The sequence below is a fragment of the Mesorhizobium sp. M8A.F.Ca.ET.207.01.1.1 genome, from assembly GCF_004794715.1.
Lineage (GTDB): Bacteria > Pseudomonadota > Alphaproteobacteria > Rhizobiales > Rhizobiaceae > Mesorhizobium.
On sequence record NZ_SRUS01000001.1, the window covers coordinates 338,146 to 450,666 of the forward strand.

The 112,521-nt window shown below is 63.5% G+C and carries 109 protein-coding genes and 1 pseudogene (2 of these 110 cut by a window edge); 69 read left to right on the plus strand and 41 right to left on the minus strand.

Features of this window, described 5'->3' with window-relative positions; all coding sequences use genetic code 11:
* Positions 1–119, plus strand: partial view of a choline ABC transporter substrate-binding protein gene (gene choX / locus EN850_RS01645; RefSeq protein ID WP_135915373.1) — the end only. The gene continues 820 nt to the left of window position 1, outside the view; 119 of the gene's 939 nt are visible here — the last part of the coding sequence; its start codon lies beyond the left edge, outside the window; its stop codon occupies positions 117–119.
* A complete protein-coding gene (locus EN850_RS01650) occupies positions 116–949 on the plus strand; it encodes an alpha/beta hydrolase (RefSeq protein WP_189524068.1) in 834 nt (277 codons plus the stop codon). Before choX ends, EN850_RS01650 begins: the two co-directional genes overlap by 4 nt.
* Here EN850_RS01650 and EN850_RS01655 read toward each other — a convergent pair whose 3' ends face one another.
* A complete protein-coding gene (locus tag EN850_RS01655; protein WP_136090461.1) occupies positions 950–1,717 on the minus strand; it encodes an NIPSNAP family protein in 768 nt (255 codons plus the stop codon).
* A gap of 148 nt (positions 1,718–1,865) precedes the next feature.
* Between EN850_RS01655 and EN850_RS01660 the strand changes: the two genes are divergently transcribed.
* Positions 1,866–2,495, plus strand: a complete 630-nt coding sequence (locus EN850_RS01660; RefSeq protein WP_189343625.1) for a TetR/AcrR family transcriptional regulator — start codon at positions 1,866–1,868, stop codon at positions 2,493–2,495.
* 62 nt (positions 2,496–2,557) lie between these two features.
* On the opposite strand, the gene EN850_RS01665 is transcribed toward EN850_RS01660, so the two are convergent.
* Entirely contained in the window at positions 2,558–2,866 is a 309-nt protein-coding gene (locus tag EN850_RS01665) for a hypothetical protein (RefSeq protein ID WP_246689127.1), read from the minus strand.
* Between the two features lie 134 nt (positions 2,867–3,000).
* Here EN850_RS01665 and EN850_RS01670 point away from each other — a divergent pair, with 134 nt between their 5' ends.
* Positions 3,001–4,134: a metallophosphoesterase gene (locus EN850_RS01670; protein ID WP_189590942.1), complete on the plus strand. Its 1,134-nt coding sequence runs from the start codon at positions 3,001–3,003 to the stop codon at positions 4,132–4,134.
* A gap of 33 nt (positions 4,135–4,167) precedes the next feature.
* Here EN850_RS01670 and EN850_RS01675 read toward each other — a convergent pair whose 3' ends face one another.
* Positions 4,168–4,356: a CsbD family protein gene (locus tag EN850_RS01675; RefSeq protein WP_167531207.1), complete on the minus strand. Its 189-nt coding sequence runs from the start codon at positions 4,354–4,356 to the stop codon at positions 4,168–4,170.
* Positions 4,357–4,510: 154 nt separating this feature from the next.
* On the opposite strand from EN850_RS01675, the gene EN850_RS01680 reads away from it, so the two are divergent.
* The 7 genes from EN850_RS01680 to EN850_RS01710 all read left to right on the plus strand — a co-directional run bounded on the left by EN850_RS01680 (position 4,511) and on the right by EN850_RS01710 (position 7,850).
* Entirely contained in the window at positions 4,511–5,164 is a 654-nt protein-coding gene (locus EN850_RS01680; protein WP_136090463.1) for a glutathione S-transferase family protein, read from the plus strand.
* A 264-nt stretch (positions 5,165–5,428) separates the two neighbouring features.
* Entirely contained in the window at positions 5,429–5,638 is a 210-nt protein-coding gene (locus EN850_RS01685) for a cold-shock protein (protein ID WP_010915421.1), read from the plus strand.
* A 343-nt stretch (positions 5,639–5,981) separates the two neighbouring features.
* Positions 5,982–6,209, plus strand: a complete 228-nt coding sequence (locus EN850_RS01690) for a hypothetical protein (RefSeq protein ID WP_127280426.1) — start codon at positions 5,982–5,984, stop codon at positions 6,207–6,209.
* On the plus strand, positions 6,209–6,616 hold the full coding sequence (locus tag EN850_RS01695) for a hypothetical protein (protein ID WP_056562978.1): 408 nt from the start codon (positions 6,209–6,211) through the stop codon (positions 6,614–6,616). Before EN850_RS01690 ends, EN850_RS01695 begins: the two co-directional genes overlap by 1 nt.
* 1 nt (position 6,617) lies before the next feature.
* Positions 6,618–6,785, plus strand: coding sequence for a hypothetical protein (locus EN850_RS01700; RefSeq protein WP_136090464.1), 168 nt, complete (start codon positions 6,618–6,620; stop codon positions 6,783–6,785).
* Between the two features lie 52 nt (positions 6,786–6,837).
* Complete coding sequence (locus EN850_RS01705) at positions 6,838–7,161, plus strand: YkgJ family cysteine cluster protein (protein WP_189343643.1); 324 nt, start codon at positions 6,838–6,840, stop codon at positions 7,159–7,161.
* 77 nt (positions 7,162–7,238) lie between these two features.
* Positions 7,239–7,850: a LysE family translocator gene (locus EN850_RS01710; protein ID WP_135863877.1), complete on the plus strand. Its 612-nt coding sequence runs from the start codon at positions 7,239–7,241 to the stop codon at positions 7,848–7,850.
* A gap of 9 nt (positions 7,851–7,859) precedes the next feature.
* Here EN850_RS01710 and EN850_RS01715 read toward each other — a convergent pair whose 3' ends face one another.
* From EN850_RS01715 to EN850_RS01725, 3 genes are read right to left on the minus strand one after another with little or no spacing between them, the layout of a single operon-like run.
* Entirely contained in the window at positions 7,860–8,246 is a 387-nt protein-coding gene (locus EN850_RS01715; protein ID WP_135883580.1) for a nuclear transport factor 2 family protein, read from the minus strand.
* A 20-nt stretch (positions 8,247–8,266) separates the two neighbouring features.
* Positions 8,267–8,701 carry an OsmC family protein gene (locus tag EN850_RS01720; RefSeq protein ID WP_127871502.1) on the minus strand — a complete coding sequence of 145 codons (435 nt, stop codon included), beginning with the start codon at positions 8,699–8,701 and terminating at the stop codon, positions 8,267–8,269.
* Positions 8,702–8,734: 33 nt separating this feature from the next.
* Complete coding sequence (locus EN850_RS01725) at positions 8,735–9,748, minus strand: NAD(P)-dependent alcohol dehydrogenase (RefSeq protein ID WP_136090465.1); 1,014 nt, start codon at positions 9,746–9,748, stop codon at positions 8,735–8,737.
* 98 nt (positions 9,749–9,846) lie between these two features.
* Here EN850_RS01725 and EN850_RS01730 point away from each other — a divergent pair, with 98 nt between their 5' ends.
* Complete coding sequence (locus tag EN850_RS01730) at positions 9,847–10,455, plus strand: TetR/AcrR family transcriptional regulator (RefSeq protein ID WP_127871504.1); 609 nt, start codon at positions 9,847–9,849, stop codon at positions 10,453–10,455.
* Between the two features lie 245 nt (positions 10,456–10,700).
* Here the strand turns inward: EN850_RS01730 and groL are convergent, their stop codons facing one another.
* The 4 genes from groL to EN850_RS01750 form a co-directional block, all read right to left on the minus strand.
* The gene (gene groL / locus EN850_RS01735) at positions 10,701–12,356 is read right to left on the minus strand and encodes a chaperonin GroEL (protein ID WP_135883582.1); all 1,656 of its coding nucleotides are present in this window, start codon (positions 12,354–12,356) and stop codon (positions 10,701–10,703) included.
* Between the two features lie 63 nt (positions 12,357–12,419).
* Positions 12,420–12,716, minus strand: coding sequence for a co-chaperone GroES (groES, locus tag EN850_RS01740; protein ID WP_006203049.1), 297 nt, complete (start codon positions 12,714–12,716; stop codon positions 12,420–12,422).
* 255 nt (positions 12,717–12,971) lie between these two features.
* On the minus strand, positions 12,972–13,895 hold the full coding sequence (locus EN850_RS01745) for a hypothetical protein (protein ID WP_135897763.1): 924 nt from the start codon (positions 13,893–13,895) through the stop codon (positions 12,972–12,974).
* A 241-nt stretch (positions 13,896–14,136) separates the two neighbouring features.
* Entirely contained in the window at positions 14,137–15,129 is a 993-nt protein-coding gene (locus EN850_RS01750; RefSeq protein WP_246689128.1) for a class I SAM-dependent methyltransferase, read from the minus strand.
* Between EN850_RS01750 and EN850_RS01755 the strand changes: the two genes are divergently transcribed.
* Positions 15,088–15,855 (plus strand): hypothetical protein, encoded by a 768-nt coding sequence (locus tag EN850_RS01755; protein WP_246689129.1) that lies wholly within the window; start codon positions 15,088–15,090, stop codon positions 15,853–15,855. The genes EN850_RS01750 and EN850_RS01755 overlap by 42 nt on opposite strands.
* A gap of 68 nt (positions 15,856–15,923) precedes the next feature.
* On the opposite strand, the gene EN850_RS01760 is transcribed toward EN850_RS01755, so the two are convergent.
* Entirely contained in the window at positions 15,924–16,550 is a 627-nt protein-coding gene (locus EN850_RS01760; RefSeq protein ID WP_135919750.1) for a TetR/AcrR family transcriptional regulator, read from the minus strand.
* Between the two features lie 124 nt (positions 16,551–16,674).
* Between EN850_RS01760 and EN850_RS01765 the strand changes: the two genes are divergently transcribed.
* From EN850_RS01765 to EN850_RS01780, 4 genes are all read left to right on the plus strand, one after another.
* The gene (locus EN850_RS01765) at positions 16,675–17,862 is read left to right on the plus strand and encodes an MFS transporter (protein ID WP_136090468.1); all 1,188 of its coding nucleotides are present in this window, start codon (positions 16,675–16,677) and stop codon (positions 17,860–17,862) included.
* Between the two features lie 5 nt (positions 17,863–17,867).
* The gene (locus tag EN850_RS01770) at positions 17,868–19,148 is read left to right on the plus strand and encodes a D-arabinono-1,4-lactone oxidase (protein ID WP_136090723.1); all 1,281 of its coding nucleotides are present in this window, start codon (positions 17,868–17,870) and stop codon (positions 19,146–19,148) included.
* Positions 19,145–20,290: a DSD1 family PLP-dependent enzyme gene (locus EN850_RS01775; RefSeq protein ID WP_136090469.1), complete on the plus strand. Its 1,146-nt coding sequence runs from the start codon at positions 19,145–19,147 to the stop codon at positions 20,288–20,290. The genes EN850_RS01770 and EN850_RS01775 overlap by 4 nt, the downstream gene beginning before the upstream one ends.
* Before the next feature lie 170 nt (positions 20,291–20,460).
* Positions 20,461–21,396, plus strand: a complete 936-nt coding sequence (locus tag EN850_RS01780; protein ID WP_136090470.1) for a helix-turn-helix domain-containing GNAT family N-acetyltransferase — start codon at positions 20,461–20,463, stop codon at positions 21,394–21,396.
* Between the two features lie 8 nt (positions 21,397–21,404).
* On the opposite strand, the gene EN850_RS01785 is transcribed toward EN850_RS01780, so the two are convergent.
* Positions 21,405–22,238 carry an AraC family transcriptional regulator gene (locus EN850_RS01785; protein WP_136090471.1) on the minus strand — a complete coding sequence of 278 codons (834 nt, stop codon included), beginning with the start codon at positions 22,236–22,238 and terminating at the stop codon, positions 21,405–21,407.
* 153 nt (positions 22,239–22,391) lie between these two features.
* Between EN850_RS01785 and EN850_RS01790 the strand changes: the two genes are divergently transcribed.
* The 4 genes from EN850_RS01790 (at position 22,392) to EN850_RS01805 (ending at position 27,028) form a co-directional block, all read left to right on the plus strand.
* Positions 22,392–23,378, plus strand: a complete 987-nt coding sequence (locus EN850_RS01790) for an iron ABC transporter permease (RefSeq protein ID WP_135915608.1) — start codon at positions 22,392–22,394, stop codon at positions 23,376–23,378.
* Positions 23,379–23,527: 149 nt separating this feature from the next.
* Positions 23,528–24,007 carry a MarR family transcriptional regulator gene (locus tag EN850_RS01795; RefSeq protein WP_127281245.1) on the plus strand — a complete coding sequence of 160 codons (480 nt, stop codon included), beginning with the start codon at positions 23,528–23,530 and terminating at the stop codon, positions 24,005–24,007.
* Positions 24,004–25,182 carry an HlyD family secretion protein gene (locus EN850_RS01800; RefSeq protein ID WP_136090472.1) on the plus strand — a complete coding sequence of 393 codons (1,179 nt, stop codon included), beginning with the start codon at positions 24,004–24,006 and terminating at the stop codon, positions 25,180–25,182. The genes EN850_RS01795 and EN850_RS01800 overlap by 4 nt, the downstream gene beginning before the upstream one ends.
* Before the next feature lie 310 nt (positions 25,183–25,492).
* Complete coding sequence (locus EN850_RS01805; RefSeq protein WP_136090473.1) at positions 25,493–27,028, plus strand: DHA2 family efflux MFS transporter permease subunit; 1,536 nt, start codon at positions 25,493–25,495, stop codon at positions 27,026–27,028.
* A gap of 44 nt (positions 27,029–27,072) precedes the next feature.
* Here the strand turns inward: EN850_RS01805 and EN850_RS01810 are convergent, their stop codons facing one another.
* Complete coding sequence (locus tag EN850_RS01810; RefSeq protein ID WP_136090474.1) at positions 27,073–27,588, minus strand: CAP domain-containing protein; 516 nt, start codon at positions 27,586–27,588, stop codon at positions 27,073–27,075.
* A 78-nt stretch (positions 27,589–27,666) separates the two neighbouring features.
* Positions 27,667–28,890, minus strand: coding sequence for a TadE/TadG family type IV pilus assembly protein (locus EN850_RS01815; RefSeq protein WP_136090475.1), 1,224 nt, complete (start codon positions 28,888–28,890; stop codon positions 27,667–27,669).
* Positions 28,891–29,142: 252 nt separating this feature from the next.
* Here EN850_RS01815 and EN850_RS01820 point away from each other — a divergent pair, with 252 nt between their 5' ends.
* A complete protein-coding gene (locus EN850_RS01820; RefSeq protein WP_127278889.1) occupies positions 29,143–29,967 on the plus strand; it encodes a DUF2189 domain-containing protein in 825 nt (274 codons plus the stop codon).
* A 148-nt stretch (positions 29,968–30,115) separates the two neighbouring features.
* Positions 30,116–30,880, plus strand: a pseudogene (locus tag EN850_RS01825) (dienelactone hydrolase family protein).
* 12 nt (positions 30,881–30,892) lie between these two features.
* Here EN850_RS01825 and EN850_RS01830 read toward each other — a convergent pair.
* Together EN850_RS01830 and EN850_RS01835 are read right to left on the minus strand one after the other, a co-directional pair.
* Positions 30,893–31,525: a LysE family translocator gene (locus tag EN850_RS01830; protein WP_136090476.1), complete on the minus strand. Its 633-nt coding sequence runs from the start codon at positions 31,523–31,525 to the stop codon at positions 30,893–30,895.
* Between the two features lie 121 nt (positions 31,526–31,646).
* The gene (locus EN850_RS01835) at positions 31,647–33,632 is read right to left on the minus strand and encodes a TadE/TadG family type IV pilus assembly protein (RefSeq protein WP_189590944.1); all 1,986 of its coding nucleotides are present in this window, start codon (positions 33,630–33,632) and stop codon (positions 31,647–31,649) included.
* 260 nt (positions 33,633–33,892) lie between these two features.
* Here EN850_RS01835 and EN850_RS01840 point away from each other — a divergent pair, with 260 nt between their 5' ends.
* Together EN850_RS01840 and EN850_RS01845 are read left to right on the plus strand one after the other, a co-directional pair.
* On the plus strand, positions 33,893–34,753 hold the full coding sequence (locus EN850_RS01840) for a TIGR01459 family HAD-type hydrolase (RefSeq protein WP_127281228.1): 861 nt from the start codon (positions 33,893–33,895) through the stop codon (positions 34,751–34,753).
* A 6-nt stretch (positions 34,754–34,759) separates the two neighbouring features.
* On the plus strand, positions 34,760–35,740 hold the full coding sequence (locus EN850_RS01845) for a bifunctional riboflavin kinase/FAD synthetase (protein WP_136090725.1): 981 nt from the start codon (positions 34,760–34,762) through the stop codon (positions 35,738–35,740).
* A gap of 31 nt (positions 35,741–35,771) precedes the next feature.
* On the opposite strand, the gene EN850_RS01850 is transcribed toward EN850_RS01845, so the two are convergent.
* A complete protein-coding gene (locus tag EN850_RS01850) occupies positions 35,772–36,326 on the minus strand; it encodes an HdeD family acid-resistance protein (protein ID WP_135883595.1) in 555 nt (184 codons plus the stop codon).
* A 177-nt stretch (positions 36,327–36,503) separates the two neighbouring features.
* Here EN850_RS01850 and EN850_RS01855 point away from each other — a divergent pair, with 177 nt between their 5' ends.
* The 3 genes from EN850_RS01855 to EN850_RS01865 all read left to right on the plus strand — a co-directional run bounded on the left by EN850_RS01855 (position 36,504) and on the right by EN850_RS01865 (position 41,696).
* The gene (locus EN850_RS01855) at positions 36,504–37,316 is read left to right on the plus strand and encodes a MipA/OmpV family protein (RefSeq protein ID WP_127869695.1); all 813 of its coding nucleotides are present in this window, start codon (positions 36,504–36,506) and stop codon (positions 37,314–37,316) included.
* Between the two features lie 284 nt (positions 37,317–37,600).
* Positions 37,601–40,585, plus strand: coding sequence for an isoleucine--tRNA ligase (ileS, locus tag EN850_RS01860; RefSeq protein ID WP_136090477.1), 2,985 nt, complete (start codon positions 37,601–37,603; stop codon positions 40,583–40,585).
* Between the two features lie 433 nt (positions 40,586–41,018).
* The gene (locus EN850_RS01865; RefSeq protein WP_127276750.1) at positions 41,019–41,696 is read left to right on the plus strand and encodes a hypothetical protein; all 678 of its coding nucleotides are present in this window, start codon (positions 41,019–41,021) and stop codon (positions 41,694–41,696) included.
* A gap of 36 nt (positions 41,697–41,732) precedes the next feature.
* Here the strand turns inward: EN850_RS01865 and EN850_RS01870 are convergent, their stop codons facing one another.
* A complete protein-coding gene (locus EN850_RS01870; protein WP_127276748.1) occupies positions 41,733–42,182 on the minus strand; it encodes a nucleoside deaminase in 450 nt (149 codons plus the stop codon).
* Positions 42,183–42,362: 180 nt separating this feature from the next.
* On the opposite strand from EN850_RS01870, the gene EN850_RS01875 reads away from it, so the two are divergent.
* The 5 genes from EN850_RS01875 (at position 42,363) to EN850_RS01895 (ending at position 48,754) form a co-directional block, all read left to right on the plus strand.
* Entirely contained in the window at positions 42,363–44,453 is a 2,091-nt protein-coding gene (locus tag EN850_RS01875) for a pseudouridine synthase (protein WP_136090478.1), read from the plus strand.
* Complete coding sequence (rsmD, locus tag EN850_RS01880) at positions 44,450–45,004, plus strand: 16S rRNA (guanine(966)-N(2))-methyltransferase RsmD (RefSeq protein ID WP_136090479.1); 555 nt, start codon at positions 44,450–44,452, stop codon at positions 45,002–45,004. Before EN850_RS01875 ends, rsmD begins: the two co-directional genes overlap by 4 nt.
* A 119-nt stretch (positions 45,005–45,123) precedes the next feature.
* Positions 45,124–46,512 (plus strand): pitrilysin family protein, encoded by a 1,389-nt coding sequence (locus tag EN850_RS01885; protein ID WP_127276741.1) that lies wholly within the window; start codon positions 45,124–45,126, stop codon positions 46,510–46,512.
* 5 nt (positions 46,513–46,517) lie between these two features.
* Positions 46,518–47,891 carry a pitrilysin family protein gene (locus EN850_RS01890; protein WP_246689130.1) on the plus strand — a complete coding sequence of 458 codons (1,374 nt, stop codon included), beginning with the start codon at positions 46,518–46,520 and terminating at the stop codon, positions 47,889–47,891.
* Positions 47,888–48,754 carry a patatin-like phospholipase family protein gene (locus tag EN850_RS01895; RefSeq protein ID WP_136090480.1) on the plus strand — a complete coding sequence of 289 codons (867 nt, stop codon included), beginning with the start codon at positions 47,888–47,890 and terminating at the stop codon, positions 48,752–48,754. The genes EN850_RS01890 and EN850_RS01895 overlap by 4 nt, the downstream gene beginning before the upstream one ends.
* A gap of 81 nt (positions 48,755–48,835) precedes the next feature.
* Here the strand turns inward: EN850_RS01895 and efp are convergent, their stop codons facing one another.
* Complete coding sequence (efp, locus tag EN850_RS01900; RefSeq protein WP_127276735.1) at positions 48,836–49,405, minus strand: elongation factor P; 570 nt, start codon at positions 49,403–49,405, stop codon at positions 48,836–48,838.
* Between the two features lie 232 nt (positions 49,406–49,637).
* Between efp and epmA the strand changes: the two genes are divergently transcribed.
* Positions 49,638–50,684, plus strand: a complete 1,047-nt coding sequence (epmA, locus tag EN850_RS01905; RefSeq protein ID WP_135883604.1) for an EF-P lysine aminoacylase EpmA — start codon at positions 49,638–49,640, stop codon at positions 50,682–50,684.
* A 26-nt stretch (positions 50,685–50,710) separates the two neighbouring features.
* Here epmA and EN850_RS01910 read toward each other — a convergent pair whose 3' ends face one another.
* Positions 50,711–51,127, minus strand: coding sequence for a VOC family protein (locus EN850_RS01910; RefSeq protein ID WP_127276730.1), 417 nt, complete (start codon positions 51,125–51,127; stop codon positions 50,711–50,713).
* 174 nt (positions 51,128–51,301) lie between these two features.
* Here EN850_RS01910 and EN850_RS01915 point away from each other — a divergent pair, with 174 nt between their 5' ends.
* From EN850_RS01915 to lpxK, 6 genes are all read left to right on the plus strand, one after another.
* Positions 51,302–52,645 (plus strand): TldD/PmbA family protein, encoded by a 1,344-nt coding sequence (locus EN850_RS01915; protein WP_136090481.1) that lies wholly within the window; start codon positions 51,302–51,304, stop codon positions 52,643–52,645.
* The gene (locus tag EN850_RS01920) at positions 52,632–53,435 is read left to right on the plus strand and encodes a 3'(2'),5'-bisphosphate nucleotidase CysQ (protein ID WP_127280826.1); all 804 of its coding nucleotides are present in this window, start codon (positions 52,632–52,634) and stop codon (positions 53,433–53,435) included. The genes EN850_RS01915 and EN850_RS01920 overlap by 14 nt, the downstream gene beginning before the upstream one ends.
* Positions 53,436–53,511: 76 nt before the next feature.
* The gene (locus tag EN850_RS01925; RefSeq protein ID WP_015318348.1) at positions 53,512–53,757 is read left to right on the plus strand and encodes a DUF4170 domain-containing protein; all 246 of its coding nucleotides are present in this window, start codon (positions 53,512–53,514) and stop codon (positions 53,755–53,757) included.
* A 5-nt stretch (positions 53,758–53,762) separates the two neighbouring features.
* Positions 53,763–54,554, plus strand: a complete 792-nt coding sequence (locus EN850_RS01930; RefSeq protein ID WP_136090482.1) for a lysophospholipid acyltransferase family protein — start codon at positions 53,763–53,765, stop codon at positions 54,552–54,554.
* The gene (gene waaA, locus EN850_RS01935) at positions 54,551–55,867 is read left to right on the plus strand and encodes a lipid IV(A) 3-deoxy-D-manno-octulosonic acid transferase (RefSeq protein WP_127869690.1); all 1,317 of its coding nucleotides are present in this window, start codon (positions 54,551–54,553) and stop codon (positions 55,865–55,867) included. Before EN850_RS01930 ends, waaA begins: the two co-directional genes overlap by 4 nt.
* 1 nt (position 55,868) lies before the next feature.
* Positions 55,869–56,894 carry a tetraacyldisaccharide 4'-kinase gene (gene lpxK, locus EN850_RS01940; RefSeq protein ID WP_136090483.1) on the plus strand — a complete coding sequence of 342 codons (1,026 nt, stop codon included), beginning with the start codon at positions 55,869–55,871 and terminating at the stop codon, positions 56,892–56,894.
* Here the strand turns inward: lpxK and EN850_RS01945 are convergent.
* Positions 56,891–57,124: a DUF2093 domain-containing protein gene (locus EN850_RS01945; protein WP_127278225.1), complete on the minus strand. Its 234-nt coding sequence runs from the start codon at positions 57,122–57,124 to the stop codon at positions 56,891–56,893. The two genes, lpxK and EN850_RS01945, sit on opposite strands and share 4 nt — an antisense overlap.
* Positions 57,125–57,238: 114 nt before the next feature.
* Between EN850_RS01945 and EN850_RS01950 the strand changes: the two genes are divergently transcribed.
* On the plus strand, positions 57,239–57,838 hold the full coding sequence (locus tag EN850_RS01950) for a hypothetical protein (RefSeq protein ID WP_136090484.1): 600 nt from the start codon (positions 57,239–57,241) through the stop codon (positions 57,836–57,838).
* A 107-nt stretch (positions 57,839–57,945) separates the two neighbouring features.
* Here the strand turns inward: EN850_RS01950 and EN850_RS01955 are convergent, their stop codons facing one another.
* Positions 57,946–58,872 carry a LysR substrate-binding domain-containing protein gene (locus EN850_RS01955; RefSeq protein ID WP_127278227.1) on the minus strand — a complete coding sequence of 309 codons (927 nt, stop codon included), beginning with the start codon at positions 58,870–58,872 and terminating at the stop codon, positions 57,946–57,948.
* A 91-nt stretch (positions 58,873–58,963) separates the two neighbouring features.
* Here EN850_RS01955 and EN850_RS01960 point away from each other — a divergent pair, with 91 nt between their 5' ends.
* Together EN850_RS01960 and EN850_RS01965 are read left to right on the plus strand one after the other, a co-directional pair.
* Entirely contained in the window at positions 58,964–59,857 is an 894-nt protein-coding gene (locus tag EN850_RS01960; protein WP_127869688.1) for a DMT family transporter, read from the plus strand.
* Positions 59,858–59,991: 134 nt separating this feature from the next.
* Positions 59,992–60,753: a hypothetical protein gene (locus EN850_RS01965; RefSeq protein WP_136090485.1), complete on the plus strand. Its 762-nt coding sequence runs from the start codon at positions 59,992–59,994 to the stop codon at positions 60,751–60,753.
* 22 nt (positions 60,754–60,775) lie between these two features.
* On the opposite strand, the gene mutL is transcribed toward EN850_RS01965, so the two are convergent.
* Together mutL and EN850_RS01975 are read right to left on the minus strand one after the other, a co-directional pair.
* The gene (gene mutL / locus EN850_RS01970) at positions 60,776–62,665 is read right to left on the minus strand and encodes a DNA mismatch repair endonuclease MutL (RefSeq protein WP_136090727.1); all 1,890 of its coding nucleotides are present in this window, start codon (positions 62,663–62,665) and stop codon (positions 60,776–60,778) included.
* 68 nt (positions 62,666–62,733) lie between these two features.
* Positions 62,734–63,636, minus strand: a complete 903-nt coding sequence (locus tag EN850_RS01975) for a LysR substrate-binding domain-containing protein (RefSeq protein ID WP_127278231.1) — start codon at positions 63,634–63,636, stop codon at positions 62,734–62,736.
* Positions 63,637–63,728: 92 nt separating this feature from the next.
* Here EN850_RS01975 and EN850_RS01980 point away from each other — a divergent pair, with 92 nt between their 5' ends.
* The 7 genes from EN850_RS01980 (at position 63,729) to EN850_RS02005 (ending at position 71,446) form a co-directional block, all read left to right on the plus strand.
* Positions 63,729–65,279 (plus strand): trimethylamine methyltransferase family protein, encoded by a 1,551-nt coding sequence (locus tag EN850_RS01980; protein ID WP_136090486.1) that lies wholly within the window; start codon positions 63,729–63,731, stop codon positions 65,277–65,279.
* Between the two features lie 45 nt (positions 65,280–65,324).
* Complete coding sequence (locus EN850_RS01985) at positions 65,325–66,974, plus strand: ABC transporter substrate-binding protein (RefSeq protein ID WP_127278233.1); 1,650 nt, start codon at positions 65,325–65,327, stop codon at positions 66,972–66,974.
* Positions 66,975–67,091: 117 nt separating this feature from the next.
* Positions 67,092–69,074 carry an FAD-dependent oxidoreductase gene (locus EN850_RS01990; protein ID WP_136090487.1) on the plus strand — a complete coding sequence of 661 codons (1,983 nt, stop codon included), beginning with the start codon at positions 67,092–67,094 and terminating at the stop codon, positions 69,072–69,074.
* A 52-nt stretch (positions 69,075–69,126) separates the two neighbouring features.
* Positions 69,127–69,339 carry a hypothetical protein gene (locus EN850_RS37665; protein ID WP_281407249.1) on the plus strand — a complete coding sequence of 71 codons (213 nt, stop codon included), beginning with the start codon at positions 69,127–69,129 and terminating at the stop codon, positions 69,337–69,339.
* A 32-nt stretch (positions 69,340–69,371) separates the two neighbouring features.
* Complete coding sequence (locus EN850_RS01995; RefSeq protein WP_281407250.1) at positions 69,372–70,235, plus strand: mandelate racemase/muconate lactonizing enzyme family protein; 864 nt, start codon at positions 69,372–69,374, stop codon at positions 70,233–70,235.
* Positions 70,236–70,359: 124 nt separating this feature from the next.
* Complete coding sequence (locus EN850_RS02000; protein ID WP_136090488.1) at positions 70,360–70,836, plus strand: DUF3828 domain-containing protein; 477 nt, start codon at positions 70,360–70,362, stop codon at positions 70,834–70,836.
* A gap of 4 nt (positions 70,837–70,840) precedes the next feature.
* A complete protein-coding gene (locus EN850_RS02005; protein ID WP_136090489.1) occupies positions 70,841–71,446 on the plus strand; it encodes a hypothetical protein in 606 nt (201 codons plus the stop codon).
* Between the two features lie 8 nt (positions 71,447–71,454).
* Here EN850_RS02005 and queF read toward each other — a convergent pair whose 3' ends face one another.
* A complete protein-coding gene (queF, locus tag EN850_RS02010; RefSeq protein WP_136090490.1) occupies positions 71,455–71,916 on the minus strand; it encodes a preQ(1) synthase in 462 nt (153 codons plus the stop codon).
* Between the two features lie 57 nt (positions 71,917–71,973).
* Between queF and EN850_RS02015 the strand changes: the two genes are divergently transcribed.
* Positions 71,974–74,019 carry an NADH:flavin oxidoreductase gene (locus EN850_RS02015; protein ID WP_136090491.1) on the plus strand — a complete coding sequence of 682 codons (2,046 nt, stop codon included), beginning with the start codon at positions 71,974–71,976 and terminating at the stop codon, positions 74,017–74,019.
* Positions 74,020–74,119: 100 nt separating this feature from the next.
* Here the strand turns inward: EN850_RS02015 and EN850_RS02020 are convergent, their stop codons facing one another.
* The gene (locus EN850_RS02020) at positions 74,120–74,527 is read right to left on the minus strand and encodes a hypothetical protein (protein ID WP_136090492.1); all 408 of its coding nucleotides are present in this window, start codon (positions 74,525–74,527) and stop codon (positions 74,120–74,122) included.
* A 245-nt stretch (positions 74,528–74,772) separates the two neighbouring features.
* On the opposite strand from EN850_RS02020, the gene EN850_RS02025 reads away from it, so the two are divergent.
* On the plus strand, positions 74,773–75,099 hold the full coding sequence (locus EN850_RS02025) for a MarR family transcriptional regulator (RefSeq protein ID WP_246689131.1): 327 nt from the start codon (positions 74,773–74,775) through the stop codon (positions 75,097–75,099).
* Positions 75,100–75,117: 18 nt separating this feature from the next.
* Here the strand turns inward: EN850_RS02025 and EN850_RS02030 are convergent, their stop codons facing one another.
* Together EN850_RS02030 and EN850_RS02035 are read right to left on the minus strand one after the other, a co-directional pair.
* On the minus strand, positions 75,118–75,858 hold the full coding sequence (locus EN850_RS02030; protein WP_136090493.1) for a polysaccharide deacetylase family protein: 741 nt from the start codon (positions 75,856–75,858) through the stop codon (positions 75,118–75,120).
* 73 nt (positions 75,859–75,931) lie between these two features.
* The gene (locus tag EN850_RS02035) at positions 75,932–78,004 is read right to left on the minus strand and encodes an EAL domain-containing protein (RefSeq protein WP_127280018.1); all 2,073 of its coding nucleotides are present in this window, start codon (positions 78,002–78,004) and stop codon (positions 75,932–75,934) included.
* A 35-nt stretch (positions 78,005–78,039) separates the two neighbouring features.
* Here EN850_RS02035 and EN850_RS02040 point away from each other — a divergent pair, with 35 nt between their 5' ends.
* The 3 genes from EN850_RS02040 to tdh are packed head-to-tail and all read left to right on the plus strand — an operon-like array spanning position 78,040 to position 80,579.
* Complete coding sequence (locus EN850_RS02040) at positions 78,040–78,309, plus strand: hypothetical protein (RefSeq protein WP_127280017.1); 270 nt, start codon at positions 78,040–78,042, stop codon at positions 78,307–78,309.
* Positions 78,310–78,311: 2 nt separating this feature from the next.
* Positions 78,312–79,499: a glycine C-acetyltransferase gene (locus EN850_RS02045; protein ID WP_136090494.1), complete on the plus strand. Its 1,188-nt coding sequence runs from the start codon at positions 78,312–78,314 to the stop codon at positions 79,497–79,499.
* Positions 79,500–79,544: 45 nt separating this feature from the next.
* On the plus strand, positions 79,545–80,579 hold the full coding sequence (tdh, locus tag EN850_RS02050; protein ID WP_127869678.1) for an L-threonine 3-dehydrogenase: 1,035 nt from the start codon (positions 79,545–79,547) through the stop codon (positions 80,577–80,579).
* Between the two features lie 8 nt (positions 80,580–80,587).
* On the opposite strand, the gene EN850_RS02055 is transcribed toward tdh, so the two are convergent.
* Together EN850_RS02055 and EN850_RS02060 are read right to left on the minus strand one after the other, a co-directional pair.
* Positions 80,588–81,046, minus strand: a complete 459-nt coding sequence (locus EN850_RS02055) for a hypothetical protein (RefSeq protein ID WP_136090495.1) — start codon at positions 81,044–81,046, stop codon at positions 80,588–80,590.
* 76 nt (positions 81,047–81,122) lie between these two features.
* Positions 81,123–81,572 carry a MarR family transcriptional regulator gene (locus EN850_RS02060; protein ID WP_127869676.1) on the minus strand — a complete coding sequence of 150 codons (450 nt, stop codon included), beginning with the start codon at positions 81,570–81,572 and terminating at the stop codon, positions 81,123–81,125.
* Positions 81,573–81,665: 93 nt separating this feature from the next.
* Between EN850_RS02060 and hmgA the strand changes: the two genes are divergently transcribed.
* The 4 genes from hmgA (at position 81,666) to EN850_RS02080 (ending at position 85,507) form a co-directional block, all read left to right on the plus strand.
* Entirely contained in the window at positions 81,666–82,979 is a 1,314-nt protein-coding gene (gene hmgA, locus EN850_RS02065; RefSeq protein ID WP_136090496.1) for a homogentisate 1,2-dioxygenase, read from the plus strand.
* Between the two features lie 11 nt (positions 82,980–82,990).
* Positions 82,991–83,845, plus strand: coding sequence for an MBL fold metallo-hydrolase (locus EN850_RS02070; RefSeq protein ID WP_189590994.1), 855 nt, complete (start codon positions 82,991–82,993; stop codon positions 83,843–83,845).
* Positions 83,846–83,934: 89 nt separating this feature from the next.
* Positions 83,935–84,948, plus strand: a complete 1,014-nt coding sequence (locus EN850_RS02075; RefSeq protein ID WP_135863945.1) for a fumarylacetoacetate hydrolase family protein — start codon at positions 83,935–83,937, stop codon at positions 84,946–84,948.
* A gap of 22 nt (positions 84,949–84,970) precedes the next feature.
* Entirely contained in the window at positions 84,971–85,507 is a 537-nt protein-coding gene (locus tag EN850_RS02080; RefSeq protein ID WP_127869672.1) for a DinB family protein, read from the plus strand.
* An 18-nt stretch (positions 85,508–85,525) separates the two neighbouring features.
* Here EN850_RS02080 and EN850_RS02085 read toward each other — a convergent pair whose 3' ends face one another.
* The 3 genes from EN850_RS02085 to hppD form a co-directional block, all read right to left on the minus strand.
* Positions 85,526–85,903, minus strand: a complete 378-nt coding sequence (locus EN850_RS02085) for a type II toxin-antitoxin system VapC family toxin (protein WP_135883622.1) — start codon at positions 85,901–85,903, stop codon at positions 85,526–85,528.
* Positions 85,900–86,124 carry a type II toxin-antitoxin system prevent-host-death family antitoxin gene (locus EN850_RS02090; protein WP_127869671.1) on the minus strand — a complete coding sequence of 75 codons (225 nt, stop codon included), beginning with the start codon at positions 86,122–86,124 and terminating at the stop codon, positions 85,900–85,902. The genes EN850_RS02085 and EN850_RS02090 overlap by 4 nt, the downstream gene beginning before the upstream one ends.
* Positions 86,125–86,196: 72 nt before the next feature.
* Complete coding sequence (hppD, locus tag EN850_RS02095) at positions 86,197–87,309, minus strand: 4-hydroxyphenylpyruvate dioxygenase (RefSeq protein WP_127279825.1); 1,113 nt, start codon at positions 87,307–87,309, stop codon at positions 86,197–86,199.
* 139 nt (positions 87,310–87,448) lie between these two features.
* On the opposite strand from hppD, the gene EN850_RS02100 reads away from it, so the two are divergent.
* Positions 87,449–87,916, plus strand: coding sequence for an Lrp/AsnC family transcriptional regulator (locus tag EN850_RS02100; RefSeq protein ID WP_032933331.1), 468 nt, complete (start codon positions 87,449–87,451; stop codon positions 87,914–87,916).
* Here EN850_RS02100 and EN850_RS02105 read toward each other — a convergent pair.
* The 6 genes from EN850_RS02105 to aztA form a co-directional block, all read right to left on the minus strand.
* On the minus strand, positions 87,913–88,251 hold the full coding sequence (locus tag EN850_RS02105) for a TIGR01244 family sulfur transferase (RefSeq protein ID WP_127279826.1): 339 nt from the start codon (positions 88,249–88,251) through the stop codon (positions 87,913–87,915). The two genes, EN850_RS02100 and EN850_RS02105, sit on opposite strands and share 4 nt — an antisense overlap.
* Before the next feature lie 67 nt (positions 88,252–88,318).
* Positions 88,319–88,756, minus strand: coding sequence for a DUF6691 family protein (locus EN850_RS02110; RefSeq protein ID WP_136090498.1), 438 nt, complete (start codon positions 88,754–88,756; stop codon positions 88,319–88,321).
* A 2-nt stretch (positions 88,757–88,758) separates the two neighbouring features.
* Entirely contained in the window at positions 88,759–89,181 is a 423-nt protein-coding gene (locus tag EN850_RS02115) for a YeeE/YedE family protein (RefSeq protein ID WP_136090499.1), read from the minus strand.
* Between the two features lie 153 nt (positions 89,182–89,334).
* Positions 89,335–90,273 (minus strand): zinc ABC transporter substrate-binding protein AztC, encoded by a 939-nt coding sequence (gene aztC / locus EN850_RS02120; protein WP_136090500.1) that lies wholly within the window; start codon positions 90,271–90,273, stop codon positions 89,335–89,337.
* 26 nt (positions 90,274–90,299) lie between these two features.
* A complete protein-coding gene (aztB, locus tag EN850_RS02125) occupies positions 90,300–91,175 on the minus strand; it encodes a zinc ABC transporter permease AztB (protein ID WP_136090501.1) in 876 nt (291 codons plus the stop codon).
* Positions 91,175–91,987, minus strand: coding sequence for a zinc ABC transporter ATP-binding protein AztA (aztA, locus tag EN850_RS02130; RefSeq protein ID WP_136090502.1), 813 nt, complete (start codon positions 91,985–91,987; stop codon positions 91,175–91,177). The genes aztB and aztA overlap by 1 nt, the downstream gene beginning before the upstream one ends.
* A gap of 227 nt (positions 91,988–92,214) precedes the next feature.
* Between aztA and EN850_RS02135 the strand changes: the two genes are divergently transcribed.
* Positions 92,215–92,559: a RidA family protein gene (locus EN850_RS02135; RefSeq protein WP_136090503.1), complete on the plus strand. Its 345-nt coding sequence runs from the start codon at positions 92,215–92,217 to the stop codon at positions 92,557–92,559.
* A 39-nt stretch (positions 92,560–92,598) separates the two neighbouring features.
* On the opposite strand, the gene hutC is transcribed toward EN850_RS02135, so the two are convergent.
* Both hutC and EN850_RS02145 read right to left on the minus strand, forming a co-directional pair.
* On the minus strand, positions 92,599–93,339 hold the full coding sequence (hutC, locus tag EN850_RS02140; RefSeq protein ID WP_136090728.1) for a histidine utilization repressor: 741 nt from the start codon (positions 93,337–93,339) through the stop codon (positions 92,599–92,601).
* Between the two features lie 11 nt (positions 93,340–93,350).
* Positions 93,351–94,706, minus strand: coding sequence for a formimidoylglutamate deiminase (locus tag EN850_RS02145; protein ID WP_136090504.1), 1,356 nt, complete (start codon positions 94,704–94,706; stop codon positions 93,351–93,353).
* A 98-nt stretch (positions 94,707–94,804) separates the two neighbouring features.
* On the opposite strand from EN850_RS02145, the gene hutI reads away from it, so the two are divergent.
* The 8 genes from hutI to EN850_RS02185 all read left to right on the plus strand — a co-directional run.
* Positions 94,805–96,037, plus strand: a complete 1,233-nt coding sequence (gene hutI, locus EN850_RS02150) for an imidazolonepropionase (protein WP_136090505.1) — start codon at positions 94,805–94,807, stop codon at positions 96,035–96,037.
* Positions 96,034–97,569 carry a histidine ammonia-lyase gene (hutH, locus tag EN850_RS02155; protein WP_127280648.1) on the plus strand — a complete coding sequence of 512 codons (1,536 nt, stop codon included), beginning with the start codon at positions 96,034–96,036 and terminating at the stop codon, positions 97,567–97,569. Before hutI ends, hutH begins: the two co-directional genes overlap by 4 nt.
* Complete coding sequence (gene hutG / locus EN850_RS02160; protein ID WP_127869666.1) at positions 97,566–98,381, plus strand: N-formylglutamate deformylase; 816 nt, start codon at positions 97,566–97,568, stop codon at positions 98,379–98,381. Before hutH ends, hutG begins: the two co-directional genes overlap by 4 nt.
* 28 nt (positions 98,382–98,409) lie before the next feature.
* Positions 98,410–100,080, plus strand: coding sequence for a urocanate hydratase (gene hutU / locus EN850_RS02165; protein ID WP_135883659.1), 1,671 nt, complete (start codon positions 98,410–98,412; stop codon positions 100,078–100,080).
* 11 nt (positions 100,081–100,091) lie between these two features.
* Positions 100,092–100,670: a HutD family protein gene (locus EN850_RS02170; RefSeq protein WP_135932205.1), complete on the plus strand. Its 579-nt coding sequence runs from the start codon at positions 100,092–100,094 to the stop codon at positions 100,668–100,670.
* Between the two features lie 289 nt (positions 100,671–100,959).
* Positions 100,960–109,545: a glucoamylase family protein gene (locus EN850_RS02175; protein WP_136090506.1), complete on the plus strand. Its 8,586-nt coding sequence runs from the start codon at positions 100,960–100,962 to the stop codon at positions 109,543–109,545.
* A 372-nt stretch (positions 109,546–109,917) separates the two neighbouring features.
* Positions 109,918–111,690 (plus strand): glucan ABC transporter ATP-binding protein/ permease, encoded by a 1,773-nt coding sequence (locus EN850_RS02180; protein ID WP_136090507.1) that lies wholly within the window; start codon positions 109,918–109,920, stop codon positions 111,688–111,690.
* A gap of 100 nt (positions 111,691–111,790) precedes the next feature.
* Positions 111,791–112,521, plus strand: partial view of a heme ABC transporter permease gene (locus tag EN850_RS02185; protein WP_136090508.1) — the 5' portion only. Its footprint extends 28 nt past the window's final position; the window shows 731 of its 759 coding nt (coding positions 1–731); its start codon is at positions 111,791–111,793; its stop codon lies off the right edge, out of view.

Sequence of the window (112,521 nt, forward strand, 5' to 3'; positions counted from 1 at the left end):
ACGGGGCGCTGAAGGCGATCACGCTGAACAAGAACCGCCTCGATGCCTGGCTCGCCGGTGTCACCACTTTCGATGGCAAGCCTGGTCTTGCCGCCGTCAAGGAAAAGCTCGGCCTGTGAGACTGCCGGACGCCTTGCCCGTTGCCGAGGTGGAACAGGACGCCTGGGCCGCCCGCAAGCAATGGGTCCATACCGGCGATCTCGACATCGCCTATGTCGAGATCGCCGGCGCCGGGCCGCCGCTGTTGCTGATTCATGGTTTCACGGACACCAGCCGCAGCTTTTCACTGCTGGCGCCGCATCTGGCCGGCCGCCGGCTGATCATGCCCGACTTGCGCGGCCATGGTGCCTCGCAAGCGGGCGACGGCTGCCGCGTCGCGGATTTCGCCGAGGACATTGCCGGGTTGATCCGGCACCTGCGGTTGGACCGGCCTGTCGTCGTCGGTCATTCTCTGGGCGGCATGGTGGCGATTGCCTTGGCCGCTTGGCATCCGGGCCTGGTCGGTGGCCTGGTCGTGCTGGCCAGCGCGTTGAAGCCCGGCTTCACGCCGGACCATCCGTTGCCGGTCGGCATCCGGGCCTTGCGCGACCCGATATCGCCAACCGATCCGTTCTTTGCCTGGTGGCATGCATGTGGGGCCTCGGTACCGCAGCCTTTTCTCGTCGGCCTGGCGAAGGAAGCTTCCGCCATGCCGGCGGCCCGCTGGCGCGGCATTCTCGAGGAAGTCCGCATGACCGACCTGGCAACCGAGGCACGGGCGGTACGGACCCGGACGCTGATCATCGCCGGCGCCTGCGACCCACTTTTCGGCGAGGCGCACCAGCAGGCTTTGGCCGAGGCGCTGACCGGATCCAGTCTCGTCCGGGCGCAAAATTGCGGTCACAATCCCCACTGGGAGGACCCGGCCTTTGTCGCCTCGGCGATCGCGGAAATGTTGACCGGCCGCTGATCATCTCAACAGCGATCGGGCCGTGGGCACCAGCCGCAACGTCTCTGCCGGCTTTGTGCTGACGGCTTGCATGCTCTGAATGAGCGCCCGCCACGCCGGCGAAGCGGCGAGGCTATGGTTGGCATGGGCATCGGCGTCGTGGAAGCCGGTAACGGCGACGAAGACGTCTTCTCCGGCGCGCACGGGAAGTCGCGGGAACGTGTTTGCGGCCGGCTCCGTCACGAAGGCGCCGAGCAGACGCGCGCCGTTCTGGGCAAGCCGCGCAACCATCTCCGCCCGGAAGCGCCCGGCGACATCGGCCCCGGTGCCCGGCCGCAAATGATGAATCGAAATCTCAACCAGACCGGGCAACCCATTCCGATCGCTTGTGCTTTTGGCCGCCGATGGCCGGCGCAGCCCCGACAGATCGAAGCCGGCATCCGGCCACGCCGGTCGCAGCAGCAACACATCGTCGGAATCGATCATCGTCGCATTGGCGGCATCGCGGTGTGCGGCCCATACAGGGCCGTCATAGAACGCGCCCAGAGCGTCCTTGCGGGCATCCATGCTGTCGAAGCCGCGCATCCAGACGAACATGTCGGGGCGGTCCAGGTCACGGAATTGGCCGATGATGGTCATCCCCGCGTCTTCCTGGCTTTCGATGAACTCCGTGTCGAAGATCTCGATCAACGTTTCGCGCCGGCCGGGCTTCAACGTGTACTGGCGCAATTCGACGATCGGTGAGGCGAGCGCCACCGGCTTCGGCGTGGCATTCGGGGTCGGGTTCATCCGGCGTTCTCCAAAACAGGTTGATCACCCTGTTTATAAACAGACCGGTTGCCCTGTTTTGTCAACATGCTATCCTTCGAGAATGTCAGCAGAGCTCAACATCCGGCCAAGGCGAGCCCGAGGCAAACGCATCAACGACCCTGAGGGCATGCGCCGGAAAGTGCTCGACGTCGCGGAAGACGCGTTTCAGGCACGCGGCTATCATGCTTCCAGCCTCGGCGACCTGATGGCGGCGGCAGGCGTCAGCGCCGGCGCGCTGCATCATCATTTCCCGACGAAGAAGGCGCTGGCGCTGGCGGTCATCGACGAGCGTGTGGCGGCGGCGGTCGAGGAAACGTGGATCGCCCCGGTGCAAGCGGCGGCTTCGGCGCGTGATGGCGTGCGTCAGGTGTTCGAAGCCGTGGCGGCGGAACTGGAACGGCAAGGTTTCGTGCGCGGCTGCCCGCTCAACAATCTGGCGCATGAGCTCTCGCTCGCCGATCCCGAGTTCCGGATTGCGCTTGCCGGCATCTTCGCTGCATGGCGGCAGGCGATCGCCGACAAGATCAGCGCCGACCAGCAGGAGGGCAGGGAGCAAGGCACGGACCCCCGGCAGTTTGCGATGGTTGCCGTCGCCGCCTATTCCGGTGCCATGTCGATGGCCAAGGCAGCGCAGGACGCCAGCCCGTTGCGCGATTGCCTTGCGGCGTTCGAGAGCGCCGCGCAAGCGGCATCATCGCAGGGCGATCCGGGGGCGAGGCGACGTCGCAGGGTGCTGCGGCGGTACGGCGGCATTTGAGGCAGGCTACAGCCCAGCTTTGCGGCGATGCCGCGGCGAGCGCGGACAGCCGGTTCCTAGATCTAGTCGGCCAAAGGCTTGATCGTCTCGTAGCCGTTCGCTGATTCCGCGCTGGTGCCTTCATCGTAGCGCCGGGCGAGAGCGGCCTGCAGATCGGGTGAATAGAGTGCCGTGAAGGCGTCGAGTGTCTCTCCGCCTCCGCTCTTGAAGGTCTCCGTGACGGCGAGCACATTGTATTTGCAGTCGCCCAGGCTGAACGTCTCCTTGGCCAGCGTCAGTGTCTTGGTGGCATTCGGCTGCTTGCTGGGCGACAGCTCGACGAACTCGATCGTGCTCTTGGCTCCCGCCTTGAGTGGAAACAGTTTTCGCAAATCGGCAAACGGGACAATTGCCAGCCGACCCGTCTCGCTGTCGCGAAAAACCTCGATGGCGGCTCTTTCCTGCGGCGATCGCCGTGGCGAGGACTGAACTTTACTGCCGCCCGCCCTCCATGCTGAAATCCCCGATGATGAATCGCCCTTCCTCCATATTGCTCTCGCGCCGTGGGTTTCTGCTGCAGGCCGCCGGTCTTGCCGCCGCCGGTGCGCTTTCACGCCCGGCGTTCGGTCAGACCGGGCAGCGCATCCAGCCTGTCGACGCCACCTTCCTGTTCGTCGCCGATGTCCATGCCTGCCGCATGGCGAGCGGCTTGAGCCCCAATTGCCAGCTGGAAGGCAAGACGGACGCGGCGCTGCTGCGCAACGTCGCGGCGTTGAACGCCATCGGTGACAAGGAGTGGCCGGCCGAGATCAACGCCATCGCCACCGGCCTGCGGCCTGCCGGTAGCCGCATCGGCACGCCGCTCGGCCTTGTCGTCGGCGGTGACATCACCGACGATGGCGGCGGCCAGATCACCGAGCCCAGCGAAGGCACCCAACTCCTGCAGTTCAGCCAGCGCTATCAGCAAGGCATGGGTCCCGACCGCGTGCATGTTCCGGTTTATGTCGGCCTCGGCAATCACGACCTCGACCAGAACGGGCCGCCGCACCATGTCGACTGGTACCGGCGCGAAATGCGCGACTATGTCGAGGTCAATCATCGCGCCGGCGTGTTCTTCAAGCCGCCGGTGCCGGCCACCAGCTACGATGTCGACACCGACTGCTATTCATGGGACTGGGGCGGCCTGCATCTGGTGCAGACCCATCGCTTCACCGGCGACACCGGCCATGGCGCCGACAACGGCCTGCCTTGGCTCAGGCAGGACCTGGCGACCTATGCCGCCGACGGCCGCCCGGTCATCCTGTTCCAGCACTATGGCTGGGATATTTTTTCGACGGAGCGGTGGGACCCCGCCAGGAGGGCGTTTGACGACGAAGGCAAGGGAGCGTCGCATTGGTGGAGCGATGCAGACCGCCAGGCATTGCTGGCGGCCCTGAAGGGCTACAACGTTATCGCCATCTTCCACGGTCATCAGCATGAGGTGCCGATGATCTATCAACGCGACGGCCTCGATCTCTTCAAGCCGAAAGCGGCCTATATGGGTGGCTTCGCTCTGGCGCGTGTCACCGACGACAGTCTGGACGTCGTGTTGGGTGAAGCCAGCGACGATCATGGCGATGTGATTTTCACCAACGCCTTCAGCAAATCGCTGAAGACGTGAAAAGGGCCGCTCGACGCGGCCCTTCCACAGCGATCAAAGCGATTTCTTGACCTTGTCCTTCACGTCGCCATAGGCCTTCTGCACCTTGCCGGTGGCCTTGTCGGCCATGCCTTCGGCCTGTGTCTGCCTGTTGCCGGTCGCTTTGCCGGCAGCCTGCTTGATCGAGCCTTTCACCTGCTTGGCGACGCCGGCCACCTGATCCTTGTTCACCATTTTTCGCATCTCCTGGTTCGCCTGGGCAAACGAGCCGGCACGGTTTCGGTTCCAGCAGCCGCTGCTTGGGTCGGCAAGACAGGTGCCTTTCGGCGGCCGGGTCGGCAGGCTAGAGTGCCGGCCAGCGCACTCCGCAAGAAGCAACACCGCCAAAGGGGGACAGATGTCGGAATTCACGCTTTATATCGGCAACAAGTGCTTTTCATCCTGGTCGCTCAGGCCCTGGGTGGCGATGCGGCACCTGGAGATACCGTTCGAAGAGGGGTTCGTGCGGCTGCGCACGCCGGAAACCGCGGCCAACCTGGCGAAAGTGTCGCCGACCGGTCAGGTGCCCGTCCTGAATCACAAGGGAAGGATCGTCTGGGAAACCCTTGCCATCCTTGAATACCTCGCCGACCTCTTTCCTGAGAAAAAGCTCTGGCCGGCCGATATCGGCGCCCGGGCGCTGGCGCGTTCGGCGGCGACCGAGATGCATTCCGGGTTTCGCGAAGTCCGCTATGGCTGGCCGATGAACTTGCGCCGGCCCAAGGGGCACAAGCCGCTCGACGCCGAAGGCGAGATCCAACGTGCCCGCATCGAGGCGCTGTGGCGCGAGTGCCGTGAGAAACACGGCAAGGACGGCCCGTTTCTATTCGGCCATTTCACCGCGGCCGATGCCATGTACGCGCCCGTCGTCACCCGTTTCGACACCTATGGCGGCGATCTGGCGCCCGACACCAGGGCTTATGTCGACGCGGTTCTGGCGACGCCGGCCATGCGCCAATGGTACGCCGAGGCAGCCAGGGAGACATGGCCGGAGCCGGGGCCGGACGAGTAGGGTCTGTGCGGAACGATCTTCCCCAGGGGTCGGGATCGACCACTTGCGGCGTTTTCATCTGGCGGATTTTCGGCTCGATGGCGCAACGTTTGACAGGCGTCTGAAACACGCGTAGAAGAAATTCGTCGATATTTGTTTGACTGACTTTTGTTATCCGCGCTTTCGAGCGCGCCTTTGACGAACTTCCCACATCAAAAATCGAGACAAACGACGTTGTGCATCCGCATGACGGCGAACGAATATTTGCCATGGAAAGGGTTCGTCATGAGCACCGGCACAGTTAAGTGGTTCAACGCCACCAAAGGTTTTGGTTTTATTCAGCCTGACGACGGCTCCGCCGACGTTTTTGTCCACATCTCGGCCGTGGAACGCGCCGGCATGCGCGACATCGTCGAGGGGCAGAAGCTCGGCTACGAGATGGTCCGCGACAACAAGTCGGGCAAGATGTCCGCCGACCAGTTGAAGGCGGCGTGAAGTAAGAATTCAGCCGTCGCGGTGACCACGGATGTACTGGCACTGGTGAACGGCGAATTCGGGCGCATTGCCACGGGAAACCTGAGTTTCCAAGGTTTGTGCTGCCCATCAGGAGCCAGCTTGTGCATCCAGTTGGATGCGCGGCGGCTCCCAGGGAAGGTCAGGCGGTGCCTGGCCTTTTTCATTTTACGCTTGTTGCCGCCGAAAATGCGCTGCGCATTGGGCTGAACGTGCTAAGGGACGCTGCAGCATTCTGAATCCGCTGCCGCATCGCTTTGTACTGGTCCCGACCGAAGACCCGGTCTCGCCCTATCGGTACCAGGCTCCTGACAGGAGAAAGATCTTGACCGCCCATTCGAAGCCAGCCGTCGACCCGGCCGTGTCGCTTTTCAGCAAGACGCAAACCCAGTCGATGTCGCTCAACCGCATCATTTCCGAACGGGATGCCGTCAGCGAAGCACGGGAAGCCAAGACCGCGCGCCTGCGCGAACTGCGGCTGGAGAAGGAGGCCGACGAGATGGCGGCCGCCGCCGCGCTCGCGGCGCTGCCGAAACGAGCCGGAAAACGCTGATGGCCACCAAGCGCGTACCGCCAACGCCGATCGCGGCCGATGCGACCATAGCCGACATGGTCGAAACCCTGGACAAGCCGGTCGAATATGTCCGGCGCGTGCTGGAAAAACTCGAACGCTGCAAGCGCGCCCATGGCGATGCCCAGGTGCGCGTCGGTGTGCGCGGCCGCGCCGAAGCCCCGAACTACCTGATCGAATATGTCCGCGAGGACAAAAAGACCCAGGAGCGGGTGACCTACCAGGACGCCGCCTACAGCGGCAGCACGCATCGTGAGCTGGCGCCGCATCACATCGCGGAAGCGCGGAACTGGTCGCCCGAGGAGATGAACATCACGGCGGTTTCGGCCCTGATCGGCCGCTTGCGCAATCCGCGCGCACCATCATCGCGTTTCGCCGACGAGGACTGACATGGCCATAAAATTCTCCGCCAAGGACCAGCCGGCGGCGCCGGCTTCGACCGCAAAGCCGGCCAAGCCGGTTGCGGCGCCGAAGGCGACCAAGGCCGACGAGGCAGCGACCGATCTGTTCAAGTCGCCGGTCGACGCACCGAAGGGCAAGACGGGCAAGAAGAAGTAGCGCCTTGCCTCGGGATGCCGATCGCAACCTTGCCGCTTCGGGGCCGTTTGCCGTGCTAGCCGCGAGCAGTCCGCCTTCGTCAGCTCCTGTCTTCGATTGCCAGAGCTGCGGGGCCTGCTGCTCCTATTCGGCCGAATGGCCGCGCTTTTCGACCGAGGACGATGCGCAGCTCGACCGGATCCCGGAAAAACATGTGGCCGCCGACCTGTCGGGCATGCGCTGCGACGGCGTGCGCTGTTCGGCCCTGTCCGGCGAAGTCGGCAAGTCGACCGCTTGCACCATCTATGAACTGCGACCGGATGTCTGCCGCGCCTGCATGCCTGGCGATGACGAGTGCCTGATGGCGCGCCGGGCGCTCGGATTTTCTACCTCTTAGCAGCGAATGACTGTCGCTTGTGCACGCCTGGCTTGCTGGCTAGGTTGCGTCAGGGCAGGGCGCCGGAGGAGATCATCGTGAGCATCGAATTTCTGTTGACGTCGCTGATCGTCGTGGCTTCGCCCGGCACCGGCGTTCTCTACACGCTGAGCGCCGGGCTTTCGCGCGGCGCCCGGGCCTCGATCATTGCCGCCTTTGGCTGCACGCTCGGCATCATTCCGCATATGGCGGCCGCCATCACCGGCCTTGCGGCGTTGCTGCACACCAGTGCTGTCGCCTTCGAGACCCTGAAATATCTCGGCGTCGCCTATCTGCTCTACATGGCCTGGAACACGCTGAAGGAGAAGGGCGGCCTGAGCGTCGAGGAAAATGTCGCGCCGCGTTCGGCCGGCAAGGTGATCGCCACCGGCATCCTCGTCAACGTGCTCAATCCGAAACTGTCGATCTTCTTCTTCGCCTTCCTGCCGCAATTCGTCAGCACCACCGAGCCCAATGCACTGTCGAAGATGCTGGAGCTCAGCTCGGTCTTCATGCTTTTGACCTTCGTGGTCTTCGTCGGCTACGGCATCTTCGCGGCCTCGATCCGCAGCCATGTCGTGTCGCGCCCGATGGTGCTGACCTGGATGCGCCGGACTTTTGCCGGCGCCTTCGTCATGCTCGGCGCCAAGCTGGCGCTGGCGGACAGGTGATCGACTGGCCTAGCCCTTTACGTAACCCATCGCCTCGATGATGCGCCCGTCCGCGACGCGCATCAGGTTGACGCCGCGCAGCGAACTGCCGTCGGCCATCAAATAGCGCCAGCGGATCGTGGCGCGGTCGCCCGCCACGAAAGTCTCCTCGAGGTCGAAGCGCGTGCCGGGCGCGGTGGCGATCGCCGACCACAGCTCGACGCAGGCCGCCTTGCCGGCGCGGCGTGCGCCGTCCGGCGCCGGCGTGGTGTTCTCGATCACGCAGTCCTGCGCCACCAATTCGTCGAGCGCCGAGGGGTCGTGGCGCTGGAAGACGTCATTATAGCGCCGCATGATTTCAGCCGTTTCGCCGGAGCGGTTGGCCATGGCGATGTCGATGATCAATTCCTGGGTCACTGGATTTTCTCCTTCCGTCCTTAGTGAGTTACGAGGTTCGCCTTCAGCGTGATCGCTGCGACACCGGCCAGAGCCCGCGAGACGAGGCATCCAGCCTTGGCCGACTGCGCCAGCCGCTCGAAGTCGGCGGCGGCAAGCCCGGCGACATGCGCCTCCGTCTCAAGCTCGATGCGGGTAATCGTCGGTCCGGCCGCGGTGGCGCCCAGATGCACCTTTGCGATCGTGTGGATATTGCTTGCGATATGACCTTCACGGCCAAGCACGGCGGTGAGCGCCATCGAAAAGCAGCCGGCATGGGCGGCCGCGATCAGTTCCTCCGGATTGGTGCCCGGACCGTTTTCGAAGCGGGACGGGAACGAGTAGGCGCCCTCGAAGGCGCCACTGCCCAGCCTGAGCCGGCCGGATCCCTCCTTGAGCGTGCCGTGCCATTCGGCCGATGCGTCGCGAACTGTCATTGCTTTCTCTCCTCTGGTTGGTGAATAGGGGGCTCACGCGCCGTCGATGACGACCTTGCCGAACACGTCGCCCTGCATGAAATGCCGATACGCCTCGCGCGCTTCGGCGAATGGGAAGATCTTGTCGATGACGGGCTTCAAGCGATGCGCCGCGACGGCGGCATGCATCGCCTCCAGGCCGCTGCGGCTGCCGACGAAGACGCGGCCGATGGTGACAAGACTGCGCTGGTAGACGGCGGCTGGGATCTCGACCGATCTGCCCTTCTGGTCCTGGACCGTCAGCAGCACGATGCGTCCGTAGAGGGAGCTTGCGATCAGCGATTGCATAAAGGTCGCAGGCCCGCCGGTCTCGACAGTCAAATCGATGCCGCCTGTCGCCTCGCGCAGCTTCATGCCCCAATCGGGCGTCTCGGCCGTTGCGATGACGAGGTCGGCGCCGAGTGCGCGCAACCGGTCGGATTTTTCGGCGCGGGAAGTGACGGCCGCCACGCGGCAGCCCATCAGCTTGGCAAACTGCAGCGCAAACAGCGCGACGCCGCCCGAGCCGATAACCAGCACCCATTGCCCGGGTTTTGGGGCGTCCGCGCCCGTCAGCGCGCTCCAGGCTGTCAGCCCCGCGCAGGTAAATGTCGCGGCTTCATGCCAGTCGAGGTGCGCAGGCAGCCGCACCGCCCATTGCTCGTCGAGCACAGCGTATTCACCGAGCATGCCGTCCAGCGTGCAGCCGAGCTGGTCGATCAGCCCGGCGTTGATGCGGCCGTCGATCCAGCGGGCGAAATAGCTGCCGGTTACACGGTCGCCGACGGCAAAGCGGGTGACATCATCGCCGACGGCCACCACTTCGCCGGCGCCATCGCTCAGCGGCACGATGCCGGCTCGCGGCGTCAGCGGATAGGTGCCGTTGAGGATCATCGTGTCGCGGCGATTGAGCGAGGTGGCGCGTACCCGCATCAGGATCTGATGCGGACCCGGCTGGACGACCGCGTCCTCGCGCATCGCCAGCCTGTCGAGGCCGCCGTCCTGTCCTTCCAGCCGATAGTTTTGCATCGTCGCCTCTCAAATATGTAGACCGATTTACATATTATGTAGACCGATTGTCATATTCGGGGCAAGCCCTATAATGCGCGCTCCTGACAGAGGTTGACATGGCGACAGACACACGCACGCGGATGATCGAGGCGACGGCACTGCTTTTGCGGCGGCGCGGCTATCACGGCACTTCGCTCAACGACATTTTGACTGCAAGCGGCGCACCGCGCGGCTCGCTCTATTTCCATTTCCCGGGCGGCAAGGACCAACTGGTCATCGAGGTGACTCGCGCCAGCGTGGCCGACGTGACCGAGCGGCTGGGCGCCCAACTGGCGACGGAAAGCGATCCGGCGGTCGCCGTCCACCACATTTACCAGTCTGTCGCCCGCATGCTGGAGGACAACGAGTTTTCGCTCGGCTGCCCGATCGCGCCCGTCGTGCTCGATGCGCCGAACGACGTGCCCGAGCTCGAAGAGATCTGCCGCTCAGCTTTCGAGCAGTGGATCGGCCTGCTGCGGCAGGCCTTCGTCAGGGCAGGGGTGCCCGAGCGCCGCGCGCATGCTTTGGCGCTGCTGGTCGAATCGTCGCTGGAAGGCCTGATGGTGATTGCCCGCGCCACCCGCGACCGCTCGTCACTCAACGCCGTGGCCGACGAAGTGGCTGCACTCATCGAGCAGGCCGTGCTCGCCGGCAAGGTGGCGCAGCAGGCCGAGAGCGCTGCTTAAGAAAGGAAGGTGCCGGCCGAGTTAACTGCCAAAACGAAAAAGGGCGGCATTTCTGCCGCCCTTTCCGTATGCATAAAGCCAAGTTGGCTGGATTGAAGTCCATGCCGCCACTCAAGCCCGCTAGGGGGCTTGAGCAACTTGGATTCATGGGCGTGCTTTATGGACTTCTTAGAAGTCCATGCCGCCACTCAAGCCCGCTAGCGGGCTTGAGCAACTTGGATTCATGGGCGTGCTTTATGGACTTCTTAGAAGTCCATGCCGCCCATGCCGCCCATGCCGCCGCCGCCCATGCCGCCAGGCATGCCGCCGCCAGCCGAGTCCTTCTTCGGAGCTTCGGCGATCATGGCTTCGGTGGTGACGAGCAGGCCGGCGACCGAGGCCGCGTCCTGGAGAGCCGTGCGCACGACTTTGACCGGATCGACGATACCCATGGTGATCATGTCACCATATTCGCCGGTCTGGGCGTTGTAACCGAAGGTCGCGCCCTTGTTCTCGAGGATCTTGCCGGCAACGATCGAAGCTTCCGCACCAGCGTTCGACGCGATCTGGCGGGCCGGAGCCTGCAGCGCACGACGCACGATGTTGATGCCAGCGGCCTGATCGGCGTTGGCGCCGGTCGACTTGATGTTGGCCGAAGCGCGCAGTAGGGCAACGCCACCGCCAGCAACGATGCCTTCTTCCACGGCCGCGCGGGTCGCGTTGAGGGCGTCATCGACGCGGTCCTTCTTTTCCTTGACTTCGACTTCCGTCGCACCGCCGACGCGGATCACGGCAACGCCGCCGGCGAGCTTCGCCAGACGTTCCTGCAGCTTCTCTTTGTCGTAGTCCGAGGTGGTCTCTTCGATCTGCTGCTTGATCTGGGCAACGCGGCCCTGGATCTCGGCCTTCTTGCCGGCGCCGTCGACGATGGTGGTGTTCTCCTTGGAGATCGACACCTTCTTGGCGCGGCCGAGCATGTTGAGGCCGACATTCTCGAGCTTGATGCCGAGGTCTTCCGAGATGACCTGGCCACCGGTGAGGATGGCGATGTCTTCCAGCATGGCCTTGCGGCGATCACCGAAGCCCGGCGCCTTGACGGCGGCGATCTTCAGGCCACCACGCAGCTTGTTGACGACCAGCGTGGCCAGGGCCTCGCCCTCGACGTCTTCCGAGATGATGAGCAGCGGCTTCGAGGTCTGCACGACGGCCTCGAGGACCGGCAGCATGGCCTGCAGGTTGGAGAGCTTCTTCTCGTGCAGGAGGATGTAGACGTCCTCGAGCTCGGCAACCATCTTGTCGGCGTTGGTGACGAAGTAGGGCGAGAGGTAGCCGCGGTCGAACTGCATGCCTTCGACGACTTCCAGTTCGGTCTCGGCGGTCTTGGCTTCCTCAACCGTGATGACGCCTTCGTTGCCGACCTTCTGCATCGCTTCCGCGATCATCTTGCCGACCGACTCGTCGCCATTGGCCGAGATCGTGCCGACCTGCGCGACTTCCTCGGAGGTCTTGATCTTCTTGGCGGCCTTGCCGAGAGCGGCGACCACTTCGGTGACGGCGAGATCGATGCCGCGCTTCAGGTCCATCGGGTTCATGCCGGCGGCAACCGACTTGTGGCCTTCCTGGACGATCGACTGCGCCAGAACGGTCGCGGTCGTGGTGCCGTCGCCGGCGATGTCGTTGGTCTTCGAAGCAACTTCGCGGACCATCTGCGCGCCCATGTTCTCGAACTTGTCTTCAAGCTCGATTTCCTTGGCGACGGTGACGCCGTCCTTGGTGATGCGCGGGGCGCCGAACGACTTGTCGATGACGACGTTGCGGCCCTTGGGGCCGAGCGTGACCTTCACCGCGTCGGCGAGGATGTTGACGCCGCGCAGCATGCGCTCGCGGGCGTCGCGGGAGAATTTTACGTCTTTGGCAGCCATGTTTTAGCTCCTGGCAGAGGCTCGAACCGAGCCCGAAAATTCAGTTGACGGTAAGGCCGATAATCAGCCGATGATGCCCATGATGTCGGATTCCTTCATGATCAGAAGGTCTTCGCCATTGAGCTTGACTTCGGTGCCCGACCACTTGCCGAACAGGATGCGGTCGCCGGCCTTGACGTCCAGGGGGACCAACTTGCCAGCTTCGTCGCGGGCGCCGGAGCCGACGGCGATGATTTCGCCTTCCTGCGGCTTTTCCTTCGCCGTATCCGGGATGATGATCCCGCCGGCGGTCTTGGATTCGGATTCGACCCGGCGAACGACCACGCGGTCATGAAGCGGGCGGAACTTCGACTTTGCCATTTTTTCTTCCTCGATGAGAACAGTGAGAAACAGTTCCTCCATCCGGCGAAGCCGGACATGTGGTTAGCACTCACCAAGGGCGAGTGCTAACGTGGCGCTGAAATAGGCGTGTGGCCCTCGAGAGTCAAGGCGCGCGGCAAGGGGCGTCAGCGCGAAATTTTGCTCTTGCCGCATCGTCGCGAAGAATGCGGCGGTTATCGGCCGCGATCTGGCAGAATGGTGGTCAGTTCGATGGAAGCGCTGGGCATCGATTGTTCAATGCCCAAGGCGTAGGCCGATCTCCTGGGTTTCTAGATCCACCAGGAGGCTGTTCCTTTCGAAAAACCGTATCCCGACGATGTTATGTTCAAGACCCGGTACAATCTCCACTTCGGGCTTGTAGGTGGTTGTAAAATTCCAATCGTCCTGACCTTCGGTTTTCACCGCAACCTTCGTGCCGGCGTCTAATGACCTATACGGTTTGGACGTGTCGGTCGGGACCATAATGGTTGAGTTCCCTGTGTCGTATAGCGTTGGCCGACAATTGGGTTTGGAGTTCCATGAGAGGCAGGATTCAAAGGTTGGGAAATTGTAGCGCGGGTTGGCCTGTTTCCATTTCTGCATCTTGAAAGTCTTCTTTACGTCATCCGGAACGCCGATGTGCAAGGCTCGAACCTCAGGGCAATTGCCCTGCTCGTTTGTGCATGGCTTCCACGTGCTGCCGATCGGGGAGAGGTAATAACCTCTGTGCAGGACTGTCCCTACGCTTACAGCGGCCATCGGCGACCTGATCATCTGATTTGGCCCATCGCCTCCAATGGGCGAGATGCCAAAAATGCCTTTTGGCCAGAGCGGACCGCCGACAATTTCACCTGTGTCACGTCTGACTTGCTTGTAGCGAATGAGGAACGAGACCCGCCTGTCCGTGGAAGCCGATGAGACCGGCGAACCAAAAGTCACGCGCGCTGAAGCCACATTTCCATACTCATCGTAGGTGCCATAATGCATGACTACCTTCTTGGTGGTGACAAGTATCCCATCGAACTCCCGACTTTCTGTAATCTTAATGCCGTCCTCGGAACAGAGTTCGGCGGGGAGCGCCGATAGACACTCGATTGTCATACCACTAGACCCTGTATCCAACAAAATCGGCTGATCGATTTTCCGATTTCCTAGGGAAATAATATTCACATAAAGCATGTGAATGTTCTGTGGATTTCCGGGGTACTCTAGTTTCGTCAATGGAATAGCCGTTGGGCCGTCGTCAGCTTCAGATGAAGCGGGCGAATAAATGAGTGCGCAAAATAGGGTCGACAGCACCGCCCCAGATATCTTCATTTCCTTACCGTGTTTCTAATCGATAGATTTCATCGGGGCCGAACATGGAGTATTGCATGGCGTTTTGCAATTTCCGTCTCTTTCAGTGCACGCTGCTGTAGACTCAAACTTTCGGCGACCGCAGCACCAGAAGCGGGCATCTCTCGGCGAGCCCGTAGCCGCCGGTTGGAGCAATGCGGACGTCGTTGAAGAATGCTTCCGCCTCGGCCACGAGCTGCGCTGGTGGTGCAAAACTGTAGATGGCCGTGGAGTTCCGGTAAACGTCGATGGTGGCGATGACAGGCAGGTCCCAGCCCGTCCGCGCGGAAAGTTCCTGGCGGTCAGGGAAGAGTGCATCGAACCTTTCCGCGATCGTCCTGACTGGAATCGCATGGTCGGGAGCGCGGCCTGTCGCGGTCATGGCGACGCGCAATTTGAGCTCGTGGAAAGTGGAGACACCGCCAGAAAGCGCAAGCGCCTGCACCGCTGCCGGATCGTCCGGTGTCTCGGGACCGGCGAAGAGACGCAGGCCCGCGCGGCCATCAGGGCGCAGCACGCGGGCGATTGCCGCGAACAGCGCTCGGCGCGCGGTTGAAAGCCCGAGCACCGACAGGCAGCCGTCGCCGATCACCGCATCGACGCTTGCATCGGAAACCGGCAGGTCGAGCCAGTCGCCTTTGACAGCCTTTCGCGACGCAGTGTCGCCTGGCCAGATTCCAGCGATCATGTCGGAGGATTCGTCGACGGCCATCATGGTCGCGCCGAGCCCGGCGAGTTCCGGAGTCACACCGAGCAGAACGACATGCGCCTCCGAAAGGTCGAGCTCGCGATGGTAGGTTTCCACCGCTTCCGTGGGGGGGCGCAGCGGCGGTCCGAGCAACTTCCAGTGCCCTCGAATGGCATTCCAATGATCAGTCATCCCTGGCCCCAAGCCGGCATTGTATTCAAATGCATAATCGAGGACGCTAATGAAACCAAGTGCGGGGGGCGCATGACACGCATCGCGGTTATTACACATGAGTTCGACAGGTTCGAACGCCGGCGCGGCCCGCTGTTGCGCCGCGACAGTCCCTACATGCTCTTTGATTTGCTGGAAGAACTGAAACGGCGCGGCCATTCCGTCCGCATACTCTCAGGAACGTCGGCGAAGCCAGAGGCCGATATAGCGGTGCTGCATGTCGATGCGACCGTGACGCCACCCGAATATGTCGAATACGCGCGCGCTTTTCCCTTCTGCCTGAACGTTGGGGCAGCCGACATCTCCAAGCGCCGTGTCAGCGGCGCCGTGATCGGCAGGGATGACGACTGGCCAGGGCCGGTCATCGTCAAGAGCAATCTCAACAATCTGGGAATGCGTGAGCAGTCGCTTAACCGGCGATCGCGACGTGCCGGAAAGCCGGAGCCATTTCCCGGCGTCGAGCTTATCGAGGGCTACCACGTCTGTACGTCCCTTTCGGATGTTGCGCCTGCGGTGTTCGACCGAAGGGATCTCGTCGTCGAAAAGTTCATTCCCGAGCCGGAACCGGACGGCTTTGGCGCCCGCTTCTGGACATTTTGCGGGGAGCGCGAGCGCTGCACCCGCCATATTTCGCCACAAAGCCTGGTCAAAGGCGACGACACGATCCGTCGTGAGCCGGTTCCGGTTCCCGAGGAGCTGCGCGCGCTGAGGCGCGAACTTGGCTTTGACTATGGCAAGTTCGACTTTGTCATGCACGAGGGCAGGGCGGTGCTGCTTGACGCCAACAAGACACCCGGCGGCGCCCGCAATCTTTCTGCCTTTCTCGCCGCCGGCAATGCCAATCTTGCCGACGGCTTCGAAGGCCTCATCCGCGAGTTTACATAACCGGCGTCCTGACATTCATGTCGGCAGTCACCCTCTTATTCGGCGTGGCTTCACGACGATCATCAGGCTTACAAGAACACCCGCAACTGGGTGTGGATGATCGACCGGTAATCCTCGATCGTGCGCCGGCCTTCTTCCTCATCTTGCGTCAGGGCCAGGCGCACGACGCCGCCGGCAAGCTGGAAGATGAGAAAGACCAGGCGTGCGAATGCCTCGCGCTGCTCCGCCTGAAGCATCGGACCGACATGGTCGCAGAATATCTTCGACTGATGTCTCGTCTCGGCGATGTCGAGATGTTGCAGCGCCTTATCGGCCTGGATGGCATTCTGCAGGTCCTGAATGGCCGGGTCAGCCGCGACACGGCTGTAGTAGTCGTTGAGCAGGCGGTCCGCGGCGCCGGTCACGTCGCCCAGCCCCTGGATTTCGGCGATGATCGCGCCGAAGCGCGCCCGGCTGACCTCCGAGAACCGCTCATAGAGCATCGCCAGGATCGCCGACTTGTTGGGAAAGTAGTGGTAGACGGTGGCGATCGGCCCGCCCGCCAGCATGCCGACCTCCTTCATGGTGACGGCGTCGATGCCCTTTTCGCCGATCAGCCGCATGGTGGTCGACAGGATGGCGTCGATGCGTTCGCGGCTGCGCTCCTGCTTGGGTCTGCGCCTGGGCTCGGTGGCCGTTCGTGTTGCTTCCGTCATGCACCGTTCTTTCACGCGCGTTCCCGAATTCCGGTTGACAAAAAATATGATCAAGTATCAGTTTCTTAAATGCTGACAGATTGTCAGCTTTTCTGCCGCGCGGCAAGGACGTTGGGAGGCGCCTTTGACTTCGACAAGCACCGGTCTTCAGGGCGACGGCGACTGGCTGGTCGGCAATCCGACCGGCGGCCAGCTTGCCTCGGCCTTGTGGATCGGGTCGGTCGGCCTGCTCATCCTCGGCCTGCAGCCCGTCCTACTTGGCGCGCTCTATACCGGGGGCCATGTCAGCGGCGACGAGCTGGCACTGGTCGCCACCGCCGAGATGATCGCCATCGCGATCGGCTCGGCGATCGTCGCGATGCTGCTCTCCGCCCGCAACATGCGCTGGAAGAGTGCGGCCCTGCTGCTGCTCTTGGCGCTGGCCAATGTCTGGACGGCCTATGCCGCCGGCGCCAACACGCTGATGGCGGCTCGCGCGCTGGCCGGCCTCGCCGAAGGTGGCCTTGTCGCGGTCGCCACCGAACTGATCGCCCGTTCGCGGCGCGCCGAACGCATCGGCGGTTTTTTCGTCACCATGCAGACGCTGGCGCAATGCGCTCTTGCCTTGCTGCTGGCGCTCTATGTCATTCCCGCCGCCGGATCGGCGGGCGGCTTCCTAGTTCTCGCGGTCGTCTGTGTCGCGTCGTTCGTGGTCGCCTTCATTGTCCCCGCCGACTATGCCGACCTGCCGAAGGACGAGAACCTCGCCAATGTGCTGACGGGTCCCTCTATCACCGCGCTGTTGTCGGTCTTCTGCTACTTCATGTTCTTCGGCGCGGTCTGGGCGTTTTTGGAACCTCTCGGCGCCCAATTCGGCATCGATGGCCGCACCGTCGGGCTGATCGTCTCGGCCAGCCTCGCGGCGCAGGTGCTGGGCGCGATGACGGCGACCGTGTTCGAGGCGCGCATCGACTATCGCCTTGCCATCGCCGCGATCGGCATCGTCGCGCTTGCCGCCTCGCTCGTGCTTGCCGGTGGACCTGGCCTCGCGACATTCTGGGTCGCCGCCCTAGTCATGGGTTTCATCCTGCTGTTCATCGTGCCCTACCAGATCCGGCTGGCGATCACCGCCGACGAGACGCGCACCGCCGTGCTGCTGGTGCCGGCCGCCCAGCTTTTCGGCCTGGCGATCGGGCCGGTCGCGGCGTCGCAGCTCATCGACGGCAAGGATTTTCGCCCGGTTCCGGAATTCGCCGCCGCGAGCGCCGTTGCCAGCGTGGCGCTGCTCGGCCTGTTTGTCCTCGTGGCGCGGCGTCGCCGGGCTATTGCGTGAGCGGCATGTCGAACAACTGGAGCAACTGGTCGGGCTTTGTCACCGCCGAGCCGCGGCTGCTTGCCAGCCCGGCCGATGCCGGCGAACTCTGCGATCTCATTCGCACCGCGCCAGGTCCGGTCCGCGTCGTCGGCGCCGGCCACTCCTTCACGCCGCTGGTGAAGTCGCAAGGCACCATCCTGTCGCTGGAGAAGCTGGAAGGGCTGGTCTCGCATGACGCGAAAAAACATCAGGCGCGCGTGCGGGCAGGGACGCGGCTTGGTTCGCTCATGCACATTTTGCAAGGCATCGGCCAGGGCCTGCCCAACATGGGCGACATCGACCGCCAGGCGATAGGCGGCGCGCTGGGCACGGCTACCCATGGCTCGGGGCCGACGCTCGGTGCGTATCACACGCAGCTGGAAACGGTTCAGATCGTCGACGGGCTTGGCAAGGTCCGCGAGTTCAAGCGGGAAGGGGATCAGGAGACGATCCATGCCATCAGCGTCGCGCTCGGTGCCTTCGGTGTCTTGAGCGAAGTGACGCTGAACAACATCGCGACCTACCGGCTGCGCCGCCGCAAATGGGTGCTGCCGATCGGCGACATGCTGCGCGATTTCGAAACGATGATGGCCGCCCATCGCTCGGCCGAATTCTACTACATTCCATTTTCCGGTTACGCGCAGTTCATCGCCAGCGACTTCAGCGCCGAGGCCACGACGACGCGCCCGACCGACGATGATGAGGGCTCGTTGCGCACGCTGCGCCGCTTGCGCACCGGGCTTGCCTGGCTGCCGTCGCTGCGCCGCCGGCTGATCCTGGGCGCGGTCGCCAAGGTGCCGGCCGAGGATTATGTGCAGGACTGGCTCAACGTCTATGCCAGCGACCGGCAGACCAGGTTCAACGAAATGGAATATCATCTTCCCTTCGAGGAGGGGCCGAAGGCGCTGGCCGAGATCATCGAACTGACCGAGAAGCATTTTCCGGAAGTCTATTTCCCGATGGAGGTGCGGTCGGTGGCATCGGACGAATTCTGGCTCTCGCCCTTCCACAAGAGGCTCACCTGTTCCATCGCCATCCACCACGACGCGGCGAACGATCCGTTGCCATTCATGCGCGCGGCCGAGCCGATCTTCCGCAGATATGGCGGCAGGCCGCACTGGGGCAAGATGCACAGCCTGAAAGCGGCCGACCTGAAAAAGCTTTATCCGCGTTGGGACGATGCGATTGCGGTGCGCCGCGACATCGACCCGCACAACCGTTTCGTCTCGCCCTATATCGCCGATCTCTTCGGCATCGACCAATGAAAGCCTATTTCGCCTCGCTTTCGGATGCGCTGAAGCAGGCGGGCATCTTCCAACCCTGCCTGCTGCTCGACCGCGACCGGCTGGACAGCAACATCGCCCTGGTGAAGCAAAGGCTCGATCCCCGCCTCGCCGTGCGGCTGGTCGACAAGTCGCTCGCTTGCCTGCCGTTGCTTGCCCATATCGGCAAGGCGCTTGGTACCCACCGCTTCATGACCTTCCACCCGCCGATCAGCGAGGCGGTGCTGAGCGCGTTTCCGGATGCGGACCTCCTCTACGGCAAGCCGATGCCGGTCGGCGCGGCAAGGGCGGCGCTTTCCAAGGGGAACGCAGCCGGGTCGAGGGTATGCTGGCTGATCGATACACAGCAGAGGCTGACGGAATATGGCGCGCTCGCCGACGAACTCGGCGTCGAGCTGCGCATTGCTTTCGAAATCGATGTCGGACTGCATCGCGGCGGCTTCGCCGAACCGGAAGCCCTCTCGCAGGCGTTGAAGGCGCTGCCGGCCCACAAACGGCTGCGCTGCGAAGGCGTCATGGCCTATGAAGCGCATGCGCCGCATATACCCGGCCTGTTCGGCGGGCCGGCGAGGGCATTGGCGCAAGCCTCGGAACGAGCCGCCGCTTTCGTGGCGTGCCTCGGCATGGACCAGCGCCATATCTTGAACATTGGCGGCAGCAAGACAGCGCTGCTTCATCATGGCGGCGCTGCCAATGAAGTGTCGATGGGCTCGGCCTTCGTGCTGCCCGGCGATTTCGACACGCCGGGCCTCGGTGGCTTTCAGCCGGCGGCCTTCATTGCGACGCCGATCCTGAAAGTGGTCGAGCCGATGCTGCCCGGCCCGCCGGCGGTTTCGCGTCTGCTCCAGGCGCTCGGCCGGTTTCCGCGCAAGGGTTGTTATCTCTATGGCGGCAAATGGATGGCCGAACCGGTGTTTCCCGAAGGCATGACGACGAACGGCCTGCTTGGCCTGTCCTCCAACCAGCAATTCATGGGCCTGCCCGCCGAGGCCGTTGTCAGGCCCGGCGACCATGCGTTCCTGCGGCCCACGCAGAGCGAAGCCGTGCTGCAGCAGCTCGGACCGATCGCGGTGCTTTCCCGTGGCAGGATCGTCGACCGCTGGCCGGTGCTGCCGATGGGGTGACGTTTCGGCGTTCGCCATTGGCGCCTGCATTTGCGATGTCGTGATTCTAGGGGCTGCGCTCCGCTTCGCTCCTTCTGCTAGAATGACGAAGTTGTGAAGCGCCTCGTTGCAATGACTTTATTGACTAAGTCAACTAAATGATTGATCCTGTCCACGACAGGAGGACCGCCATGACGATCCACGACCACCCCGGCAAGGAACGCATCGACGCAGTGCGCGCCTTCAACCGCTTCTACACCCGCCAGATCGGTGTGCTCGACGAAGGCTGGCTGAAAAGCACCTTTTCGCTTACCGAGGCGCGGGTGCTCTATGAGCTTGCCCATCGCGACGGGCTCGTCGCCAGCGACCTGGTGCGCGATCTCGGCCTCGACCCCGGCTATGTCAGCCGTTTGCTCAAAAAATTCGAAGAGCGCGGTCTGGTCGAGCGCGAAGCCACCGAAGCGGACGCGCGCCGCGCCTCGATCGCGCTGACGCCGGCGGGCAGGGAAGCCTTCGCGCCGCTCAACCAGGATTCGCACGACCAGGTGCGAGCGCTGCTCGATCGACTGGCGCCCGTCGACCAGGATCGGCTGGTCAAGGCCATGCGCATCGTTCAGGACCTGCTCGGCGACAGACCCGAACCCAGGGTGCCTTACATCCTGCGGCCGCTAGAGGTTGGCGACATCGGCTGGGTCACGCGCCGCCAGGGCATGCTCTACGCGCAGGACTATGGCTGGGACGAAACCTATGAGGCGCTGGTCGCTGAGATCCTCGGCGAGTTCGTAAAGAAATTCGATCCGAAATGGGAGCGCGGCTGGATCGCCGAGCGGGAAGGCGAGGTCGTCGGCTCGGTCTTCGTCGTGCGCAAATCGGATCAGGTGGCCAAGCTGCGGCTGCTCTATGTCGAACCTTCGGCGCGGGGCCTGGGCATCGGCAAACGGCTGGTCGAGGAATGCATCGGCTTTGCCCGCGCCAGGGGGTACAAGACGCTGACTTTGTGGACCAACGACATTCTGACCGCGGCCCGGCACCTCTACCAGGCGGCCGGTTTCAAGCTGACCGAGCAAGAGCCTCACCATTCCTTCGGCAAGGATCTGGTTGGCCAGAACTGGGATCTGGAGCTGTAGCGGCGCCTCTATGCCTTGACCGGCACCCAGATCTCCAGCCCGCCATTGCCGGTGCGGGCATCGAATTCGGGCCCATAGCGCTCGAATTCCGGCGCGTCGGCGATTTCATGGCCGGAGGCCGGGAGCCAGCTGTTCCAGATCGTGTTGATCGTGCGCCGGATGGTCGAGATGTGCTCGCGATGCGTGAAAACGGCGTATTTCCGCGCCGGCACATGCACCCGGTAGAATTCCTTCGGCAGGTCGGAGAAGTCCGACACCTCGACGCCGACGACATAGTCGAAATTGCCGGCATCGTCGCCATTGAGGCAGACACCGTAGAAAACGCCTGGGACTTCGCCGGGGATGTTGCCGATATAAGGGCTGAAACGCTGCCACTGCATCGGAATGCCGGCGCTCGATTCGCAGCTGTAGCGCTCGCCGAAGCCGGCGATGAGGAAGGGTCGGCTGGTCTCGAAGCGCGGTGGTTCAAGGCTGGTGAGCAGGGAATGGTCCATCAGGATAGGCTCCACGAGATCGAGTGTCTTGGTCGAACCTTGCGCGCGCACCAGTTCCGGCGTGGTGCCGAACTGGTCGCGGAAGGCACGGGTGAAAGCCTCATGCGAGTTGTAGCCGGCGTCGAGCGCGACGCACAGTATGTCGGGCGCGCCGCCGGCGAGCCTGCGCGCCGCCTCGGTCAGCCGGCGCGAGCGCATGTAACCCATGACGGAACGGCCGGTGGCGGCGCCGAAGGCGCGCGTCACATGAAAGCGCGACACGCCGCTGCTGTGGGCGACGTCGTCGAGCGTAACAGCCTCCGGCAGGTGGCTCTCGACAAACCATAGCGCTTTCTCGGTCGGGTTCATGTGTTCCTCGCATGTGGCGTCTTCACTCTGGCGCCTCGTTGCCCGGCCAGTTTGATCGAAATTGCGCATGGCCCAAAATCGAACACGGCAACGCTGTCGGGCGTGGACGCAAAGTCCGTCCGCGCCCATGCCGACGGCAGGCTTGCTCGGGCCATGACGGCGGGCGCGGTGGCGCTCGTCGCTCTCGCGCTGCTGTCGATCGCTTATGGCTCGACGCTGATACCTCTGAGCGATGTCATCGCCGCCCTTGGCCGTGCCGTCGGACTGGACGAGCCTGAGATATCGGGCCCGGTCGGCAAGATCGTCGTCGACCTGCGGCTGCCGCGCACGATCCTGGCGATCTGTGTCGGCGGCGGGCTGGGCATCGTCGGCGCGCTTTTGCAGACGGTGACCCGTAACGATCTTGCCGACCCCTTCCTGTTCGGCCTGTCGTCGGGGGCCGCCGCCGGCGCGGTTTCCGTCATTACCGTGTTCGGCGACAGTTTCGGCATCTGGACCTTGCCCGTGGCTGCGTTCACTGGCGGCATCCTCGCCGCCTCCATCGTGCTTTTGCTGGTGGCGCGGGTGAGGGGGCAAGGTCCTGAGCGGCTGATCCTCGCCGGTCTTGCCGTTTCCTTCATGTTCACGGCCTTGACCAATTATCTGGTTTTTGCCGGTGACCAGCGCGCGGCTCATTCGGTCCTGTTCTGGACCATGGGCGGGCTCGGGCTGGCGCGCTGGGACAATGTATGGCTGGGGGCGGTGGGCGCCGGCACGATCGCGGCCTACGGGCTGTGGAGCCATCGCAGCCTGGACGCTTTCCTCGCCGGTGAGAGCGCCGCCGAGAGTCTAGGCGTGCCGGTGGCGCGCATGCGCAGGACGACTTTTCTCGTGGCCGCTTTCTCGACGGCAATCCTCGTCTCGGTCGCCGGCGTGATCGGCTTTGTCGGATTGATGATACCGCATCTGTCGCGGCCGCTGGCCGGTCCACTGCATCTGCGCCTGATCACAAGTTGTGCGCTGTTCGGGGCGGTGCTGCTGCTGGCAAGCGATCTCCTGGCCCGAACCTTGCTGCCGCCGCAGGAACTGCCGATCGGCATCATCACCAGCTCGCTCGGCGCGTTCTTCGTCGTCACCATGGTTGTCCGAAACCGCCTGTGAAGACGTGCCCTCCGAGCGTTGTTGCGCACGGGTACACGTTCATCTGCCGCTAACCAGGATCGGATTGCAGGCCTGCCATGCGCATTTTGCCGGCTTTCATCGCGCTGTGGCATCTTGAATAGTAAGCACGCTTATTATATCTATCGCTCATGGTTTCAGATGGCATCGACAGATTGGGATTTTTGATCCACGACGTGCAGCGCCTGATGCGCAAGCGCTTTGAGGCGCGCGCCAGCGGGCTGGGCCTGTCTTCGGCGCAATGGCGGCTTCTGGTCCGCGTTGCCAAGGAGGCGGGCGTAGCGCAGGCGCGGCTCGCCGAACTGCTCGAAATCGAGCCGATCAGCGTCTCACGCCTGGTCGACCGGATGGAGGAGGGCGGCTGGATCGAACGCCGCTCCGACGCGGCCGACCGGCGCGTGCGCATGATCTTCCCGACCGAGAAGGCGAACGCGGCCTATGCGGACGTCAAGAGCCTTGCTGGCGAGGTCTATGAGGAATCGCTCAGCGGCGTTTCGCCGGAAGACCGACGCGTCCTGATCCGGGCGCTGGATGTAATCGTACAGAATCTGACGGACGGCGAAGCTTCGTCGCTCGAAAAGATCAAGAGTGCGGAAGGTGCGGCAGCATGAACGCGGTAGCCAAGGTCGAAGAAAACGCTCCCAAGGTGGAGATGGAAGCGCCTGCCCAGCCGGCCGCCGCTCCCGTCGCGGTCGCTCCTCCCGTGCAGCCGGCCCCGGCGCCGAAGAAGAAGCGCCGCATCGGCCGCTTCTTCCTGATGTTCGCCTTGCCGGCGGCATTGGTCATCGGCGGCGGCTATGTCTGGGTGACGGGCGGGCGCTACCAGGAAACGGAAAACGCCAATCTGCAGCAGGCCAAGGTGTCGATCGCCTCCGACACGGCCGGTCGTATCGTCCAGGTCGCCATATCGGACAATCAGACGGTGAAGAAGGGCGATCTCCTGTTCGCCATCGACCCCGAGCCTTACCGGATCGCGCTTGGGCAGGCCGACGCAGCGGTGGCTGCCGCGCGCCTCAATGTCGAGCAGCTGCGCGCCGCCTACAGCCAGGCGTTGGCGCAGGAAAAATCCGCCAGCAGCGAAGTTGCCTATGCGCAGTCGCAATATGACCGTGCCGCCGATCTTGCCCAGAAAGGGATCAATGCCAAGTCTTCGCTGGATGAGGCCAGGAATGATCTCGACAAGGCCAAGCAGCAGCTTGCCGTTGCCGATCAGGGCATCGTCAGCGCCAAGGCGGCACTTGGCGGCAATCCCGATATCGAGACGGACAAGCATCCGACCGTGATGTCGGCACTCGCCGCGCGCGACAAGGCTGCCTATGACCTGGCGCAGACCACGGTCAGAGCACCTGCCGATGGTCTTGTCTATCAAGCCGCATCCTTCAAGGTCGGCCAGTATGTCGGCTCCGGCACACCGTTGTTTGCGCTGGTCGAGACCGGTGACACCTGGATCGACGCCAATTTCAAGGAAACCCAGCTCACCAACATGAAGCCGGGTCAGAAGGCGGAGATCGTGGTCGATACCTATCCGGGCAGGACCTTCGAGGCGACCGTCAAGGCTATCGGTGCCGGCACCGGCGCGGACTTCTCGCTGCTGCCGGCCCAGAACGCCACGGGCAACTGGGTCAAGGTCACCCAGCGCATCCCGGTCCGCCTGGAACTGACCGATCCCGACGCCAGGATGGCGCTGCGTACAGGCATGAGTGCTTCGGTTACCGTCGACACCGGCATAGCGCGCGGCTGGCCGTCGATCTTCGGCCACGCCACGGCCGGCGAGCCCGCGCAGTAAGACGGCGGAAGCCCGCAGGGACCGGGTGGGTCGAAGCGAGTTTGCAGGATTGGGCTGATGGGAGGGGTGGGAAGGGATCAGTGTTTTGGGCCGAGCCGCATGGCAGCTGTCCAAAGGTCTGAACCCTCGACACGAACCCGTCGGTCCTCAAGTTTCCGGGCGGCAGCGTCCGCTCAGCTGGAGACATTCGGTCGATGTAACCCCCACATCGACAATCGCGTCCCACCGCGATGAAGGTCTCTCGACGGAAGGCTTCGCCGCCCGGAAACCCGTTGTACACGTTTCTGTTACTGTCTGGAAGTTCTTCGCCATGAGCACGCCTGAACCGTTCAAAGAAGTGCCACATCGTGGCCTGATCACGGTGGCGCTCATGCTGGCGACGGTCATGCAGGCGCTCGACACCACGATCGCCAACGTCGCGCTCCCGACCATGACCGGCGATCTCGGCGCTTCGCCCGACAACATCAACTGGGTGCTGACCTCCTACATCGTCGCCGCCGCCATCATGACGCCGGTCACCGGCTGGCTCGCCGATCGCTTTGGCCGCAAGGAGCTGTTCCTGGCGGCGGTGGTCGGCTTCACCATCTTCTCGATGTTGTGCGGCCTGGCGTGGAGCCTGGAAACCATCGTGCTTTTCCGGCTGATGCAAGGTGTGTTCGGCGCCGCGATCGTGCCGCTGTCGCAGACCTTCCTGCTCGACATCAACCCCAAGGAGCGCCATGGCCAGGCGATGGCCATATGGGGCGCCGGCATCATGCTGGGCCCGATCCTCGGCCCCACCCTTGGCGGCTGGCTGACCGAGAATTTCAACTGGCGCTGGGTGTTCTTCATCAACCTGCCGGTCGGCATCCTCGCCTTCCTTGGCATGGCCGCCTATCTGCCGGCTGTTGCCCGGCGGGTGCGCAGCTTCGATTTCTTCGGCTTTGCCATGATATCGCTCGGCGTCGGCGCGCTGCAGCTGATGCTCGATCGCGGTGGCGAGGTCGACTGGTTTTCCTCGATCGAGATCTGGATCGAGCTTGGTCTTTCGATCACCGGTTTCTGGGTGTTCGTCATTCACACGGTGACATCGGAACATCCCTTCATTGATCCGAAGATTTTCCTCGACCGCAATTTCGTCACCGGTCTGGCATTCATCTTCGTCATGGGCGTGCTGATCCTGGCTTCTATGTCGCTGCTGCCGCCGATGCTGTCGACCATCTTCGGTTATCCGACCGTCACCATCGGCATCGTCATCGGGCCGCGTGGCGTAGGCACGATGATTTCCATGCTCGTCGTCGGGCGCATCATGGGCAAGATCGATGCCCGAATTCTGGTCGTCATCGGCTTCCTCCTGACCGCGCAGTCGCTCTACACCATGGCCAGCTTCACCCCACAGATGGACAACTGGCTGATTCTCAGCTCCGGCGTGATCCAGGGCTTGGGCATGGGAATGGTGTTCGTGCCGCTGTCGACGGTTGCCTTCGCCACGCTCGATGCCCGCTACCGCACCGATGCAACCTCGTTGTTCAGCCTGGTGCGTAATCTTGGCTCGTCGATCGGCGTCTCGGTCGTGACGGTGCTGCTGGTGCGCAACACGCAGATCAACCACGCCGAGCTTTCGGCCTTCATCAACCCGTTCAATCCCAATCTCTGGGCTGTCTCGCCGGCGGCTGCCGGCGGCGACCCGACGGCGCTGTCGCAGGTCGATCGCATGGTCAATCTCCAGGCGATGATGATCTCCTACGTCAACGACTTCAAAATACTGATGATGATGACGCTGGCCGCCATCCCGTTCGTGCTTCTGTTGCGCAAGCCGAAAACGGCACCGGCCGGCGGCGGCGCGCCTGCCGCCCATATGGACTGATGGAGCGGCCGCTCGCCAGGGGATGTCCGCCGGCGATATCTTTGCTACCTGCCGAGCACCAGAGACCAGTAGCGCAGGTTGGGGTCGCGGCCGTCGCGGACATAGGCAAGCCCGAAGCGGCTGAAGTCCGGATCGAGTATGTTGCGGCGGTGTCCCTGCGAATGCATCCAGATATCGAACAGCTTCTGTTGGTCGAAGCGGCCGGCCGCGATGTTCTCGGCCGCGGCGCCGTGTACGCCGTTGTCCTTCATGCGCGAGGCGAAATCCTTGCCCCAGCCGGTGGTGTGGCTCATGTTTTCACGCTGCGCCATGTAGCCGGCCTGCTGGAGTGCTGCTTGCTCAAGCTGTGCGTCGGAAACAAGCGGCCCCAGCCCGGCGGTCGCGCGCAGGCTGGCCAGCGTGCCGGTTGCCGAGGAGGAGACCCCGGCGCCTTGCCCGGTCGGCAGCGAAACGGTGCCGCAGGTGGCCAGCCCGAGCAAGGCCGCGAGGCCGGCCGTCTTGAGCCAGGTGCGCCTATTCAGGTTCGCGATCCGGTCGCTTTCGAGTCTTGAAGTGGTCATGCCTGCCTGAGATAGTCGTGATCATGGCTTTTGCCGGGCAGGGTGATGAAAATCTGAAATCGAATGGCGGTCAGCCGCTTATTTCACAAGCGTGATGAGGCGGCCGGCATACATCTCGCGATTTCCGAACACGGCCGTGCAGTCGGTTTTGATGGACGAGTTGCCTGTCATCTGCACGGTCAGGCCAACAAGCCTCAGACAGTCGCCCTGACCGCTCATATCCGAGTTGCCGGCAAAGGAAATCGCCGCGTCAGGCGCATAGACGAACCCGCTGATCACGGAATTCGCGCCGCCATTCAGCGTCAAGGCCGATGTGTTGCCATGGTTCTCGAAAATGGTGATGCCTGCATAGGGGCCGCTGGTGGCCGGGGAAAGGTCCACCTTTTCATTGGCATTTATGTAGATCTGTGCGCCCTCCATCAGGAATATGGTGACGCCGTGGCCGGTCAGGCTGCCGTTGCCGCCCGGTTTCAAGGTCACGCCGCGCAAAATGTAGACGCCCGGGTTGAGCGTGATATTTCCCGACAATGTCTTGTCGCAATAGGTGCCGGGCGACAGCGTGTAGGTTTTGCCGTTCGGGACCGGCAGGCAGAATGTGTAGGGAGGAGGCACGATGTCGGCCAGGGGATCGAAGGACGCATATTGATGTTCGAGCGGCGCGCCGCAGGCGAGATTGGCACTGGGCGGTAAAAGCCCGGAAGTGCCGCCGACGGTCGAGACGCAACCCGCCGAAACCTGCGCGGAACCGCCTCTGCTGACGGCATCAGACGCGTCCGAGTTTGCGGCGATCACGCAATTGCTCATGGCGACATTGGTCGAGCCCTGCAGGCTTGCCGCGGCCGACGCATGCGGATCGAGCGCCAGCACGCAGGCCTGTGCACCCGGGTGCATCTTGACCGTCGCCGACCGGTGAGCTGGCCAGGGGGCCGCGCCATTGATGAAGCTCGGACGGTTGATGCCTGACGAAAGCGAGATGTAATAGGCGCTCGGGTCGCCGCTGGCTGTGGCCGAAAAAGCGGAGATGCTGTCTGAATATTCCTGTTGATCGGCGACGCTCATATTGGCCGCAAAGAATGTCAGCCCAAGCCCTTGGACATCACCCGCGCTCATGCTGGGCAGGTACTTCGTGCCGACGGCAAGCCCAGCCGCGTCCAGCGAGTTCTGCAATTGCGCGGCGTCATCGCTCGTGCCTGTCAGGTCGAGGGTGCCGGCGACGACGGCCATTATCGGCAGCAGCGCTATGGCGGTCGCCATGGCAAAATTGCCGTGCTCCGAAGACCAGAAGCCCTTCAACGTGAACATCGCCCCTCGCCAAGGTTTGAAAAGCTCAGGTGATACACCTTGGGGTCTCTACGAGTAATTTAAGCAATAGCTAAAATGCATTGATTCTGAGATGAACTCGGTGGTTCGCCAAACCAAGGCCGCCCAGCAAGCATAACGAGACGCGGCGACAATCCCGGGAAGATCGGATATAATGCCAGCGTTCTTGAAGTGGCAGCTACGGGCGGCCACCCTAGGCGGTGACCGCCCCCCCGAGAAAAACGGAGGTAGGTTATGGCCGGCTTTCATGTCATGGCGGACGCGCACGGGATGCATGTGCAACCCGCGGTCCGCCGCATTTCCACGCCAGACCTCTGGGACGCGTTGAGACTTGGCGCCGAGGACTTCTGGGCCAAGCCCTCGCATTACGTATTCCTGTGCCTGATCTATCCGGTTGTCGGCCTGATCCTGACGCGGTGGACCTCCGGCTCCAACGCCATCCAACTCGTCTATCCCTTGATGTCGGGCTTTGCCCTTGTCGGCCCGTTCGCCGCGATCGGGCTCTACGAGATCAGCCGCCGGCGCGAGCTCGGCATGAATACCAACTGGCGGCACGCCCTCGACGTGCGCCGCTCACCGGCGCTGCCCTCGATAGCGGCCATCGGCATCATGCTGTTCGCGCTGTTCCTGCTCTGGCTGTTCACGGCGCAGTCGATCTACACCAGCCTTTTTGGCAGCGAGCCGCCGGCTTCGGTCGGGGCCTTCCTGCGCGATGTGCTGACGACCAAGAAGGGCTGGACACTGATCCTTCTCGGCAACGCGGCCGGCCTGGTCTTCGCGGTGGTCGTGCTGGCGACCACGGTCGTTGCCTTCCCGCTTTTGCTTGATCGTGACGTCGGCGCCGTTTCGGCGATTGAGACCTCGGCCCGGGCGGTCATGGCAAATCCGCTGCAGATGGCGCTCTGGGGTCTGATTGTCGCGGTGCTGCTGGTGATCGGCTCTATCCCGCTGTTTGCCGGTCTCGCCGTCGTCATGCCGATCCTCGGCCACGCGACCTGGCACCTCTACCGCAAGGTGGTCGAGCCCGCGCAGATCCGGCCCCCGCGCCGTCCGATGTGAGCAAGTGTCCGGCCCGGTCAACGCGGTCAAAGGACAAACCGAAGCCTGGCTGACGATGGGCAAAGTGTTGGATTTGCTCAAAGGAGTTGGCCTGGCGTGCCTTTGTCTTGCCGGCGACTTCGATGCGGCGCCCGCCTGGGCCGACGAGATGGTGCAATTTGAAAGCGCGGCCGTGAAGCCGACGCCGTTTCAGGAGCGCAATGCGCAGGAAAGAGGCGAGACCACGAAGTCTGTTCCCGGCATTCCGCTGCGAGGATATCTGACACGCCCTCCGGGTGAGGGGCCGTTCCCGGCTATAGTCGCTCTGCACGGATGCGCTGGTGTGCTTGCGAATGACAGGCAGGTTTGGCCGCAGCGGCTGTCTTCCTGGGGTTATGTTGTTCTCGTTGTCGACAGCTTCGGCACGCGCGGCATAAAGGATACCTGTCACAGCCTGCTCTCCGATCGCGTCTATGACGCCTACGGCGCCCTGGAGTTTCTGTCGAAAGCCAGTTTTGTCGACCCGCGACGCATCGCATTGATGGGGTTCTCCGCCGGCGGCATCGCAACGCTCGAGGCGGTCCAGCTTGGTGGCGCAGAGCGGCTGATGCAGCACAAATTCAGCGTGGCGATCGCCTACTATCCGAACTGTTCGGTGGCGAGCGGTAACATGGCTGTGCCGACATTGATCCTGATTGGAGAGCTTGATGATTTCAGCCCCGCCCAGAAATGCCGGGAGATGGTGGCGTAACGCAGGGACAAGGGAAGCCCGGTGCAGCTAAACGTCTACGAGGGTGCCCGGCACGCGTTCGACGCCGAGGAGTTCAAGACCGGCGTCGAGGCCTACGGCCACCGGGTCGAGTACAATGCGGCTGCGGCCGATCGATCGGAAAGCGACGTGCACGCCTTCCTGAAGCAGGCCTTCGGCGATTGACGCCAGGCGGCCTCAGCGCTGCGCGTCGGTCGCCATCTTCAGCGCCAACGCCGTCAGCACGGTTCCCATCATCCAGCGCTGGATCACCAGCCATAGCGGCCGTCCGGCGAGGAAGGTGGCGATCGAGCCGGCGGTCAGCGCGATGATGGCATTGACGCTGAGGCTGATCGATATCTGCGTCGCGCCCAGCACCAGGAGCTGCGACAGGACATGGCCCTTGCCGGGGCTGATGAACTGCGGCAGCAGCGAAAGATAGAGAACGGCCACCTTGGGATTGAGCAGATTGGTCATCAATCCCATGGCGAACAGCTTGCGCGGCCGGTCCTTCGGCAGGTCGCGCACCTGGAACGGCGAGCGTCCGCCGGGTTTCACCGCCTGCCAGGCCAGCCACAGGAGATAGAGCACGCCGGCAAAGCGCAACACGTCATAGGGATAGGGCACCGCGATCAGCAGCGCCGTGATGCCGAACGCGGCCGACAGCACGTAGAACAGGAAGCCGACCGCAACGCCGCCAAGCGAGATCAGTCCGGCCTTCGGCCCTTGCGACAGCGAGCGCGAGATCAGGTAGATCATGTTGGGGCCTGGCGTCAGCACCATGCCGAGGCAGACCAGCGCGAAGGCGAGATGGTTGGCGGTGTCGGGCATTGTTCGTTCCCCAGCGTGCCGCGATGGATGAGGGACCGCGCGGGCGGTCAATCTGTGCCCGTCACGGCGGGCGTCTGCAAGGGCTTGACGCCGCCAGGCGTTGCGCCAGGAACCATCCTGGTTAGCCGACCACGCGCAGGTTCGACAGTTCGTTGCCGATTTCCTTGAAATCGTTTGCCAGGCTGGCGCCGGTCGCATTCCAAAACAGCTTCGCCGGTTTGCTCGGATCCGTCGCATCCTTGCGGAAGCGCGAATTCGACGAGCAGGATTTCAGCGCATCGATCGCCAGCTTGTCGCTGGCCTTGGTCGTCGACAGGTCGAGCGCCACCGTCATCACCATGATGTTGGCTGCCTTGGCGTTGTTGCAAAGCGTGGCCATCTGCTCGTTGAGCGCGTTGGTGTAGTTGCCGTTCGAATAGTCCAACTGACCGATGGCGCTCGACGTGCCCATGAACAGGCGGCCGACCGAAGTGCCGTTGTAACCGGGGTTGAGATAGCCGTAGGACGCATAGGTCGATTTCGAATTGGCGGAATCCGAGTAGCCCAGCGAGGAAGGTGTATAATAGGTGTTGGCGCCGTCGGTCAGCACGATCACCACCTTGTCGTTGCCTCTTTCGGTTTCCGGGCGCCCTTGCGTGAACGGCTCTCCGCTCGAAACCACCCGCCAGCCCCAGGCCATGCCCTCGGGGACGTTGGTGCCGCCATTCGGCTGCATCAGGTCGATCGCCGCCTTGATCGAGGTGAGCCCGTCGGCGACGCTGACATCGGTCAGCGGCGTGATCGGGTTGGTGGTGCAGCTGTAATTCGGCCCGTTCCCGGCGGGCAGCGCCGGCGCACCGATCGGCCGCGGCTGGAAATACTTGGCCATGTTGCGCAGCCGCGATTGGCCGCTGCTGCTCGATGGATCGTCGTTCCACCAGCTGTTGACGGCGCCATAGGTTGCCGGCGCGGCCTCGTCGGGATCCTGGGTGAGCTTCCAGTGATTGCCCGGTTCGTCGGGGGCGAACATGGGCACGAACATCGTTGCCGGATCGCCGACGCCGATGCCGGTGTTGGCCGAGCCACCGGACGGCGTGGCGTCGTTGATATTGTAGGGGTAGGGCCTGGCCTCGACGCAGCCTTGCCAACTGGCGAACGGACCATAGGAATCGATATAGTCATATTCGTCGTGGCTGCTTTTGCAGGTGTTGTTCGAATTGTATTGGTCGCAGACGACCCGTTTGCTGTTGACGACACGCTCGTGGTTGGTGACGACCTGCATGTCGCGGTAGAGCGAGAACCGGGTCAGCATCTGGCCTTCCTCGGTTCCCCAGCCGGTCCCGCGCTTGTACCAGATGCCGTTGGTTTGCTGGGCGTATTTGTTGGCGGCGTTAAGCGTCGACCAGTCGAAATTCTCGTTCGACACCGGCGACAACCCTTCGGTGTCCATCCACGACGCGTTGCCATTCCCGGGGCCGACATTGACCGAGGCGGCAAAAGGCACGAGGCCGAATTGCACCGGCTTGTCGACCTGCTTGATCATGATCGCCTGCTGGGCCAGCGTGTCGACCAGCTGCTTGGAAGCAGTCTTGAGAAGATCGATGCGCTTTTGCCCCGAGCCCGTGCCGAGCGTGGTCATCGATCCGGAATTGTCGAGCACCAGGGCAACTTCCAGCGTGTTCTTCAGCCGCACCTGCGAGCTGACGTTGAAGCTGAGCCTCTGGTTCGCATCGGTCGCCGATTTGCCGACGAATTGGGCGAAGGCGGGGTAGAAATAGGGTTTGTAGTTGAGCTGGGCGGTCATGGTGAGCAGGCCGCCGCCGCTGGTGTTGCTTGGCAAGATGACGTTGAGCGTGGCGCTGGCGGGATCGATATCGTTCAAATTGGCGTTGAAGAAGTCGAGCGCATAGGCTCTCAACTGGTCGTCGGTCGCACCTTCCGTCAGCCGGCGGGCCGTAGCGAAGTTGGCGGCGTCGAGCGCGTTCATCAACATCTGCTTTTCGCGGTTCATTTCCGTGAAGTCGACAGCGAGCGCCAGACCGCCCATCAGCGGCACCATCGCCACAACCGTCATAAGAGCATAGTTGCCGCGCCTGTCGCGGCGGAACTGACGCCAGATTTCATGCATGTCTTGAAGCGGCCCCCGCCGACGGATTCTCGGTCGGCGCGAGCTTCCCACAGAACGCTGAAGGACGGGTTTGGGAAACCGCTCTATTGCTTGGTTGGCGCTTCACCAATCGCTAACCAATCAAAGGCCGCGGCTTGCGCCGCAATTCGTGCCGATGCGGGTGAAAGCTGGTGACAGCATGGGCCAGTTCGGATAATTCGAACCGGCTGCGGCGAACCGTCGGCCGCCGCACCCGCAACGATCATACTGAAGGAAACGGCATGGCGGATTCGCCCGAAATCGTCGGCTCGCTCGAAGACGTGTCGAAAGCCTATTCGGCAATTCTCTGCGACGTCTGGGGCGTGGTGCACAATGGCGAGTGGCATTTTCCGGCGGCCGCGGCCGCGCTGGCGGCGGCAAGGGCGACCGGCACTCCTGTCGTTCTGATCACCAATTCGCCACGCCGCAGTGCCGATGTCGTGGCACAGATGAGCGTGATCGGCGTTCCGCCGTCAGCCTATGACCGTGTGGTGACCTCGGGCGACGTGACCCGCGACCTGATCGCGGAGGGCCCACGCAAAGTCTTCCACATCGGCGCCGACCGCGATTTGACCCTTTACGATGGCCTCGATGTCGAACTCGTCGAGGAATTCGAGGCCGCCGGCGTCGTGTGCACCGGGCTGTTCGACGACGAGGTTGAAAAACCCGAGGACTATGCCGACTTGCTGCGCCGGTTGCGCGCCAGGAACTTGCCATTCATCTGCGCCAATCCCGATATCATGGTTGAACGCGGCGAACGGATCATCTGGTGCGCCGGTGCACTCGCACGCGACTACGCGCAGCTCGGCGGCCGCACGCTGATCGCCGGAAAACCCTATGCGCCGATCTACGAGGTCGCGATGAAGGAGGTGGCCGAGATCCTCGGCCGGCCGGTTGAGCGTTCGCAAATACTGGCGATCGGCGATGGCATGATGACCGACGTCAAGGGCGCGGCCGACAATGGTTTCGACGTCCTCTATGTCTCCGGCGGTATTCACGCCCGCGACTACGGCGATCCATCCCGGCCGGATCCGGCAAGGCTTGGGCTCTTCCTGGAGCGGCACGGCTATCGTCCGGTGGCCGTCATCGCAAGGCTGCAGTAGGTGGCAATGGTCGCGTTCCAGCATCTTGCGACAACCGCGCCGCTGCCCGCCGATCTGCGAGGCGGCGTCGTTGCGATAGGCAATTTCGATGGCGTCCACCGTGGCCACCAGGCCGTTCTCGAACGGGCATTGGCGGAGGCCAAGCGGCGTGGCGTGCCGGCCCTGGTGCTGACCTTCGAACCGCACCCGCGAACGGTTTTCAAGCCTGATTTTCCGCTTTTCGTGCTGACGCCGCCGCCGATGAAGGCGCGGCTCTTGTCGCTGCTGGGCTTTGCCGCGCTCGTCGAGCAACCTTTCACGCGCGATTTCGCCTCGCTGTCGGCGGAAGCCTTCGTCACCGATGTGCTGGAGAGGACGCTGGGCATCACCCATGCCGTGACCGGTTTCGATTTCCATTTCGGCAAGGACCGCCAGGGCGGGCCGGCCTATCTGATGGCTGCCGGCGAGCGCCATGGCTTCGGTGTCACACTCGTCGACGCCTTTCGCGACGAAGGCGCCGAGGTGGTTTCGTCGAGCCGCATCCGTGCCTTGCTTTGCGAGGGCGAGGTGGCCGGGGCCGCCGGTCTGCTCGGCTATCGCTTCACGGTGGAAAGCGAGGTTGTCGGCGGCCAACAACTCGGGCGAACGCTCGGCTTTCCCACCGCCAACATGAGGCTTCCGGCGGCAGCCACGCTGAAGGAAGGTATTTACGCCGTCCGCTTCCGGCGCGCCGACGGCACGCTGCACGACGGCGTCGCCAGCTTTGGCCGCCGCCCGACCGTCGACGACAACGGCGCACCGCTCCTGGAAACCTTCGTCTTCGATTTTTCCGGCGATCTCTATGGCGAGAGTTGCGAAGTGTCGTTCTTCGGCTTCCTGCGCAGCGAGATCAAGTTCGACGGGCTCGATGCGCTGGTGGCGCAGATGAAGCGCGATGAAGCCGAGGCACGCGCGCTGCTTGGCGGCGTCAAGCCGCTGTCCAGCCTGGACGCCGCGGTGGCGTTCTGAAGCATGACCCCGAAATGGGGGAGGCGAGTTCCTACCTCTTCAATGCAAGACCGACGGCGATGAAGGTCCAGCCCTGGAAGATCAGGTCGATCGCCAGGAACAGTCCGAGCACCCACAGGCTGTTGACCGGCCAGCCCATGGCGATGATCAGGCCCGCGAGCACGCTGATGACGCCTGCCGCGACAATCCAGCCCCAGCCGCGCTCCGGGCGGTGGCTGTAGCCGACCCAGGCCCGCAGCGCGCCGGAAGCGACGAGCGCGACGGCCAGCAGGAAGGTCAGCACCGCCGAGGCCAGCAGCGGATTGTCGAAAGCGAAGAATCCGGCGACCGCATAAAGCAGTCCGCTGAGCAGCCAGTAGAAGAAGCGTCCCCAGGTCTTGACCCCGAAAGCATGCATGATCTCGATGATGCCGGCCACCAGCATCAGCCATCCAACGACATAGACGGAAGCCACCGTGGCGATGAACAGATTGCCGAAGGCGATGCCGCCGAGGATCAGCAGCACCACGCCCAGGCCGACGAACCATCCCCATTTGTCGCGCGTCTGGCCGATCGCGTTCTTCAGAGTATCGCCGTGCAAGGTCATGTCCATGCCTCCATTGAGGGCCGCCAGCATGCAAGGACGTTACCCTCGGCGCCAACCCGCGTCCAGCCGGTCGCGGACGCGATGGTGCAGGCAATGCGAGCCGGTTGTCTCGTCCTTAAATCAAATTTTACCAAAGCCTCGTCAAAGCTGTCGCCGTATCGCGTTAGTGGAGTGGCCATGAGTCCGGTCGGGAAGATTTCTGCAGCCTTGGCTACCGTCATGCTGGCTACGTCAGGCGCGGCCGAGGCCGGCGATGGCGCTTTCGGCTGGCTGTCCGGCGATTGGTATCTGATGGTCGGCGCGACCGGCATGGTGGCGCCCAATTTCGAGGGCGGCAAGAAGTACATGCTGAGCGCCCAGCCCATCATTTCGCTGGGCAAGGCCGGTCCCCAGGCGCGTTTCACGTCGCGCAACGACAACATTTCGCTGGCGCTCGTCGACGATGGCGGTGTCCGTGCCGGCCTGACCGGCAAGTTCCTGTTCTCGCGTGACGACGGCGATGCCGACGAACTCAAGGGGCTGGACCCGGTGCGCTGGGGCGGCGAGGTCGGCGGCTTCTTCGAATTCTACCCGACGGACTGGATGCGCGCACGTGCCGAATTGCGGCACGGCATCCGTGCCCATAATGGCTTTGTCGCTGATATCGCCGCCGATGCTTTCTACGACGTCACGCCAACCGTCAGGATTTCGGGTGGCCCACGCGTGTCTTTTGCCTCGGCGAACTATTTCGATGCCTACTATGGCGTCAACGCGCAGGAAGCCGTGGCCTCGGGGCTGAGCCAGTACAATCCCGGCGGCGGCCTCAAATCCGTCGGCCTCGGCGGCGCCGTGACCTGGAAGGTGACCGATCCGATGACCGCCAGCCTGTTTGGCGAATATTCGCGCCTCGAAGGTCCGGCGGCCGATTCCAGCCTGGTCAAGGAGCGCGGCGACCGCAACCAGTTCATGGTCGGCGTGTCGACCACCTATCGCTTCGACTTCAAGATGTAAGTGAATCGAACGAGACGCTTTATTCCTGCGCTCTTCTCCGCTAAAAGCCCAGCAATGACGAGCTTTTCGCGCCTTCGCGCGCCGACGATACGAATTACCAGCCCGGTGTTCCCGGCAGCCTGAAGGCTGTTGGAGCAGCCGGGACTATCGCGCGCGGCCTCTCGCGCTTTTCCAGATCATCAAGGCATGTCGCCCAGAAGTGGCCCGGTTTGGGAAAACGGCATGCGTATAAAGTAGAATTCCAAGCCGCAAGCCACGTGGCCCGGCATGCACATGGCAGACCAATGACCGACCAAAACCAATCAACGATCGACTATTCCAAGACCCTTTACCTGCCGCAGACGGAGTTTCCGATGCGCGCCGGCTTGCCCGAGAAGGAGCCGGTGCTGGTCAAGCGCTGGCAGGACATGGACCTCTACCGCAAGCTGCGCGAGAGCGCGGCGGGGCGCACGAAATACGTGCTGCATGACGGCCCGCCCTACGCCAACGGCAACATCCATATCGGCCACGCGCTGAACAAGATCCTCAAGGATGTCATCACCCGCTCGTTTCAGATGCGCGGCTATGACTCCAACTATGTGCCCGGCTGGGATTGTCACGGCCTGCCGATCGAATGGAAGATCGAGGAACAGTACCGCGCCAAGGGCAAGAACAAGGACGAGGTGCCGGTCAACGAATTCCGCAAGGAATGCCGTGAATTCGCCGCACACTGGATCTCGGTGCAGGGTGGCGAGTTCCAGCGGCTTGGCGTCATCGGCGACTTCGAGAACCCTTACACGACCATGGCCTTCCACGCCGAGTCGCGCATCGCCGGCGAATTGCTGAAATTCGCCATGTCTGGCCAGCTCTACCGCGGTTCGAAGCCGGTGATGTGGAGCGTCGTCGAGCGCACGGCGCTCGCCGAGGCCGAGATCGAGTACCAGGATTACGAGTCCGACACGATCTGGGCGAAGTTTCCGGTGGCCAATCTCGTCCTCGCCAGTGTCGTGGACGGGCAGCCGGCGGAGCTCGATCCGGACCTGAGCGGGCGCTCGCTTGACCTGCTGGATGCCCATGTCGTCATCTGGACGACGACGCCATGGACCATTCCGGGCAACCGCGCCGTCAGCTATTCGCCGCGCGTCGCCTATGGCCTCTACGAGGTGACGGCGGCCGAGAACGCGTTTGGCCCGCAGCCGGGCGAGAAGCTGATCTTTGCCGATGCCCTGGCCGAGGAAAGCAAGGCCAAGGCCAAGGTCACCTTGAAGCGCCTTCACGGCATCAACGCCGAACAGCTTGGAAATCTTGTGCTTTCGCATCCCTTCAAAGGTCTCGGTGGCGGCTACGAGTTCCCGGTTGCGATGATTGCCGGCGAGCATGTCACCGATGACGCCGGCACGGGCTTCGTGCACACGGCTCCCGGCCATGGCCGCGAGGACTTTGATGCCTGGATGGATGCCGCGCCCGCGCTGCGCCAACGCGGCATCGACACCGAGATCCCGTTCACCGTCGACGATGCCGGCTTCTTCACCAAGGACGCGCCAGGCTTCGGCCCGGACCGCGAAGGCGGAGCTGCGCGCGTCATCGACGACAACGGCAAGAAGGGCAACGCCAACCAGGCGGTCATCGACGAGCTGATCAAGCGCAACGCGCTGTTCGCGCGCGGCCGGCTGAAGCACAGCTACCCGCATTCATGGCGTTCGAAGAAGCCGGTCATCTTCCGCAACACGCCGCAATGGTTCGTCTACATGGACAAGGACCTCGGTGATGGCACCACGCTGCGCAGCCGCGCACTGAAGGCGATCGACGAGACGCGCTTTGTCCCGGCCGCCGGCCAGAACCGCATCCGCGCCATGATCGAGGAGCGCCCCGACTGGGTGCTGTCGCGCCAGCGCGCCTGGGGCGTGCCGATCGCCGTTTTCGCCGACGAGGATGGCAACGTGCTGAAGGACGAGGCGGTCAACCAGCGCATCATGGAAGCCTTCGAAGCGGAGGGCGCCGACGCCTGGTTCGCGCCCGGTGCCAAGGAGCGCTTCCTCGGCAATCACGATGCTTCCAAATGGCGGCAGGTGATGGACATTCTCGACGTCTGGTTCGATTCGGGCTCGACCCATGTCTTCACCCTGGAAGACCGGCCCGACCTGAAGTGGCCGGCGGATGTCTATCTCGAAGGCTCCGACCAGCATCGCGGCTGGTTCCACTCCTCACTGCTCGAAAGCTGCGGCACCAGGGGCAGGGCGCCTTACGACACCGTCGTCACCCATGGCTTCACCATGGACGAGGATGGCCGCAAGATGTCGAAATCGCTCGGCAACACGGTCGTGCCGCAGGATGTGATCAAGCAGTCCGGCGCCGATATCCTGCGGCTCTGGGTGGTGACGACCGACTATTGGGAAGACCAGCGGCTCGGCAAGAACGTGCTGCAGACCAACATCGATGCCTATCGCAAGCTGCGCAACACCATCCGCTGGATGCTGGGCACGCTCGCCCATGACGATGGTGAGGACGTGCCCCTGGAGACGATGCCGGAGCTGGAGCGGCTGATGCTGCACCGGTTGGCGGAGCTCGACGAGGTGGTGCGCCAGGGCTACGACGCCTTCGAGTTCAAGCGCATCACGCGCGCACTGCTCGATTTCATGGTGGTCGAGCTGTCGGCCTTCTATTTCGATATTCGCAAGGACGCGCTCTATTGCGACGGCCCGTCGAGCGTGAAGCGCAAGGCCTCGGTCCAGGTGGTGCGCCATCTCTTCGACTGCCTGGTGAGATGGCTGGCGCCGATGCTGCCCTTTACCATGGAAGAGGCCTGGCTCGACCGTCATCCCGATGCGGTCTCGGTACATCTCGACCAGTTCCCGCACATCCCTGCGAATTGGAAGAACGAGGCGCTGGCGGAGAAATGGCGCAAGGTCAGGCAGGTGCGTCGCGTCGTCACCGGCGCGCTCGAGATTGCGCGTGCCCAGAAGGTGATCGGCTCCTCGCTGGAGGCTGTACCGGTGGTCACGATCAACGACGCGGCGCTCGAGGCGGCGATATTGGACGTCGACATGGCTGAAATGGCGATCACCAGCGATCTGGTCATTGCCCATGGCCAGGCGCCGCAAACCGCCTTTGCCCTCGACGATGTCAAGGGCGTCGCCGTGGTGGTCGAGAAAGCGGAGGATCGCGGACTGGTCAAATGCGCGCGTTCCTGGCGCTACACGGCCGATGTCGGGCAGGATCCGGAATTCCCGGATGTTTCGGCACGTGATGCCGCCGTGCTGCACGAGTTGAAGGCGCTGGGAAGGCTCTAGTGCCTGTCGCCCAAAAGTGCGTAGCGGTTTTGGGATAAACGACAGGCACCAGATCAAGCGCGTGCCTGTCGCCCAAAAGTGCGCAGCGGTTTTGGGATAAACGACAGGCACCAGATCAAGCGCGTGCCTGTCGCCCAAAAGTGCGTAGCGGTTTTGGGATAAACGACAGGCACCAGATCAAGCGCGTGCCTGTCGCCCAAAAGTGCGCAGCGGTTTTGGGACAAACGACAGGCACCAGATCAAAGAAGTGCACAAATGCCACGCCGAACGGTGGAGATCTGGCCGCGCGTTGCCCTTAACGAGTGGTTGAGGTAAACACGCGAAACTCCGGAAGACAAATTGTCGCCGGATTTCCGTCGCAAGTGCTTGCACGATGGGGACCGGATACAAAGCCGGTGCGATCGAGAGGCTGTCTAGAGTGGGACTTTTTGGCATGACCGAGAGATATAACGCGCGCCTTGCGCTGTTGGCGCCGCTTGTCGTATCGGGCCTCGCTTTGTCCGGCTGCATGGGCTCTCCGACCTATGGCACCGACAAGACCGCTGCCGAACAGTTGGCCGGCGATCTGACAGGCGCCGTTTCCTTCGCGCCGAAGCACAAGGACCCGATCGACTACAAGCCGCGTCCCACTCTGGTGAAGCCGGCACCCGGCCAGAAGGAAGCGCTGCCTGCCCCGCAGGAAAGCATTCAGACGGCGAACGCCGGCTGGCCCGAATCGCCCGAGCAGCGCCGCGCGCGCCTGCGCGCCGACGCCACCGCGCACCAGAATGACCCAGCCTACCAGGCGGAGATCGTCGACGACGTGCAGACGGATCCGGCTTCGGTGAAAAGGGCGATGGCTGAATCAGGATCCAGCCACCCGCCGGCGTGGAAACCCGCCGATTCCGACAAGGGCCGCGCTGCCGAAATCCAGCGCCGCCTTGCCGAAAGCAAGCAGGGCGACCCCAACACGCGTAAATATCTCAGCGAGCCGCCATTGCCCTACCGTGTCGCCTCCGATGCCGCGCCGCAGAACGAACTCGGCGAAGACGAGTACAAGAAGGAGCGCCGCCTCAAGGCAAAGGCCGAGGGCAAGAAGGGCGGCTGGTTCGACTGGTTGCCGTCGCTGTAAGAACAGTCGCGCCGCCTTGTCGTGCGCGGCCTTGGCTCAGTCTCGACGCCCCCTGAAAAAATCCTTCAGCAGCAGGCCCGCTTCGGTTTCGGCCATGCCCGGATAGATATCGGGTGTGTGATGGCAGGTCGAAGAAGTGAAGAAGCGTACGCCGTTGACCACGGCGCCGCCCTTTTCGTCGGCGGCGCCGAAATAGAGACGGCGCAGCCTGGCGAAGGAGATGGCTCCGGCGCACATGGCGCAAGGTTCCAGTGTCACATAAAGATCGTGGCCGGTGAGCCGCTCGCTCGAGAGTTTGCCGCAGGCTTCACGGATCACCAGCATCTCTGCGTGCGCCGTCGGGTCGGCAAGCTCGCGCGTGCGGTTCCCGGCACTGGCAATGACCGTGCCGCCATTGGCGATCACCGCGCCGACCGGCACTTCGCCGCGCAAGGCCGCAGCTTCGGCCTCCTGCAGCGCCAGCGCCATGAAATCCGGCCTCTTCAAGCGGTTTGTCTTCCCATTATATCCTCGCCACCCGGCGGTGATCCTGTTATGGAGCGCATCAACCCGAAAATCGGACTCGATTTTCGGGAATGATCATGCGCCAAATCAAAAATGCTACAGCGTTCGTTGCGCGCCGAACGGATGTGCCACGCTGTAGCAGCGCAAACGGACAAAGGCCACATGGACGACAACGACAAGAAATCTCCGCGCAAAGGCGGCCCGGGCAGGAGTGGCCCGAAATCGGCAGGTGCACGTGGCCGCGACGCCAGCAAGGGCGGGAAGCCGTCCTTTGGTACGAAAAAGCCTTATGCTCCGCGTGGCGATCGGCCGATGGCCGCCGATGGGGACCGGCCGAAGCGGGACTTCAAGGGCGGTGACAGGCCGTTCAGCAAGGGACCGCGCCCAGAAGGCAAGCCTTACGAAAAGCGCGAAGGCCCGCGCAAGCCCTACGCGCCTCGCGGCGACCGTCCGATGGCGGCCGAAGGCGAGCGCAAGCCTTATGAAAAGCGCGAGGGGCCGCGCAAGCCCTATGCCCCGCGCGGCGAGCGTCCGATCGCCGCCGAAGGCGAGCGCAAGCCTTATGAGAAGCGTGAAGGGCCGCGCAAACCCTATGCCCCGCGTGGCGACCGTCCCATGGCGGCCGAAGGCGAACGCAAGCCTTATGAGAAGCGTGAAGGCCCGCGCAAACCCTACGCGCCGCGCGGCGACCGTCCGTTTTCTGCTTCGGCCGACGGCGGCGAAAAGCGCTTTGACCGTCCCAAGCGTGATTTCACAGATCGTCCGAAGCGGGATTTTGCTGACCGTCCAAAGCGCGACTTTGGAGGCGACAGACCCAAGCGTGATTTCGGTGATCGGCCCCAGGGTGCATCGGGCGGTGGCTTCAAGCCACGTCCGCGACCAGCCGAAGGAACCGAAGAAGCCGGCGAGCGCATCGCCAAGCGGCTGGCACGCGCCGGGCTCGCCTCGCGCCGCGATGCCGAGGAACTGATCGCCGCCGGCCGCGTCAAGGTCAATGGCCGGGTGCTGGCCTCGCCGGCGTTTAACGTCATGCCCAATGACATCATCCATCTCGACGGCATGGAAATCCCGCCGATCGAACGCACGCGCCTGTTCCTGTTCCACAAGCCGGCCGGCGTCGTCACCACCAACCGCGACCCCGAAGGCCGCAAGACCGTCTTCGACGTGCTGCCGGCCGAGCTGCCGCGGCTGATGACCATCGGCCGGCTCGATATCAACACTGAAGGCCTGCTGCTGCTGACCAATGATGGCGGCCTGTCGCGCGTGCTCGAACTGCCGGCCACCGGCTGGCTGCGCCGCTACCGCGTGCGCGTCCACGGCAAGGTCGAGGAAAGCGCGCTCGCCGGCCTGCGCGAAGGCATTGCCGTCGACGGCGTTTTCTACGGCGCCATCGAAGCCAGCCTCGATCGCGAGCAGGGCTCCAATGCCTGGCTGACGATCGGCTTGCGCGAGGGCAAGAACCGTGAGGTCAAGAACATCCTCGGCGCGCTCGGCCTCGACGTCACGCGGCTGATCCGCATCTCCTACGGCCCGTTCCAGCTCGAGGATCTCCCCGAAGGTCATGTGCTGGAGATCAAGGGCCGAGTGCTGCGCGACCAGCTTGGCGAGCGCCTGGTCGAGGAATCCGGCGCCAATTTCGACGCCGAGATAACAAAACCGTTTTCCAACCAGCCCGTGCGGCGCACCGAAGTCCGCGAGGCCGAGCCCGAACGGCCGAAGTTTACGCGAGACGGCGAGCGACGGCCGATCGGCGAGGGCGGGCTGATCAAGAACCGCAAACGCCGGGAAGGCAGCCGCGACGAGGCGCTCGGCAAACTGTCGACGAGTCCCGACAGAGGCGAGAGAGCAGAAAAGAGCTTCGGCGATCGCGGTCCGCGACCGGAGCGTGGCGGCTTTGGCGATAAGCCGCGTGGAAGTTTCGGCGACAAGCCGCGCGGCGGATTCGGTGACAAGCCTCGCGGCGGCAAGAAATCCGAACGCGAGCAACGGCCGATCGAGCCGCCAGGCCAGCGCAAGGCCAATGTCTGGATGGCGCCGGGAGCCCGGCCGATCGGCAAGGGCAGGGCGGAGGCCGATGCGGCCAAGGCGGCCGAGAACAAAGCGCGCAAGGCCTCGTTCAAGCCGTCATATGGCAAGCCCGCCGACAAACCAGGCGGTGCGAAGCCATTCGGCAAGCCGCGTGGCGAGCGTCCAGGAGGCGCCGGTGGCGGTGAGCGGCCGCGCGGCGGCCCCAAGGGTCCCCGCACAAGATGAGAATCGTCGGCGGTGAGTTTCGCGGGCGTCCGCTGGCGACGCCCCGCAGCAGCGCTATCCGCCCGACGACCGACCGGACCCGCGAGGCCGTCTTCAACGTTCTGGCGCATCGCTTCGCCGGGCAAGTGGAGGGCGCGCGCGTGCTCGACCTGTTCGCCGGCACCGGCGCGCTTGGTTTGGAAGCCCTGTCGCGCGGGGCATCCTATGGCGTGTTCATCGAGGAATCGGCCGAAGGCCGGGGCCTGATCCGCGACAATGTCGAGGCCTTCGGCCTGACCGGACACACCAAGATCTTCCGCCGCGATGCAACCGGCCTTGGCGAGGCGGGCACGCTGGCGCCGTTCGGTCTCGTCTTTGCCGATCCGCCCTACGGCAAGGGCCTTGGCGAGCGCGCCCTGCGGTCCGCCAAGGATGGCGGCTGGCTGCGCCCCGGCGCGCTCTGTGTGGTCGAGGAGACGGCGGCGGTTCCCTTCGAGCCAGGCCCGGGCTTTTCCGTGCTCGATGAGCGCAACTATGGCGAGACCGTCATCCGCTTCATCGAGGCTGCCTGACAGGACCGCTTCAGCAGTGGCCTCTTTGCCGCCGCCTTTGCCGGCAAGATGACCAACAATTCACTTTGCTTGTCGCCAGCGCCTTGCCTATCGTCGCTGCATGAAAACCGGAGCCATCGATGACATCCAGGACTGAATGGCTGCGGCCGGCGCTGCTGGCGACCTCGCTGGCCTTGTTCATCGCCGGGCCTGTCCTGGCCGACAGTTCTGCGTCGCCCAAGACTCTGCCGGCCGAGTTCAAGGTCACGGACTTCCTGCTCGACAACGGCATGGAAGTGGTCGTCATTCCCGATCACCGCGCGCCGATCGTCACCCATATGGTCTGGTACAAGATCGGTAGCGCCGACGAGCCGCCGGGCAAATCCGGCATCGCCCATTTCTTCGAGCATCTGATGTTCAAGGCGACAGCTCATCACGCGGCCGGCGAGTTCGATCGCGCCGTCTCCGACATTGGCGGCTCCAACAACGCCTTCACCTCCTATGACTACACCGCTTTCCACGAGACGGTGGCCCCGTCGGATCTCGAGCTGATGATGAGCTTCGAAGCCGACCGCATGCGCAACCTCATCCTCACCGACGACGTCATCAAGACCGAGCGCGACGTGATCCTGGAGGAGCGCCGCTCGCGCATCGACAACAATCCGCAGGCCGTGCTCGACGAGGAGGTCGATGCCACACTGTGGCAGAACCAGCCATATCGCATTCCGGTCATCGGCTGGATGCAGGAGATGGAGCAGTTGAACCGCACCGACGCCGTCGCCTTCTACAACAAGTACTACCGGCCCAACAACGTCGTGCTGATCGTGGCCGGCGACGTCGAACCGGAAACGGTGAAGGCGCTGGCCGAGAAGACCTACGGCAAGGTGGCCCGCGGACCGGATCTGCCGCCGCGGGTGCGCCCGGTCGAACCGGAGCAGAATACCAGGCGCACCGTCACGCTCTCCGACGCCCGCGTCAGCGTGCCGAGTTTCTCGACGCAATGGGTCGTGCCTTCCTATCACACCGCCAAGCCGGGTGAGGCCGAAGCGCTCGATCTGCTCGCCGAGATTCTCGGCGGCGGCAACCGCAGCCGGCTTTACCAGGCGCTTGTCGTCAAGCAGGGCATCGCTTCCAGCGCCGGCGCTTACTTCCAGGGCACCATGCTCGACGACACCAATTTCACCGTCTATGGCGCGCCGCGCGGCGACGCCAAGCTGGCCGACGTCGAAGCCGCGGTCGATGCGGAGGTGGCGCGCATCGCCAGCGATGGCGTCACATCGGATGAGCTCGAAAAAGCCAAGGACCGCTATGTCAGGTCGATGATCTTTGCCCGCGACAAGCAGGATTCCATGGCCAACATCTATGGCTCGACGCTCGCCACCGGCGGCAATGTCCAGGACGTGCAGCAATGGCCGGATCGCATCCGCAAGGTCACAACCGACGAGGTCAAGGCCGTTGCCGCGCGCTATCTTGTGCCGGCCCGCTCGACGTCAGGCTATCTCTTGCCGCAGCAACAGGCGGGGAATTGATGATGATGAATGAGCATCTCCGCGCTTTCCCTTCTCTCACACGGAGAGAAGGGAAGGCCCTGCACGCCCTCGCGACCCTCTTCCTCTCCATCCTCTTCCTGGTCCTGCCGGCGCTTGCCGCCCGCGCCATGGAGATCCAGTCCGTCACCTCGCCGAAGGGCGTCACGGCTTGGCTGGTCGAGGACTATTCCGTGCCGGTTGTCGCCATCCGCCTCGTCTTCGGCGGCGGCTCGACTCAGGATCCGCCGGGCAAGGAAGGGCTGGCCAATCTGATGACCGGTCTGTTCGACGAAGGCGCCGGCACTCTCGATTCGGAAGCTTTCCAAATCAGGCTCGACGATGCCGGCGCCGAGATGAGCTTCGACGAGACCCGCGATGGCATCTACGGCTCCATGCGCATGCTGGCCGAACAGCGCGACGAAGCCTTCGACCTGTTGCGGCTGGCGGTCAACGAGCCGCGCTTCGACCAGGCGCCGATCGACCGCATCCGCGCCCAGGTCCTGTCCGGCATCATCGCCAACGAGAACGACCCAGACACGGTGGCGCAGAACCGATGGGCGCGCGCCGTCTATGGCGACCACCCCTATTCGCGCTCCGATCAGGGCACCAGGCAGAGCGTCGCCGCCATCACTCAGGCCGATCTCAAGGCCCTGCACAAGGCGGTATTCGCGCGCGGCGGCCTGCATGTCGCCGTGGTCGGCGCCATCGACGCCGAGACGCTGAAGAAGAAGCTGGACATGGTGTTCGGCGATCTGCCGCCGAACCAGGCGCTCGCCCCTGTCGGCGATATCGAGCCCAGGCTGGCGCAGCATATCGAGGTCAATTACGACCTGCCGCAGACCTCGCTGCAGCTCGCGTGGCCCGGCGTGAAGCGCACGTCGCCGGATTTCTTCCCGGCCGCGCTGATGAACGAAATCCTTGGCGGCGGCACCTTCACCTCGCGCCTGTTCCAAGAGGTGCGCGAAAAGCGCGGGCTGGCCTACAGCGTCAATTCCTCGCTGGTAAACCAGGACCACGCCGACGCACTGATCGTCACCACCGGAACGCGTTCCGACCGCGCCGCCGAGACGCTCGGCATCGTGCGCGACGTCGTCAAGCGGCTGGCCGAGGACGGCCCGACCGAGGCCGAACTGGCGGCGACCAAGAAATATCTGATCGGCGCCTATGCGATCAACAATCTGGATTCGTCGAGTTCCATCGCCGCGACGCTGGTCGAGCTGCAGCTCGACGATCTCGGCATCGACTACATGCAGCGCCGCAGCGGTTACATCAACGCGGTGACGTTGGATCAGGTCAAGGCGGCGGCGAAGAAGCTGCTGACGGCGGAGCCGACCATCATGGTGATCGGGCCTCCACTGGCGGGAGCAGGCAAGGGATGAGCCCCACCTTTGGCATAGCTTTCGGCGGCGGCGGCGCGCGCGGCCTGGCGCATATCCATGTCATCGAGGCGCTGGACGAGCTTGGCATCAAGCCGGTGGCGATAGCCGGCTCGTCGATCGGCGCCATCATGGGCGCCGGCATGGCCGCCGGCATGACCGGCAAGGATATCCACGACTATGCCCGCTCGATCCTTGGCCGCCGCGCCGAGGTGGCGAGCCGCATGTGGCGGGCGCGGCCGGGCACGATCGCCGAGGCCATGCAAAATGGTATCCGCGTCAGCCAGTTCAATGTCGAACGCATCCTCAAGGCGTTTCTGCCCGAGGCCATTCCCGAAACCTTCGCCGAATTGAAAATCCCGCTGAAGGTGACGGCGACGGACTATTTCGGCCACAAGCTCGCTGTCTTCGACGACGGCGACCTGCACTCGGCCCTTGCCGCTTCGGCCGCCATTCCCGCCGTCTTCCGCCCGGTGACGCGCGACGGCAGGCTGCTGATCGACGGCGGCATCTACAACCCCGTGCCGTTCGACCTGATCGAGAAGGATGCCGACATCATCATCGGCGTCGACGTGGTCGGCGCGCCGGAAGAGGCCGACCGCAAACAGCCGACCTCAGTCGACCTGATGTTCGGCGCCACGCAGCTGATGATGCAGTCGATCATCGCCAACAAGCTGAAACAGTGCCAGCCCGACATACTGGTCCGCCCGGCGGTGTCCAAATACCGGGTGCTCGATTTCCTGAAGATCGACGCCTTGATGAACGAGACGGCGGACATCAAGGATCGGCTGAAGCGGGAGGTGGAGGCCGCAGTTGAACAGCGCTCCGCCAAAGCGAAAAAAAGAAGGGTTGCAGCCAAAGCGTGATCGCTATCAGCGACTACGTCTGCAAGACCGTGAGGGTTGTTTGTGCCGCCTCGGCGGTGAAGCAGTGCCGAGGGCTTACCCTCAGTCCTTCGCCCGCTCCACATAGGACCCGTCGGCGGTCATCACCACCACGCGGGTGCCAGGCGCGATGTGCGGCGGCACGGTGGTGCGCACGCCGTTGGAAAGCACGGCCGGCTTGTAGGAGGACGACGCCGTCTGGCCCTTGGTCGTCGGCTCGGTGTCGACCACTTCGAAGGTGGCGCGCTGCGGCAGCACCAGGGCGATCGCGATGCCGTTGAACTGCGACACCTGCACCGGCATGCCTTCCTGCAGATAGGGGGCTGCGTCGCCGACCACGGCTTCCGTCACCGCCACCTGGTCGTAGGTTTCCGGGTTCATGAAGTGATAGCCTTCGCCGTCGGCGTAGAGGAAGGTGTGCTCGCGCTCCTCGACATAGGCACGCTCCACCTGCTCGGTGGTGCGGTAGCGCTCCGACACCTTCACCCCGTCGCCGATGCGCCGCATGTCGAGCTGGGTCACGGGCGTGCCCTTGCCTGGGTGAATGTTTTCGGCAAAGAGGATCACATAAAGCTTGCCGTCCTTGTCGACGACATTGCCTTTGCGGAGCGAACTGGCGATGACTTTCACCACGGTTTTAAATCCTGCAAGAGTTGACTGGCGTTTGCCGGCTTGTGCGGCGCTGGATGGGGGCCTAGCGCATCTTGGCGCGAACCGCCAGCCCCCCAATGCGAACTGGCATGGGGCGAACTGGCATGGGGCGAACTGGCATGCGGGCGAACTGGCATGGGGCGAACTGGCATGCGGGCGAACTGCATGGGGGGCGAACTGACATGGGGCGCACCGCCATGCCTTCAATCCGCTCATGACCGCCGCGTCGCCCTGGTGGACGCCGCATGTCCACGCCGATCGCCGCCCGCGCCTTATGCTGCGCAACAAGCTGACGGCGGCCTTGCGCGACTGGTTCGCCGGTAACGACTTCATCGAGGTGGAGACGGCGGCGCTGCAGGTCTCGCCCGGCAACGAGGCACATCTGGCGGCTTTCGCCACGGAAGCGGTAGGGCCGGATGGCGTCCGCTCGCCGCTTTATCTCCACACCTCGCCGGAATTCGCCTGCAAGAAACTGCTTGCCGCGGGGGAGCAGCGCATTTTCAGCCTGGGTCCGGTCTACCGCAACCGCGAGCGCGGTCCTTTGCACCATCCCGAATTCACCATGCTCGAATGGTACCGGGTGGGCGAAACCTACGAAAGCCTGATGCGCGACTGCGCCGATCTGCTGGCGCTGGCCGCGACACGGGCAGGGGCCACGCGCTTTTCCTTCCGTGGCCGCGATTGCGATCCGTTCGCCAAACCGGAGCGGCTGACCGTGGCGGACGCCTTCAGCCACCATGCCGGCATCGATCTGCTGGCCACGGTCGCCGTCGACGGCGGCACGGACCGGGACGCGCTTCATGCCGCGCTGGTCCAAGCCGGCCTGCGCACAGCGCCCGACGACACCTGGGCGGATTTGTTCAGCCGCGTGATGGTGGAAAAGATCGAGCCGTTCCTCGGGCAGGGGCGGGCGACCATCCTGTGCGAATATCCGGTCGCCGAGGCGGCGCTCGCCCGTCCGAGCCCCGGGGATCCACGCGTCGCCGAACGGTTCGAACTCTATTGCTGCGGTGTCGAGCTCGCCAACGGCTTTGGCGAGTTGACCGACGCGGCCGAGCAGCGCCGGCGCTTTATCATCGAGATGGACGAGAAGGAGCGCATCTATGGCGAGCGCTACCCGCTGGACGAGGATTTCCTGGCTGCCCTTGCCATCATGCCGCAGGCCAGCGGCATCGCGCTCGGCTTCGACCGCCTGGCGATGCTGGCGACCGGCGCGCAGAAGATCGAGGACGTTATCTGGACACCCGTCGCGGCATCTTGAACGAGAGCCGCTACCAGGCTCTCTTTTCAATGCGCGAAAACCTGCTCCAGTGAGCGAAAACCCTTGAATTCCAGGGCGTTGCCTGATGGGTCGCGAATAAACAGCGTCGCCTGTTCGCCGGGCTCGCCCTGGAAGCGGACCATTGGCCGCTCCAGCCAGTCTATGTCGTCGCGCGCTTCCAGCCGCGTCGCCAGGCGCTGCCAGTCATCCATCAAGAGGACAGCGCCGAAATGCGGAATCGGCACCAAAATGCCGTCGACCTTGCCGTCACTGGCGGCTTGCGCGGCCTGCGGCCGCAGATGCGCCGACATCTGGTGGCCATAAAGGTCGAAATCGACCCAGGTCGCCGACGAGCGGCCGATCGCGCAGCCCAGCACCTCGCCATAGAAAGTTCGCGTTTCATCGAGATCACGAACCGGAAAGGCAAGATGGAAAGGCGTCATGGCGAAGGCTCCAGATAGGCAAAAACTGCGGCGTCCGCTCCTGGCGGGCGCTTCGATGGCGATTTGGTCGCGACATCCTGATTGCCCTTCTGCCATTGCACAAGCGGCATTGGAACAATAGATGGTGCGGCAGCACCTGCCTTCCGGACAGGCTGAAGAAACAGGATCAAGTGCATGACCGACAAGCTCGACGCCGCGAAATTGACGGACCGCGTCGCGGCCCTGGTCGAGGCCGCCAAACGCGCTGGCGCCGATGCCGCGGACGCCGTCGCGGTGCGTGGCCGCTCGACCGGTGTTTCGGTGCGGCTTGGCAAGGTCGAAAACACCGAAGCATCCGAGGGCGACGATGTTTGGCTGCGGGTCTTCGTCGGCCAGCGTGTGGCCAGCGTATCGGCCACCGCCGCGTCCGATCCGAAGGCGCTTGCCGAGCGTGCCGTTGCCATGGCCAAGGTGTCTCCCGAGGATCCCTACCAGGGTCTTGCCGACCCTGCGCTGCTCGCCAGGCAGACGCGCGACCTGGACCTGTTCGACGCGACCGAAGTGTCGGCCGACCAGTTGAAGGAAGCGGCCCTTGCGGCCGAAGCGGCGGCTCTCGCCGTCAAGGGCGTGACCAATTCGTCCGGCAGCAATGCCAGCGCCGGGCTGGGCGGGATGGTTCTGGCCACCTCGCACGGCTTTCTCGGCCAGTATGTCGCCTCGCGCTTTTCGCGCTCGGCCAGCGTCATTGCCGGCGAGGGCACCGGCATGGAGCGCGACTATGAATTCTCCTCGCGCCAGCATTTTGCCGATCTCGACGCGCCCGAGGATATCGGCCGCATGGCCGGCGAACGGGCCGTGCGTCGTCTTGGCGCGCGCAAGGCGGCGACCGGACCGGTCGACGTGGTGTTCGACCCGCGCGTCGCGCGCGGCATTGCCGGCCATATCGCCGGCGCCATCAACGGTGCTTCCGTTGCGCGAAAAACCTCGTTCCTGCGCGACATGATGGGCAAGCAGGTGGCCGCTGCCGCCATCACCGTCACCGACGAGCCGTTGCGGCGCCGTGGCCAGGCCTCGCGTCCATTCGATGGCGAAGGCGTCGAGGGCGAGAGGCTCCTGATGATTGAAAAGGGTGTCCTCAACCACTGGTTCCTGTCGACGTCGGCGGCGCGGGAGCTCGGCCTTGTCACCAACGGTCGCGGCGCGCGCGGCGGCTCCTCCGTCTCGCCGTCGTCGACGAACCTTGCCATCGAGGCGGGCGAGCGCTCGCCGGAGGATTTGATCGGCTCGCTCAAGACCGGCTTCTACGTCACCGAAGTGTTCGGCCAAGGCGTGGACATGCTCACCGGCGAATACAGTCGCGGCGCCTCGGGCTTCTGGATCGAAAATGGCGCGCTCGCCTATCCGGTCGCCGAAGTCACCATCGCCTCGAACCTGAAGACGATGTTCCTCAACATGGTGCCGGCCAATGACCTCGACCGCAATTTCGGCACCGCGGCCCCGACGCTCCTGATAGAAGGCATGACCCTTGCCGGAGCATGACCTGACCACTGCCGGTGCCGATCAGGACTTGCCGCTGCTGCGTGACGCCGCCCGCGAGGCCGGTCTTATCGCCATGCGCTACTTCGGCAACAATCCGCAGGTCTGGATGAAGGGCGGCACCTCGCCGGTCAGCGAAGCTGATCATGCCGCCGATGCGTACCTGCGCCAGACGCTGCTTGCGGCACGGCCGGATTATGGCTGGCTGTCGGAAGAGACGGCCGACGATCCGGCACGGCTTTCGGCGCGCCGCACCTTCGTTGTCGACCCGATCGACGGCACGCGCGGCTTCCTCGAAGGCCAGCGGACATGGTGCGTCAGCGTTGCCGTCGTCGAGAATGGCCGCACGCTCGCCGGGGTGCTCGAATGTCCGGCGATGGATGAGACCTACTCGGCGCTGCCCGCTCAGGGCGCCTTCCGCAACGACAAGCGCATCGCGGTGCGCAAGCCTGGGGACAAGGCTGAAATTTCAGGATTGAAGCAGTTGATCGACCTGGTGCCTGCCGCCTGGCAGCAGCGGCTGCAGCGGGCACCCTACATCCCCTCGCTCGCCTACCGCCTGGCGATGATCGCCAACGGGACGCTCGACGCAACGTTCGTCAAGCCGAACGCGCATGACTGGGACATCGCAGCCGCCGATCTCATTCTGCGCGAGGCGGGCGGCCAGCTGCTGGATCCGAATGGCCGGGCGCCGCTCTACGCCGGCGAGGTGATCCGCCACGGCGCGCTCGCAGCCGGCAGCGGGGACCTGCTGGCGGTGCTTGTCGATGTCATCGCCGGGCTGGATGCCTGAAAGCGTTTTCGAAGGTTCCAAAGTCGGCGGCTTTGGTCTAGACCTGTCACAAACTCACGATATGTGAAGGACCGACATGGCCGCGGAAGACGGAAAGAAACAGCTTTTGCATCTGGTGTTCGGCGGCGAACTCAAGAAGCTTGGCGGTACCGAGTTCAGGGATCTCGACGCGCTCGACATCGTCGGCGTCTATCCCGACTATCAATCCGCGCACACTGCGTGGAAAGCCAAGGCGCAAGCCAGCGTGGACAATGCTCATATGCGTTATTTCGTCGTTCATCTGCACCGCCTGCTGGATCCTGATAGCAAGGCCGCCGGTTGACCTCGATGGAGCATGATCTGGCGAAACAGCCAGCCAGCGAGGCCGCGCCCACGGGCAGGGGCGGCAGCCGCACGACCAAAGCCTTCTGGCGCCGCATTCGCGAGCCGCTCGCGCAGTCTCGATTCGTCAAGAACGCCATTGCCAGCCTGCTCGCGCAGTTCGTGCGGCTGGTTCGCCTGACCAGCCCCCTGGTCGCCGGATCGGCGCGCTTTTCGGGCGGCGCCTACGCCGAGTTCGAGCCGGGTATCATTGCTCTGTGGCATGGCCAGCATCTTTTGACACCGGCCTATTACCCCAAGCGCAAACCCCTGGTTGCCATGGTGTCGCGCAGCGCTGATGCCGAACTCAACGCGCTGATGCTGGAGAAGTTCGGCATCGAGGCGGTGCGCGGTTCGGGTGGGCGTGACAATGCCAGGCATCTGGACAAGGGTGGGGCCAAGGCGCTGATCGCCCTCAAAAAGTCGCTCACCGCAGGCAAGAACGTTGCCATGATCGCAGACATTCCCCACGGTACCCCGCGCGATGCAGGGCTCGGTATCGTTCTCCTGGCTCGCCTCTCCGGCCGGCCGCTCCTGCCCGTCGCCATAGCCACCAGCCGCCGCAAGGTGCTGGAAAAGAGCTGGGACAAGACCACCATCAACCTGCCCTTCGGCCGCTCCGCCGTGAGCATCGGCGCGCCGATCTTCGTGGCGGCGGATGCCGACGACGCCGAAATGGAACGCAAGCGCTTGGAAGTGACGGCCGCCCTCAACGCCGCGACCGCCGAGGCCTACCGTCTCGTGGACGGTCCTCGATGAGCGGCCGCTGGGCCCGCACCATGCTGTCGGCATATCGATTTGCCGGCGCGGCCGCCTATCCGCTGGTCGGACCCTATGTCGCCTGGCGCACTTCGCGCGGCAAGGAAGACCGCAACCGCCGCCGCGAGCGCTACGGCGTCGCCGGCCGGCCGCGCCCCGAGGGGCCGGTGATCTGGATCCATGCCGCGAGCGTCGGCGAGACCTTGGCCGTCGTGCCGCTGGTCGAAAGCATCCTCGACTACGGCGTCAACATCGTGCTGACGACCGGCACGGTAACCTCCGCCCAGGTCGTCGACGAGCGGCTCGGCGACCGCATCATCCACCAATATGTGCCGCTCGATCTGAAGCCGGCGGTCAGCCGCTTCCTCGATCACTGGAAACCGGATCTGGCGATCATCGCCGAATCCGAGATCTGGCCGATGACCATCCTCGAACTCGGTGCTCGCCACGTGCCGCAGGTGCTGGTCAATGGCAGGCTCTCCGATCGCTCGTTCACGTCGTGGAAGAAGCGGGCCAACATCGCCGAGGCGCTGTTCGAGAATCTGGCCCATGTCGTTGCCCAGTCCGACGTCGACGGCGAGCGGTTTCGCGCGCTCGGCGCCCGGCCGGTCACGGTGTCGGGCAACCTCAAGGTCGACACCAACCCGCCTCCGGTCGACGATCGCGCGCTCGGCATTTTGCAGCGGCAGATCGGCGATCGGCCGACCTGGGCGGCGATCTCGACCCATGATGGCGAGGAAGTGGTCGCGGCGGAAGTCCACGCGACGCTGCACAAGCGTCACCACGGCCTTTTGACGATCGTCGTTCCGCGTCACCCCGATCGGGCCGAAGCCCTTGCCGCGCAGATTTCCGGCATGGGGCTGAAGGTCGCGCGGCGCAGCAAGGGCGACCGTATCGGACCCGACACGGATATCCTGCTTGGTGATACGATCGGCGAAATGGGCTTGTACCTCCGCTTGACCGAAATCGCTTTCGTCGGCCGCTCGCTGACCTCCGAAGGCGGCCAGAATCCGCTCGAGCCGGCCATGCTCGACACCGCCGTTTTGGCCGGGCGCAACGTGCAGAATTTTCGCGAGGCCTATCAGCGCCTGCTCGACAGCGGCGGCGCCAAGCTGGTGCGCGACCGCGACATGCTGGCTGGCGCCGTCAATTTCCTCCTGACCAACGAAGTGGCGCGCCACGAGATGATGGCGGCGGGGATCGCGACCGTCGACGAGATGCGCGGCGCACTGGCACGTACGCTCAAATCGCTCGAACCATATATCCAGCCGCTGGTGGTCAAGGCGCGCCTGAAAGGCGCGAACGGGCGTTAGCGTGGCCACCGAGGCACCGCCATTCTGGTGGGAAGAGCCGGACTGGAAGGTCCTGGCGCTGTCCCCGCTGTCGGCTGTCTACGCGCTGGCCGCTGGCCGCGGCATGCGCAGGGCCCGGCGCGAGAAGATCGACGCGCCGGTTTTGTGCGTCGGCAATTTCACCGTTGGCGGCACCGGCAAGACGCCGGTGGCGATCGCGCTCGCCCAACAGGCCAGGCGCATGCAGCTGAAGCCCGGTTTCCTGTCGCGCGGCCATGGCGGCTCTTTCGCCGAGCCGCATGTCGTGGATGCCGATCACGACAGCGCCAGGCATGTCGGCGACGAGCCGCTGCTGCTGGCCGAACACGCGCCGGTGGCGGTGACGCCCAATCGAGCCGCCGGCGCCCGGCTGCTGCTCGAAAAACACGGTTGCGATTTCCTGATCATGGACGACGGCTTCCAGAGCGCGCGCATCCATATCGATTATGCGCTGGTCGTCGTCGATGCCCGCTACGGGATCGGCAATGGCCGCGTCATCCCGGGCGGTCCGCTCAGGGCCAAGATCGTCGACCAACTGGTCTTCACCAGCGGGCTGTTGAAGATGGGCGAGGGCACCGCTGCCGATGCCGTGGTCCGCCGGGCGGCGCGTGCCGGCCGGCCGATCTTCGAGGCCCACACCGAGCCGAGCAGCAAGGCTGGGCTTGCCGGAAGGCGGTTTCTGGCCTTTGCCGGTATCGGTCATCCCGAAAAGTTCTTCGACACGGTACGCGAGGCCGGCGGCGAAGTGATCCTGTCCAGGCCCTTTCCGGATCATCACTTCTACGCCGAGGACGAGCTCGCCGAACTGGCCGCGACGGCGCGGACCGAAGGCCTAGGGCTGATCACCACCGCCAAGGACGCCGCCCGGTTGCGCCACGGCGCCCCGCGGGATTTTCTCGACCGTCTCGACGTGCTGGAAATCGACACCGTGTTCGAGCTTGATCACGTGCCCGAACGCATCATCGAGGAGACGCTCGATGCCTGGCGGCAGCGCAAGCTGAAAGGCTAGCCCCGTTTGCGCAACTCCGGGTGCATCTCGATTTCGCGGCGCAGCGAGGCAGTGGCGTTCACATAAGGCTCCTGCCTGGCGACGCTCCAGTATTTCAGCTCGTCCAATGGGATGTTTTCGCCCGTCACCGCGCAGCGCACGAACGAGCCGGGGCTGGTGACCTGGAAATCGCCATCGAGGTAGCGGATGCGGGCTTCCTTGCCGCCGGGGCCTTCGAAACGGTTCATCATGCAATGGCACTTGAGTTCATCGGGATTCAATCGCCATAAATCGTGGGCAAGGTCAAGCTTGGCGCAATGCTCATGTAATATTGCCCTATGGCACAATGGTTGTCAGGAAGCGCCATGGACATCGCCAATGCAAGCATGCCGTCTTTGCTGAGAGAAGCGCTCACGCCCCAGCCGGTGCCTTCGCCCAAGGCCGATCCAGCGACCGCGGCGCTGGTCAAGGTGCTCGTCCAGCCGCCGGCGCCCGCTATGGTGCAATCGGCGCAGTTCGCCACCCAGGCGCTGCAAAGCTCGCTGCCGCGACCGGCCGCTCAAACCTCGCAACGCCTGTCGTCCTCCGAGATCGAGGATGCTTACCGGGCCGTCATGGAATCTGACGCCACCCACCATGCACCGGCCCGAGCCTCGGCGGGTGGGGCAGGGGCGGATACCGATCAGGCTTCGCGCGGCTTCACCCCGCCGAAGACGACGGCCACTGACAGCACACCCAAACTGGCGGCGGCGCCGGCCCTGTCCACATTTTCGCCGGCCGTCGCTTCCGCAGCGGTCCTGGTCGCGGCCAATGCCAACGCACCGCAACCGCGCGGCGCCTCCGTCCGTCCTGTTGGCCATGCTCCACGATCCGAGCCAGCTCCGTTGTCGCTGTGGACGATATCGATTGTGACGGCCATCGTCTCGGCCGTGACCACCATGATCGTGCTTTTGCTATTCCGTTAAGCAGGGTTCACGCGATTTCCGACAGGGAACCGCCACGCATTTTCCTGGGAGTTGCACTGGCCTGCATGTCCTGAGAGCGGGCCGGCGATGGCCGGATGCCTTCGAGCCTAATCGTCATCCTGCAGGAAAGCTTCCAGCCTTGCCGAAGCAAGCCCGGCCTGTTCGGCAATGCGCCTGGCGAGATCGGCGGCGGCCGCGCGCGGCCGGCCGACCGGACGATCCAGCCAGTAGGAAACCGGATTGAGCGTGGTGCGATCGTCGACGGCGACGAGGCGCCCCGATTCTATCTGGTGCTCGGTGAGCGGCGGCCGGGCTAGCGCGATGCCGAGGCCATGGGCTGCTGCATCGAGTACCAGATTGTAGTCCTCGAAGCGGCGGTCCTGCGGGCGCGGCCGGTAGTCCACGTCCTGCGCGGCGAACCAGGCACGCCAGCCCGACGCGTCGGAATCGTTGATCAGCGGGAATTTGAGCAGCCGGGCCGGGTCACCACCGCCGATCTCCCGTGCAAGGTCTGGCGAGGCGATCGGGAAGAGATGTTCCTCGAACAGTTGCACCGAGACGCGGCCCGGGATGCGGCCGCGACCGCAGCGGACCGAAAGATCGATGCCTTCGTCGGCGAGATCGGCCTGACGGTTGTCGACGTCGAGCACGATGCGCAGGCGGGTAGGGTCGTTTTCCAGCGTTGCCATGCGCGGCATCAGCCATAGGCCGCTCACCGATGGAATGGAGGCCAGACGCACCACCGCGGTGCCACGCGGCTCCACCCAGCGGTCCGAATCGACCGAGATCAGGGCGAAAGCTTCGGTGGTCCTGAGATGCAGGCGATTGCCTTCGTTGGTCAGCGTCACGCCGCGCGCGCCGCGTTCGAACACCTTCAGACCAAGCCAGTCCTCGAGCTTGGCGATCTGCCGGCTGACGGCGCCATGGGTAAGGTTGAGCTTTTCAGCGGCGGCCGAAAAGCTTCCCGTGCGCGCCGCGGCGTCGAAGGCGCGCAATGTCTCCAGCGGCAGCATAGTGTTCGAGCTGTGATCCATGCTCACAGGTGACCCTCGATTTGGTCGTTTGTCAATCGACCCGGAAAGGCGTTTTCTGCTCTCGAAACTCGAAGATTCCGAGGGCACAGAGATGAGCACGACGACAGGCACGTTGAATTCGACACAGCGGATGGACACCACGGCCGCCATCGCCGTGGCGCTGACGGTGATCGGCTGGGCTTCCGCCTTCCCGGCGATCCGTGCCGGACTCGCCACCTTCCAGCCGCTGGAGCTTGGCGCCCTGCGCTTTGCTATCGCCGCCGTGCCGGCGGCGATCTACCTTGCCGTCAAGCGCCCGGCACTGCCCCGGATCGGTGATTTGTGGCGCCTCGCCTTCGGCGGCGCCATCTTCGTCGCGCTCTACACCGCGATGCTCAATTTCGGCGAACTGACCGTCTCGGCTGGAGCCGCCGGCTTCATTATCAATGTCAGCCCTATCTTCACTGCCATCATGGCGATGGCGCTGCTTGGCGAGCGTTTCTCCGGCATAGCCTGGATCGGTACGGTCATTTCCTTCGCCGGCATCGGCATCATTGCCATCGCCGACGGGCATGGCCTGCATTTCAATGCCGGCGCGCTGCTGGTGCTCGGCTCGGCACTCTGCTCGGCCGTCAACACCATCGTCCAGAAACCGCTGTTTGCCCACCATCATCCGCTGACCATCGCGGCGTCCAACATGGTGCTCGGCGCGCTCTGCCTGGCGCCCTTCCTGCCCGCCGCTCTCCAGCAAGCCGCCGTCGCCAACACCGCCGGCCTCGGCGCCGTCATCTATCTCGGCATCGTGCCAAGCCTGATCGCCTATGCGGCCTGGGCGACCGCGCTGTCGCGCCTGCCCGCGGCGCGTGCTTCGAACTTCTTGTACCTGGTCTCGCCGATGTCGGCGCTGATCGGCTTCTTCTGGCTGGGCGAAGTGCCGACGCTGCTCGGCATCCTCGGCGGCGCGCTGGCGCTCGGCGGCGTTATCGTGGTGAATTTGAAACGCTAAATCAAAAGGTTGCGGTCTTTCCCTGACTCGTATCAAGAACCGCGGATTTCATCGCCAGTTGACGGCCGCCCCAACGCAAGGCAACCGTCACGTGGTCTTGGCGGATTGTCATCGCGGAGCGCAGCGAGGTTGGGATGGGAAGACGTTTTATCTCAACGGTCGTTTGCTTGTTGCTGCTCAACGCAAAAGCCGTTGCGGGTTGGTATCACGTGGAAAACTACGAGGGTTTCCTCGGGTCGTCTCCTATCCATTTCTCCATACAGACATATGACAGCTTGGGCAGCGCGCCAAGGGTCGATGGAAGCTACTTCTACGACGCGAAGCAAATCCCGATTGCGCTTTATGGCATCGTCAGCGGTACCAGGTTCGTACTGTGCGAGATTTCAGACGATAAGGAGCTTTATCGGATAATGGTGCAGGGACCGAGACCCCCTGTCGACACCACGAGGTGCCCGTTCTCCCTTGACCTCAATGAAGGCGTTGCGACAGGAAGCTGGAGCAAGGGCACGGATAGATATCCCGTCACCCTCAAGAAAATTGCGAGCCTGGATGACACCGGCGAGGGAAAGATCGACGGCACCGTCGAGATTCCGTTCTGGGCGCAGACAGCCACCGACAGGTTCTCGGGAGTTTACACGAATACCAGCGCCGGCCTTTGCATGGAAAAAATGCAGGTCATCAAAAAGAGCAGCCGCAAGGTTGTCCAGGAAATTGCCTTCGCCGATGACGACGCTTGCAGTGCCGGCATGCTGATGACGACCATCTACATGAACGTCGAGAAATGGGTGGAGCGAGGCAAGGACATTATTTCCGTGAATTTTCGAGGCGGCGGCGCCGGAACCGCGGTCGATTACGTCTTCAATTCACGGACAAGGAAATATCAGCAGAGCAAGTGAGGACTGGGCCGTTGAAACCGGTTCACCGCCGCCCGAACAGCCGCTCGATGTCCGCCAGCTTGAGTTCGATATAGGTCGGCCGGCCGTGGTTGCAGGTGCCCGAGCCGGGCGTCGCCTCCATCTGGCGCAGCAGCGCGTTCATCTCCTCGGCCTTGAGCAGCCGGCCGGAGCGCACCGAGCCGTGGCAGGCCATGGTGGCCGCGATCGTGTCCAGCCGTTCCTTGAGTGTCTCGACCGTATCGTTGTCGGCGATTTCGTCGGCGAGGTCGCGCACCAGTTGACCGACATTGGTTTCGCCCAGCATCGACGGCGTCTCGCGAACGGCAACCGCGCCCGGGCCGAAACGCTCGATGCCGAGGCCGAAGCGGGCGAGTGTTTCGGAATGCATGGCGAGGCGCTCGGCGTCCTCTTCCGGCAGGTCGATGATCTCGGGCAGAAGCAGCATCTGCGAGGGCACCGGCCGCGAGTGGAGGGCGTTCTTCAGCGCCTCGTAAACCAGCCGTTCATGCGCCGCGTGCTGGTCGACGATGACGAGTGAATCCCTGGTCTGGGCGACGATGTAGTTCTCGTGCACCTGGGCGCGTGCCGCACCCAGCACCGCGCCGAGCAGCGTCTCGGTTGCCTCATTCTGCCCCGCACGCGCATCGGCGCTGGCGAGCGGGCCGGCATCGAATGCCGCCTGGTCGCTCTCGCCGAAGCCGCCGGTTCTTGCGTTGCCGCGTTCAAAGCCTGCGCCTGCGAATTGCATGTCGAGCGGCCGCTGCGGCGAGCGCGAAGGGTCGAAGCCCGTGGGGCCGGACGCATGGAAAGCCGCTTCGTAGCTGCGATGGCCATTTGTCGGGCCACCGTGATCATAAGATGCGGCGCCCGGACGGAACGCAGCCATCATGCCGGCTGCACCCGTGGTGGCGGAGCGGATGCCGGCCTCGGCCAACGCCTGCCGGATCGCGCCGACGATCAGCCCGCGCACGAGACCCGGATCACGGAAGCGGACATCGGCCTTGGCCGGATGGACATTGACGTCGACGATGGCCGGGTCGAGCGAAAGAAACAGCACGGTCACGGCGTGGCGGTCGCGCGGCAGGACATCGGCGAATGCGCCGCGAATGGCGCCGGCGATCAGCTTGTCGCGCACCGGCCTGCCATTGACATAGGCATATTGCTGCAGCGCGTTGGCGCGGGTGAAGGACGGGATCGACACATGGCCGGTCAGATGCACGCCTTCGCGCATCGCGTCGATGGCAATGGAATTGTCGGGAAAGTCGGCGCCCATCACCTGCGCGACACGACGCAGGCTGCCGTCCGCGCTGTCCTCGGTCGCCGGCAGGTCCAGCGTCGTGCGGTCGGATCCGGCCAGCGTGAAACGCACCGTGGGGAAGGCGATGGCGATGCGCTTGACGATGTCGCTGATGGCCGAGCTCTCGGCGCGTTCGCCTTTCATGAATTTCAGCCGCGCCGGCGTGGCGAAGAACAGGTCGCGCACCTCGACCGTGGTGCCTCGATTGGCGGCCGCCGGCTTGACCGGCAGGACGCGGCCGCCGTCGATGCCGATCTCGGCGGCGCTGTCGCCCGAAGCGGTGCGCGAGCGGATCGACAGTCGCGACACCGAGCCGATCGACGGCAATGCTTCGCCGCGAAAGCCGAGCGAACGGATGTCATGGATATCCTCGGCGAGCTTGGAGGTGCAATGGCGCGCGATGGCCAGCGCCAGTTCCTGTTCGGGAATGCCGAAGCCGTCATCGGTGACTCGGATCAGGTTCAGCCCGCCGCCCGCTGTGACGACCTCTACCTTGCTTGCACCGGCATCGAGCGCGTTCTCGACCAGTTCCTTGACCACGCTCGCCGGACGCTCGATGACTTCGCCGGCGGCGATCTGGTTGATCATCGTTTCGGAAAGCTGGCGGATGGGCATGACGATAGTATAGGCGGATTCGTGTCGTGCGGGCGAGGGCGAACTGCGGCCGAAACGGTGAAACGACTTCACGCCTGCGCCAGCAGCCAATCCCTTACCTTGCGCGCATTGTCGCTGAGCTCGCGGTTCTTCGGCCAGATGACGTAGAATGCCGTGCCTGTCTTCATAACGTGGTCGGTGACCGGCACAAGCAGCCCCGTCGACAGCAGCCGCTCGACAAGGTGGCGCCAGCCGAGCGCGATGCCTTGCCCTTCCATGACGGCCTGGATCACAATCGCATAATCATTGATGCGCAAGCCACGCTCGGCATTGCGGAGACTGGCTCCGGCCGACTGGAACCATTCGTCCCAGTTCGGGGCCTCGCGATATGGCTCCTCCAGATGAATGAGGCGGTGTGTCGCTAGTTGTTCCACGGTCTCGGGCCTGCCGAATTTCGCCAGATAGCTGGGGCCGGCGACCGGGAAGATCTCTTCGTCCGAGAGCGACAGCGAATGATAATCCGGCCAGTCGCGCGGCACGCCGCCGCGCACCCCGAGCGGAATCCCCTCGGCGATGATGTCGAGGTCGCGATCGGCGGTCTGGATGCGCAGATCGACGCCCGGCAGTTCGTCGCGGAACTGCTGCAGGCGCGGCATCATCCAGAACGAGCCGAAGGCGGTCGAGGCAGCTAAAGTCACATGGCCGCCGGTCGCCTGCAGGCGAAGGTCCTCCGCGGATTTGCGGATATGCGACAGGCCGAGCGACACATCGGCATGGAAGCGCTCGCCGGCCTCCGTCAGGAGCACCTGGCGATGGCGGCGCTGGAAGAGCTGGGCGCCGAGCTGTTCTTCCAGCCCGCGCACCGCATAGGAAACGGCGGCCTGGGTCATGCCGAGCTCGCGCCCGGCGGCGGTGAAACTCGACAACCGGCCTGCCGCCTCGAAGACGATCAGGCTGCCGGCGGAGGGCAACAGATGGCGCAGGCTTCGCATAAGCACAGCTTATACAAGAGATCAGGATTTTCCAGCGTCACATCTATATTTCGCCTCGCTAAGTTGACCGGGATCGAAGGGATGGAGGCTCCATGAACGCACCGGCCGCTGAATTGACCGAACAGACCCACCGCCGTGGCGGCGGCCGTCTCGGGCGCAAGGCGCTCCGCAGCGTACCCATTGCCTCCTTTCCGACCCTGGTACGGCAGATTCCCGTCTATCAGATGGTTCCGGACGAGGCGGTGGAACTGATCCATGAGGAGTCGCTTTCGATCCTGGAAGAGGTCGGCTGCGAATTCCGCGACGACGAGGCCATTGCCTTATGGAAGGCGGCCGGCGCCGACGTCCGGGAAACGCGGGTCCGTATCGATCGCGCGCTGCTGATGGAACTCGTCGCCAAGGTTCCCTCCGAGTTCACGCTGAACGCGCGCAATCCCGAGCGCACCGTGCGCGTCGGAGGCAAGAATTCGATCTTCGCGCCGATGTATGGCGCGCCTTATGTGCGCGACCTCGACAACAACAGGCGCTACGGCACGCTCGCCGACCTCAACAATTTCCACAAGCTCGCCTACATGGCCCCGGCGCTGCACTCGTCGAGCTCGATCATCTGCGAGCCGATGGAAATTGCCGTGCCCAAGCGGCACCTGCACATCATCCATTCGGCGCTGAAATATTCCGACAAGCCGTTCATGGGCATCGTGACCTCCAAGGAGCGGGCGGAAGATACGATGGCGATGGCCGGCATCGTGTTCGGCGAGGAGTTCGTCCGCGACAATCCGGTGCTGGTGGCCATCACCAACTGTAATTCGCCGCTGGTCTGGGACGCCACCATGCTGGACGCCATGAGGGTGTATGCGCGCCACAACCAGCCGCTGATCCTGGCGCCCTTCGCGCTCTGTGGCGCCTCGACCTCGGCGTCCGCCGTCGGCGCGGTCGCGCAGGTCAATGCCGAGGCGCTTGCCGGAGTCGCCTTCACCCAGCTCATCCGTCCGGGCTCGCCCCAGATCTACGGCCAGTTCATGGTCACGGTCGACATGAAGACCGGCGCTCCCATGGGCGGCACGCCAGAGGCCGCCCAGATGATGTATCTGATGGGGGCGCTGGCGCGGAAATACAAACTGCCGTGGCGCACGTCCGGCTTCCATGTCGGCTCGAAGCTCAACGACGCCCAGGCGGGTTACGAAGCGAACATGCTGATGCATGCCGCCATTCTCTCCGGCGCCAATTATATCTGGCACTCGGCAGGATGGCTGGAAGCGGGTCTCACCTGCGGCTATTCAAAATTCGCCACCGACTGCGAACAGCTTGTCGGCTGGTACAAATATGCGGGCGGGCTGCCGTTCGACGATTTCAAGGAGGCCATGGCGGCAATCCGTGAGGTGGGGCCGCAGGGCCATTTCCTCGGCACCCAGCACACGCTCGACCATTTCGAGTCTGCGTTCTTCATGCCCAGTATCATGGACTTCAATTCGTTCGAACAGTGGAAGGCCGAGGGAGCAAAGGACCATGACACGCGCGGCCGCGAGAAAGCGCGCAACATGCTGGCCGACTATGAGGAGCCGAAACTCGATGAGGGCATTGCCGATGGTCTCAAGGATCTGATCGCGCGGCGCGAGGAAAAATTGCCCGACAGCGTTAGTTGAGGGAGCGGGCAAAGACCCGATGGGAACAACAAGGGAGGAATGGACATGACGATTTTCAAAAGCAACGGCGATCGTGTGCCGCAGGCTATCGAAGCGATGGCCGCGGAGGCGCAAGCAGGCCGTGTCGACAGGCGCGAATTCCTGGCGCTGGCCAGCGCGCTTGGGGCATCGACGGCATTTGCCTATGGCATGATCGGCCTTGCCGCGCCGACACAGGTTTTGGCCGAGGAGCCGAAAAAGGGCGGGACGCTGCACGTCTCGATGTCGGTCAAGGCGCAGAAGGATCCGCGCACTTACGACTGGGTGGAACTGGCCAACATCTCGCGGACCTGGCTGGAGCCGCTGGTGCGCTATACCAAGCAGTTTACCTTCGAGCCCGTGTTGCTCGAAAGCTGGGACATTAACGACGACGCCACCGAGTACACGCTGCATGTGCGCAAGGGCGTCACCTGGAACAATGGCGATGCCTTCAACGCCGATGACGTGGTGCACAATGTGACGCGTTGGTGCGAGAAGGGCGTCGCCGGCAACTCGATGGCGGCGCGCGTCGGTGCGCTGATCGATGCCAAGACCGGCAAGGCCAGGGATGGCGCCATCACCAAGGTCGATGACAACACGGTCAAGCTGAAGCTCAGCGAGCCCGACATTTCGCTGATACCCAATTTCACCGATTATCCGGCACTCGTCGTGCACCGCAATTTCGACGCCGATGGCGCCGATCCGATCAAGAAGCCGATCGGCACGGGAGCGTTTGAGCTGGTGTCTTACGACGTCGGCCAGAAGGCGGTGGTCAAGCGCCGCGAGAACGGCAAATGGTGGGGAGGCGAGGCGCCGCTCGACGGGATCGAATTCATCGATTACGGCACCGACTTCAACGCTACGGTCAATGCATTCGATTCCGGTGAAATCGACCTCAACTTCGAGTCGCCCGCCGACTTCATCGACATTCTCGACAAGATGGGGCTGCAGAAATCGGAGGTCGCGACCGCCACCACGCTGGTTGCCCGCACCAACATCACGCACAAGCCTTATGACGACCAGCGCGTTCGCAATGCCCTGCAGATGGCAGTCGACAACAATGCGGTGCTGCAGCTCGGCTATAATGGGCGCGGCACGGTCGGCGAGAACCACCATGTCAGCCCGATCCATCCTGAATATTATCCGCTCCCCAAGAAGGAGCGCGATGCCGCCGGCGCCAAGAAGCTGATGGCGGACGCTGGTCAGGCCGACTTCGAGCATGAACTGATTACCATCGAGGACGACTGGCAGAAGAACACCGGCGATGCGATCGCCGGCCAGTTGCGTGACGCCGGCATCAAGGTCAAGCGCACCGTGCTGCCGGGCTCCACCTTCTGGAACGATTGGACGAAATATCCCTATTCGATGACCATCTGGTACATGCGCCCGCTCGGCGTCCAGGTGCTGGCGCTGGGATACCGCACCGGCGAGGCGTGGAACGAATCGGCTTATTCCAATCCCGATTTCGACGCCAAGCTCAAGCAGGCGCTCTCGCTGATCGACGTCGCCAAGCGCAAGGAGGTGATGAAGGATGTCGAGCAGATCCTGCAGGACTCCGGCGTCATCATCCAGCCGTTCTGGCAGAAGCTCTACAGCCATACGAACAAGAAGGTGAAGAACTACGGTGTCCACCAGACCTTCGAAATGGATCTCCAGAACGTCTGGCTGGACGCCTAGCTTCAAGGATCGTGGCAAAGCCGGCACCCCCGAGGTGTCGGCTTTCCGGCAAAGAGCGACTTGGGTTGCGAGCGCTGGCGCCCGGGTGCCGCCGCCAAGGCTTTGAAGGAGCGGTGCATGTCTGGGCGGGTCTTCAACCGGTTGTTCACGCCGGCTACTCTGCGCGGCAAGACGTTACGCAACAGGATCGTGTTCGGAGCCCACACCGCCAATATGGCGGTGGAGGGGCTGCCGACCGCGCGGCATGTCGGCTATTACGCGGAACGCGCCATCGGCGGCGCCGGCATGATCGTGGTCGAGCCGATGCCCGTGCATCGGGCCGCCGTGCTGACACGCGGCAACTTCAGCCCTTCCGATGACCGCGTCATCCCGCATTTTCGCAAGGTGACAGAGGCGATCCGCGGCAACGGCGCCGTCGCCATCCAGCAGCTCTACCATGTCGGCCAGCACGCGGACGCGGACAACTCGTTCCATGCCGGCTGGTCGCCTTCCGGCCTGCCCAGCTATCACGACTCCGACGGCTCGCATCGGATGTCCGAAGCCGAGATTGAGGAAACGATCGACGGCTTCGTACAGGCGGCGCGCCGCTGCCGCGAGGCCGGCTTCGACGGCGTCGAGGTCTGGGCGGCGTACCATTCGATGCTGGACCAGTTCTGGACGCCCTGGTCGAACCGCCGGGACGACCGGTGGGGCGGCAGCCTTGAAAACCGCACGCGGGTGAGCCGTGAGGTGATGACCAGGATTCGCCGGGAATGCGGCGATGATTTCATCATCGGTCTCGCGGTCAATGACGAACCGGAAGTCGAAGTGGCGCTGAAGCGCGAAGCGCTGGCCGAGATAATCGACCTCCACGACCGCGATGCCTTGATGGACTATGTGACTTGTGGAACGGGTTCCTACTTCGATTTCTACAAGATCATGCCGACCTTTGTTTATCCCGAAAAGCTCGGCGCGGATCTTGCGGCGGTGCTCAAATCCACCGTGCGCCACGCGCTGATCACCGCCGAAAGCCATATCCGTACCCCCGAGAACGCCGAGAGCGTGCTGAGCGAAGGCCGCGCTGACCTCGTTTCCATCGTGCGCGGGCAGATCGCCGATCCGCATCTGGCTGCAAAGGCTGCCGCCGGACGGCCGCAGGACATTCGCGGCTGCCTGTCCTGCAACCAGATGTGCTGGGGCCGGCGCAGCCGCGATTACTGGATCAGCTGCGTCGTCAATCCCTCGGCGGGGCGGGAATGGGAGTGGGGCGGAGATCGCTTCGCTCCGGCCGCCCAGCCGAAGCGCGTGCTGGTCGTCGGCGGCGGCCCGGCCGGCCTCGAAGCGGCGCGCGCCGCGGCCGAGCGCGGTCATCGCGTCACACTGGCCGAGGCTTCCGACCGCCTTGGGGGGCAGTTCCGTCTTGCCGGACTGCAGCCGCGCCGTGCCCAGATTCTGGATCTGATTAGCTGGTACGAGCGTCAGCTCGGCCAGCTTCAGGTCGACATCCGTTACGGGCAGTATGTCGAAGCCGATGATGTCGAGCACGAAGGCGCGGATCACGTCATCATCGCCACCGGCTCGATGCCGCCAGACGGCGCTTTCCAGCGGGCCTTGCCGCAGTGGGACAGCATTCCGGGCGGTGGCCCGGTGCTCTCGGCCGAGGCGGTGATGGCTCGTGAGGCGAGGCCGGGAAAAAATGTTCTGTTGCTGGACGATGGCGGCAATTGGAAAGGATGCGGCACCGCCTGGAAGCTCGCCGAGGACGGTCACGATGTGACGCTTGTGACCCCGGACGCCCTGGTCGGCAAAGAGCTTCAGCGAATGGCCGTCGACGCGCCGCTGCGCCGGGCGCTCGCCAAACTGCGCGTGCGGTTCGTGACCGAGAGCGCCATCGTGCACTGGGATGGCACGCTGGCCAGGATTGCTTCGCTGCTCGACGGGACCGAGCAGGAGGTCGAGGCCGATGCTTTGGTCTTCGCCGCCACCAGCATGGCGCAGGACAGCCTGTCCATCGAGCTCGAAAGGCGCGGAATCGCGCATACCTCCATCGGCGATTGTACCGCCTCCAGACAGGCGGCATTTGCCATTCATGACGGGCGCAAGGTGGCGCTTGGTCTTTGACGATCGCGAAAGGCGCCGGACCAGGCAAGGCATGAACGGGGCTGATGTCTGAATGCGTATCCAGTCAATCAAAGTCTATCAGGTGCTTCTGCCTGTCAAAGGCGGTGCCTACCGGATGGCCAGTGATAGCGTGCGGAATTTGGACAGCACGCTGGTTGAAGTGACCACCGAGGATGGACTGTCAGGCTGGGGTGAGACGTGCCCGATCGGCCCTGTTTATCAGCCCCAACATGCGCTGGGCGCGAGAGCGGCAATTGCCGAATAGCGCCTGGACTTGTCGGCGAGGACACAACGTCCATGCGCCGCCTCGCCAAAAGAATGGACGAGCGTCTGAACGGGCACAACTATGCCAAGGCGGCCTTGGATATAGCTTTCCTCGACCTCACCGGCCAGCGGCTGGGCGTCCCGGTCTCAACCCTTCTCGGTGGTGCGCTCACCGATCGTGTGCCGTCTTACTACTCGACGATCGTCGGTGCTCCCGACGAGACCGCGCGTATTGCCGCCGACAAGGTCAACGCCGGATATGCACGGCTTCAGATCAAGATCGGCGGACGGGATCTCGAACACGACGTCGCCACCGTGCACAAAGTATGGGAGGCCGTTGGCTTCAAGGCCCGGATGGCCGTCGACGCCAATCGTGGCCTGACCGCTGCCGCGGCGTTGCACATCGATCGGCTTTGCCAGGCAATCCCATTCGTGTTCGAACAGCCTTGCAACACCATGGAGGAAGTGGCGGGTCTCAAGGGACGCGTTACACATCCGATCTATCTCGACGAGAATACCGAGGATTTGAATGCCGTGTTGCGGGCAGTTTCGTCAGGTATCGCGGATGGATTCGGATTGAAGGTCACCCGCCTTGGCGGCCTCACCAAGATGGCCACGGTCCGCGACCTGTGTGCGATACGATCTCTTCCGCACAGCTGCGACGACGCCTGGGGCGGAGACGTCATCGCCGCGGCTTGCGTGCACCTCGCCGCTACCGTCGAGCCGAGACGTTTTGAGGGAGCCTGGATCGCGCAGGAATACATCGAAGGGCATACCGATCCCGTAAACCCGGTCGTGATCGAGAACGGGCATATACGCGTCCCGCAGATCCCAGGGCTCGGCGTCAGGCCTGAGCGCTCCCAACTCAACGCGCCGATCGCTACTTTCGGAGACTAAGGATCGTTGGATGTGATCTATGCAAGTAGACGAGCCACCCAAAGGCTTCATGAGCCGCAAAAAAGCCTATATGCACGATGCGTGGTATTGATTGCTTTCCGCAGCCAAACATTCGGGGAAATCCATGAAACTGCTGCTCGCTGCCGCCTTGTCGATTGCCGCACCAGCCGCCGCATTGGCCGGCCCGGCGTCCGACGCCGTGAAGTTCTTCTATGTCCCGCAGGTCAAGTTCGAGGCCGACGCGCAATACCGCGATCGCTTCACCGAGCCGGTGACGAAACTGTTCGACCTCAACGACCAGGCGACCAAGAAGAATCCCGACCAGGTCGCCTGCATCGACTTCGACCCGGGCCTCGACGCGCAGGATTTCGACCAGAAGACCATCTCCAAGACCTTGAAATTGTCCGAGACGGTGGATGGCGACGCGGCACAAGTGGTGGCGAATTTCAGTCTCTTGCCGGAAGGAGACGATTCGCAGCGCGAAATGCACTGGTCGCTGAAGAAGGTCGACGGCAAGTGGAAGATATCGGACATTGCGTCGAAGACCAGCGCCTGGACGCTGAGCCAGCTCGAATGCATGGCGGGCCAAGATCCGGAGTGATGCAATGGCCGGTCGCGCGCTCCTGTTATTGTTGGCCATGTGCCTGCTGGCGGCTGGCTTGAACGGCGCGGCCGCTCAGGGTCTGTTGGGCGCGCCGCCGGCAAATGCTCCGGCCGGGACCGCGCCCGATGACAGCAGCACGCCGCCGGCGACCGCGCCTGGCGGAGCCGCGGAGCCGGCGACGCCACCCGTCGCATGGCCGCCGAGCGGGCCTGCCGCCCCCATCCAGCCGGGATCGCCGACAGCGGTGGTGCGGCCGTTCTACGATCAGGTCGGCCTGGAGGTCGATCCGGCTCAGCGCGGCCACTTTGTCGACCCGGCGAAGACGGTGCTCGACAAGAGCGATGCGCTGCGCAAGTCAGGACAGGGCGAGTGCCTGGACCCCAACATGGCGCTCGACAATGCGGATTACGATAAGGCCGAGATCGACAAGAGCCTGAAGACGCTCGAATCAATCAATGGCGATCAGGCCAAGGTCATCGTCGCCTTCGTCGCCGGCAACCCGCACCGCCTCGAATGGAAATTCAAGAAGGTTGGCGGCGAATGGAAGATATCGGACCTTTTGTCGGTGACCGGCGAATGGGCGCTCAGCCAGTACCAGTGCGAATGATGGCCGAACTAGCCGCGCCCGCGATAGGGGGCGACGCCGGTGTCCGGCAGCCAGGCGCCTTCGGGCGGAGCGCCGGTCTGCCAGAAGACATCGATCGGAATGCCGCCGCGCGGATACCAGTAGCCGCCGATGCGCAACCACAACGGCTTGGTCGCGGCCACGATGCGCCGTCCGATCATCACCGTGCAGTCTTCATGGAAAGCGCCATGGTTGCGAAACGAGGTCATGAACAGCTTGAGCGACTTCGATTCCACCAGGGCCGCGTCGGGTGCGTAGTCGATGACGATATGGGCGAAATCCGGCTGTCCGGTCACCGGACAGAGCGAGGTGAATTCCGGGACGGTGAAACGCACGATCGCCGGCGGTCCGTCACCGCGCGAAAACGGCACGGTTTCCAGGACCGCAGCTTCGGGGCTCTGTGGCGTCTCGGCGTGCGTGCCGAGCTGGGTGAGATTTTTGGTATCGATCATGAGCGGGTTTCCTTGGATTTGCCGCTCATTAGCACAAATTAAAACGGCAGGAAGACGATGACCAGCAACGACCCGCTTCTCCAACCCTACCAGCTCAAGCATTTGACGCTGAAGAATCGGGTGATGTCGACCAGCCACGAGCCGGCCTACTCGGAGGACGGCATGCCTAAGGAGCGCTATCGGCTCTACCATGCCGAAAAGGCCAAGGGTGGCATGGCACTGACCATGACCGCCGGCTCGGCCATCGTTTCGCGCGACAGCCCGGCCGCCTTCGGCAATCTGCACGTCTATGACGACCGCATCGTGCCGTGGCTGGCCGAACTCGCTGACGCCTGCCACGAGCATGACTGCAAGGTGATGATCCAGATCACCCATCTCGGCCGCCGTACCGGCTGGAACAAGGCCCACTGGCTGCCGGTGCTCTCGGCCTCGCCGGTGCGCGAGCCAGCGCATCGTGCTTTCCCCAAGGCCATAGAGGAGTGGGACATCGAACGCATCGTCGCCGACTATGCATCGGCCGCCCAGCGCTGCCAGGCAGCCGGTCTCGACGGCATCGAGTTCGAATCCTACGGCCATCTGATGGACGGCTTCTGGTCGCCGGCCACCAATCATCGCGACGACGAGTATGGCGGTTCGCTCGACAACCGGTTGCGCTTCACCAACATGGTGCTCGATGCGGTGCGGGCGGCGGTTGGCGACAAATTCGTCGTCGGCATCCGCATGGTCGCCGACGAGGATTTCGAGAAAGGCCTGTCGAAGGAGGAGGGCGTCGAGATCGCCAGGCGACTGGCCGGCTCCGGCAAGGTCGATTTCCTCAACATCATCCGTGGCTCGATCGAGACCGACGCGGCACTGACCAAGGTCATCCCGGTGACCGGCATGCGGTCTTCGCCGCATCTCGATTTCGCCGGCGAGGTGAGGGCGGCGACGAAATTCCCGACCTTCCACGCTGCGCGCATTTCCGACGTCGCCACCGCGCGCCACGCGATCGCCACCGGCAAGCTCGACATGGTCGGCATGACGCGTGCCCACATCGCCGATCCGCACATCATCAAGAAGGTGATGGAGGGCCGCGAGCACGAGATCCGTCCCTGCGTGGGCGCCACCTATTGTCTCGACCGCATCTACGAGGGCGGCGAGGCGCTGTGCGTCCACAATGCGGCGACCGGCCGCGAGGCGGATATTCCGCACGTGATCGCCAAGACGGAAGGGCCCAAGCGTAAAGTCGTGGTCGTCGGCGCAGGGGCAGGCGGACTGGAGGTGGCGCGGGTCGCGGCCGAGCGCGGCCATGAAGTAACGATCCTGGAAGCATCATCACAAGCGGGTGGCCAGGTCCGTCTGGCGACCCAGAACCCGCGCCGCAAGGAATTGATCGGTATCATCGACTGGCGTCTGGCCGAACTCGACCGGCTCGGCGTCGAGATCCGCTACGACACATGGGCAGAGAAGGACGACGTCCTGGCCCTGGCCCCTGACGTGGTGGTCGTCGCCACCGGCGGCCTGCCGCAGAACCCGCCGCTGGCCGCCGGTGACAATCTCGTCACGTCGAGCTGGGACATCATGGCCGGCAGCGTCAAGCCGGCCGAGAGCGTGCTGCTTTATGACGACAATGGTGGCCATCAGGGCATGGGCGCGGCCGAACTGATTGCCAACAGCGGCTCGAAGCTGGAACTGGTTTCGCCGGAGCGGTTCTTCGCCCCCGAAATGGGCGGCATGAACCACGTTCCGTACATGCGGGCCTTCCAGGAAAAGGGCGTCACCATCACCATCAACACGCGCCTGCGCTCGGTGCGGCGCGAGGGCAATCAATTGGTCGCTGAACTCGCTTCGGACTTTGCCGATGGCTGGCGCGGCGAACGCAGGGTCGACCAGGTTGTGGTCGAACATGGCACGCTGCCGCTCGACGATCTGTATCTGTCGCTGAAGCCGTTGTCGAAGAACACTGGGGCGGTCGACTACGAACGTCTGGTCAATGGAGGCGACGTTTTTCCCCAACGCAACCCCGAAGGGGGCTTCGTGCTGTTGCGCATCGGCGACGCGGTTGCCTCCCGCAACATCCACGCCGCCATCTATGACGGGATCAGGTTCGGGATCAGGATTTGATTACGATCAGGTGGCGCGCAACGGCCTTTGCAAGGAGAGCCACCTGCCGCTCTGGTCCGTTGCGCGCCGCGCATGATCGGCTTTCACCGGCCGTGCGATTCTAAAACAATTTGGCGGTCGCCATGCAAAGTACGGTGATGACCAGCAGTCCGCCGGCGATGCGTTCGCCCCTGGTCATTTTCGCGCGCAGCTCCGTTTGGGTCGCTGCATCGGCGCCGGCGAGCTGCCTGCTGGCGGAGCCCACAAGCGCGCCTTGCACACCGGCGGCGATTAGCGCCGTCAAAATGCCGAGCGCCAGTACCTTCTCCATCGAGCCGAAAGCATCCTCATGAAAGAAATACCAGAGCAGCAATCCGGTCAGAAAAGCCAAACCGGCCGCGCCCATTTGCGGCCGGAAGAACCGCTCTGCCCGGATGTCCGGATCGCGGGCAACCGCGATGGTCGTGCCAGCCCAGAATACGCCGGCCATGACGTGCAGGCCGATGACGACGATATAAACATATTGCATGACTGCATTCCTCTCATTCACCCGCCGCCTGCGCCGCAACCATGCCGCGATGCCATCAATAAGACAAAGTTAGATATCTAACGGTTAGATGTCAATCATGAAGCCGAGTTTCACGTTCCCACTGCTTGCTCTACTGTCAGATCATGACACCGTTTGAACGCCCGCCGGTTGGTATGAACCTTGGCCGTACCGCCAAGCTTGTCGCACAGGCTTTCGACGCCGCCTTGGTTGAAGCAGGCGGCACATTGCCGGTCTGGCTCACGCTGCTGTCGGTCAAGTCGAGCGAGCTTGCCAATCAACGCGAACTTGCCGGCATGATCGGCATCCAGGGTGCGACGCTGACCCATCATCTCAATGCGATGGAGGCGCAGGGCCTGCTGACGCGGCGGCGCGATCCCCTCAACCGCCGGGTTCATCTGGTCCGGTTGACGGAGGCGGGAGAAGCGCTGTTCGAAACGTTGCGGCAAGCAGCACTTGTCTTCGACAAGCGGCTTCGCACAGGACTACCCGACGAACGTCTCGCGGAGTTTGCGCGGGTGCTGGCCGTATTGCGGGAGAATGTGGAGAGCTAGGAGTGCCGACCTGATGGCTTAGTTATCATAGCTCGGGATTGTTCCAAACGCATAGTGGCGCAGTTTCAGTGCGGTGATCAGCTTGGTCAGTTGCGTCTTGCCGTCAAAGCCGTCCTGGAACATCTGGTCATGCATCAAAAGGATCAGCTTGCCGGGCTTGGCAAAGTGGCCGTAGCCGAACAAATGATCGATCTCGCTGACCAGATGATCGACGCTCTGGACCGGCTCACCGCTGTCCTTGTGCACCCACTCGTGGTCCCATCCATAGAGATAAAAGCCGGACGCCGCGACGAACTCATAGTCGGGGTCTTCGCGCCCGGCTTGCGCTTGCCCAAGCGAATTGTCGTTCTTCGACATCGAAGGCAGCCGGAACACGTCGCGCCCCGGCAGGCGGGCGTGCACCGCGGGCTTCAGGCCCAGAACGGCATTGGCCATGAGCATGTCGGCAACCACGTCTTCCGTATCGCCATAGAAATGCCGGTAGTGATTGTAGGCGTGACTGTAGCTGTGGTTGCCGATCGTCACCAGCGGCATCGCCTTGGCGCGCCGCACCAACGTCTTGTTGGACGCACTGGCCTCGGCATGCATGCCGACCATGAACAGCGTTGCCGGAACCTGCGCCGCCTCCAAGACGTCGAGGATGTTGCTTGTGCCGTTCAGAGGACCGTCGTCGAAGGTGAGGTAGATGGTGCGATCCGCGCCATGGGCCGGCAACGCCGACATCAACATGGCTGCCAGGGCAAGCCGAAAGAATGTCATGGGCCACTACCCGTTTGCGATCAGGACAGGCCGCCATTTCATCGGCTGGTAGTCAAGCCAGGCCCGGCTCCGCCTACGCCAGGCTTCCCTGCAATACCGTCAGCCTGGCCTTCTTCGGCATGCGGGCGGTCAGCCATTCCAGCGCCTTGTCATGCGGCATCGGGAAGGCGATGGAATAGCCTTGCACCTGGTCGCAGCCGATCGCCATCAGCGAGTCGAGCTCCGCCTCGGTTTCGGCGCCCTCGGCGACGATGGAGATGCCCAAACCCCGTGCAAGTTCGGTGATGGCGCGCACGATCTTTGAGTTGTCGCCATTTTCGTGGATGTTCTGGACGAAGCGGCGGTCGATCTTGAGCCGGTCGATCTCGTTGGGATTGACGTGGCTGAGCGACGCATAGCCGGTGCCGAAATCGTCGAGTTCCAGATGGACGCCGGCCGCCCGGATGTGCCGCAGCTTGGCCGCGATGCCTGTCTTCTCGTCGTCGAGGATGACGGATTCGACGATTTCCAGCGACAGTTTCTGCGGCGGCAGCCCGGCTCTCTCCAGCGTGTCGAACAGAAACGCATCGAAATCGTGCTCACGCAACTCGGTGCCCGAGACGTTGACGGCAAGCCGGCCGAAGGCAATGCCGGCACGGTTCCATTCGGCGGCTTCGTTGATCGCCTTGCTGATCACGATGCGGCCGATCTCCGGCATGAAGCCGCATTTCTCCGCGACCGGGATGAATTCGCCCGGCGAGATCATGCCGCGCTCGGGATGGTTCCAGCGCACGAGGGCCTCTATGCCGCTGATGGTGCCGTCGGTTAGCGAAACCTGTGGCTGGAAATAGACCTGGAACGCTCTTTCGGAAATGGCGACCTTGATGTCGTGTTCGAGCTGCTTGCGGTAGTCGAGTTCCCTTCGCAGTTCCTCGGAGAAGAACGAGAAGTTGCCGCCACCCATCTTCTTGGCGGAATAAAGCGCCAGATCGGCGTGGACCAGCAGGTCTTGCGCATTGTCGGCGTCGATTGGATAGACGGCGATGCCGCCGCTGGCGCCCGGAAGAATGGTGGTGCCCTGGAACACGATCGGCTCGTTGATGTGCACCAGTATGCGCCGTGCCAGCATGTTGATGTCCTCGGTGCTGCCGGCTCCGTTGAGGATCATCACGAATTCGTCGCCACCAAGCCGCGCGCACAGATCCGACGCCCGGCAGGAATCGCGCATGCGCTGTGCCGTCACCACCAGGACATAGTCACCGGCGGCGTGGCCTAGCGTATCGTTGATCTGCTTGAAGCGGTCGAGGTCGAGCTGGACCACGGCTAGGCGCTCGCGCCGGCGATGCGCGCCTTTGATCAGCGTCTCGAAATGGTCGGTCAGGAAGGTGCGGTTGTGCAGGCCCGTCAGGCCGTCATGCACCGCGATGAAGGCCATCGAATTGCGAGCGTCGACCAATTCACGCGTTTTGCGCAGGATCGCGTTGGACATCGGCCTGAAGATGAACAGCGCCACCAGCAGGATGACGCCGAGCGTGGCATAGAACAGCGTGCGGTGGAGAGTGAGCAACTTTTCGGAGCGCTCGTCGGCGTCGGCACTGATGCGCTGGCCGAGCGCGGCATAGCCCGACAGCGTGGCATTGGCGACAGAGGCATCGAGGTTGACGCGTTCGGCGCCGCCCTTGTAGCCGCCATTGTCGCCAAGGTTGAGCTGCGATTCCAGTGCAGAGATCAGACGATCGCCGTTGGCGATCAGGCCAACCGAGAAATAGTCGAGATGGAAGGGTTTGGCGAAAAGCACGCTCTCGATCGACTTCGGATCGAGCTTGGCAGGCGATTGCGGATCCGCGCCTGTCTGCTTGAGCAGCAGATCGTAGTTCGTCTCGAACTCCGCCGTGGCCTGCTTCAGCGCGCTGACCAGCGCCGGCTGCTTGTCGCGCGAGGCGACGCCTGTCGCGCTGGCAAGGAAGACGATGCGCTGCGACAACGTCTTCTGCATGCCGACGATGTCGAGCAAGGTGTTGTTGTGCTGCTGCGTGGCCATCGTCTGCTGCAGCAAAACGAAGGAGGCTGCCACCATGGCGGCAATGATGAGCAGCGCCAGCCAGTAGCCAGCCTTGATCAGCAGTATGAGCTTGCCTGAAACGGTTTGCACCGGCTGCTGAGACATGTTCGGGGGCGGCCCTCTCGCCAACGGATTTCTGTATGAGCACCATTGAACTGCAAACGTTAACAGGACCGGAAGTCGACGGCTGGCCGGCAAGGGGGAGGCGCGGAAAGATCGCGAAATGGTTATCGGGTTCTTTCGCGGCCGGCCCGCATTTGAGCATTCGTCAATCCATGCGTGCCGGATGGTCGCTTGGGCAATGTCCATCGCGTCCCCCTGATGCTGCCCGGCCACCTGATCCGGTCGCTTTTGCGATGGATTTTTTGCGCGGGCCGGACGACAGTCTGCCCACGTCAAACGAGGCCTGATCATGACCGCAGCATTTCTCTCCCATATCGACAGTGAGCTTGCAGGGCTGAAATCCGCCGGCCTCTACAAGTCCGAGCGGGTGATTTCCTCGATGCAGTCGGCCGAAATCGAGGTGGGCGGCAAGAAAGTGCTGAATTTCTGCGCCAACAACTATCTCGGCCTCGCCGACAGCGCGGACCTGCGCGCTGCGGCCACGCAGGCGCTCGACCGCTACGGCTACGGCATGGCGTCGGTGCGCTTCATCTGCGGCACGCAGGAGGAGCACAAGCAGCTCGAGGCGACGATTTCATCCTTTCTCGGCCTGGACGACACGATCCTTTATGGCTCTTGCTTCGATGCCAATGGCGGCCTGTTCGAAACGCTGCTGGGCGAGGAGGACGCGATCATTTCCGACGCGCTCAACCACGCCTCGATCATCGATGGTGTCCGGCTGTCGAAGGCCAAACGCTTCCGCTACGCCAACAACGACATGGCCGATCTGGAGGCGCGATTGAAGGAAGCGAAGGATTGCCGCTTCCGGCTGATCGCCACCGATGGGGTGTTTTCCATGGACGGCATCATCGCCAATTTGAAGGGCGTCTGCGATCTCGCCGAAAGGTATGATGCCATGGTCATGGTCGATGACAGCCATGCGGTCGGCTTCGTTGGCAGGAATGGCCGTGGCTCGGCCGAGCATTGCGGCGTCGAGGGCAGGGTGGACATCATCACCGGTACGCTCGGCAAGGCGCTTGGCGGCGCTTCCGGTGGGTATACCACGGGCAAGAGGCAGGTGGTCGACTGGCTGCGCCAGCGCTCGCGGCCCTATCTCTTTTCCAACACGCTGATGCCGGCGATCGCCGGCGCCTCGATCAAGGTGTTCGAGCTGATCCGCAATGGCGATGCCTTGCGCGAGCGCCTATATGCCAATGCGGCGCGGTTCCGGTCTCAAATGGGCAAGCTTGGCTTTACTTTGGCCGGGGCTGATCATCCGATCATACCGGTGATGCTGGGCGATGCGACGCTGGCGCAGGAGATGGCGGCGCGCATGCTGAAGCGCGGCATCTATGTCATCGGATTCTCGTTCCCGGTGGTGCCGAAAGGCCAGGCGCGCATCCGCACCCAGATGTCGGCGGCGCATTCGAGCGCCGACATCGACCGCGCGGTGGAGGCCTTCGGTGCCGTCGGCAAGGAATTGGGCGTGATTTCCTGAGCGTCGAAAAGCGATTCCGGATCAAGAGATTCAAGGGACAAAAGAATGTCGAACATGATGAAGGCGCTGGTGAAGGCCAAGGCCGAGCCGGGCATCTGGATGGAAGAGGTGCCGGTGCCGGAAATCGGCCCCAACGACGTGCTGATCAAGGTCAAGAAAACGGCGATCTGCGGCACCGACGTCCACATCTACAATTGGGACCAGTGGGCGCAGAAGACGGTGCCGGTGCCGATGGTGACCGGCCATGAGTTCGTCGGCACCGTCGCCGATTTCGGCGCCGCGGTCACCGAATACAAGGTCGGCCAGCGCGTCTCGGGCGAAGGCCACATCGTCTGCGGCCATTGCCGCAACTGCCGCGCTGGGCGAGGGCATCTGTGCCGCAACACGCTCGGCGTCGGCGTCAACCGTCCGGGTGCTTTTGGCGAATATCTGGCCATTCCGCAGCACAATGTCGTGCCGATCCCCGACGACGTGCCGGACGAGATCGCGGCCATCTTCGATCCCCTTGGCAATGCCGTCCACACCGCATTGTCCTTCGACCTGGTAGGCGAGGATGTGCTGGTCACCGGCGCGGGGCCGATCGGCATCATGGGGGCGTTGGTGGCGCAGTGCGTCGGCGCACGCAAGGTCGTCATCACCGACATCAACCCGGTGCGGCTGGCACTGGCGAAGAAGCTCGGCGTCCAGCACGTCGTCGACGCCTCGAAGGAAAAACTGCGCGACGTCATGCCGGCGCTCGGCATGACCGAGGGGTTCGACGTCGGGCTGGAAATGTCGGGCGCCGCGCCCGCCTTCCGCGACATGATCGACACCATGAACAATGGCGGCAAGATCGCCATCCTCGGCATCGCGCCGACCGGCTTCGAGATCGACTGGAACAAGGTCATCTTCAAGATGCTGCATCTGAAGGGCATCTATGGACGCGAGATGTTCGAGACCTGGTACAAGATGATCGCGCTGGTGCAAGGCCCGCTCGATGTGACCGGGCTGATCACGCATCGCATCGGTATCGATGATTTCCAGTCGGGTTTCGACGCGATGCGCAGCGGCAGTTCGGGCAAGGTGGTGATGGATTGGTAGGCGGCCGCCTACCCATCTTTGCAAATGCTGAATGAGTTTGTGACCTTCATATCAAGCTTGGCATCCCAACTCTTGATCATGAGATTGCGGGCGATATGGGCCAATTCGTAAGATGCGGTCCGAAGGTCGTCGAAAGGCAGGGCAGGGATTTCAGCCTGCTTCGTCGGCGGTATGATCTCCCCCAACTTTACCATGCAATTCTCGACACGAACATCTTCGACCAAACTCAACGGACCCCAGTAGAGAGTCCAGAACCGTGAACGAGCGTTCTTCCAGACAGCCGGATCTGTGGTATTCGCTAGGGTTGAAACGGTTTCACTGGCTTCAAACAACAGCCTGGTCTGCTCTTTAAGGAACGGCTCGCGATTTGCCTGGGCCTGTTTGTCAGAATATTGCCAGATACCGAGCAAATCGGTCGCGATGCTAATCGCCCAAGGGACAAATGTCTTCCAATCAAGGTGGTCCATCACGACCTCTCCAAGCGGAAAGAAATACCTCGACTTTATGACCGTAGCGAAAATGAAAATGGTCTTGCCCGCTATTTCAGAATTGCGCTTCGAGTTTCGCGATAGCTGCGAGAATTAGGGAGCGGTCCGATAAATCGAGCCGCGCTAGCAACTGTGACTCGAACGCCTTCGCCAACGGCACCATTTCGCGATATGCGGCAAGGCCCGCTTTGGTCAGCGTCAGATGCTCGACGCGCCGGTCGCTCTCATCCGGCGCGCGGGTCAGCCAGCGCCGCCGTTCGAGTTCCGCGACGGCACGCGAGACTTTGGTCTTGTGCATGGCTGATTGCTCGCCAAGCGCCGTCGCGGTCATCGTGCCGCGTTGTCCCAAGCCCGACAGCGTGCGCCATTCCGGTCGGGTCAGCCCCAGGCGGTCGCTGTAGATTTTCGAGAATTCCCGGCTGACCGCATCCGCAAGCCGGTAGAGCCGGTAAGGCAGGAAACTTTCCAGCTCCAGGATCTCGGGATCGGTCGCTTTGCTCGTCATGTTTCAGCGCTCGCATATGTCTCGCGTCGCCATTGATAGTTACATTTTCGATGGTTACAAATGAAACCAGTTTGGTCAATCCGGGAGGAAGCGATGGCCTTTCCCTATATGCCGGGCTTCGGCAACGATTTTGAGACCGAGACGCTGCTTGGCTCCCTGCCGCAGGGCCGCAATTCGCCGCAGCGGCCAGCCTACGGCCTCTATGCCGAGCAGCTTTCCGGATCGCCCTTCACCGCGCCGCGTGGCACCAATGAGCGTTCCTGGCTCTACCGCATCCGGCCAAGTGTCAAGCACACCGGCCGGTTCAAGGCAGCCAGCTACCCGCTGTGGAAGACTGCGCCCAATGTCGGCGACCACGAACTGGCGCTCGGACAATACAGGTGGAATCCGGTACCGATGCCGAAGGAGCCGACAGATTTCATCCAGGGCATGCGCAGCATCACCACGGCCGGTGACGTGCTCGGGCAGACCGGCATGGCCGCCCATGTCTATGTCGCCAATCGCTCGATGGTCGATGATCATTTCTTCAATGCCGACGGCGAATTGCTGGTCGTCCCGCAGGTGGGCAGCTTGCGGCTGGTCACCGAGATGGGCGTCATCGAGCTTCGACCCGGCGAGATCGCCGTGCTGCCACGCGGCCTCGTCTTCAAGGTCGAACTGGTCGACACCGAAGTGCGCGGCTATGTCTGCGAGAATTACGGCGCCAAGCTGACACTGCCTGATCGCGGCCCCATCGGCGCCAATTGCCTGGCCAACCCACGCGACTTCAAGACGCCCTGCGCCTGGTTCGAGGAGAAGGAGACGCCGTGCCGGCTGATCGTGAAATGGTGCGGCAATTTCCATGTCACCGAGATCGGCCATTCGCCGCTCGACGTGGTGGCTTGGCACGGCAACTACGCCCCCTACAAATATGATCTGGCGACGTTTTCGCCGGTCGGCGCGCTGCTGTTCGACCATCCCGATCCATCGATCTTCACCGTGCTGACGGCGCCGAGCGGCGAGGAGGGCACCGCCAATATCGATTTCGTCATCTTCCCGCCGCGCTGGCTGGTGGCGGAAGATACGTTTCGGCCGCCCTGGTATCACCGCAACATCATGAGCGAGTTCATGGGTCTGATCCACGGCCAGTACGATGCCAAGGAGGAAGGCTTCGTTCCCGGCGGCATCAGCCTGCACAATCTGATGCTGGCCCACGGCCCGGATGCGCCTGGCTTCGAAAAGGCCTCGCGCGCGGACCTGAGACCGGTCAAGCTCGACAACACCATGGCCTTCATGTTCGAGACCCGCTATCCGCAGATGCTGACCCGATACGGTGCCGAACTGGAAACCCGGCAGGACAATTATATCGACTGCTGGGCCGACCTGAAGAAGCGCTTCAACGGCACGCCCGAGGGCGACTGGTCTTGAGCGGCAATTCAATGCCGGATCGGCTGGTGCTGTTGGGCTCCAAAGGCGGCCCTGCGCTACGGCCGGGCGGGCCGTGGCCGAGTTCGTCGCTGCTCGAGATCGGCGGGCGGGCCATCGTCGTCGATTGCGGGCTCGGCGTCACGCGCGGCCTTGTCGATGCCGGTGTCAGCCTGAAGGCGCTCGACCTGATCTTCATCACGCATCTGCATTCCGACCATGTGCTGGAACTGGGTCCGCTGATCCACACCGCCTGGACGGCCGGATTGGCGACGCCGGTCAGCCTGTTTGGCCCGCCCGGCACCGGCCATTACTGGCGGCGCTTTTGTCAGGCGATGGAATTCGACATCGAAATCCGCATCGTCGACGAGGGCCGGCCTGATATTCGCGAGCTGGTTTCTGTCGAAGAATTCGGCGAAGGCCATGTGGTCGAGCAGCGCGGCCTGAAGGTGACGGCGCTGCGCGTCGACCATCCGCCGGTGACCGACTGCTTTGCGCTGCGCTTCGAGCATGGCGGCAAGAGCGTGGTGTTTTCGGCCGATACAGCCTTCTTCCCACCGCTCGCCGATTTCGCCGAAGGCGCTGATATCCTCGTCCACGAAGCCATGCTGGAGGAGGGGATCGAGCGGCTGGTTGCCAGGACCGGCAATGGCGCGCGGCTCAGGGAACACCTGCTCGCCAGCCACAGCTTTGCCGAAGAGGCAGGCCGCATCGCCAGCGATGGCGGCGTGAAGAGACTGGTGCTCAACCACCTCATTCCGGCCGACGACCCCCAGATTGGCGAGACCGATTGGACTGCTGCCGTCAGGAAAACATGGGCCGGCGACTTGACGATCGCTCGCGACGGCCTTGTTGTGGAGCTAGCATGATCCCGAAAAGTGGAAACCGGTTTTCGGAAAAAGATCATGCGTAAGAAAAGCCAAAGCGGCGCCAAGGCCGCCTCAGGAGAGGGAACCGCATGAAGCTTGCCACACTGAAGGATGGGACGCGCGATGGAAAACTCGTTGTCGTTTCGCGCGACCTGACACAGTACACAGACGCCTCGTTCTTGGCACGCACGCTGCAGGCGGCACTCGACGACTGGCGCAGGATCTCGCCGCATCTCGCGACAATCGCCGAATCGCTGGAGAACAGTGCGATGCCGGCGGCTCGCTTCCACGAGCACGACGCGCATTCGCCGCTGCCACGCGCCTATCAATGGGCCGACGGCTCCGCCTATGTGAACCATGTCGAACTGGTGCGCAAAGCGCGCGGCGTCGAGATGCCGGCAAGCTTCTGGACCGATCCGCTGATCTATCAGGGCGGCTCGGACTCCTTTGTTGCGCCGCGCGATCCGATCCGCATGGCCGACGAAGCCTTCGGCATCGACATGGAGGCCGAAATTGCCGTCATCGTCGACGATGTGCCGATGGGCGCCAGCCTCGATGAAGCGCGCGCCGCGATCCGGCTGGTCATGCTGGTCAACGATGTCACGCTGCGCGCGCTGACCGGCCCGGAACTCGCCAAGGGTTTTGGCTTCTTCCAGTCGAAACCGTCCTCGGCCTTTTCGCCGGTCGCGGTGACGCCGGACGAACTGGGCGACGCCTGGGATGGCGGCAAGGTCAGCCTGCCGCTGCTCGCCGACATCAACGGCAAGCCGTTCGGCCGCGCCAATGCCGGTGTCGACATGACCTTTGACTTCCCGGTACTGATCGCTCACGCCGCCCGCACGAGGCCGCTGGTATCAGGCACCATCATCGGCTCGGGTACGGTGTCCAACAAGCTCGACGGCGGCCCGGGCAAGCCTGTGTCGGCCGGAGGCGCAGGCTATTCCTGCATCGCCGAACTGCGCATGATCGAGACCCTCGCGAGCGGCGAACCAAAGACGCCGTTCCTGCGCTTCGGCGACACGGTACGCATCGAGATGAAGGACAAGGCCGGGCATTCGATCTTCGGTGCCATCGAGCAGAAGGTCGAGAACTACGCGAGATAGAGGCTAGGACAGATTTTCAGCGATGAATCTTCTGGATCATCTGCGCCGCATGGCGGGCAACAATCTCTGGTCGAACGACCGGCTCTATCGCGCAGTGCTTGCTCTGAAGCCCGGCGAGTTCGAGGCTGAGCGCACCAGCTTTTTCCCGTCGGTCAAGGCCACGCTCAACCATGTGCTTGCGGTCGATTATCTCTATCTGGACTTTCTCGAAGAGGGCGGCGTCGGTGCCGCTGCCCATGATGACTTCGTGCCTTTCGACGAACCACAGGAGCTTTTTGCCGCGCAGGTCGCGGCCGACCGGCGGCTGATTGCCTTCTGCGATGGCTTGTCGGAAAGCGATCTCGATCGCCGCGTCATCACCGACCGGCGCGAGGACGGCATGATCCCGGAAAAGATCGGCAATATCCTGGCGCACGTCTTCCTGCACGACATCCACCATCGCGGCCAGGTCCACGCCATGCTGTCCGGCACCTCCGTCGCGCCGCCGCAACTCGACGAGTTCCTGCTCGATTATGATGTCAGGGTTAGGCGGGACGAGGTTGAGAGGCTTCGGTTGTGAGACCAGGTCCTTCGCTAGTCATGTCACAGCCACATCATAATGGGCGAAATGCGGGTCGGATGTGAGGATGGTCAGATTTTCCACTTGCGCCTGCGCAATCAGCAGTCTGTCGAACGGATCACCATGGTGGCGAGGTAGGCCACCAACGGCGTTCGCGTGCTGTAAGGTTACGGTGAGCGGCTGAAATCGCATCCTTGGAAGCAGCGCCGGCAGATCGTCCGGCGCGTTGAGCTTTCCGATCGAACGTTTGATGGCAATTTCCCAAACGCTCGCCGCGCTCACGAACACCACCGCTTCCGAAACCAGGATGGCGCGGTGATGCTCGCTGAGACGTCGGTCGTCCGAAATTGACCAGAGGATGATATGTGTGTCGGCGAGGAAGGGGCCGACCGTCATTTTACGAACTCGTCCCATTCAGGACCGAGTTCGTCAAAATCATCCGCAATCCAGATCTTGCCCTTCAAAGCGCCGATACGCGGCAGAGGTTCGGCCACCGCCGGAGGTACAATGCGCGCCGCCACCTTGCCGTGGCGCGTAAGAACGATCTCCTCACCTGCTTCCGCGCGGCTGACAAGTTCCGACAGTTTGGCCTTGGCTTCGGCGATGGAAACATTCATGTGCTCGATCCTTTATGACTAGAATTTAGGTCATAATCGACCGAACCGCAAGAGTTCCCGTGTTAGACCGGCCTATTCCGCCGCCTGTACCTTGATCACGCCGCGCTTGATTTGATCCTGCTCGATCGACTCGAACAAAGCGCGGAAATTGCCCTCGCCAAAGCCTTCGTCGCCCTTGCGCTGGATGAACTCGAAGAAAATTGGCCCGATCACGGTCTTGGAAAAGATCTGCAGCAGGATCTTGGTCATGCCGCCATCGACCACGCCCTCGCCGTCGATCAGGATGCCGTGCTTCTTCATCCGCTCGATCGGCTCGCCATGGCCGTTCACGCGGTCATACGACATGTCGTAATAGGTCTCGGGCGGGCCGGGCATGAATTTCAGCCCGTTCTCGGCGAGCTTGTCGGTGGCGGCGTAGATCTCGTCCGTGCCAACCGCGATGTGCTGGATGCCTTCGCCATTGTACTTCTTCAGGTATTCGGCGATCTGGCTGGTCTCGTCCTTGGATTCGTTGAGCGGGATGCGGATCTTGCCGCAAGGCGAGGTGATGGCGCGGCTGACCAGGCCGGTGATCTTGCCGTCGATGTCGAAGAAATGGATCTGCTTGAAGCCGAACAGATTGCGATAAAAGTCCCACCACTTGTCCATCTGGCCGCGATAGACATTGTGGGTCAGGTGGTCGAGGAAATAGAAGCCGACGCCTTGCGGCCGCGGGTCGCGCGCGCCGAGCCATCCGAACTCGGCGTCATAGGCCGAGCCTTTCTTGCCGTAGCTGTCGATGAAATAAAGCAGCGAGCCGCCGATGCCGACAATGGCAGGCACGTCGAGCGCCTTGTCGTCGCCTTCATAAGGCGTGGCGCCCTTGGAGACGGCATGCTCGAAAGCATGTTTGGCATCGACCACCCGCCAGGCCATCGAGGCAGCACAAGGGCCATGCTTGTCGGCGAACTTCATCGCGTGCGAGCCGGGCTCGGCATTGACGACATAGTTGATGTCGCCCTGCCGCCAGACAGTGATGTCCTTGGTGCGATGCCTGGCCACCGCCACATAGCCCATGCGAGTGAAGAGCTCGGCCAGCTTCTGCGGCTCGGGATGCGCGAATTCGACGAACTCGAACCCATCGGTGCCGGCAGGGTTGTCCCTGCTGATCGTGGCGGGCGGGGCGTCGTGCGGGAAGGGACCCATGATATTCCTCCGAAAATCTCGTTTGGCCTGAAAGGGCCATTTGAAACCATGATAGCGTGGAGCCTGTGCATGGTGCTTGCATTCAAACGCTTGAAATGATGATGTCATGCGTGAAGCATGCATGATTAGAGAAAAAACCATGGATGAGACGCGCATCGATCAGTTTGACCGCAAGATAATGGCTCTTTTGCAGGGCGATGCCCGGCTCACCAATAACGACCTTTCCGAAAGGGTGAACCTGTCGGCGTCGCAATGCTCGCGCCGCCGCCAGCGGCTGGAGGAGGATGGCTATATCAAGGGCTATCGCGCCGTACTCGACCGCGACAAGCTCGGCTTCTCACTGGTCAACGTCATCTCGGTGACCTTGGCCACCCACAACCGTGACAACGCGCGACGCTTCGGCGAATTGGTGGCGCGATTGCCGGAAGTGCAGGAGGCGCATGCGCTGACCGGCGAGATGGATTATATCCTGAAGGTGGTGACGCCCGACCTCAAATCATTGTCCGAGTTCGTCAACGGCGTGCTCCTGCCGCATGAATCCGTGCAGCATGTGAAGACGGCGATCGTGCTGGAGACGCTGAAGGAGACCGGCGCGCTGCCGATCTAACCCTTCGACTGCTGGATCAGCCCATACAGATTGGTGCATCGGGCGCCGGAGCGGCAATAGGCGAACACCGGGCCCTCGAGCTCATCCAGCGCCTCGGCCTGGTCCTCGACATTCTCGGCTGTGATCTGGCCGCTGATCACGGGGATGTAACGGAAGGCGAGGCCGGCGGCTTCGACCGCCGAGCCGATGCTTTTGGCCGAAGGCTGGCCGGGCTGTTCGTCGTCCGGCCGGTTGCAGATGACGCTCTTGAAGCCGGCGGCCTTGATGGCGGCGACATCTTCGGCCTGGATCTGGCCAGAGACCGAATAGTCCTCGCTGATTTCGCGGTATTCCATGACGATGTCCTCGCGATCTGATTTGGCAGGAGTTTTGCCACTCCCTGACGTGGCCGGCAACCAATTCCTATGCCGTGGCCGGCTGAGCGATGCGCGCCCGAACAAAACGCGCCACGACGATGCCTGCGATCACCGAAGCGACGAAGATCGGCGTCTGTGAATAGCCGAGGCCCAGCGCCGGAATGGCGCCGCCCGGACAGAAGCCGGCAAAATCCCATCCGATACCGAACACGGCGGCGCCGCCAACCAATTCCAGATCGATAACGCGCTTCGTCGGCAGCGCAAACTCGGTTTCGAACACCGGGGCCTTGTACCGGCCGAACACCAGTCGGTAACCGATAAAGGCGACAGCCAAGCCGCCGCCCATGACGAAGATCAGGCTGGGGTCCCAGGTGCCAGCAATGTCGAAGAAATTCAGCACCTTGGCCGGATTTATCATACCGGAAACAGCGATGCCGAGGCCGAAAATCCCGCCGATCAGGAATGCCGAAACGAGCCTGTTCATGGTTAGTCCCCGACGACGTGGCGGATGATGAAGACGGTGATTAATGCGGTGACCATGAAGGTCGCGACGGCGGCCATCGAGCGTGGTGACAGGCGCGCAATGCCGCAAATGCCATGCCCGCTCGGACAGCCACCGCCGAAATGCACGCCGATGCCGACCACGAAGCCACCGACAACGAGGGACAGCGTTGGCAGCGGCACGCTGAAGGCAATATGTCCGCCAACAGTCCGATAGAGGAGCGGCGCCACGACTGCGCCAATGAGAAACGCGGCTCGCCAGCCCCAATCCGGGGCAAGCGGCGGAATGACCCCTGTTAGGATACCGGTCATCCCGGCAATCCGTCCATGCAACGCCATCAGGAGCACCGCCGACAGGCCGATGAGGGCACCGCCGAGCAGCGACTGGAAGGGCGTGAAATCTGTCATGGCAGTGCCGGCCTCAATCTGCGCTTCATGCGCGTCCCGCGCGGATCGACATCATAGCGCAGATGGACGTTGCCAGCGAAGATTCTGACTCGGATTGCCCAGAGGGGAATGAAAAAAGGCGGAGACTGGCTCCGCCTTTCGAGAACGCTCTTCTCAGCTGCCGAGAATGGCGCCTTTGATCTGGCGGATGTTGTTGTGCATCATGTCGATGTAGGTCGAGCCGGGGCCATCGGGCTGCGACAGCGCATCCGAATAGAGCGTGCCGCCCACCTTGATGCCGGTCTCGCTGGCGATCTGTTCGATCAGGCGCGGATTGGTGATGTTCTCGACGAAGATCGCCGACGCCTTGTCCTGCTTCACCTGCTCGACCAGTTTGGCGACATCGGCGGCCGACGGCTCGGAATCGGTCGAGATGCCTTGCGGGGCAAGGAAAGTCAGGCCGTATTCATGCTCGAAATAGCCGAAGGCGTCATGCGAGGTGATGACGACGCGCTTTGCCTCGGGGATCGACTGGATCGCCGCCTTGACCTCGCCTTCCAGCGCATCGAGTTTCTTGGTGTAGGTGGCGGCATTGGTCTGGTAACCGACGCAGCCGTCGGAATCGGCCGCACAGAACGCTTCGGCGATGTTCTTCACATAGATCTTGGCATTGGCGATCGACTGGAAGGCATGCGGGTCGGTGACGGTCTTGCCGCCGCCGGTGCCGGCACCTTCGGCCGCGTCGGCGTCGGCGAACTCAGGCTTGAAATCGATCGGCGTCACCCCCTTGGTCAAGGTGATGATCGAGGCCTTGGTGGCGCTGGCATCGACCAGCCGCTGCAGGAAACCTTCGAAATGCAGGCCGTTGACCAGGACGATGTCGGCCTTGGCCATGGCCACCGCGTCGGCAGGGCTCGGCTCATAGACATGGGCGTCACCGTCCGGCCTGACAATGGTGGTGATGTCGACGCGGTCGCCGCCGACATTTTTGGCGAAATCCGCAATGACCGTGAAGCTGGCGACCACTTTCAGCGGCTCGGCGAAGGCCGATGAAGCTCCAAAGGCTAATGTTATAACGCTCATCGCCAGGGCGGCGCAGAGTGATTTCAGCATGGTTGGGTCTCCTTTGGGGCGGGGGATCAGGCCGTTCTGTGACGGTGATGGACGATGCGGGCGCGCAGAATGCCGCGCGTGCCAAACAGGATAGAGGTGAAATAGACGACGCCGGCCGACAGGATGATGGCCGGGCCTGACGGCAATGACGCATGGTAGGACAGGAGCAGCCCGGCAATGCAGGAGGCAAAGCCGATCAGCACGGCCAGCACGCACATCGGCTCGACGCGCGCCGTCCAGAAGCGCGCGGCTGCCGCCGGCAACATCATCAATCCGACCGATAGAAGCGTGCCGAGCGCCTGGAAGCCGCCAACGAGATTGAGGACGACGAGACCGAGGAAGATGAAATGCACCGGGCTGCCGATGCGGCTGACCGAACGCAGGAACAGCGGGTCAAGGCATTCCGCGACCAGGGCCCGCCAGAAGATAGCAAGGCTGACCAGCGTCACCGCGACGATGCCGCCGATCAGCGTCAAAGCCTCGTTGTTGAGCGCCAGCACCGTGCCGAACAGAACATGCATGAGGTCGACGCTGGAGCCGCGGATCGACACCATCAGCACGCCGATGGCGAGCGAAATCAGGTAGAAGGCCGCCATCGAGGCGTCCTCGCGCTGAATGGTGAAGCGCGAGACGGCACCGGCGCCGAGCGCCACGATGATGCCGGCGATCAGGCCGCCAATGGTCATCGGCAGGATTTCGAGGCCGTAGAACAGGAAGCCGGCGGCCGCCCCCGGCAGGATGGCGTGCGCCATCGCGTCGCCCGACAGGCTCATGCGCCGCAGCATCAGGAAGACGCCGATCGGGCAGGCGCCGAGCGACAGCATCAGCGAGCCGAAAAGCGCACGCTGCATGAAACCGAAATCGGCGAAAGGCGCGATGAAAAGGCCGTAGAGCGCGTCCATCAGGCAGCCCTCGGACCGGCGCCGTGGTGATGGTCGTGATCGTGGCCGTCATGATGATGATCATGATCATGAGCGTGCTCGTCAGGCTCGCACCAGGGTGCATTCTCCTCCCAGGCTTCGTGGAAGCGGCGCGCGCGCAACAGGTTCTCCGGCTTCAGCGTCTCCCGGGTCTCGCCCCAGGCTACTGGCTGGCGGGCAAGCAGCAGTGTTTCGGGAAAATTCTGGCGCACAAGATCCAGATCATGGACCACCACCATGATGGTGCGCTCCTCGCCGTGCCAGCGCTTGATCAGGGCAATGAGGTCACCGACCGTCTTGGCGTCGACCGCGTTGAAGGGCTCGTCGAGCAGGATCAGGTCGGCATCCTGCAACAGCACTCGGGCAAACAGCGTGCGCTGCAACTGGCCGCCCGACAGCGTGTCGATCGGCCGCTTCTCGAAGCCGCCAAGGCCGACTGCCATCAAAGCCTGGCTGACGGTCTCGCGATCCTCCTTGGTGTAGCGGCCAAGCATGCCGCGCTTCGGCCACAGGCCGAGCGAGACCAGATCGACGACGCGGGCGGGAAAGGAGCGATCAAGCTCCGATTGCTGCGGCAGGTAGGCCGCCCGCACGCCCGGCGCGCGGATAACCTCGCCGGCCATCGGCTTCAACACCCCAACGATACCTTTCATCAGCGTCGACTTGCCGGAACCATTGGCGCCGACCACGGCCGTCAGCGAGCCCTTGCGGATTGCCCCATCGAGATGGTGGATCGCCGGATGGCTGTTGTAGCCCAGCGTCAGGTCACGGAATGTCAGGCAGGTCTGGGTCATATCGTTCCGTTGGCCAAACGTGGCTGCAGGCAGGTCGCTTGGATATGTGATGTTATTACATTAGTCAACAAGCCAATCCGGCGGAACTGCGACGCGGTGGTCAACTCGCCGTGTACGCGCCTGGCCCTGGATGGAACGATTGGCTCAAACGGTTTCGGTTCAGGCGGCCTTGCTCGAAGCGGACGGCGACTCTAAAGAGGCGCGACCACAACGGAAGGAACCTCGCAATGAGCATTCGTCGCATCGATGTTGGCCCGCGCATGAGCCAGATCGTCATCCACGGCACCACAGTCTACCTGGCCGGCCAGGTCGGCGAACCCGGCGGCAACGTCGCCTCGCAGACCCGCGACATCCTTGCGACCATCGATGGGTTGTTGGCCAAGGCCGGCACCGACAAGACCAAGATCGTCCAGGCGATCATCTGGCTGGCCGACATGGGCACCTTCGCCGAGATGAATTCCGAGTGGGACAAGTGGGTGCCGCAGGGCCACACGCCCGCCCGCGCCACCGGCGAGGCAAAGCTTGCCGGCCCCGAATATCTGGTCGAGATCATTATTACAGCTGCGCTGTAAAGGCGCTGCAACTGCTGATCTCCCCAAAGGGAGATCAGCTTACCCCTGCGACGGCGTGAACCTCGCCACCAGCGTATGGCTTTCCGCTGGATAGATGAAGCGCACATGGGTAACCGGGTGCTCGGCGCTCCAGGTGCGACGTTCGACCACCAGGCACGGCGCGCCGGGATCGATGTCGAGCGCGTCGGCGACGGTCTCGTCGGCTGCCATGGCGCGTATCCGGTGCTCGGCTTCGCTCCACGGCACGCGGCCGATCAGCCAAGGCCCGGCGGCGATTTCCAGAAACTCTTCGTCCCCGGCTTCCGAAACCGCTGAAAGATTGATCAGGCGTCGCTCGAGTGCGAATGGCCGTTCGCCGGCAAAATGAAGGCCCTCGAGCCATAGCACTGAACCTGCGGCGGACAGTCCGAGCATTGCCCTGTCCTCCGCATTGCCGCGTCGCTTCAGGCGTTCCAGCCGCTCGTAGCGGTAGGGCAGGCCGAGCGCCTCGACCTCGATCCTGATATCGTGCAGTTCCAGCACGGCTGCCTGCGATTGTGGCTGGCTGACAAAACTGCCCGACCGGCGACGGCGCTCGATGAGACCTGCCTTGGCTAACTGCGACAGAGCCTTGTTCACGGTCATGCGCGAGCATTTGTATTCGGCGGTCAGCTCATGTTCGAACGGGATGCGGTGGCCGGGCGCCCAGGTGCCCGACAGGATTTTTTCGCGGATGTCGGAAAGGATGCGCTGATGCAGCGAGACGGTTTCGCTGTCGTCTATCTCCGTCGGTTCGGCCATGGTCATCTAGTTCATCCCTCGGAAAGCGCCGTCATCACGCTGCCAAACCGTTCGGCGATGGCCTCGCGCCTGGCATGCCTGCCGCCGCTGACCTGTTTCTTGCCATGCACCCAGACGCAGTCGACCTTGCTGCCATTGGCGAAAATCCAGGCGTCGAGGATCGCGTCTCCGGTCTTGCCGGCCAGCGAAGGGTTCTTGGCGTCGAGCGAGACGAGATCGGCTGATGAACCAGGCGCGATTTGCGATGCGCCGGCGCCAAGCGCGACGCTGCCGCCTTCGATCGCTGCATCGAACAGCGCGCGGCCCGTCGAGCCACCGGCTACCGCAAGCACATTGCGGGCGCGGTGCGCGAGGCGCTGCGAATATTCGAGCTGGCGCAATTCGTCGGGCAGGCCGATCAGCACGTTGGAATCGGAACCGACGCCGAAGCGGCCGCCATGCTCCCTGAACAACGGCGCGGCAAAGGTGCCGTCGCCGAGATTGGCCTCCGTGATCGGGCAAAGGCCGGCAATGGCGCCGCTTTTGGCCATGCCGATGGTTTCGGCGTCCGTCATATGGGTGGCGTGGATCAGGCACCAGCGCTGATCGACATCGGCAGCCCCAAGCAGAAATTCGACTGGGCGCGCGCCGGACCAGGCAAGACAATCGTCTACTTCTTTCACCTGCTCGGCGACATGGATGTGGATCGGCCCGTTTGGCGCCATGGCGGCAACCGCCGTGAGTTCGTCTGGCGTCGCGGCGCGTAGACTGTGCGGGGCGACGCCGACGACAGCTTGATTCAACGCGCGAACCGATTCGCGGCTTTTCTCAACAAGCCGGGCGAACTCATCCACTTCGTTGACGAATCGCCTCTGGCCTTCGTTTGGCGCGGCACCACCGAAGGAGGAATGCGCGTAAAACACCGGCAGCAGCGTCAGGCCGATACCCGTTTCGCCGGCCGCGGCAGCGATGCGCTCGGCCATCTCGGCAGGGTTGGCGTAAGGTTTTCCGTCGCGGTCATGATGGAGATAGTGAAACTCGCCGACACGGGAAAACCCGGCCTCCAGCATTTCGACATAGAGCTGCGCCGCCACCGCCTCGACCTGGTCTGGAGTCATCGACAGCGCGAAGCGGTACATCACCTCGCGCCAGCTCCAGAAACTGTCGGCGGAGGGACCGCGCAACTCGGCAAGCCCGGCCATGCCGCGCTGGAACGCGTGGCTGTGCAGATTGGGCATGCCCGGCAGGAGAATGGCATGGCGCTCGTCACCTGCCGACGCGGTGCCCCCCGGCTCCACGGCGGTAATGCGCCCGTTGGCGAAAGTGATGCGCACATTGTCGTTCCAGCCATTGGGGAGAAGCGCCTGTTCCGCAAAGATATAGGTCACTTTTCTCTCCACTTCCCGGTCTCGCATGCGATGATGGCACTTGCAGTGCGTTTCAATATGTATATACATAATCGCCACCGATTGAAACGGAAAAGATGATGGCTGTAGAGAGCAAAAGCCGGGCAGGGGGGCTTCGCCTGTGGCGCAATGCGCGTCTGGCGACCATGGCTGAAAATTCTGCCGATCTTGGTATCGTTGAGCATGGTGCGCTGGCCGCGCGTGATGGCCGCATTGTCTATGCCGGTCCGGAATCCGAGATGCCCTCGGGGCTTGCCCAAGGCGAGATCATCGATTGCGAAGACCGCTGGATCACACCCGGCCTGATCGACTGCCACACCCATCTCGTCCATGCCGGCAACCGTGCCAACGAATTCGAGATGCGGCTGGCCGGCGCCTCCTATGAGGAAGTCGCCAGGGCAGGCGGCGGCATCGTCTCGTCGGTCAAATCCTTGCGTGCCGCCAGCGAGAGCGACCTGGTCGCCCAGACGCTGCCGCGCCTCGATGCGCTGATGGCGGAAGGCGTCACCACCGTAGAAATAAAGTCGGGCTATGGACTCGATCTCGAAAACGAGAAGAAATCGCTGCGCGCCGCGCGACAGCTGGGCAATGAACGCCCGGTGACGGTCCGCACCACATGTCTCGCAGCCCATGCGCTGCCGCCCGAAGCCAAGGGCGACAAGGACGCTTTCATCGATCTCGTCGTCAAAACGATTCTTCCCGGCGTCGCCGCAGAAGGCTTGGCTGATGCCGTCGACGGGTTCTGTGAAGGCATTGCCTTTTCGCCCGAGCAGATAGCGCGGGTCTTCGATGTCGCCAAGGCGGCTGGCTTGCCCGTCAAACTCCACGCCGACCAGCTGTCCAACCTGCACGGCGCTGAACTTGCCGCCCGCTATGGTGCGCTTTCGGCCGACCATCTCGAATACACCGACGAGGCGGGCGCCATGGCGATGGCCAGGGCGGGAACCGTGGCGACGATCCTGCCCGGCGCCTACTACTTCATCCGCGAGACCAAGAAGCCGCCGATCGGCCTCTTCCGCCAGCATGGCGCGAAAATGGCTGTCGCCACCGACAACAATCCCGGCACCTCGCCGCTGACCTCGTTGCTTCTGACCATGAACATGGCAGCGACCCTGTTCGGCATGACGGTCGACGAATGTCTCGTCGGCGTCACCCGCGAGGCCGCGCGTGCGCTGGGACTGCTCGACGAGACCGGCACGCTGGAGGCTGGAAAATCCGCCGACCTGGCGATCTGGGACATCGAGCGCCCCGCCGAACTCGTCTACCGCATGGGCTTCAACCCGCTGCATGCACGCATCTGGAGAGGACAATGACCGAACTGACCTTGAAGCCCGGCAATGCCACGTTGGCCGACTGGCGCGCCATCTACCGTGGCGCCGTGCCCAAACTGGACGACGCCTGCCGGCCAAAGATCAAGGCAAGCGCCGAGGCCGTTGCCAGGATCGTTGCCAAGGGCGAGCCGGTCTATGGCATCAACACCGGCTTCGGCAAGCTGGCCAGCGTGCGCATCCCGGCCGAAGATCTCGAGACCCTGCAGCGCAACATCGTTCTGTCGCATGCCGCGGGCGTCGGCGAGCCGATGCCAGTCGCCGTTGCCCGGCTGATGATGGCGCTGAAACTTGCAAGCCTCGCGCAGGGTGCGTCCGGCGTGCGCTCGCAAACCATCGAGTTGCTTGAAGCGATGCTCGCCAACGACGTCATCCCGGTGGTGCCGGCGCAGGGCTCGGTCGGCGCCTCCGGCGACCTTGCCCCGCTGTCGCACATGACGGCGGTGATGATCGGTGTCGGCGAATGCTTTACCCCGCATGGCCGTTTTCCGGCCAAGGTCGCCTTCGTCTCGCACGGGCTGGAGCCCGTGACATTGGGCGCCAAGGAAGGTCTGGCGCTGCTCAATGGCACGCAGTTTTCGACGGCCTATGCGCTGGCCGCTCTGTTCGAGGCCGAAGTGCTCTACCAGTCGGCGCTTGTCGCCGGCGCGCTGTCGACCGACGCGGCAAAGGGTTCCGACGCACCCTTCGATCCTCGCATTCATCTGTTGAGAAAGCATCGCGGCCAGATCGAGACCGCGGACGCACTGCGCAATTTGATGGCCGGCAGCGCCATCCGCGAGTCGCACCGGGTCGGCGACGAGCGTGTGCAGGATCCCTATTGCTTGCGTTGCCAGCCGCAAGTCATGGGCGCCGCGATCGATGTCCTGCGCAAGGCCGCCGATACGCTCGAAACCGAGGCCAATGGCGTCACCGACAATCCGCTGATCTTCGCCGAGGACGATACCGCGCTTTCGGGCGGCAATTTCCACGCCGAGCCGGTGGCTTTCGCCGCCGACATGATCGCGCTTGCCGTCTGCGAGATCGGCTCGCTGTCGGAACGCCGCATCGCCATGCTGGTCGACCCCGCGCTGTCGGGCATGCCCGCCTTCCTGACGCCCAAGCCCGGCCTGAACTCCGGCTTCATGATCCCGCAGGTGACGGCGGCGGCACTCGTTTCGGAAAACAAGCAGAAAGCCTATCCGGCATCAGTCGATTCCATCCCGACCTCTGCCAACCAGGAAGACCATGTTTCGATGGCCGCGCATGGCGCGCGCCGGCTGATCGGCATGGTCGAGAATGCGACTGCGGTGATCGGAATCGAATTGCTGGCCGCCGCCCAAGGCTGCGATTTCCATCAGCCGCTGGCCTCGAGCGCAGCGCTCGAAGCCGTGCGCAAGCTGGTTCGCGCCGAGGTGCCGCATCTCGACAATGACCGGCACTTCCACCCCGACATGGAAAAGGCGATCGCCATGGTGCGCAGCGGCGCGGCCGTGGAGGCGGCAGGCGCGGTGGCGCTGCCGGGGATTGCGCGATGACACCTTCCTGGCTGACAATAAAACAAGGCACGGCACCGCTGCTTGTGTCGATCCCACACACCGGCATCGACCTCGCCGGCCTCGAAAACCGGCTGGTGTCGCCATGGCTCGGTCGTCGCGATTGCGACTGGTGGATCGACAATCTCTATGATTTCGCCGCCGGTCTCGGCGCCACGGTCGTGCACACCGCCATCTCGCGCACCGTCATCGACGTCAACCGCGATCCTTCCGGCGCCTCGCTCTACCCCGGTCAGGCAACCACCGGCCTATGCCCGACCGAAACCTTCGACGGCGATCCGCTCTATCGCGACGGCGAAGAGCCGGGCCCGTCTGAGATCGACGAGCGCCGCGAGAAGTTCTTTGCACCCTATCACGCCGCCTTGCGGGCCGAGATCGACAGGTTGCGCGCCTTGCATGGCAAGATTGTCCTCTACGACTGCCATTCGATCCGCTCGGTGCTGCCACGGCTGTTCCAGGGCAGACTGCCGGTGTTCAATCTCGGCACGAATGACGGCAAGAGCGCCGATCCGATGCTGCAGGCGACCGTCAGCCAGATCATGGCCGAAACCGGCGAAACCTTTGTCGTCAACGGCCGCTTCAAGGGCGGGTGGATCACGCGCCATTTCGGTCAGCCTCTTCAGGGCGTGCATGCGCTGCAGATGGAACTCTCCAACCGCGGCTATATGCGCGAGCCCGAAGGGAAGGGCACGCCGGACAATTGGCCGGTACCCTACGATGCGGCGTTCGCCGCGCCGATCCGTGCCACGCTGACGCAGATTCTCCAAACCGCCATTGACTGGGCCGGGCGCTGACGCGCCGCCTCATCCGAAAGGGACAATGATGAACAACCCTCGCCACAATATCCGCGAAGTGCGCGCGCCGCGCGGTGACAAGCTCAACGCCCGGTATTGGACGACCGAGGCGCCGCTGCGCATGCTGATGAACAATCTCGACCCTGATGTCGCCGAGAATCCCAACGAACTGGTCGTCTATGGCGGCATCGGCCGGGCGGCGCGCACCTGGAACGATTTCGATCAAATCGTTGCGTCGCTGAAGACGCTTGGCCAGGACGAGACGCTGCTGGTGCAGTCCGGCAAGCCGGTCGGTGTGTTTCGTACCCACCCGGACGCGCCGCGCGTGCTGATCGCCAACTCCAACCTGGTACCGCACTGGGCGACCTGGGAGAAATTCAACGAGCTCGATAAGAAGGGCCTGATGATGTACGGCCAGATGACGGCCGGCTCCTGGATCTATATCGGCACGCAAGGCATCGTGCAGGGCACCTACGAAACCTTCGTCGAGGCCGGCCGCCAGCATTATGGCGGCAATCTCAAGGGAAAATGGATCCTGACCGGCGGCCTTGGCGGCATGGGCGGCGCCCAGCCATTGGCTGCCGTCATGGCCGGCGCCTGCTGTCTGGCAATCGAATGCAATCCCGATTCGATCGATTTCCGCCTGCGCACCCGCTATGTCGACGAGAAGGCCGAGACGCTCGACGAGGCCATGGAAATGATCGAGCGCTGGACTAAGGCCGGCGAGGCGAAGTCCGTCGGCCTGCTTGGCAACGCCGCCGAGATCGTGCCCGAAATGTTCAAGCGCGGCATCCGCCCTGATATGGTCACCGACCAGACCTCGGCGCACGACCCCATCAATGGCTATCTGCCGAAGGGCTGGACGATGGCCGAGTGGCGCGAAAAGCGTGTCAGCGACCCCAAGGCGGTCGAGAAGGCGGCCCGCGCCTCCATGCGCGAGCATGTCGAGGCGATGGTGGCGTTCTGGAACGCCGGCGTGCCGACGCTCGACTACGGCAACAACATCCGTCAGGTCGCCAAGGACGAAGGTTTCGAGAACGCCTTTGCCTTCCCCGGTTTCGTGCCGGCCTACATCCGTCCGCTCTTTTGCCGCGGTATCGGCCCGTTCCGTTGGGCTGCACTCTCCGGCGATCCGGAGGATATCTACAAGACCGACGCCAAGGTACGCGAACTTACTCCCGGCAACACCCATCTGCACAATTGGCTCGACATGGCGCGCGAGCGCATTTCCTTCCAGGGCCTGCCGGCGCGCATCTGCTGGGTCGGTCTCGGCGACCGGCACAGGCTGGGTCTTGCCTTCAACGAGATGGTGGCCAAGGGCGAGCTCAAGGCGCCCGTCGTCATCGGCCGCGATCACCTCGATTCGGGTTCGGTCGCTTCGCCAAATCGCGAGACGGAATCGATGAAGGACGGTTCCGACGCGGTCTCCGACTGGCCGCTGCTCAACGCGCTGCTCAACACAGCTTCGGGCGCCACCTGGGTGTCGCTGCACCATGGCGGCGGCGTCGGCATGGGCTTCTCCCAGCATGCCGGCATGGTCATCGTCGCCGACGGCACGCCTGACGCGGCAAGACGTCTGGAGCGGGTGCTGTGGAACGACCCGGCGACCGGCGTCATGCGCCACGCCGATGCCGGCTATGACATCGCCATCGAATGCGCCAAGGAGCACCAGCTCAACCTGCCCGGCATTCTCGGGTAACGGCTGACGTGATGCGCATCCTTCGCGCCGCCGATTACCGCGTCATGCCGTGGAAGAACGGCGGCGGCACGACGACCGAGATCGCCGTCTCGCCCGACGGCGCGGGGCTCGACGATTTCGACTGGCGCGTCTCGATGGCCCGGGTCGAAGGCAGCGGGCCGTTCTCCAGCTTTGCCGGCATCGACCGCACGCTGTCGGTGCTGGAGGGCGAGGGGATCGTGCTTGATGTCGCGGGCCGTCCGCCGGAGCGGATGACAGCGGCTTCCCAGCCATTTTCCTTTCCAGCCGACCAGCCGACGCGTGCCGCGCTGATCGCCGGCCCGATCACCGATCTCAACGTCATGACCCGCCGCGGCCGCATGTTGCATCAGGTCGAGCGTCTGGCGATTTCGACGCCCGTGGAAATCCCGACCGAGGCCGGTCCCACCCTCATCCTTTGTCACAGGGGCCATGCCATTTTCCCCGGCGCCGCGCCCATTCGTCTCGGGCCGCTCGACGCCCTGCTGCTCGGACCTGATGCCTCTGTCTTGCGGGTTCAGCCCGCACCGGATGCGATCCTTTTCGTGATCCGGATAATCGCTGCCGCCTGACGCGTTTGGCGCCAACGGTTACCGCCTGTTTCCAAACATGATCGCGACGCCGGCGAAATATAGCGTAAGCTGGCGGTGGCATCACGAAAAAGCCCGAATCCTCCCCGTCGATCGGTCCTGACGGGAGCGAGGGGCGCTCGTCTTTGAGTTTGCTCGAAAGATGACGCCCTGTCGTGGTGCGGAAACAAACTTTCGGCATAGGGGTTGATGCAACCGATTGCATTTGAACCGGTTTTAGGGCCATTGCCGTGGCGGTGATGCCGCTGAGTGCCCGCTTACGGAATTTTCAATGAATATTCAGACGAACCCAGCCCAGATCGAGAAGACAAGCGCGAGCTTCCCAGCCATCACGGAAGAGCCGATAAGATCGACATTCCTGCCGGAGGAACGGCTCCGGCTGCTCGGCGAAAGCCTGGCCAAGGGCGATCTGACGGACCTGTTCGGACTGATACCATTCGACTTCCAGGCCCGCATCCGTGACAGCGCCAAGAAGATCCTCGAAGTCTACCGGTCGACCAACGCCGCGCAGGCGAGGGGCGAAACCATCACGCCGGCCGCGCAATGGCTGCTCGACAACAACTACCTGATCGAGGAAACCATTTTCCAGGTCAAACGCGACCTGCCGCGCCGCTTCTACCGGCAATTGCCGACGTTGAAACTGCCCGACGGCGGCACCGTGCCGCGCGCATTGGCGCTGGCCTGGACCTATGTCGCGCATTCGGACAGTTCCGTCTCGGCGACCATGTTCAAGTCCATCGTCCAGGGTTTTCAGTCGGTCGAGCCGCTGAAGATCGGCGAACTCTGGGCCCTGCCGTCACTGCTGCGCTTCGTGCTGATCGAGAACCTCCGCCGCCTGGCGGTCAGGGTCAACCGCACCCGTCAGATGCGCCAGATCGCCAACGACGTGGCCGACAAGGTGCTTGCGACCGACGACAATCCGGATCGGCAGGCAATTCTCGCCAACTTCAGCGCGCATGCGCAGGACACCACCTTCGCCACTCAGCTTCTCTATCGTCTGCGTGACGGATCGCAGAACGCCGGCAAGGCGCTGGAGTGGCTGGAAGGCGAACTCGAAAAGACCGGCTCGGATGCCGAGGAAATCATCATTTCCGAGCACCAGACGCTGTCCAGCGGCAATGTGACCACCGGCAACATCGTGCGCGGTCTGCGCCTCATCAACGACGTCGACTGGACGGTGTGGTTCGAAGGCGTCAGCCGCATCGATACCGTGCTGCGCGAGCGCACCGATTTCGCCGCGCTCGACTTCTTCTCGCGCGATCAGTACCGCACCGCGATCGAGGAACTGGCACGCCGCTCGAACCTGTCGGAGTACCGTGTCGCCGAAAAAGCCATCGAACTGGCCGGCCACGCCGCCGGTGAAACCGTCGCGGAGGGCGTTGAAGGAGCTGATGCCCAGGCAGCATCCGCTCATACCGACGTCGGTTTCTATCTCGTTGGCCCGCGCCGGCTGGAGCTGGAAAAGGCGATCGAGTACCGGCCTACGGTCAGCCAGACGGTCAAGCGGACCTTCGCCAAGACGGGCTGGCTTGGCATCGTGCTCCCCGTCTTCGCGCTGACCGCCCTGCTGCTCGTCCTGTCCGGCAACGCCCTTTCCAATCTCGGCCTGTCGGTGCCGTCGATCGTGCTGATGCTGGCTCTGTTTGCCGTGCCGGCCAGCGAAGGCGCGCTCGCTTTCTTCAACACCGTGGTCTCGCTGTTCCTCAAGCCGACTCGCCTGATCGGTTACGACTACAGGCACGGCGTGCCGCCCGAGGCGCGTACCCTGGTGGTCGTGCCGTCGCTGATCGGCTCGCGTGACGATGTCGAGGAAAACATCCGCAACATCGAAGTGCACTATCTTGCCAATCTGGCGGACGAGATCCATTTCGCGCTGCTTTCGGATTGGCCCGACAGCAAGATCGAGATCGATGCGGCGGACACTGAGATTCTCGACTTCGCCCGCGCCGAAATCGCTCGCCTCAACGCACGCTATCCCTCCGAAGGCGCCCCGCGCTTCTATATCCTGCACCGCCGCCGGCTCTACAATGCGGCTCAAGGGTGCTGGATGGGCTGGGAACGCAAGCGCGGCAAGCTGCACGAGCTCGACCTCTTGCTGCGCGGCGACAGCGATACCACCTTCCTACCACTCGAAGTGCCGCTGCCGGAAAAAGTCGTCCATGTGATGACGCTCGACGCCGATACCCGCACCACCCGCGATGCCGTATCGAGCCTTGTCGGCAAGCTTTGCCATCCGCTCAACCGCCCGCATTTCGACGCCACCAGGCGTGTCGTAACCGCCGGCTACACCATCCTGCAGCCGCGTATCACCGCTTCACTCACCAGCGGCGACGAAGCCTCGTTCTTCCAGCGCGTGTTCTCGGCCAATCGCGGCCTTGATCCTTACGTCTTCGCTGTTTCGGACCTCTATCAGGACGTCTTCAGCGACGGGTCCTTCACCGGCAAGGGCCTCTATCATGTCGATGCCTTCGAGGCCGCCTTGCAGGGCCGCATCGAGGAAAACACCATCCTCAGCCACGATCTGCTCGAAGGCGCTCTGGCGCGCGCCGCACTGGTCACCGACGTCGAACTTGTCGAGGACTACCCGACCCGCTACTCGGTCGACGCCTCGCGCCACCATCGCTGGGCGCGCGGCGACTGGCAGCTTTTGGGATACATCTTCAACCCCCGTTCCGGCGTTCCGGCCTTGTCGCGCTGGAAGATGGTCGACAATCTGCGCCGCTCGCTGACGCCGATCTTCTGGGTGATGGCGGCGATCGCCGGCTGGACCTTGCTGCCCTTCACGCAGGCCGCGCAGTGGCAGGCCTTGCTGATCCTCAGCCTGTTCATGGCGCCGACCTTCGACGTGGTCAACGCCATCCTGCCCAAGAGCGGCGACCAGACGCCGCGCGGCCATTTCTCGGCGCTGGCGCGCGACGTCGCCTTCGGCACCGCCATGGTGGCACTGAAGATCGTGCTGATGGCACACAACGCCTGGATGATGGGCGACGCCATCGTGCGCACGCTCTACCGGCTGTTCGTCAGCCGGCAGAACCTCCTGGAATGGCGCACCGCCTCGCAGGCGCACAAGGCCGGCGACAACGACGTCGGCTCCTACTACGGCATGATGTATGGCGCCGTGATCATCGGCTTTGTCGGCCTCGCCATTCCGGTGCTGGCCGATTCCACCGGTGCCTTCGTCGCCTTCTTCTTTGCCTTGTTCTGGATCGGCTCGCCGGCGATCGCCAGCTGGATCAGCCGCTCCGCCGAAACCGAGGACCGGCTGCGTATATCGCAGGCCGATATTCACACCCTGCGCACCGTGGCGCGGCGCACCTGGCATTATTTCGAGAGCTTCGTGACGGCCGAACATCACAATCTGCCGCCGGACAATTTCCAGGAGAGCCCCGCGCCCGTCGTGGCGCCCCGCACCTCGCCGACCAATGTCGGCGTCTACCTGCTCTCGGTCGTCTCGGCGCGCGATTTCGGCTGGATCAGCCTGTCCGATGCCATCACCCGCATCGATGCCACCATGACGACCATCGAGAGCATGCCGCGCAGCCGCGGCCATCTCTTCAACTGGTACGACACCACGACCCTGAAGCCGCTCTACCCGCTCTATATCTCGGCTGTCGACAGCGGCAATCTCGCCGGTCACCTGGTGGCGGTGGCGGCGGCCTGCGCCGAATGGGCGGAAGCCCCTTCCGTCCACCTGCAGGGTGATTTCGAAGGCATTCTCGACACCGTGACCATCCTGAGCGAAAGCCTAGATGAATTGCCTGACGATCGCCGTCAGTTGCGCCCATTGCGCCAACGCCTCGTCGATCGCCTCGACGGCATGCGGCGCGCCGTCGACACGATCAAGGCACAGCCGGAAATGGCCTCGATCCGCACCATCAACTTGGCGGTGCTGGCCGGTGAAATCCGCAAGCTCGCCACCGCCATTCACACCGAGGCCGCATCGCCGCAGAGTGACGTCATCGTCGACTGGGCGGCAAGGCTCGAAGCCACCTGCGAGGCGCACGTCCATGACGCCCACAGCGACGAAAACGCGGTCGAGGCTCTGCGTGCCAAGCTGCTCACCTTGCGCGAGCGCACCCGTCGTTTCGCCTTCGAGATGGAGTTCGCCTTCCTGATGCGGCCGGAGCGCAAGCTTTTGTCGATCGGCTACCGGGTCGAAGAACATCAGCTCGACGAAAGCTGCTACGACCTTCTCGCCTCCGAGGCGCGGCTGACCAGCCTGTTCGCCATCGCCAAGGGCGATCTGCCGACCGAGCACTGGTTCAGGCTCGGCCGCCCCATCGTCGAGATCGGCTTCCAGGGCGCGCTGATGTCGTGGTCCGGCTCGATGTTCGAGTACCTGATGCCGCCGCTGGTGATGAAGGAACCGCAAGGCTCGATCCTCAACCAGACCAGCAAGCTGATCATCAAGCGCCAGATGCAGTACGGCCGCCAGAAGAACGTGCCGTGGGGGATCTCGGAAGCAGCCTACAATGCCCGCGACCGCGAACTGACCTATCAGTACACCAATTTCGGCGTGCCGGGGCTGGGGCTGAAGCGCGGCCTTGGCCAGAACACGGTGATCGCACCTTACGCGACGATCATGGCGGCGCAGTTCAACCCGCGCGAAGCGGTGCAGAATCTGGCCCGGCTGCGCGAGATCGGCGCGCTTGGCCGCCATGGCTATTATGATGCGGTCGACTTCACCCCGCAGCGCGTGCCGGAAGGCACCAACCACGCGGTCGTGCTGAATTACTATGCCCACCATTCGGGCATGTCGATCGCCGCCGTCGCCGACGCCATTTTCGAAGGTCGCCTGCGTGATCGCTTCCACAGCGATCCAGTCATCGAATCAGCCGAACTGCTGCTGCAGGAGAGGGCGCCGCGCGACATTCCGACCGCCACCGTCCGCACCGAGGCCGACGAACGCTCCAAGGACGAGACCGAAACCGAGAGCCCTGACACCCGCATTGTGCTCGATCCCGTGCGGGCGCTGCGTTCGACCAATGTGATGTCGAACGGCCGCTATTCCGTCATGGTGACCGCGACCGGCTCCGGCTACAGCCGCTGGGGCGATCTGTCAGTGACCCGCTGGCAGCCGGATCCGGTCGAGGACCGCCTGGGCTCATACATCTTCCTGCGTGACGTCAGCACTGGCGACTGGTGGTCGGCAACGGCGGAGCCAAGGCGCGCGCCCGAGGAAAAGACGCAGACCCTGTTTTCCGATGACAAGGCGAGCTTCGTCAAATCGGCCGGCACGCTACGCTCGGAGGTCGAATGCATCGTCGTTTCCGAAGGCAATGGCGAAGGCCGCCGCATAACGCTCTACAATGAGAGCACATCCGACCGTCACATCGAAGTGACGTCCTTTGCCGAGCTGGTTCTGGGATCGGAGGCTTCCGACAACGCGCATCCGGCCTTCTCGAAAATGTTCGTGGAAACGGAAATCGCCGCCAACAATGGCGCGATCTTCGCCACGCGACGCAAGCGCGAAACCAGCGAGCCCGATGTCGCCCTGGTGCATTTCGTCACCGATCCGTCGGGGCCGGCTCGTGATGCCGAGGCCGAGACCGACAGGCGCGCCTTCATCGGCCGTGGCCGCACCATCGTCGATGCCGCCGCCTTCGATCCAGGCGCCAGGCTGGGCGGCCATTCCGGCTTCACGCTCGATCCCATCGCCTCGCTGCGCCGTCAGGTGCGCGTGCCCGCCAACAAGAAGATATCGCTGACCTTCTGGACCGTCGTCGGGGCCAACCGCGCCGAGCTGGAGGAGGCCATAAACCGGCTCGACCATCAGGAGAGCTTTGCCCGCCAGGCCATGCTTGCCTGGACACGCAGCCAGGTGCAGACCCGCCATATGGGCCTAAGCCTGACCGATGCGGCCAATGTGCAGAAACTGGCGCGCTATCTGATCTATCCCGATCCGTTCCTGCGGCTGCCGGCCGAGTCCATCGCTTCTGGATTGGGCAAGCAGTCGAGCCTGTGGCCGACCAGCATTTCGGGCGATTACCCGATCTTCCTGGTCAGGATCGGCGACGTCGCCGATCTGGAGATCGTTGCCCAGGCGTTGCGCTTCCAGGAATATATGCGCACCCGCGGTATGATGATCGACTTCGTCGTCGTCAACGAGCAGGCCTCGTCCTATGTCCAGGATCTGCAGCGCGCGGTCGAAACGCTGTGCGAAAACAGCCGCTTGCGCGGCAAGGAACTCGGACCCCGCCAGCACATTTTCGCGGTGCGCCGCGACCTGATGGAGGAGACCACCTACAAGACGCTGCTCGCCGTCGCCCGGGTTGTGCTGCATACGCGCAACGGCACCATCTTCGACCAGATCGAACGAGCCGAGGCGGCCGCACTGCAGGCGCGCGATGGCCTGCAGCCGGCAGGATTTCCAGGCCCGCGCGAAATTCCTGCGCCCGTACAGATGCATGCATTCGCCTCGCAGGCGGTGGCCGATGTCAGCGCCGATGGCTCCGGCCTCAGCCAGTGGAACGGTTTCGGCGGCTTCGACGGCGACGGGCGGCACTATGTGGTGCGCCTGGCTGGCCGACGCACCACGCCGCAGCCCTGGATCAATGTCGTCTCCAACGCCTCGTTCGGCTTCCATACCTCGGCCGAGGGCGCGGCCTTCACCTGGAGCCGCAACAGCCGTGACTACCAGTTGACGCCGTGGTCGAACGACCCGGTCTCCAACCGACCGGGCGAGGGCATCTATATCTACGACCAGGCCAGCGGCAGGGCGTTCTCGCCGATCACCGCGGTGGTGCGCGATCCCTCGATGACCTACGAAGCCTGGCACGGCCAGGGCTTCTCGACCTTCCGCTCGAAGCGCGGACCGTTGTCGATGGACTTGACGCACGTCGTCGATCCCATCGATCCGGTGAAGATCACGCGGCTGCGCATCCAGAATTCCGGCCCGGTACCGGCCCGGCTGCGCGTCTATGCCTATGCCGAATGGGTTCTTGGCGGGCATCGGTCGCGCACCGCGGCAACCATAGTGCCATCCCGTGACGGTGCCACCGGCGCGCTGCTCGCGCAAAATCCCTACGGGCTCGATTTCAGCGAGCGCGTGGCCTTCCTCGCCGCCGACACCGGTGTCCACTCGGTGACGACTGACCGGGCCGAGTTCCTCGGCCGGCACGGGTCCAGCGAGTTGCCGCAGGCAGTGCTGAGCGGTTCGGCCCTGTCGGGTCGCGTCGAAGCCGGAGATGATCCTTGCGCGGCGATCGCCCGCGACATCGAAATCCCCGCTGGTGGCGACGTCACGCTGATCTGGCTGCTCGGCGACGCCGAGTCTCCGGCGCAGGCGAGCGCGCTGGTGCAGAAGCACCGGGGCAAGGATTTCGACCAGCGCCTGGCCGACAATGAGCGCGAATGGCGCGCCTTCCTCGACACCATCCAGGTCGAGACGCCGGACAAGGCACTCGATGCCATGGTCAATCACTGGCTGCCCTATCAGAGCCTTGCCTGCCGCATCCGCGCCCGCTCGGCCTTCTATCAGGCAAGCGGCGCCTTCGGCTTCCGCGACCAGTTGCAGGACACACTCGCCCTGCTGGCGCATGATCCGACGCTGGCGCGCGACCAGATCCTCAATGCCGCGCGGCGGCAGTTCCCGGAAGGCGACGTGCAACATTGGTGGCTGCCGCGCACCGGCGCCGGCGTACGCACCCTGATCTCCGACGACGTGGTGTGGCTCGCCCACGCCACGGCCCGCTATCTCATGGTGACCGGCGACGCCACAATCCTGAAGGAGCAACTGCCCTTCCTCGACGGACAGGCGCTGGGTGAAGGCGAGCACGACGCCTTCTTCACTCCGGAAATCTCGAAGAAGACGGTGTCGCTCTACGATCACTGCGCGCGTGCGCTCGACCTTGCCATCAAGCGCAGCAGTCCAGCCGGCCTGCCGTTGATCCTCGGCGGCGACTGGAACGACGGCATGAACCGTGTCGGCGAGCATGGCAAGGGCGAGAGCGTGTGGCTGGGCTGGTTCCTGCTGAAGACGTTGGGCGACTTCGCCGCGGTCGCCAAGACCGAGGGCGACACCAAGCGCGCGCAGGCCTGGGCAAAGCATGCCGAAGCCCTGAAGCGGGCACTCGAAAGCACGGCATGGGACGGCGAATGGTACCGGCGCGGCAGCTTTGACGACGGCACGCCTTTGGGATCACGCACATCGCAGGAGTGCAAGATCGACTCCATTGCTCAGTCCTGGAGCGTGCTTTCGGGCGAGGGCGACCCGGCGCGGTCGACCACGGCGATGCAGCAGGCGACGAAGCTGCTCGTCGACGATCATCTCAAGATCGTAAAGCTGTTCACGCCACCCTTCTCGAAGACGGACAAGGATCCCGGCTACATCAAGAGCTACCCGCCTGGCGTGCGCGAGAATGGCGGCCAGTACACCCATGCGGCCACCTGGTTCGTCATTGCGCTGGCGGAGATGGGGCAGACCGATGAAGCCTATCGCTGCTTCTCGATGCTGAACCCGGTCAACCACGCCTTCGACGAGGCCTCGACCGAGCATTACCGCGTCGAACCCTATGTGGTGGCGGCCGACATCTATGCCGGGGACGACAAGGGAGGGCGCGGCGGCTGGACCTGGTACACCGGCTCGGCGGGCTGGCTTTACCGGGCGGCGGTCGAAGGCATCCTGGGTATCGAACGGCGCGGCAAGCAGATCACGTTCCGGCCGAAGCTGCCCAGTCATTGGGAGGGCTATCAGGCTTCACTCAAGATGCTGGGCGCCGAGATCAAGGTGCAGGTCATTCGGGACAAAAAGACCAAGACGATCTCGCTCGAAGTCAATGGTTCAAAGACAAAATCGGCGTCCTTTGAACCTAAGGCTGGTGGCCAGACCGAGGTCGTGGTCAAGATACCGGCGTAAAATCAACGGGTTGGATCACCGGATCGCGCGTCCTTCGGGACGCGCGAAGCCGCGCCTCGTTACTTGCGCGCGATCCGTGGCGGCGCCGGCTGGGCGCCTTGAAACCGGGCCTCTTCAGCCTGCCGTGATTAAAAATGTGGCAGTGCTCGGCTACTGCCATGATTTTGCCGCAAGGCTGACATTTCACCTTTTATCTCAAACCGTTAGGTGATCACGTCAGATTTCGTATCGTCGTCATCTTTTGTTCGCTAAATGGGAACGGAAGCGATAGACGGGCATTGTTTTGCGACGCATCAACCGTTACGTGTCAGGAAATGGTGCAGTGCACAATATTGGTGTTGGGCACAATAGAGAGTTGGCGGAGTAGCTGAAGTGTCACTTCTGCAGATCTATTGGAGAGCGCTGGGATATCTGGCTGCCGACAAGAAGCGCGTCGCGCTGATCTGTGCGGCCAACGTCGCTCTGGCAGCCATCGCGATCCTCGAGCCGATCCTGTTCGGCCGGGTCATCGACGCGATTTCCACGAAAGGCTCGGTCTTCTCCACGCTTGCCGTGTGGGCCGGCATCGGCGCCTTCAATGTTCTCGCTTTCGTGCTGGTGGCGCGCGGTGCCGACCGGTTCGCGCACGCCCGGCGCAGCGAAGTGCTCTGCCAGTCCTTCGAGCGCGTCATCACCATGCCGCTCGCCTGGCATCATCAGCGCGGCACCTCGAATGCTCTCCACACGCTGCTGCGCGCCGTCGAGACGCTGTTCAGCCTTTGGCTCGAATTCATGCGCCAGCATTTGTCCACCGCTGTTGCGCTCGTCCTGCTGGTTCCGACGGCCCTCAGCATGGACGTGCGCATGTCGATGGTCCTGCTCGTCCTCGGCGTTCTCTATGTCGGCATTGGCCGCTTGGTGATGAAGCGCACGAAGGAAGGCCAGGCCGCCGTCGAGCGCCACTATCACAAGGTTTTCGCGCACGTGACTGACTCGGTGAGCAACGTCGCCGTGCTGCAGAGCTACAACCGTCTTGGCTACGAAGCCGACGCGCTGCGCAGCTACGTCAAGAACCTGCTCGACGCGCAGAACCCGGTGCTCGACTGGTGGGCGATCGCCAATGCGCTCAATCGCCTGTCGTCGACGATCTCGATGATGGTGGTGCTTCTGATCGGCGCCTATCTGGTCACCCACGGCCAGCTGCGCATCGGCGACGTCATCGCTTTCACCGGCTTCGCCACGCTGCTGATCTCGCGGCTCGACCAGATGTCGGCTTTCGCGAACCAGATTTCGGAGGCCCGCGCCAAGCTCGAGGATTTCTACAAGCTCGAGGACTCGGCCGCCGATACCGCCGAGCCGGACGGCCTGCGCGATCTTTCGAATGTCACCGGCCATGTCCGTTTCGAGGATGTCAGCTTCGAGTTCGCCAATTCGGGGCAGGGCGTCAGCGACGTGTCCTTTGAGGTTCAGGCCGGCCAGACCGTCGCCATCGTCGGTCCGACGGGTGCGGGCAAGACCACGCTCATCAACCTGCTGCAGCGCGTGTTCTCGCCGTCCAGCGGCCGTATCCTGATCGACGGCATCGATACCCGCACCGTGACCCGCAAGTCGCTGCGCCATTCGATCGCCACCGTGTTCCAGGATGCAGGGCTGCTCAACCGCTCGATCGAGGACAACATCCGGGTCGGCCGTGCCGACGCCACCAACGACGAGATCCATGCCGCCGCCACCGCGGCTGCGGCGCAGGATTTCATTTTGGCCAAGAGCAATGGCTACGACACGGTGGTCGGCGAACGTGGCGGCCAGCTGTCTGGCGGCGAGCGCCAGCGCATCGCCATTGCCCGTGCCGTGCTGAAGGATGCGCCGATCCTGGTGCTCGACGAGGCGACGAGCGCGCTCGACGTCGAGACCGAGGATCGCGTCAAGGAAGCGATCGACGAATTGCGCCGCGACCGCACCACCTTCATCATCGCCCACCGCCTGACCACCGTCCGCGACGCCGATCTGGTCGTGTTCATGGACAAGGGCAAGGTGGTCGAGATGGGTGGCTTCGCCGAATTGTCGCTGCGCAACGGCCGTTTCGCCAGCCTGCTGCGCGCCGGCGGCCTGCTCAACGACGAGGAAGTCCGCCGCCTCAGCCGCTCCGTTCAGGGCGAGGCCGCCTGAGCAGTTGATGGTTCTCGCCTTCTCCCGAATGGGAGAAGGCGAGGCCCGCGACACCGCCGCTCGATTGCCTCAAACGCGTCGGCGGTCTATGTAAAGCCGCATGAGCGACACCACCTCACGCCCGAGCGGCTGGACCGATCTTGCCAATCCGACGCGGTTCATCGGGCTGGCCGACAAGCTTGTGCCGTGGCTGGCGGCGCTTGCGGCGCTGATCCTAGCCGTTGGCCTCTATATGAGCTTCGCCGCGCCCGAGGATTTCCAGCAAGGCATCACGGTGCGCATCATGTACATCCACGTGCCTTTCGCCTGGCTCGCCATGATGTGCTACACGCTGATGGCAGTCTCTGCCCTTGGCACGCTGGTCTGGCGGCATCCACTGGCCGATGTGGCACTGAAGTCAGCGGCCCCCATCGGGGCCGTCTTTACCGCGCTGGCGCTGATTACCGGTTCGATCTGGGGCAAGCCGATGTGGGGCACCTGGTGGGTCTGGGACGCCCGCCTGACTTCCGTCTTCGTGCTGTTCCTGATGTATCTCGGCATCATCGCGTTAACCCGCGCGCTCGATGACGCCAGCCGCGCCGCCTGGGCCGCCGCCATCATCACGCTGGTCGGCTTCATCAACATTCCGATCATCAAATTCTCGGTCGACTGGTGGAACACACTGCACCAGCCGGCTTCGGTGTTCAGGCTCGGTGGTCCGACCATCGATCCCAGCCTGCTCTGGCCGCTGCTGGTGATGGCCGTCGGCTTCACCGTGCTGTTCTTCGCGCTGCATCTGATGGCCATGCGCACCGAAATCCGGCGCCGACGGGTTATTGCCATGCGGCGGGT

What these genes read in the sequence shown, in the direction of transcription:
- EN850_RS01655 (WP_136090461.1), bottom strand. Translation starts at nt 1,717, where the DNA reads ATGAACCCGACCCCGAATGCCACGCCGAAGCCGGTGGCGCTCGCCTCA.
- EN850_RS01660 (WP_189343625.1), top strand. Translation starts at nt 1,866, where the DNA reads ATGCGCCGGAAAGTGCTCGACGTCGCGGAAGACGCGTTTCAGGCACGC.
- EN850_RS01670 (WP_189590942.1), top strand. Translation starts at nt 3,001, where the DNA reads ATGATGAATCGCCCTTCCTCCATATTGCTCTCGCGCCGTGGGTTTCTG.
- EN850_RS01675 (WP_167531207.1), bottom strand. Translation starts at nt 4,356, where the DNA reads ATGCGAAAAATGGTGAACAAGGATCAGGTGGCCGGCGTCGCCAAGCAG.
- EN850_RS01680 (WP_136090463.1), top strand. Translation starts at nt 4,511, where the DNA reads ATGTCGGAATTCACGCTTTATATCGGCAACAAGTGCTTTTCATCCTGG.
- EN850_RS01685 (WP_010915421.1), top strand. Translation starts at nt 5,429, where the DNA reads ATGAGCACCGGCACAGTTAAGTGGTTCAACGCCACCAAAGGTTTTGGT.
- EN850_RS01695 (WP_056562978.1), top strand. Translation starts at nt 6,209, where the DNA reads ATGGCCACCAAGCGCGTACCGCCAACGCCGATCGCGGCCGATGCGACC.
- EN850_RS01700 (WP_136090464.1), top strand. Translation starts at nt 6,618, where the DNA reads ATGGCCATAAAATTCTCCGCCAAGGACCAGCCGGCGGCGCCGGCTTCG.
- EN850_RS01720 (WP_127871502.1), bottom strand. Translation starts at nt 8,701, where the DNA reads ATGACAGTTCGCGACGCATCGGCCGAATGGCACGGCACGCTCAAGGAG.
- EN850_RS01725 (WP_136090465.1), bottom strand. Translation starts at nt 9,748, where the DNA reads ATGCAAAACTATCGGCTGGAAGGACAGGACGGCGGCCTCGACAGGCTG.
- EN850_RS01730 (WP_127871504.1), top strand. Translation starts at nt 9,847, where the DNA reads ATGGCGACAGACACACGCACGCGGATGATCGAGGCGACGGCACTGCTT.
- groL (WP_135883582.1), bottom strand. Translation starts at nt 12,356, where the DNA reads ATGGCTGCCAAAGACGTAAAATTCTCCCGCGACGCCCGCGAGCGCATG.
- groES (WP_006203049.1), bottom strand. Translation starts at nt 12,716, where the DNA reads ATGGCAAAGTCGAAGTTCCGCCCGCTTCATGACCGCGTGGTCGTTCGC.
- EN850_RS01745 (WP_135897763.1), bottom strand. Translation starts at nt 13,895, where the DNA reads ATGCTTTATGTGAATATTATTTCCCTAGGAAATCGGAAAATCGATCAG.
- EN850_RS01755 (WP_246689129.1), top strand. Translation starts at nt 15,088, where the DNA reads ATGCTCTTTGATTTGCTGGAAGAACTGAAACGGCGCGGCCATTCCGTC.
- EN850_RS01750 (WP_246689128.1), bottom strand. Translation starts at nt 15,129, where the DNA reads ATGGCCGCGCCGTTTCAGTTCTTCCAGCAAATCAAAGAGCATGTAGGG.
- EN850_RS01760 (WP_135919750.1), bottom strand. Translation starts at nt 16,550, where the DNA reads ATGACGGAAGCAACACGAACGGCCACCGAGCCCAGGCGCAGACCCAAG.
- EN850_RS01770 (WP_136090723.1), top strand. Translation starts at nt 17,868, where the DNA reads ATGTCGAACAACTGGAGCAACTGGTCGGGCTTTGTCACCGCCGAGCCG.
- EN850_RS01775 (WP_136090469.1), top strand. Translation starts at nt 19,145, where the DNA reads ATGAAAGCCTATTTCGCCTCGCTTTCGGATGCGCTGAAGCAGGCGGGC.
- EN850_RS01780 (WP_136090470.1), top strand. Translation starts at nt 20,461, where the DNA reads ATGACGATCCACGACCACCCCGGCAAGGAACGCATCGACGCAGTGCGC.
- EN850_RS01785 (WP_136090471.1), bottom strand. Translation starts at nt 22,238, where the DNA reads ATGAACCCGACCGAGAAAGCGCTATGGTTTGTCGAGAGCCACCTGCCG.
- EN850_RS01790 (WP_135915608.1), top strand. Translation starts at nt 22,392, where the DNA reads ATGACGGCGGGCGCGGTGGCGCTCGTCGCTCTCGCGCTGCTGTCGATC.
- EN850_RS01795 (WP_127281245.1), top strand. Translation starts at nt 23,528, where the DNA reads ATGGTTTCAGATGGCATCGACAGATTGGGATTTTTGATCCACGACGTG.
- EN850_RS01800 (WP_136090472.1), top strand. Translation starts at nt 24,004, where the DNA reads ATGAACGCGGTAGCCAAGGTCGAAGAAAACGCTCCCAAGGTGGAGATG.
- EN850_RS01805 (WP_136090473.1), top strand. Translation starts at nt 25,493, where the DNA reads ATGAGCACGCCTGAACCGTTCAAAGAAGTGCCACATCGTGGCCTGATC.
- EN850_RS01810 (WP_136090474.1), bottom strand. Translation starts at nt 27,588, where the DNA reads ATGACCACTTCAAGACTCGAAAGCGACCGGATCGCGAACCTGAATAGG.
- EN850_RS01815 (WP_136090475.1), bottom strand. Translation starts at nt 28,890, where the DNA reads ATGTTCACGTTGAAGGGCTTCTGGTCTTCGGAGCACGGCAATTTTGCC.
- EN850_RS01820 (WP_127278889.1), top strand. Translation starts at nt 29,143, where the DNA reads ATGGCCGGCTTTCATGTCATGGCGGACGCGCACGGGATGCATGTGCAA.
- EN850_RS01830 (WP_136090476.1), bottom strand. Translation starts at nt 31,525, where the DNA reads ATGCCCGACACCGCCAACCATCTCGCCTTCGCGCTGGTCTGCCTCGGC.
- EN850_RS01835 (WP_189590944.1), bottom strand. Translation starts at nt 33,632, where the DNA reads ATGCATGAAATCTGGCGTCAGTTCCGCCGCGACAGGCGCGGCAACTAT.
- EN850_RS01840 (WP_127281228.1), top strand. Translation starts at nt 33,893, where the DNA reads ATGGCGGATTCGCCCGAAATCGTCGGCTCGCTCGAAGACGTGTCGAAA.
- EN850_RS01845 (WP_136090725.1), top strand. Translation starts at nt 34,760, where the DNA reads ATGGTCGCGTTCCAGCATCTTGCGACAACCGCGCCGCTGCCCGCCGAT.
- EN850_RS01850 (WP_135883595.1), bottom strand. Translation starts at nt 36,326, where the DNA reads ATGACCTTGCACGGCGATACTCTGAAGAACGCGATCGGCCAGACGCGC.
- EN850_RS01855 (WP_127869695.1), top strand. Translation starts at nt 36,504, where the DNA reads ATGAGTCCGGTCGGGAAGATTTCTGCAGCCTTGGCTACCGTCATGCTG.
- ileS (WP_136090477.1), top strand. Translation starts at nt 37,601, where the DNA reads ATGACCGACCAAAACCAATCAACGATCGACTATTCCAAGACCCTTTAC.
- EN850_RS01865 (WP_127276750.1), top strand. Translation starts at nt 41,019, where the DNA reads ATGACCGAGAGATATAACGCGCGCCTTGCGCTGTTGGCGCCGCTTGTC.
- EN850_RS01875 (WP_136090478.1), top strand. Translation starts at nt 42,363, where the DNA reads ATGGACGACAACGACAAGAAATCTCCGCGCAAAGGCGGCCCGGGCAGG.
- rsmD (WP_136090479.1), top strand. Translation starts at nt 44,450, where the DNA reads ATGAGAATCGTCGGCGGTGAGTTTCGCGGGCGTCCGCTGGCGACGCCC.
- EN850_RS01885 (WP_127276741.1), top strand. Translation starts at nt 45,124, where the DNA reads ATGACATCCAGGACTGAATGGCTGCGGCCGGCGCTGCTGGCGACCTCG.
- EN850_RS01890 (WP_246689130.1), top strand. Translation starts at nt 46,518, where the DNA reads ATGAATGAGCATCTCCGCGCTTTCCCTTCTCTCACACGGAGAGAAGGG.
- EN850_RS01895 (WP_136090480.1), top strand. Translation starts at nt 47,888, where the DNA reads ATGAGCCCCACCTTTGGCATAGCTTTCGGCGGCGGCGGCGCGCGCGGC.
- epmA (WP_135883604.1), top strand. Translation starts at nt 49,638, where the DNA reads ATGACCGCCGCGTCGCCCTGGTGGACGCCGCATGTCCACGCCGATCGC.
- EN850_RS01910 (WP_127276730.1), bottom strand. Translation starts at nt 51,127, where the DNA reads ATGACGCCTTTCCATCTTGCCTTTCCGGTTCGTGATCTCGATGAAACG.
- EN850_RS01915 (WP_136090481.1), top strand. Translation starts at nt 51,302, where the DNA reads ATGACCGACAAGCTCGACGCCGCGAAATTGACGGACCGCGTCGCGGCC.
- EN850_RS01925 (WP_015318348.1), top strand. Translation starts at nt 53,512, where the DNA reads ATGGCCGCGGAAGACGGAAAGAAACAGCTTTTGCATCTGGTGTTCGGC.
- EN850_RS01930 (WP_136090482.1), top strand. Translation starts at nt 53,763, where the DNA reads ATGGAGCATGATCTGGCGAAACAGCCAGCCAGCGAGGCCGCGCCCACG.
- waaA (WP_127869690.1), top strand. Translation starts at nt 54,551, where the DNA reads ATGAGCGGCCGCTGGGCCCGCACCATGCTGTCGGCATATCGATTTGCC.
- EN850_RS01945 (WP_127278225.1), bottom strand. Translation starts at nt 57,124, where the DNA reads ATGATGAACCGTTTCGAAGGCCCCGGCGGCAAGGAAGCCCGCATCCGC.
- EN850_RS01950 (WP_136090484.1), top strand. Translation starts at nt 57,239, where the DNA reads ATGGACATCGCCAATGCAAGCATGCCGTCTTTGCTGAGAGAAGCGCTC.
- EN850_RS01955 (WP_127278227.1), bottom strand. Translation starts at nt 58,872, where the DNA reads ATGGATCACAGCTCGAACACTATGCTGCCGCTGGAGACATTGCGCGCC.
- EN850_RS01960 (WP_127869688.1), top strand. Translation starts at nt 58,964, where the DNA reads ATGAGCACGACGACAGGCACGTTGAATTCGACACAGCGGATGGACACC.
- EN850_RS01965 (WP_136090485.1), top strand. Translation starts at nt 59,992, where the DNA reads ATGGGAAGACGTTTTATCTCAACGGTCGTTTGCTTGTTGCTGCTCAAC.
- mutL (WP_136090727.1), bottom strand. Translation starts at nt 62,665, where the DNA reads ATGCCCATCCGCCAGCTTTCCGAAACGATGATCAACCAGATCGCCGCC.
- EN850_RS01975 (WP_127278231.1), bottom strand. Translation starts at nt 63,636, where the DNA reads ATGCGAAGCCTGCGCCATCTGTTGCCCTCCGCCGGCAGCCTGATCGTC.
- EN850_RS01980 (WP_136090486.1), top strand. Translation starts at nt 63,729, where the DNA reads ATGAACGCACCGGCCGCTGAATTGACCGAACAGACCCACCGCCGTGGC.
- EN850_RS01985 (WP_127278233.1), top strand. Translation starts at nt 65,325, where the DNA reads ATGACGATTTTCAAAAGCAACGGCGATCGTGTGCCGCAGGCTATCGAA.
- EN850_RS01990 (WP_136090487.1), top strand. Translation starts at nt 67,092, where the DNA reads ATGTCTGGGCGGGTCTTCAACCGGTTGTTCACGCCGGCTACTCTGCGC.
- EN850_RS37665 (WP_281407249.1), top strand. Translation starts at nt 69,127, where the DNA reads ATGCGTATCCAGTCAATCAAAGTCTATCAGGTGCTTCTGCCTGTCAAA.
- EN850_RS01995 (WP_281407250.1), top strand. Translation starts at nt 69,372, where the DNA reads ATGCGCCGCCTCGCCAAAAGAATGGACGAGCGTCTGAACGGGCACAAC.
- EN850_RS02000 (WP_136090488.1), top strand. Translation starts at nt 70,360, where the DNA reads ATGAAACTGCTGCTCGCTGCCGCCTTGTCGATTGCCGCACCAGCCGCC.
- EN850_RS02005 (WP_136090489.1), top strand. Translation starts at nt 70,841, where the DNA reads ATGGCCGGTCGCGCGCTCCTGTTATTGTTGGCCATGTGCCTGCTGGCG.
- queF (WP_136090490.1), bottom strand. Translation starts at nt 71,916, where the DNA reads ATGATCGATACCAAAAATCTCACCCAGCTCGGCACGCACGCCGAGACG.
- EN850_RS02015 (WP_136090491.1), top strand. Translation starts at nt 71,974, where the DNA reads ATGACCAGCAACGACCCGCTTCTCCAACCCTACCAGCTCAAGCATTTG.
- EN850_RS02020 (WP_136090492.1), bottom strand. Translation starts at nt 74,527, where the DNA reads ATGCAATATGTTTATATCGTCGTCATCGGCCTGCACGTCATGGCCGGC.
- EN850_RS02030 (WP_136090493.1), bottom strand. Translation starts at nt 75,858, where the DNA reads ATGACATTCTTTCGGCTTGCCCTGGCAGCCATGTTGATGTCGGCGTTG.
- EN850_RS02035 (WP_127280018.1), bottom strand. Translation starts at nt 78,004, where the DNA reads ATGTCTCAGCAGCCGGTGCAAACCGTTTCAGGCAAGCTCATACTGCTG.
- EN850_RS02040 (WP_127280017.1), top strand. Translation starts at nt 78,040, where the DNA reads ATGAGCACCATTGAACTGCAAACGTTAACAGGACCGGAAGTCGACGGC.
- EN850_RS02045 (WP_136090494.1), top strand. Translation starts at nt 78,312, where the DNA reads ATGACCGCAGCATTTCTCTCCCATATCGACAGTGAGCTTGCAGGGCTG.
- tdh (WP_127869678.1), top strand. Translation starts at nt 79,545, where the DNA reads ATGTCGAACATGATGAAGGCGCTGGTGAAGGCCAAGGCCGAGCCGGGC.
- EN850_RS02055 (WP_136090495.1), bottom strand. Translation starts at nt 81,046, where the DNA reads ATGGACCACCTTGATTGGAAGACATTTGTCCCTTGGGCGATTAGCATC.
- EN850_RS02060 (WP_127869676.1), bottom strand. Translation starts at nt 81,572, where the DNA reads ATGACGAGCAAAGCGACCGATCCCGAGATCCTGGAGCTGGAAAGTTTC.
- hmgA (WP_136090496.1), top strand. Translation starts at nt 81,666, where the DNA reads ATGGCCTTTCCCTATATGCCGGGCTTCGGCAACGATTTTGAGACCGAG.
- EN850_RS02070 (WP_189590994.1), top strand. Translation starts at nt 82,991, where the DNA reads ATGCCGGATCGGCTGGTGCTGTTGGGCTCCAAAGGCGGCCCTGCGCTA.
- EN850_RS02075 (WP_135863945.1), top strand. Translation starts at nt 83,935, where the DNA reads ATGAAGCTTGCCACACTGAAGGATGGGACGCGCGATGGAAAACTCGTT.
- EN850_RS02080 (WP_127869672.1), top strand. Translation starts at nt 84,971, where the DNA reads ATGAATCTTCTGGATCATCTGCGCCGCATGGCGGGCAACAATCTCTGG.
- EN850_RS02085 (WP_135883622.1), bottom strand. Translation starts at nt 85,903, where the DNA reads ATGACGGTCGGCCCCTTCCTCGCCGACACACATATCATCCTCTGGTCA.
- EN850_RS02090 (WP_127869671.1), bottom strand. Translation starts at nt 86,124, where the DNA reads ATGAATGTTTCCATCGCCGAAGCCAAGGCCAAACTGTCGGAACTTGTC.
- hppD (WP_127279825.1), bottom strand. Translation starts at nt 87,309, where the DNA reads ATGGGTCCCTTCCCGCACGACGCCCCGCCCGCCACGATCAGCAGGGAC.
- EN850_RS02100 (WP_032933331.1), top strand. Translation starts at nt 87,449, where the DNA reads ATGGATGAGACGCGCATCGATCAGTTTGACCGCAAGATAATGGCTCTT.
- EN850_RS02105 (WP_127279826.1), bottom strand. Translation starts at nt 88,251, where the DNA reads ATGGAATACCGCGAAATCAGCGAGGACTATTCGGTCTCTGGCCAGATC.
- EN850_RS02110 (WP_136090498.1), bottom strand. Translation starts at nt 88,756, where the DNA reads ATGAACAGGCTCGTTTCGGCATTCCTGATCGGCGGGATTTTCGGCCTC.
- EN850_RS02115 (WP_136090499.1), bottom strand. Translation starts at nt 89,181, where the DNA reads ATGACAGATTTCACGCCCTTCCAGTCGCTGCTCGGCGGTGCCCTCATC.
- aztC (WP_136090500.1), bottom strand. Translation starts at nt 90,273, where the DNA reads ATGCTGAAATCACTCTGCGCCGCCCTGGCGATGAGCGTTATAACATTA.
- aztB (WP_136090501.1), bottom strand. Translation starts at nt 91,175, where the DNA reads ATGGACGCGCTCTACGGCCTTTTCATCGCGCCTTTCGCCGATTTCGGT.
- aztA (WP_136090502.1), bottom strand. Translation starts at nt 91,987, where the DNA reads ATGACCCAGACCTGCCTGACATTCCGTGACCTGACGCTGGGCTACAAC.
- EN850_RS02135 (WP_136090503.1), top strand. Translation starts at nt 92,215, where the DNA reads ATGAGCATTCGTCGCATCGATGTTGGCCCGCGCATGAGCCAGATCGTC.
- hutC (WP_136090728.1), bottom strand. Translation starts at nt 93,339, where the DNA reads ATGGCCGAACCGACGGAGATAGACGACAGCGAAACCGTCTCGCTGCAT.
- hutI (WP_136090505.1), top strand. Translation starts at nt 94,805, where the DNA reads ATGGCTGTAGAGAGCAAAAGCCGGGCAGGGGGGCTTCGCCTGTGGCGC.
- hutH (WP_127280648.1), top strand. Translation starts at nt 96,034, where the DNA reads ATGACCGAACTGACCTTGAAGCCCGGCAATGCCACGTTGGCCGACTGG.
- hutG (WP_127869666.1), top strand. Translation starts at nt 97,566, where the DNA reads ATGACACCTTCCTGGCTGACAATAAAACAAGGCACGGCACCGCTGCTT.
- hutU (WP_135883659.1), top strand. Translation starts at nt 98,410, where the DNA reads ATGAACAACCCTCGCCACAATATCCGCGAAGTGCGCGCGCCGCGCGGT.
- EN850_RS02170 (WP_135932205.1), top strand. Translation starts at nt 100,092, where the DNA reads ATGCGCATCCTTCGCGCCGCCGATTACCGCGTCATGCCGTGGAAGAAC.
- EN850_RS02175 (WP_136090506.1), top strand. Translation starts at nt 100,960, where the DNA reads ATGAATATTCAGACGAACCCAGCCCAGATCGAGAAGACAAGCGCGAGC.